The sequence below is a fragment of the Kribbella solani genome (assembly GCF_014205295.1).
Classification (GTDB): Bacteria; Actinomycetota; Actinomycetes; order Propionibacteriales; family Kribbellaceae; genus Kribbella; species Kribbella solani.
Genome location: NZ_JACHNF010000001.1, coordinates 6,510,191 through 6,623,687 on the forward strand (window position 1 = coordinate 6,510,191; position 113,497 = coordinate 6,623,687).

General features: G+C 68.6%; 111 protein-coding genes, 1 tRNA gene and 2 pseudogenes (2 of these 114 cut by a window edge). 71 read left to right on the plus strand and 43 right to left on the minus strand.

Translation table 11 applies throughout. The annotated features are described in order from the left end of the window. Positions 1-459 carry the 3' portion of an ABC transporter permease gene (locus tag HDA44_RS30065; RefSeq protein WP_184840161.1) on the plus strand. Its footprint begins 303 nt before the window's first position, so only the last 459 of its 762 coding nucleotides appear in the window; its start codon lies off the left edge, out of view; the stop codon is at positions 457-459. Positions 460-474: 15 nt separating this feature from the next. Beyond that, positions 475-1,257: a MerR family transcriptional regulator gene (locus HDA44_RS30070; RefSeq protein WP_184840163.1), complete on the plus strand. Its 783-nt coding sequence runs from the start codon at positions 475-477 to the stop codon at positions 1,255-1,257. On the opposite strand, the gene HDA44_RS30075 is transcribed toward HDA44_RS30070, so the two are convergent. Then, positions 1,250-1,867, minus strand: a complete 618-nt coding sequence (locus HDA44_RS30075; protein WP_184840165.1) for an MBL fold metallo-hydrolase — start codon at positions 1,865-1,867, stop codon at positions 1,250-1,252. The genes HDA44_RS30070 and HDA44_RS30075 overlap by 8 nt on opposite strands. Before the next feature lie 2 nt (positions 1,868-1,869). Next, the gene (locus HDA44_RS30080) at positions 1,870-3,135 is read right to left on the minus strand and encodes an isochorismate synthase (protein WP_184840167.1); all 1,266 of its coding nucleotides are present in this window, start codon (positions 3,133-3,135) and stop codon (positions 1,870-1,872) included. Positions 3,136-3,278: 143 nt separating this feature from the next. On the opposite strand from HDA44_RS30080, the gene HDA44_RS30085 reads away from it, so the two are divergent. From HDA44_RS30085 to HDA44_RS38720, 20 genes are all read left to right on the plus strand, one after another. Next, positions 3,279-3,977, plus strand: a complete 699-nt coding sequence (locus HDA44_RS30085; protein ID WP_184840169.1) for a demethylmenaquinone methyltransferase — start codon at positions 3,279-3,281, stop codon at positions 3,975-3,977. A gap of 275 nt (positions 3,978-4,252) precedes the next feature. Next, on the plus strand, positions 4,253-5,566 hold the full coding sequence (locus HDA44_RS30090) for a geranylgeranyl reductase family protein (protein ID WP_184840172.1): 1,314 nt from the start codon (positions 4,253-4,255) through the stop codon (positions 5,564-5,566). Between the two features lie 90 nt (positions 5,567-5,656). Further along, positions 5,657-6,016 carry an NADH-quinone oxidoreductase subunit A gene (locus tag HDA44_RS30095; RefSeq protein ID WP_184840174.1) on the plus strand — a complete coding sequence of 120 codons (360 nt, stop codon included), beginning with the start codon at positions 5,657-5,659 and terminating at the stop codon, positions 6,014-6,016. A 1-nt stretch (position 6,017) separates the two neighbouring features. Further along, positions 6,018-6,572: a NuoB/complex I 20 kDa subunit family protein gene (locus HDA44_RS30100; protein WP_130441831.1), complete on the plus strand. Its 555-nt coding sequence runs from the start codon at positions 6,018-6,020 to the stop codon at positions 6,570-6,572. Between the two features lie 73 nt (positions 6,573-6,645). Continuing rightward, a complete protein-coding gene (locus tag HDA44_RS30105; protein WP_337906578.1) occupies positions 6,646-7,353 on the plus strand; it encodes an NADH-quinone oxidoreductase subunit C in 708 nt (235 codons plus the stop codon). After that, entirely contained in the window at positions 7,353-8,690 is a 1,338-nt protein-coding gene (locus HDA44_RS30110) for an NADH-quinone oxidoreductase subunit D (protein WP_184840176.1), read from the plus strand. The genes HDA44_RS30105 and HDA44_RS30110 overlap by 1 nt, the downstream gene beginning before the upstream one ends. Then, positions 8,691-9,410 carry an NADH-quinone oxidoreductase subunit NuoE gene (gene nuoE, locus HDA44_RS30115; protein WP_184840178.1) on the plus strand — a complete coding sequence of 240 codons (720 nt, stop codon included), beginning with the start codon at positions 8,691-8,693 and terminating at the stop codon, positions 9,408-9,410. A 3-nt stretch (positions 9,411-9,413) separates the two neighbouring features. After that, complete coding sequence (gene nuoF, locus HDA44_RS30120; protein ID WP_184840180.1) at positions 9,414-10,724, plus strand: NADH-quinone oxidoreductase subunit NuoF; 1,311 nt, start codon at positions 9,414-9,416, stop codon at positions 10,722-10,724. Continuing rightward, positions 10,721-13,159 (plus strand): NADH-quinone oxidoreductase subunit G, encoded by a 2,439-nt coding sequence (locus tag HDA44_RS30125; protein ID WP_184840183.1) that lies wholly within the window; start codon positions 10,721-10,723, stop codon positions 13,157-13,159. The genes nuoF and HDA44_RS30125 overlap by 4 nt, the downstream gene beginning before the upstream one ends. Positions 13,160-13,235: 76 nt before the next feature. Further along, the gene (gene nuoH, locus HDA44_RS30130; RefSeq protein WP_184840185.1) at positions 13,236-14,561 is read left to right on the plus strand and encodes an NADH-quinone oxidoreductase subunit NuoH; all 1,326 of its coding nucleotides are present in this window, start codon (positions 13,236-13,238) and stop codon (positions 14,559-14,561) included. Then, complete coding sequence (gene nuoI / locus HDA44_RS30135) at positions 14,506-15,102, plus strand: NADH-quinone oxidoreductase subunit NuoI (protein ID WP_184840187.1); 597 nt, start codon at positions 14,506-14,508, stop codon at positions 15,100-15,102. The genes nuoH and nuoI overlap by 56 nt, the downstream gene beginning before the upstream one ends. Further along, positions 15,099-15,899 (plus strand): NADH-quinone oxidoreductase subunit J, encoded by an 801-nt coding sequence (locus HDA44_RS30140; protein WP_184840190.1) that lies wholly within the window; start codon positions 15,099-15,101, stop codon positions 15,897-15,899. The genes nuoI and HDA44_RS30140 overlap by 4 nt, the downstream gene beginning before the upstream one ends. Then, a complete protein-coding gene (nuoK, locus tag HDA44_RS30145) occupies positions 15,896-16,195 on the plus strand; it encodes an NADH-quinone oxidoreductase subunit NuoK (protein WP_130384807.1) in 300 nt (99 codons plus the stop codon). Before HDA44_RS30140 ends, nuoK (HDA44_RS30145) begins: the two co-directional genes overlap by 4 nt. A gap of 11 nt (positions 16,196-16,206) precedes the next feature. Next, complete coding sequence (gene nuoL / locus HDA44_RS30150) at positions 16,207-18,075, plus strand: NADH-quinone oxidoreductase subunit L (protein WP_184840192.1); 1,869 nt, start codon at positions 16,207-16,209, stop codon at positions 18,073-18,075. Next, positions 18,072-19,595 carry an NADH-quinone oxidoreductase subunit M gene (locus HDA44_RS30155; protein WP_184840194.1) on the plus strand — a complete coding sequence of 508 codons (1,524 nt, stop codon included), beginning with the start codon at positions 18,072-18,074 and terminating at the stop codon, positions 19,593-19,595. The genes nuoL and HDA44_RS30155 overlap by 4 nt, the downstream gene beginning before the upstream one ends. A 5-nt stretch (positions 19,596-19,600) precedes the next feature. Continuing rightward, complete coding sequence (nuoN, locus tag HDA44_RS30160; protein WP_184844511.1) at positions 19,601-21,181, plus strand: NADH-quinone oxidoreductase subunit NuoN; 1,581 nt, start codon at positions 19,601-19,603, stop codon at positions 21,179-21,181. Beyond that, entirely contained in the window at positions 21,178-22,203 is a 1,026-nt protein-coding gene (locus HDA44_RS30165) for a polyprenyl synthetase family protein (protein ID WP_184840196.1), read from the plus strand. Before nuoN ends, HDA44_RS30165 begins: the two co-directional genes overlap by 4 nt. Positions 22,204-22,340: 137 nt before the next feature. Next, complete coding sequence (locus HDA44_RS30170) at positions 22,341-24,683, plus strand: molybdopterin cofactor-binding domain-containing protein (protein WP_184840198.1); 2,343 nt, start codon at positions 22,341-22,343, stop codon at positions 24,681-24,683. Between the two features lie 7 nt (positions 24,684-24,690). Then, positions 24,691-25,173, plus strand: coding sequence for a (2Fe-2S)-binding protein (locus HDA44_RS30175; RefSeq protein WP_184840200.1), 483 nt, complete (start codon positions 24,691-24,693; stop codon positions 25,171-25,173). Beyond that, positions 25,166-26,464 carry an XdhC family protein gene (locus tag HDA44_RS38720; protein ID WP_184840202.1) on the plus strand — a complete coding sequence of 433 codons (1,299 nt, stop codon included), beginning with the start codon at positions 25,166-25,168 and terminating at the stop codon, positions 26,462-26,464. The genes HDA44_RS30175 and HDA44_RS38720 overlap by 8 nt, the downstream gene beginning before the upstream one ends. Before the next feature lie 96 nt (positions 26,465-26,560). Here HDA44_RS38720 and HDA44_RS30185 read toward each other — a convergent pair whose 3' ends face one another. From HDA44_RS30185 to rarD, 3 genes are all read right to left on the minus strand, one after another. Then, entirely contained in the window at positions 26,561-27,907 is a 1,347-nt protein-coding gene (locus HDA44_RS30185) for an MFS transporter (RefSeq protein ID WP_202887634.1), read from the minus strand. A gap of 69 nt (positions 27,908-27,976) precedes the next feature. Next, positions 27,977-28,453 carry an RrF2 family transcriptional regulator gene (locus HDA44_RS30190; RefSeq protein WP_202888627.1) on the minus strand — a complete coding sequence of 159 codons (477 nt, stop codon included), beginning with the start codon at positions 28,451-28,453 and terminating at the stop codon, positions 27,977-27,979. A gap of 69 nt (positions 28,454-28,522) precedes the next feature. Next, entirely contained in the window at positions 28,523-29,440 is a 918-nt protein-coding gene (gene rarD, locus HDA44_RS30195) for an EamA family transporter RarD (RefSeq protein WP_184840208.1), read from the minus strand. A gap of 111 nt (positions 29,441-29,551) precedes the next feature. Here rarD and HDA44_RS30200 point away from each other — a divergent pair, with 111 nt between their 5' ends. Together HDA44_RS30200 and HDA44_RS30205 are read left to right on the plus strand one after the other, a co-directional pair. After that, complete coding sequence (locus HDA44_RS30200; protein ID WP_184840210.1) at positions 29,552-30,040, plus strand: hypothetical protein; 489 nt, start codon at positions 29,552-29,554, stop codon at positions 30,038-30,040. Between the two features lie 140 nt (positions 30,041-30,180). After that, on the plus strand, positions 30,181-30,933 hold the full coding sequence (locus tag HDA44_RS30205) for a TIM barrel protein (RefSeq protein WP_184840212.1): 753 nt from the start codon (positions 30,181-30,183) through the stop codon (positions 30,931-30,933). Here the strand turns inward: HDA44_RS30205 and HDA44_RS30210 are convergent. The 6 genes from HDA44_RS30210 to HDA44_RS30235 form a co-directional block, all read right to left on the minus strand. Then, positions 30,930-31,103 carry a hypothetical protein gene (locus HDA44_RS30210; RefSeq protein WP_184840214.1) on the minus strand — a complete coding sequence of 58 codons (174 nt, stop codon included), beginning with the start codon at positions 31,101-31,103 and terminating at the stop codon, positions 30,930-30,932. The genes HDA44_RS30205 and HDA44_RS30210 overlap by 4 nt on opposite strands. A gap of 30 nt (positions 31,104-31,133) precedes the next feature. Beyond that, complete coding sequence (locus tag HDA44_RS30215; protein ID WP_184840216.1) at positions 31,134-33,035, minus strand: HAD-IB family phosphatase; 1,902 nt, start codon at positions 33,033-33,035, stop codon at positions 31,134-31,136. 4 nt (positions 33,036-33,039) lie between these two features. Continuing rightward, positions 33,040-33,693, minus strand: a complete 654-nt coding sequence (locus HDA44_RS30220; RefSeq protein WP_184840218.1) for a hypothetical protein — start codon at positions 33,691-33,693, stop codon at positions 33,040-33,042. A gap of 61 nt (positions 33,694-33,754) precedes the next feature. After that, a complete protein-coding gene (locus tag HDA44_RS30225; protein ID WP_184840220.1) occupies positions 33,755-35,002 on the minus strand; it encodes a DUF445 domain-containing protein in 1,248 nt (415 codons plus the stop codon). Positions 35,003-35,037: 35 nt separating this feature from the next. Further along, on the minus strand, positions 35,038-36,234 hold the full coding sequence (locus tag HDA44_RS30230) for an MFS transporter (protein WP_337906583.1): 1,197 nt from the start codon (positions 36,232-36,234) through the stop codon (positions 35,038-35,040). Beyond that, positions 36,224-37,222 carry a hypothetical protein gene (locus HDA44_RS30235; RefSeq protein ID WP_184840224.1) on the minus strand — a complete coding sequence of 333 codons (999 nt, stop codon included), beginning with the start codon at positions 37,220-37,222 and terminating at the stop codon, positions 36,224-36,226. Before HDA44_RS30235 ends, HDA44_RS30230 begins: the two co-directional genes overlap by 11 nt. A gap of 162 nt (positions 37,223-37,384) precedes the next feature. On the opposite strand from HDA44_RS30235, the gene HDA44_RS30240 reads away from it, so the two are divergent. From HDA44_RS30240 to HDA44_RS30250, 4 genes and pseudogenes are all read left to right on the plus strand, one after another. Beyond that, entirely contained in the window at positions 37,385-37,969 is a 585-nt protein-coding gene (locus tag HDA44_RS30240) for a TetR/AcrR family transcriptional regulator (protein WP_184840226.1), read from the plus strand. Further along, a pseudogene (locus HDA44_RS37655) lies at positions 37,953-39,248 on the plus strand (nitrilase-related carbon-nitrogen hydrolase); the annotation flags it as partial. The gene HDA44_RS30240 and the pseudogene HDA44_RS37655, both read left to right, overlap by 17 nt. A 136-nt stretch (positions 39,249-39,384) precedes the next feature. Next, positions 39,385-40,536 carry an alpha-hydroxy-acid oxidizing protein gene (locus HDA44_RS30245; protein WP_184840228.1) on the plus strand — a complete coding sequence of 384 codons (1,152 nt, stop codon included), beginning with the start codon at positions 39,385-39,387 and terminating at the stop codon, positions 40,534-40,536. Continuing rightward, on the plus strand, positions 40,533-41,177 hold the full coding sequence (locus tag HDA44_RS30250; protein WP_184840230.1) for an HAD family hydrolase: 645 nt from the start codon (positions 40,533-40,535) through the stop codon (positions 41,175-41,177). The genes HDA44_RS30245 and HDA44_RS30250 overlap by 4 nt, the downstream gene beginning before the upstream one ends. Here the strand turns inward: HDA44_RS30250 and HDA44_RS30255 are convergent. The 4 genes from HDA44_RS30255 to HDA44_RS30270 form a co-directional block, all read right to left on the minus strand. Then, on the minus strand, positions 41,174-41,473 hold the full coding sequence (locus HDA44_RS30255) for a hypothetical protein (RefSeq protein ID WP_184840232.1): 300 nt from the start codon (positions 41,471-41,473) through the stop codon (positions 41,174-41,176). The genes HDA44_RS30250 and HDA44_RS30255 overlap by 4 nt on opposite strands. Before the next feature lie 13 nt (positions 41,474-41,486). Next, positions 41,487-44,270, minus strand: a complete 2,784-nt coding sequence (locus tag HDA44_RS30260; RefSeq protein ID WP_184840234.1) for a leucine-rich repeat domain-containing protein — start codon at positions 44,268-44,270, stop codon at positions 41,487-41,489. Positions 44,271-44,366: 96 nt separating this feature from the next. Beyond that, positions 44,367-45,446, minus strand: a complete 1,080-nt coding sequence (locus tag HDA44_RS30265; RefSeq protein WP_184840236.1) for a 2-oxoacid:ferredoxin oxidoreductase subunit beta — start codon at positions 45,444-45,446, stop codon at positions 44,367-44,369. Next, on the minus strand, positions 45,443-47,425 hold the full coding sequence (locus HDA44_RS30270) for a 2-oxoacid:acceptor oxidoreductase subunit alpha (RefSeq protein WP_202887637.1): 1,983 nt from the start codon (positions 47,423-47,425) through the stop codon (positions 45,443-45,445). Before HDA44_RS30270 ends, HDA44_RS30265 begins: the two co-directional genes overlap by 4 nt. 274 nt (positions 47,426-47,699) lie before the next feature. Here HDA44_RS30270 and HDA44_RS30275 point away from each other — a divergent pair, with 274 nt between their 5' ends. From HDA44_RS30275 to HDA44_RS30295, 5 genes are all read left to right on the plus strand, one after another. Continuing rightward, positions 47,700-48,554: a hypothetical protein gene (locus HDA44_RS30275; RefSeq protein WP_184840238.1), complete on the plus strand. Its 855-nt coding sequence runs from the start codon at positions 47,700-47,702 to the stop codon at positions 48,552-48,554. 23 nt (positions 48,555-48,577) lie between these two features. After that, on the plus strand, positions 48,578-48,934 hold the full coding sequence (locus HDA44_RS30280; RefSeq protein ID WP_184840240.1) for an NADH-quinone oxidoreductase subunit A: 357 nt from the start codon (positions 48,578-48,580) through the stop codon (positions 48,932-48,934). A 21-nt stretch (positions 48,935-48,955) separates the two neighbouring features. Continuing rightward, positions 48,956-49,969, plus strand: coding sequence for a dipeptidase (locus HDA44_RS30285; RefSeq protein WP_184840242.1), 1,014 nt, complete (start codon positions 48,956-48,958; stop codon positions 49,967-49,969). 4 nt (positions 49,970-49,973) lie between these two features. Next, complete coding sequence (locus tag HDA44_RS30290) at positions 49,974-51,323, plus strand: serine hydrolase domain-containing protein (protein ID WP_337906584.1); 1,350 nt, start codon at positions 49,974-49,976, stop codon at positions 51,321-51,323. Positions 51,324-51,504: 181 nt separating this feature from the next. Next, positions 51,505-51,756, plus strand: coding sequence for a hypothetical protein (locus HDA44_RS30295; RefSeq protein WP_184840246.1), 252 nt, complete (start codon positions 51,505-51,507; stop codon positions 51,754-51,756). 50 nt (positions 51,757-51,806) lie between these two features. Here HDA44_RS30295 and HDA44_RS38275 read toward each other — a convergent pair whose 3' ends face one another. The 6 genes from HDA44_RS38275 to HDA44_RS30320 all read right to left on the minus strand — a co-directional run bounded on the left by HDA44_RS38275 (position 51,807) and on the right by HDA44_RS30320 (position 57,853). Then, entirely contained in the window at positions 51,807-54,719 is a 2,913-nt protein-coding gene (locus HDA44_RS38275) for a helix-turn-helix transcriptional regulator (protein WP_184840248.1), read from the minus strand. Positions 54,720-54,841: 122 nt separating this feature from the next. Beyond that, positions 54,842-55,036 (minus strand): hypothetical protein, encoded by a 195-nt coding sequence (locus tag HDA44_RS30305; protein ID WP_184840250.1) that lies wholly within the window; start codon positions 55,034-55,036, stop codon positions 54,842-54,844. A gap of 14 nt (positions 55,037-55,050) precedes the next feature. Next, complete coding sequence (locus HDA44_RS38280; RefSeq protein ID WP_272956444.1) at positions 55,051-55,179, minus strand: hypothetical protein; 129 nt, start codon at positions 55,177-55,179, stop codon at positions 55,051-55,053. A 244-nt stretch (positions 55,180-55,423) separates the two neighbouring features. Continuing rightward, complete coding sequence (locus HDA44_RS30310) at positions 55,424-55,582, minus strand: hypothetical protein (protein WP_184840252.1); 159 nt, start codon at positions 55,580-55,582, stop codon at positions 55,424-55,426. Positions 55,583-55,697: 115 nt separating this feature from the next. Beyond that, positions 55,698-56,402, minus strand: a complete 705-nt coding sequence (locus HDA44_RS30315; RefSeq protein WP_184840254.1) for a GntR family transcriptional regulator — start codon at positions 56,400-56,402, stop codon at positions 55,698-55,700. Then, the gene (locus HDA44_RS30320) at positions 56,399-57,853 is read right to left on the minus strand and encodes a purine-cytosine permease family protein (protein WP_184840256.1); all 1,455 of its coding nucleotides are present in this window, start codon (positions 57,851-57,853) and stop codon (positions 56,399-56,401) included. The genes HDA44_RS30315 and HDA44_RS30320 overlap by 4 nt, the downstream gene beginning before the upstream one ends. Before the next feature lie 68 nt (positions 57,854-57,921). Between HDA44_RS30320 and HDA44_RS30325 the strand changes: the two genes are divergently transcribed. The 3 genes from HDA44_RS30325 to HDA44_RS30335 are packed head-to-tail and all read left to right on the plus strand — an operon-like array spanning position 57,922 to position 60,181. Next, on the plus strand, positions 57,922-58,584 hold the full coding sequence (locus HDA44_RS30325) for an NADH-quinone oxidoreductase subunit B (protein WP_337906586.1): 663 nt from the start codon (positions 57,922-57,924) through the stop codon (positions 58,582-58,584). Further along, complete coding sequence (locus tag HDA44_RS30330) at positions 58,581-59,258, plus strand: NADH-quinone oxidoreductase subunit C (protein WP_184840258.1); 678 nt, start codon at positions 58,581-58,583, stop codon at positions 59,256-59,258. Before HDA44_RS30325 ends, HDA44_RS30330 begins: the two co-directional genes overlap by 4 nt. Then, positions 59,255-60,181: a GNAT family N-acetyltransferase gene (locus HDA44_RS30335; RefSeq protein ID WP_337906587.1), complete on the plus strand. Its 927-nt coding sequence runs from the start codon at positions 59,255-59,257 to the stop codon at positions 60,179-60,181. The genes HDA44_RS30330 and HDA44_RS30335 overlap by 4 nt, the downstream gene beginning before the upstream one ends. An 18-nt stretch (positions 60,182-60,199) precedes the next feature. Here HDA44_RS30335 and HDA44_RS30340 read toward each other — a convergent pair whose 3' ends face one another. Then, entirely contained in the window at positions 60,200-61,015 is an 816-nt protein-coding gene (locus tag HDA44_RS30340; protein WP_184840260.1) for an SDR family oxidoreductase, read from the minus strand. 77 nt (positions 61,016-61,092) lie between these two features. On the opposite strand from HDA44_RS30340, the gene HDA44_RS30345 reads away from it, so the two are divergent. Beyond that, positions 61,093-62,040, plus strand: a complete 948-nt coding sequence (locus tag HDA44_RS30345) for a complex I subunit 1/NuoH family protein (protein ID WP_184840262.1) — start codon at positions 61,093-61,095, stop codon at positions 62,038-62,040. 9 nt (positions 62,041-62,049) lie between these two features. Here the strand turns inward: HDA44_RS30345 and HDA44_RS30350 are convergent, their stop codons facing one another. The 4 genes from HDA44_RS30350 to HDA44_RS30365 are packed head-to-tail and all read right to left on the minus strand — an operon-like array spanning position 62,050 to position 65,619. Beyond that, positions 62,050-63,390 (minus strand): ABC transporter permease, encoded by a 1,341-nt coding sequence (locus HDA44_RS30350; protein ID WP_184840264.1) that lies wholly within the window; start codon positions 63,388-63,390, stop codon positions 62,050-62,052. Continuing rightward, positions 63,387-64,052, minus strand: a complete 666-nt coding sequence (locus HDA44_RS30355) for an ATP-binding cassette domain-containing protein (protein WP_184840266.1) — start codon at positions 64,050-64,052, stop codon at positions 63,387-63,389. Before HDA44_RS30355 ends, HDA44_RS30350 begins: the two co-directional genes overlap by 4 nt. Next, positions 64,049-65,101 (minus strand): peptidoglycan-binding protein, encoded by a 1,053-nt coding sequence (locus HDA44_RS30360; RefSeq protein WP_184840268.1) that lies wholly within the window; start codon positions 65,099-65,101, stop codon positions 64,049-64,051. Before HDA44_RS30360 ends, HDA44_RS30355 begins: the two co-directional genes overlap by 4 nt. After that, the gene (locus tag HDA44_RS30365; protein WP_184840271.1) at positions 65,101-65,619 is read right to left on the minus strand and encodes a hypothetical protein; all 519 of its coding nucleotides are present in this window, start codon (positions 65,617-65,619) and stop codon (positions 65,101-65,103) included. Before HDA44_RS30365 ends, HDA44_RS30360 begins: the two co-directional genes overlap by 1 nt. A 107-nt stretch (positions 65,620-65,726) precedes the next feature. Between HDA44_RS30365 and HDA44_RS30370 the strand changes: the two genes are divergently transcribed. The 10 genes and pseudogenes from HDA44_RS30370 (at position 65,727) to HDA44_RS30415 (ending at position 75,324) form a co-directional block, all read left to right on the plus strand. Continuing rightward, on the plus strand, positions 65,727-66,383 hold the full coding sequence (locus HDA44_RS30370) for a response regulator (protein WP_184840273.1): 657 nt from the start codon (positions 65,727-65,729) through the stop codon (positions 66,381-66,383). Then, positions 66,380-67,591, plus strand: coding sequence for a sensor histidine kinase (locus HDA44_RS30375; protein WP_238352583.1), 1,212 nt, complete (start codon positions 66,380-66,382; stop codon positions 67,589-67,591). Before HDA44_RS30370 ends, HDA44_RS30375 begins: the two co-directional genes overlap by 4 nt. 34 nt (positions 67,592-67,625) lie before the next feature. Beyond that, positions 67,626-67,970, plus strand: coding sequence for a YciI family protein (locus tag HDA44_RS30380; protein ID WP_184840275.1), 345 nt, complete (start codon positions 67,626-67,628; stop codon positions 67,968-67,970). Then, a complete protein-coding gene (locus HDA44_RS30385) occupies positions 67,967-69,175 on the plus strand; it encodes a sigma-70 family RNA polymerase sigma factor (RefSeq protein WP_184840277.1) in 1,209 nt (402 codons plus the stop codon). The genes HDA44_RS30380 and HDA44_RS30385 overlap by 4 nt, the downstream gene beginning before the upstream one ends. 202 nt (positions 69,176-69,377) lie before the next feature. Then, positions 69,378-69,593, plus strand: a pseudogene (locus tag HDA44_RS37670) (4Fe-4S binding protein); the annotation flags it as partial. Between the two features lie 173 nt (positions 69,594-69,766). Beyond that, entirely contained in the window at positions 69,767-70,261 is a 495-nt protein-coding gene (locus HDA44_RS30395; RefSeq protein WP_184840281.1) for an NADH-quinone oxidoreductase subunit J family protein, read from the plus strand. Positions 70,262-70,263: 2 nt separating this feature from the next. Further along, positions 70,264-70,641, plus strand: a complete 378-nt coding sequence (gene nuoK / locus HDA44_RS30400; protein WP_184840283.1) for an NADH-quinone oxidoreductase subunit NuoK — start codon at positions 70,264-70,266, stop codon at positions 70,639-70,641. After that, the gene (locus HDA44_RS30405; RefSeq protein WP_184840285.1) at positions 70,638-72,395 is read left to right on the plus strand and encodes an NADH-quinone oxidoreductase subunit L; all 1,758 of its coding nucleotides are present in this window, start codon (positions 70,638-70,640) and stop codon (positions 72,393-72,395) included. Before nuoK (HDA44_RS30400) ends, HDA44_RS30405 begins: the two co-directional genes overlap by 4 nt. Further along, positions 72,392-73,876, plus strand: a complete 1,485-nt coding sequence (locus HDA44_RS30410) for an NADH-quinone oxidoreductase subunit M (RefSeq protein WP_184840287.1) — start codon at positions 72,392-72,394, stop codon at positions 73,874-73,876. Before HDA44_RS30405 ends, HDA44_RS30410 begins: the two co-directional genes overlap by 4 nt. An 11-nt stretch (positions 73,877-73,887) precedes the next feature. Beyond that, positions 73,888-75,324 (plus strand): NADH-quinone oxidoreductase subunit N, encoded by a 1,437-nt coding sequence (locus HDA44_RS30415; protein ID WP_202887638.1) that lies wholly within the window; start codon positions 73,888-73,890, stop codon positions 75,322-75,324. Here HDA44_RS30415 and HDA44_RS30420 read toward each other — a convergent pair. Next, positions 75,292-76,167, minus strand: coding sequence for an arylamine N-acetyltransferase family protein (locus tag HDA44_RS30420; RefSeq protein ID WP_184840291.1), 876 nt, complete (start codon positions 76,165-76,167; stop codon positions 75,292-75,294). The two genes, HDA44_RS30415 and HDA44_RS30420, sit on opposite strands and share 33 nt — an antisense overlap. Positions 76,168-76,240: 73 nt before the next feature. Between HDA44_RS30420 and HDA44_RS30425 the strand changes: the two genes are divergently transcribed. Further along, complete coding sequence (locus tag HDA44_RS30425) at positions 76,241-77,254, plus strand: lactonase family protein (protein WP_184840293.1); 1,014 nt, start codon at positions 76,241-76,243, stop codon at positions 77,252-77,254. 10 nt (positions 77,255-77,264) lie between these two features. Here the strand turns inward: HDA44_RS30425 and HDA44_RS30430 are convergent, their stop codons facing one another. Both HDA44_RS30430 and HDA44_RS30435 read right to left on the minus strand, forming a co-directional pair. After that, a complete protein-coding gene (locus tag HDA44_RS30430; protein WP_202887639.1) occupies positions 77,265-77,573 on the minus strand; it encodes a hypothetical protein in 309 nt (102 codons plus the stop codon). Continuing rightward, positions 77,570-78,439 (minus strand): phytanoyl-CoA dioxygenase family protein, encoded by an 870-nt coding sequence (locus tag HDA44_RS30435; RefSeq protein ID WP_184840295.1) that lies wholly within the window; start codon positions 78,437-78,439, stop codon positions 77,570-77,572. The genes HDA44_RS30430 and HDA44_RS30435 overlap by 4 nt, the downstream gene beginning before the upstream one ends. A 101-nt stretch (positions 78,440-78,540) precedes the next feature. Here HDA44_RS30435 and HDA44_RS30440 point away from each other — a divergent pair, with 101 nt between their 5' ends. Continuing rightward, entirely contained in the window at positions 78,541-79,308 is a 768-nt protein-coding gene (locus HDA44_RS30440) for an AraC family transcriptional regulator (RefSeq protein ID WP_184840297.1), read from the plus strand. Positions 79,309-79,389: 81 nt separating this feature from the next. Here the strand turns inward: HDA44_RS30440 and HDA44_RS30445 are convergent, their stop codons facing one another. The 5 genes from HDA44_RS30445 to HDA44_RS38285 form a co-directional block, all read right to left on the minus strand. Continuing rightward, positions 79,390-80,358 (minus strand): phosphotransferase enzyme family protein, encoded by a 969-nt coding sequence (locus HDA44_RS30445; protein WP_238352584.1) that lies wholly within the window; start codon positions 80,356-80,358, stop codon positions 79,390-79,392. A 364-nt stretch (positions 80,359-80,722) separates the two neighbouring features. After that, positions 80,723-81,115 (minus strand): pyrophosphohydrolase domain-containing protein, encoded by a 393-nt coding sequence (locus HDA44_RS30450; protein ID WP_184840301.1) that lies wholly within the window; start codon positions 81,113-81,115, stop codon positions 80,723-80,725. Beyond that, positions 81,108-81,680 carry an NUDIX domain-containing protein gene (locus HDA44_RS30455; protein ID WP_184840303.1) on the minus strand — a complete coding sequence of 191 codons (573 nt, stop codon included), beginning with the start codon at positions 81,678-81,680 and terminating at the stop codon, positions 81,108-81,110. The genes HDA44_RS30450 and HDA44_RS30455 overlap by 8 nt, the downstream gene beginning before the upstream one ends. Then, on the minus strand, positions 81,677-82,966 hold the full coding sequence (locus tag HDA44_RS30460; RefSeq protein ID WP_184840305.1) for an NsdA family TPR-like regulatory protein: 1,290 nt from the start codon (positions 82,964-82,966) through the stop codon (positions 81,677-81,679). The genes HDA44_RS30455 and HDA44_RS30460 overlap by 4 nt, the downstream gene beginning before the upstream one ends. A 175-nt stretch (positions 82,967-83,141) precedes the next feature. Next, positions 83,142-83,402, minus strand: a complete 261-nt coding sequence (locus HDA44_RS38285; RefSeq protein WP_184840307.1) for a helix-turn-helix domain-containing protein — start codon at positions 83,400-83,402, stop codon at positions 83,142-83,144. Positions 83,403-83,839: 437 nt separating this feature from the next. Here HDA44_RS38285 and HDA44_RS30470 point away from each other — a divergent pair, with 437 nt between their 5' ends. Further along, a complete protein-coding gene (locus tag HDA44_RS30470; RefSeq protein WP_184840309.1) occupies positions 83,840-84,175 on the plus strand; it encodes a hypothetical protein in 336 nt (111 codons plus the stop codon). A gap of 191 nt (positions 84,176-84,366) precedes the next feature. Here HDA44_RS30470 and HDA44_RS30475 read toward each other — a convergent pair whose 3' ends face one another. Next, positions 84,367-84,753 (minus strand): GntR family transcriptional regulator, encoded by a 387-nt coding sequence (locus HDA44_RS30475; RefSeq protein WP_184840311.1) that lies wholly within the window; start codon positions 84,751-84,753, stop codon positions 84,367-84,369. A gap of 156 nt (positions 84,754-84,909) precedes the next feature. Here HDA44_RS30475 and HDA44_RS30480 point away from each other — a divergent pair, with 156 nt between their 5' ends. From HDA44_RS30480 to HDA44_RS38725, 10 genes are all read left to right on the plus strand, one after another. Continuing rightward, entirely contained in the window at positions 84,910-85,158 is a 249-nt protein-coding gene (locus HDA44_RS30480; protein WP_184840313.1) for a DUF6284 family protein, read from the plus strand. Further along, the gene (locus HDA44_RS30485) at positions 85,155-85,637 is read left to right on the plus strand and encodes a DUF3307 domain-containing protein (RefSeq protein ID WP_184840315.1); all 483 of its coding nucleotides are present in this window, start codon (positions 85,155-85,157) and stop codon (positions 85,635-85,637) included. The genes HDA44_RS30480 and HDA44_RS30485 overlap by 4 nt, the downstream gene beginning before the upstream one ends. Then, positions 85,634-86,572: an ABC transporter permease gene (locus tag HDA44_RS30490; RefSeq protein ID WP_184840318.1), complete on the plus strand. Its 939-nt coding sequence runs from the start codon at positions 85,634-85,636 to the stop codon at positions 86,570-86,572. The genes HDA44_RS30485 and HDA44_RS30490 overlap by 4 nt, the downstream gene beginning before the upstream one ends. A gap of 2 nt (positions 86,573-86,574) precedes the next feature. Beyond that, positions 86,575-88,809 (plus strand): cell division protein FtsK, encoded by a 2,235-nt coding sequence (locus HDA44_RS30495; RefSeq protein ID WP_184840320.1) that lies wholly within the window; start codon positions 86,575-86,577, stop codon positions 88,807-88,809. Positions 88,810-88,997: 188 nt separating this feature from the next. Continuing rightward, positions 88,998-89,378, plus strand: coding sequence for a hypothetical protein (locus HDA44_RS30500; RefSeq protein ID WP_184840322.1), 381 nt, complete (start codon positions 88,998-89,000; stop codon positions 89,376-89,378). Next, positions 89,378-89,620 carry a hypothetical protein gene (locus HDA44_RS30505; RefSeq protein ID WP_184840324.1) on the plus strand — a complete coding sequence of 81 codons (243 nt, stop codon included), beginning with the start codon at positions 89,378-89,380 and terminating at the stop codon, positions 89,618-89,620. Before HDA44_RS30500 ends, HDA44_RS30505 begins: the two co-directional genes overlap by 1 nt. Then, complete coding sequence (locus HDA44_RS30510; RefSeq protein ID WP_337906596.1) at positions 89,617-90,519, plus strand: bifunctional DNA primase/polymerase; 903 nt, start codon at positions 89,617-89,619, stop codon at positions 90,517-90,519. The genes HDA44_RS30505 and HDA44_RS30510 overlap by 4 nt, the downstream gene beginning before the upstream one ends. Beyond that, complete coding sequence (locus HDA44_RS30515; protein ID WP_184840327.1) at positions 90,516-91,943, plus strand: DUF3631 domain-containing protein; 1,428 nt, start codon at positions 90,516-90,518, stop codon at positions 91,941-91,943. Before HDA44_RS30510 ends, HDA44_RS30515 begins: the two co-directional genes overlap by 4 nt. Positions 91,944-91,957: 14 nt before the next feature. Continuing rightward, positions 91,958-92,158, plus strand: coding sequence for a helix-turn-helix transcriptional regulator (locus tag HDA44_RS37680; protein ID WP_337906598.1), 201 nt, complete (start codon positions 91,958-91,960; stop codon positions 92,156-92,158). Beyond that, a complete protein-coding gene (locus HDA44_RS38725) occupies positions 92,155-93,594 on the plus strand; it encodes a tyrosine-type recombinase/integrase (RefSeq protein WP_202887643.1) in 1,440 nt (479 codons plus the stop codon). The genes HDA44_RS37680 and HDA44_RS38725 overlap by 4 nt, the downstream gene beginning before the upstream one ends. A gap of 143 nt (positions 93,595-93,737) precedes the next feature. Here HDA44_RS38725 and HDA44_RS30530 read toward each other — a convergent pair. Continuing rightward, a tRNA-Tyr gene (locus HDA44_RS30530) sits at positions 93,738-93,820 on the minus strand. Positions 93,821-93,902: 82 nt separating this feature from the next. Here HDA44_RS30530 and HDA44_RS30535 point away from each other — a divergent pair. The 3 genes from HDA44_RS30535 (at position 93,903) to HDA44_RS30545 (ending at position 96,537) form a co-directional block, all read left to right on the plus strand. Then, entirely contained in the window at positions 93,903-94,394 is a 492-nt protein-coding gene (locus tag HDA44_RS30535) for a YajQ family cyclic di-GMP-binding protein (protein WP_184840331.1), read from the plus strand. 576 nt (positions 94,395-94,970) lie between these two features. Continuing rightward, positions 94,971-95,321 (plus strand): VOC family protein, encoded by a 351-nt coding sequence (locus HDA44_RS38730; protein WP_337906600.1) that lies wholly within the window; start codon positions 94,971-94,973, stop codon positions 95,319-95,321. A gap of 262 nt (positions 95,322-95,583) precedes the next feature. After that, complete coding sequence (locus tag HDA44_RS30545; RefSeq protein WP_202887644.1) at positions 95,584-96,537, plus strand: cytochrome c oxidase assembly protein; 954 nt, start codon at positions 95,584-95,586, stop codon at positions 96,535-96,537. A gap of 31 nt (positions 96,538-96,568) precedes the next feature. Here HDA44_RS30545 and HDA44_RS30550 read toward each other — a convergent pair whose 3' ends face one another. Further along, complete coding sequence (locus tag HDA44_RS30550) at positions 96,569-99,580, minus strand: hypothetical protein (protein ID WP_184840337.1); 3,012 nt, start codon at positions 99,578-99,580, stop codon at positions 96,569-96,571. A gap of 228 nt (positions 99,581-99,808) precedes the next feature. Between HDA44_RS30550 and HDA44_RS30555 the strand changes: the two genes are divergently transcribed. From HDA44_RS30555 to HDA44_RS30565, 3 genes are all read left to right on the plus strand, one after another. Next, on the plus strand, positions 99,809-103,210 hold the full coding sequence (locus tag HDA44_RS30555; RefSeq protein WP_184840339.1) for a phosphodiester glycosidase family protein: 3,402 nt from the start codon (positions 99,809-99,811) through the stop codon (positions 103,208-103,210). A 121-nt stretch (positions 103,211-103,331) separates the two neighbouring features. Next, a complete protein-coding gene (locus HDA44_RS30560) occupies positions 103,332-104,318 on the plus strand; it encodes a hypothetical protein (protein ID WP_184840341.1) in 987 nt (328 codons plus the stop codon). Then, positions 104,315-104,833: a YciI family protein gene (locus HDA44_RS30565; protein WP_202887645.1), complete on the plus strand. Its 519-nt coding sequence runs from the start codon at positions 104,315-104,317 to the stop codon at positions 104,831-104,833. Before HDA44_RS30560 ends, HDA44_RS30565 begins: the two co-directional genes overlap by 4 nt. 19 nt (positions 104,834-104,852) lie before the next feature. Here HDA44_RS30565 and HDA44_RS30570 read toward each other — a convergent pair whose 3' ends face one another. Then, positions 104,853-105,287, minus strand: coding sequence for a MarR family winged helix-turn-helix transcriptional regulator (locus HDA44_RS30570; protein WP_184840343.1), 435 nt, complete (start codon positions 105,285-105,287; stop codon positions 104,853-104,855). A 75-nt stretch (positions 105,288-105,362) separates the two neighbouring features. Between HDA44_RS30570 and HDA44_RS30575 the strand changes: the two genes are divergently transcribed. Next, positions 105,363-106,262, plus strand: a complete 900-nt coding sequence (locus HDA44_RS30575) for an LLM class flavin-dependent oxidoreductase (protein WP_184840345.1) — start codon at positions 105,363-105,365, stop codon at positions 106,260-106,262. Here HDA44_RS30575 and HDA44_RS30580 read toward each other — a convergent pair. Both HDA44_RS30580 and HDA44_RS30585 read right to left on the minus strand, forming a co-directional pair. Beyond that, the gene (locus tag HDA44_RS30580) at positions 106,248-106,952 is read right to left on the minus strand and encodes an RraA family protein (RefSeq protein WP_184840347.1); all 705 of its coding nucleotides are present in this window, start codon (positions 106,950-106,952) and stop codon (positions 106,248-106,250) included. The genes HDA44_RS30575 and HDA44_RS30580 overlap by 15 nt on opposite strands. A gap of 111 nt (positions 106,953-107,063) precedes the next feature. Beyond that, entirely contained in the window at positions 107,064-107,603 is a 540-nt protein-coding gene (locus tag HDA44_RS30585; RefSeq protein ID WP_337906603.1) for a P-loop nucleotide/nucleoside kinase family protein, read from the minus strand. Positions 107,604-107,761: 158 nt separating this feature from the next. Here HDA44_RS30585 and HDA44_RS30590 point away from each other — a divergent pair, with 158 nt between their 5' ends. After that, entirely contained in the window at positions 107,762-108,556 is a 795-nt protein-coding gene (locus tag HDA44_RS30590; protein ID WP_184840349.1) for a methyltransferase domain-containing protein, read from the plus strand. Position 108,557: 1 nt separating this feature from the next. Here the strand turns inward: HDA44_RS30590 and HDA44_RS30595 are convergent, their stop codons facing one another. From HDA44_RS30595 to HDA44_RS30605, 3 genes are read right to left on the minus strand one after another with little or no spacing between them, the layout of a single operon-like run. Continuing rightward, positions 108,558-108,932 carry a VOC family protein gene (locus HDA44_RS30595; RefSeq protein ID WP_184840351.1) on the minus strand — a complete coding sequence of 125 codons (375 nt, stop codon included), beginning with the start codon at positions 108,930-108,932 and terminating at the stop codon, positions 108,558-108,560. 24 nt (positions 108,933-108,956) lie between these two features. Beyond that, entirely contained in the window at positions 108,957-109,769 is an 813-nt protein-coding gene (locus HDA44_RS30600) for a TrmH family RNA methyltransferase (RefSeq protein WP_184840353.1), read from the minus strand. Positions 109,770-109,797: 28 nt separating this feature from the next. Next, a complete protein-coding gene (locus HDA44_RS30605) occupies positions 109,798-110,865 on the minus strand; it encodes a LacI family DNA-binding transcriptional regulator (RefSeq protein WP_202887646.1) in 1,068 nt (355 codons plus the stop codon). 263 nt (positions 110,866-111,128) lie between these two features. On the opposite strand from HDA44_RS30605, the gene HDA44_RS30610 reads away from it, so the two are divergent. The 3 genes from HDA44_RS30610 to HDA44_RS30620 all read left to right on the plus strand — a co-directional run. Next, positions 111,129-112,415, plus strand: a complete 1,287-nt coding sequence (locus tag HDA44_RS30610) for an ABC transporter substrate-binding protein (protein ID WP_184840355.1) — start codon at positions 111,129-111,131, stop codon at positions 112,413-112,415. An 86-nt stretch (positions 112,416-112,501) separates the two neighbouring features. Further along, positions 112,502-113,386 (plus strand): ABC transporter permease subunit, encoded by an 885-nt coding sequence (locus tag HDA44_RS30615; protein WP_202887647.1) that lies wholly within the window; start codon positions 112,502-112,504, stop codon positions 113,384-113,386. Next, on the plus strand, positions 113,373-113,497 hold the 5' portion of the coding sequence (locus tag HDA44_RS30620) for a carbohydrate ABC transporter permease (protein ID WP_337906605.1). Its footprint extends 772 nt past the window's final position; only the first 125 of its 897 coding nucleotides appear in the window; its start codon is at positions 113,373-113,375; its stop codon lies off the right edge, out of view. The genes HDA44_RS30615 and HDA44_RS30620 overlap by 14 nt, the downstream gene beginning before the upstream one ends.

A 113,497-nucleotide genomic window follows, 5' to 3' on the forward strand; every position in this document is an offset into this window, starting at 1 on the left:
GTACTGTGGGCGCACGTCGTCACGTCGCTGGTCGCGAACCTGATCGCGCTCGCCGTCGTGCTGGGGATCGCGCTGGTGATGGGTTTCCGCTCGGGGGCAGGCCTGCTGAACTGGCTCGCGGTCGCCGGCATCGTGGTGCTGTTCACCCTGGCGCTCACCTGGCTCGCGGTGGTCCCCGGACTCACGGCGTCGTCGGTCGAGGGCGCGAGTGCGTTCGGGTACCCGCTGCTGTTCCTGCCGTTCGTCAGCTCGGCGTTCGTTCCGACCCAGACCATGCCGGGTCCGGTGCGCTGGTTCGCCGAGAACCAGCCGGTGACGTCGATCGTCGACACGATCCGCAACCTGTTCGCGCGGCAGCCTGTCGGCCACGGCGTCTGGGTCGCCCTCGCGTGGTGCATCGGCCTGCTCGTCGTTGCCTATGTCCTCGCGATGGTGATCTACCGCCGCAAGATCGCCTGACGCAAGCTGGGAACCATGCTCACCATCGGTCAGTTGGCGGCGTACGCCGGAGTCACGGTCCGGGCGGTCCGGCATTACCACAACATCGGTTTGCTGCCCGAGGCCGAACGCGATCACTCCGGCTACCGCGTGTACGGCGCTGCCGCCGCCGTACGACTGATCCGGATCCACACTCTGGCGCAGGCCGGCGTACCGCTGGCCCGCGTGCACGAGCTGCTCGGCGCGACTCCCGAGGAGTTCGCCGACGGCGTCCAGGAGATCGACAAGGAGCTGCGCGCCGACGTCCGGCGGATCCAGGAGACTCGCCGCCGGCTCGCACGACTCGCTGCCGGGGAGCACCTCGCACTTCCGGAGAGCGTCGTGGGCTACCTGGACACGCTCCGCGGTCTCGGGGTCCAGGAGCGCTACATCGAACTGGAGCGCGACGCCTGGATCTTGGTCGCGGCGCAGGCCCCGGAAGCGATCGAGCAGGTGATCGCGCTGAAGCACGAGGGACTGCGGCACCCGGACATGCTGAAGCTCTACAGCCTGGTCAGCGGGGCATTCGACGCACGACCGGACGACCCGCGGATCGTCGAGGTCGCCGACATCGTGGAGCGCCTGATGATCGCTGCCGTCGAGGCCGGATCGACAGGTGCCGGCCTCGACGATCACCTGGTCGCGCTGCTGGACGCCGCCATGCTCGAGTCGGCGCCGCAGGCCGACCGCCTGCTCGCGATCCTCGAGCAACGCGGCTGGCGCGGCTGGACCCGCATCGAGCGAGCCCCAGCCGGCTTGGGCAGGCCGGAGCTCAGTTGATCTCGACGGACTCGCCTGGGGTGAGGCCGTGGTACGGGCGGTCGTCGGAGTTCAGGAAGCGGGCGAACATGGACAGGCCGACTGGGCTGAGCAGACCGTCGTGGATGCCCACCAACTGCGATGACCGGACCGTGCGGGCGTACTCGACGGCCGGCGGTAGCGCGAACCACGGGCCGGAGATCGGGACCAGGTTCGTGTGTACGGCACGGTCCGGCCGGGTGAACGAGTCACCCGGGTGGTATACGGCGTCCTCGATCAGGAAGCCGACGTTCTCGCACGGTACGCCCCACTCGGGCAGGATCACCGCGTGGTCCTTGCCGTACGCGCTGACCGCGAACCCGGCCGCCTCGAACGACTGCCCATCAGCCACGACGTGCACCCGGTCGCCGAGCGCGGTCAGCTGCGCCGCCACGCCCGCGTTCGTGTACACGGGCACGTCCAGCGCCGCGACCCGGTCGACGTCGAGGTGGTCCTGGTGCTCGTGCGTGACCAGGATCGCGTCGGCGCGCTCGAACGCCGCGTCCTCGCTGAACGAACCCGGGTCGACCAGCAGCGTCTTCCCGTCCTTCTCCAGCCGGACACAGGCGTGCGCGAACTTCGTCAGCTTCATGGTCAGTCTCCCAACGCGTCTCTCATCGGCACCAGCTTGGCGTTCGTCTCGGCCAGTTCGGCGTCCGGGTTGGACCCGGCGACGATCCCGGCGCCCGCGAACAGGCGCATCCGGCGCGGTTCGTCCGGGTCGGCCTGGCCGCAGCGCAACGCGATGCACCACTCGCCGTCCCCGGCCGCGTCCATCCAGCCGACCGGTCCGCTGAACCGGCCGCGCCGCATCCCCTCGATCTCGCCGATCAGGTCCCGCGCCACCGGCGTCGGCGTCCCGCAGACCGCCGCGGACGGGTGCAGCGCGGCGGCCAGCCCGAGCGCGGAGGCGCCGTTGTTCGCGACCCCGGCGACGTCGGTGGCCAGATGCATCACGTTCGGCAGGTGCAGTACGAACGGCGTCTCCGGAACGTTCATCGAGGTGCAGTGCGGTTCGAGCGCGTCCGCGACCGAGCGGACCGCGAACTCGTGCTCCTCCAGGTCCTTCGACGAACGTGCCAGCGAGGCGGCCAGCGCCAGGTCGTGCGCGTCGTCGCCGGTACGGCGGATCGTCCCGGCCAGTACGCGGGACGTGATCAGGCCCTTCTCCCGGCGTACGAGCAGCTCGGGGGTGGCACCGATCAGGCCGTCGACGGAGAACGTCCAGCAGTTCGGGTACGCCGTGGCGAGCCGGTGCAGCGGCCAGCGGAGGTCGATCGGCCGCGCCGCGATCGCGATCAGGTCGCGCGCCAGCACCACCTTGTCCAGTTCGCCCGCGGTGATCCGGCGGACCGCGTCGGCGACGATGCTCGACCAGTCGGTACCGGTCCGGGCGCCGTCCGCGAAGGTCACGTCGTACACCGGTGACGGCTCGTGCACGACCAGCTCCGGCGGCGTGGTCAGCGAACTGGCCGGGGAGACCGTGGTCACCCAGGTGGTGCCGGCGCGCCGGCCGACGATCACCTCCGGTACGACCAGCTCACCCGGATCCTGGTCGGTGAAGCCGAACGATCCGAAACAGATCAGCCCGGACCCCGGTACGCCGACCTCGTCGCGGACCACCGCGGTCGCGGTCAGCTGCTGCCACCAGCTCATCGCGTCCTGGAAGCGGTTGCCACCGGCAACGTCGAGCCGGGCGGCCGTACCCCAGCCGATCTGCCCGTCGCCGCGCCGGACCCAGGCCAGCCCGCCGTCGGGCGGCAGATGGTCGAGCAACTGCGCGGACACACCGCCCACGCGCTGGCTGCGGATCACCAACCGCGGTGCTTGCGACCGACCGACCGGCTCGGACACGCTCACAGGCCCACCCCTCGCTCGTGCTCCGGCCCCGGGTCACGGTGGCCGGACAGGATCACTGAAGACGCACTCACGAAATGCAAGAGTATGCCTCCCCGATGTCCAGCCAATTTCGGTGCCGCTTACGCCCGTGATGAACTAGACAGGTGACACGCGCAGACCTCAGCAAGGACCCGCAGGCCGTGGCGGCCATGTTCGACAACGTGGCCGAGGGGTACGACCGGACCAACGTGGTCGCGACGATGGGTCTGGAGAAGCTGTACTGGCGGCCGGCGACGCTGACCGAGATCGCGCCGCGGAAGGGGATGAAGATCCTCGACCTGGCCGCGGGAACCGGCGCGTCCAGCATCCGGTTGCGGGAGGCGGGTGCCGAGGTGGTGTCCTGCGACTTCTCGGTCGGGATGCTGACGGTCGGCAAGCGGCGGTACCCGGAGCTGGACCTGATCGCGGGCGACGCGCTCCGGCTGCCGTTCGCGGACGGGACGTTCGACGTGGTGACGATCTCGTGGGCGCTGCGGAACGTCAACGACGTGCCGGTGGCACTGGCCGAGATGCTCCGGGTGACCCGCCCGGGCGGCCGGCTGGTCGTACTCGAGCAGTCGCACCCGACCTGGAAGCCGTTCCGGGTGGTGTACCTGGAGTACATGATGCGCGCGGTACCGGCGGTCGCGAAGGTGGTCTCGACGAACCCGGAGGCGTACGAGTACCTGGCCGAATCCACCCGCGCCTGGCTGCCGCAGCAACCCCTCGCCGAAGCGATCGAGGCCGCGGGCTGGACCCGCGCCCAGTGGCGCAACCTCAGCGGCGGTCTGGTCGCCATCCACCGCGCGGTCAAGCCCGCCTGACCTCCTGCCTCCCCTCACCCCCACAAGAGTGGATATCCACCGGTGTGGTGCCTTCTCCACCGTTACACCAGTGGAGAAGGCACCACACGAGTGGATATCCACCGTTGTTGGGGGGCGGTTAATTACGCAATAGAAGTTATGCGTAATTGGCTTGTCTGCAAGGCGGTTGGGGTGAGTTTCGTGTCGGCGTCAGGCAGTCCTAGACTGTCGGGTGTAGAGGCCTCGTGAATGCCTTCACGAGCGCACACGCCCCTAACTTCCAGGCCGGGAAAGAGATGAGCCAGAGCGTGCCGAGCGGGCAGCAGGCGGAGACCGCCGATGTGATCGTGGTCGGTGCCGGACCCGCCGGATCGGCGGCGGCGTACCACTTGGCGAACGCCGGTCTCGACGTCCTGCTGCTGGAGAAGACCGCCTTCCCCCGGGAGAAGGTGTGCGGCGACGGGCTGACCCCGCGCGGCACCAAGCAGCTGATCAACATGGGCCTCGACATCTCCGAAGAGGCCGGCTGGATCCGCAACTACGGGCTCCGGATCCAGGGCGCCGGGCACCAACTGCAGCTGGACTGGCCGGACCTGGCCAGCCACCCGAACTACGGGCTGACCCGGAACCGGATGGACTTCGACGACATGCTCGCCCGGCAGGCGGTGAAGGCCGGCGCCCGGCTGCGCGAGCGGACCAACGTCGGCGCGCCGATCCTGGACGAGCGCGGGCACATCGTCGGCGTGACCGCGAAGCCGGTCGACGACAACGGCCGCCGGGCCGGCGCCGACGTCGAGTTCCGGGCGCCGCTGGTGATGGCGGCCGACGGCAACTCGTCCCGGCTGAGCATCGCGATGGGTCTGCACAAGCGCGACGACCGCCCGATGGGCGTCGCGGTCCGGACGTACTTCACCAGCCCGCGGACGAACGACGACTACCTCGAGTCCTGGCTGGAGCTGTGGGCCGACGACCCGAAGCAGCCCGGCGGCAAGGTGCTGCTGCCCGGGTACGGCTGGATCTTCGGCATGGGCGACGGCACCGTGAACGTCGGCCTCGGCATCCTGAACACCTCGGACGCGTTCGGCAAGGTCGACTACGCCGACCTGCTGAAGCAGTGGCTGAAGGTGACGCCGGACGAGTGGCAGTTCCGGGACGAGTTCCAGACCATCCCGATCCGGGGCGCGGCGCTGCCGATGGGCTTCAACCGGCAGCCGCACTACACCCGCGGCCTGATGCTGCTCGGCGACGCCGGCGGCATGGTCAACCCGTTCAACGGCGAAGGCATCCCGTACGCGATGGAGTCCGGGTCGTTCGCCGCCGAGGTCGCCGCCCAGGCGCTGCGCCGGCAGCCGAACCAGCGGGAGCGCGCGCTGTCGGCGTACCCGAAGGCGCTGAAGCAGGAGTACGGCGGGTACTACACGCTCGGCCGGATCTTCGTGAAGCTGATCGGAAATCCGGAGGTGATGCGGCTGTGCACCAAGTACGGTCTGCCGCGCACCACGTTGATGAAGTTCACCCTGAAGTTGCTGGCCAACCTCACCGACCCGCGCGACGGCGACGTGATGGACAAGATCATCAACGGCCTGACCAAGCTCGCACCGGCGGCCTGACCGGCGGGGCGAGTGCGCCGGGCCATCGCGGTACTGATACCAACTGACTGACAACCGACATCACCGGCTGAAGGAGGGAGCACGAGAGCGATGCACCCCTATACACCGATTCTCGCTCTTGGTGTGCTCGCGGCGCTCTTCGTGGCGGGCAGCATCACGGTAAGCGCGCTGGTCGGCCCGAAGCGGTACAACCGGGCCCGGCTGGACTCGTACGAGTGCGGCATCGAACCGACTCCGCAGCCGGTCGGCGGTGGGCGCTTCCCGGTGAAGTACTACATCACCGCGATGCTGTTCATCGTGTTCGACATCGAGATCATCTTCCTCTACCCGTGGGCGGTCGCGTTCGACCAGATGGCCCTGTTCGGGCTGGTCGAGATGGTCATCTTCATCGTCACCGTCTTCATCGCCTACACGTACGTGTGGCGCCGCGGCGGACTGGAGTGGGACTGACATGGGTCTTGAGGAACAGCTTCCGGCCGGCGTACTGCTGAGCACCGTCGAAGGACTGCTCGGCTACATGCGCAAGGCCTCGTTGTGGCCGGCGACCTTCGGGCTGGCCTGCTGCGCGATCGAGATGATGACCACCGGCGCGCCGCGGTACGACGCCGCCCGGTTCGGCATGGAGGTTTTCCGGGCGTCGCCGCGGCAGGCCGACCTGATGATCGTGGCCGGCCGGGTGAGCCAGAAGATGGCTCCGGTACTGCGCCAGATCTACGACCAGATGCCCGGCCCGAAGTGGGTGCTGGCGATGGGTGTCTGCGCGTCGTCCGGCGGCATGTTCAACAACTACGCGGTCGTGCAGGGCGTGGACCACGTGGTCCCGGTCGACATGTACCTGCCCGGCTGCCCGCCGCGGCCGGAGATGCTGCTGGACGCGTTCCTGAAGATCCACGACCAGATCCAGCACATGAAGCTCGGCGCGCACAAGAAGGCACTGCAGACCGAGCAGGAGGCGGCGGCCCTGGTCGCGGCCCCGACGATCGAGATGAAGGGGCTGCTCCGGTGACCGAGCGTAGCGAGGGAACAATTAGCACAGCGACCCTGTCGCTCGCCGGCGGACGAGCGAAGCGAGGTAGCCGGTGAGTGACTCCCAGCCCGAGAACCTGCCGGCGACGTCGGCGGGGAGTGACGCGCAGACGCCGCAGGCCGAGGTGATCGACCAGCGCGAGGGCATGTTCGGGGTCCGCGGCACCGGCGACACCTCCGGTTTCGGCGGCCTGCAGCGCCAGATCGCGCTGCCCGGCAGTTCGCCGCGGCCGTTCGGGTCCTGGTTCGACGGCGCGGTGGACCGGCTCGAGAGCCTGACCGGCGCGGACGCGATCGAGAAGGTCGTCGTCGACCGCGACGAGCTGACGCTGCACGTCAGGCGCGAGCAGCTGGTCGAGGTGTGTCAGCACCTGCGGGACGACGAGTCGCTGCGGTTCGAGTTCTGCTCCGGGGTCAGCGGGGTGCACTACCCGCACGAGACCGGCCGCGAACTGCACGCCGTGTACCACTTCCTGTCGATCACCCACAACCGCAGGATCCGGCTGGAGGTGTCGGCGCCGGACGGTGACCCGCACATCCCGTCGATCGTCTCGGTGTACCCGGCGAACGACTGGCACGAGCGCGAGACCTGGGACTTCTTCGGGATCGTCTTCGACGGTCACCCGGCGCTGACCCGGATTCAGATGCCCGACGACTGGCCGGGCCACCCGCAGCGCAAGGACTACCCGCTCGGCGGCATCGACGTCGAGTACAAGGGCGCTGTCATCCCACCGCCAGACACGCGGAGGTCGTACAACTAATGACCACTACAGACCCGTACGCGACCACTCGGGACACCACCGAGGGCAAGGTCTTCACCGTCACCGGTCAGGACTGGGACTCGGTCGTCTCCGGCCTCGGCGAGGAGCCGGAAGAGCGCGTCGTCGTCAACATGGGCCCGCAGCACCCGTCCACGCACGGCGTGCTCCGGCTGATTCTCGAGCTCGACGGTGAGAACGTGACCGAGGCCCGCTGTGGCATCGGCTACCTGCACACCGGCATCGAGAAGAACATGGAGTTCCGCTCCTGGACGCAGGGCGTCACCTTCGTCACCCGGATGGACTACCTGTCGCCGTTCTACAACGAGGCGGCGTACTGCCTCGCGGTGGAGAAGCTGCTCGGGATCGAGGAGCAGATCCCGGCGAAGGCCAACGTGATGCGGGTGCTCCTGATGGAGCTCAACCGGATCAGCAGCCACCTGGTCTGTATCGCCACCGGCGGTATGGAGATCGGCGCGCTGACGGTGATGACGATCGGCTTCCGTGAGCGGGAGATGACGCTCGACCTGTTCGAGCTGATCACCGGCCTGCGGATGAACCACGCGTTCATCCGGCCGGGCGGCGTCGCCCAGGACCTGCCGCCGGGCGCGCTGGACAAGATCCGCGAGTACATCACCTGGATGAACAAGCACCTCCCCGAGTACGCGGAGCTGTGCAACGCGAACCCGATCTTCAAGGCCCGGCTGGGCAACGTCGGCTACCTGGACCTGGCCGGCTGCATGGCGCTCGGGATCTCCGGGCCGACGGTGCGCTCGACCGGGTACGCGCTGGACCTGCGCAAGTCCCAGCCGTACTGCGGCTACGAGACGTACGACTTCGACGTACCGACCTGGGACAGCTCGGACTCGTACGGACGGTTCCGGGTCCGGCTGCAGGAGATGCACGAGTCGCTGAAGATCGTCGAGCAGTGCGCCGACCGGCTGGAGAAGATGGACGGCGAGCCGGTGATGGTGGCCGACAAGAAGATCGGCTGGCCGAGCCAGCTGGCGGTCGGCTCCGACGGGATGGGCAACTCGCTCGACCACATCAAGCACATCATGGGCGAGTCGATGGAAGCGCTGATCCATCACTTCAAGCTGGTCACCGAGGGCTTCCGGGTCCCGGCCGGCCAGGCGTACGTGGCGATCGAGTCGCCGCGCGGTGAACTCGGCGCGCACGTCGTCTCCGACGGCGGCACCAAGCCGTACCGGGTGCACTTCCGTGACCCGTCCTTCGCAAACCTGCAGGCGATGCCGATCATGTGCGAGGGCGGCCAGGTCGCCGACGTGATCGTCGCCGTCGCCAGCCTTGACCCGGTGATGGGTGGAGTGGACCGCTAAATGGCCGAGAACCACACGACGAACAGCGAGACGACGGTGCCGTACAGCACCGGCGACTCGAAGATCACCGACACCACCGTCGCCGAGCTGCGCGAGATCGCGGCCCGGTACCCGGAGGCGCGGTCCGCGCTGCTGCCGATGCTGCACCTGGTGCAGTCGGTCGAGGGCCGGATCACCCCCGAGGGCATCGAGGTGTGCGCCGAGCTGCTCGGGCAGACCGGTGCCGAGGTGTCGGCGGTGGCCACGTTCTACACGATGTACAAGCGCCGTCCGGTCGGCGAGTACCACGTCGGCGTCTGCACCAACACGCTCTGCGCGGTGATGGGCGGCGACCTGATCTTCGACCGGCTGAAGCAGCACCTGGACGTCGGCAACGACGAGACCACCGAGGACGGCAAGATCACCCTCGAGCACCTCGAGTGCAACGCCGCCTGCGACTACGCGCCGGTGATGATGGTGAACTGGGAGTTCTTCGACGACATGACGCCGGAGAGCGCCACCCAGCTGGTCGACGACCTGCGCGACGGTACCGAGGTGAAGTCGCCGCGCGGCGCCACCATCTGCACCTGGCGCGAGGCCGAGCGGGTGCTGGCCGGTTTCCCGGACGGCCGCGCCGACGAGGGCCCGACCGGCGGCAAGGCCACGCTGGCCGGCCTGCGCCTGGCCCGCGAGCGCAACTGGTCGGCCCCTGACAGCTCTGCGACCCCGAAGGAGGGCTGAGGCGTGACCGACGTGCTGACCCCGGTGCTGTCCGACAACTGGGACCAGATCAACGCCTGGCAGCTGGCCTCGTACCAGCGGTCCGGCGGGTACGACGCGCTCCGCAAGGCGCTCGCGATGCAGCCGGCCGACGTGGTTGCCACGGTCAAGGACTCCGGTCTGCGCGGCCGTGGTGGCGCCGGCTTCCCGACCGGGATGAAGTGGTCGTTCATCCCGCAGGACAACCCGAAGCCGAAGTACCTGGTGGTGAACGCCGACGAGTCCGAGCCGGGTACCTGCAAGGACATCCCGCTGATGATGGCCTCGCCGCACACGCTGGTCGAGGGCGTCATCATCGCCTCGTACGCGATCCGCGCGTCGGCCGCGTTCATCTACGTCCGCGGTGAGGTACTGCACGTGATCCGCCGGCTGCAGCAGGCGGTCCAGGAAGCCAAGGACGCCGGCTACATCGGTACGAACATCCTCGGCAGCGGCTACGACCTGGACGTGATCGTGCACGCCGGCGCCGGCGCGTACATCTGCGGCGAGGAAACGGCGCTGCTGGACTCGCTGGAAGGCCGTCGCGGTCAACCCCGGCTGCGTCCCCCCTTCCCGGCCGTGGCCGGTCTGTACGGTTGCCCCACTGTCATCAACAACGTCGAGTCGATCGCATCCGTTCCCGTCATCATCAAGAACGGCGCGGACTGGTTCTCCTCGATGGGCACCGAGAAGTCCAAGGGCATGACGCTGTACTCGCTGTCCGGCCACGTCACCCGCCCAGGTCAGTACGAGGCGCCGCTCGGCATCACGCTGCGCCAGCTGCTCGACCTGGCCGGTGGTGTCCGCGCAGGGCACCAGCTGAAGTTCTGGACACCGGGTGGTTCGTCCACGCCGCTGCTGACGGCCGAGCACCTGGACGTACCGCTGGACTACGAGGGCGTCGGCTCGGTCGGGTCCATGCTCGGTACCAAGGCGCTGCAGATCTTCGACGACTCGGTGTGCGTGGTGCGGTCCGTACTGCGCTGGACCGAGTTCTACAAGCACGAGTCCTGCGGCAAGTGCACCCCGTGCCGCGAGGGCACCTGGTGGCTGGTGCAGATCCTCGAGCGGCTGGAGCAGGGCAAGGGGTCCGAGGAGGACCTGGAGACGCTGCTCGACCTGTCCGAGAACATCCTCGGCCGGTCGTTCTGTGCGCTCGGCGACGGCGCGACCGCGCCGATCACCAGCTCGATCCAGCACTTCAAGGACGAGTACCTGGCGCACTTCGAGCACGGCGGCTGCCCGTTCGACCCGATGGCAAGCACTGTCTTCGCGACTGCTGGAGCTAGCGCATGACGATCCAAGCCAACCCGCCGGCCGGCGCCGAGGTGGAGCGGACCGACCTGGTCACCGTCACCATCGACGGCATCGAGGTGAAGGTTCCGAAGAACAGCCTGGCGATCCGGGCCGCCGAGCAGATCGGGATCCAGATCCCGCGGTTCTGCGACCACCCGCTGCTCGACCCGGTCGGTGCCTGCCGGCAGTGCCTGGTCGAGGTGCCCGACGCCGGCAACGGCCGCGGCATGCCGAAGCCGCAGGCGTCCTGCACGCTGACCGTCGCCGACGGCATGGTGATCAAGACCCAGGTCAGCTCGCCGGTGGCCGAGAAGGCCCAGCACGGGAACATGGAGTTCCTGCTGATCAACCACCCGCTGGACTGCCCGGTCTGCGACAAGGGCGGCGAGTGCCCGCTGCAGAACCAGGCGATGACCAACGGTGGCGGTGAGTCCCGGTTCGCCGAGACCCACGGCGTGAAGCGGACCTACCCGAAGCCGATCAACATCTCGGCCGAGGTACTGCTGGACCGGGAGCGCTGCATCCTGTGCGCGCGCTGCACCCGGTTCTCCGAACAGATCGCCGGTGACCCGTTCATCGCGCTGATCGAGCGCGGCGCGCTGCAGCAGGTCGGCATCTACGAGAAGGAGCCGTTCGAGAGCTACTTCTCCGGGAACACCATCCAGATCTGCCCGGTCGGCGCGCTCACCAGCGCGGCGTACCGGTTCCGTTCCCGGCCGTTCGACCTGGTGTCGGTGCCGTCGGTGGCGGAGCACGACTCGTCCGGCGCGGCGATCCGGATCGACTACCGGCGCGGCAAGGTGATGCGCCGGCTGTCCGGTGACGACCCGCAGGTGAACGAGGAGTGGATCTCGGACAAGGACCGGTTCGCGTTCCAGTACGCGACCACCGGTGACCGGCTGACCCACCCGATGATCCGCGAGGACGGCGAGCTGCGGCCGGCGTCCTGGCCGGAGGCGATCTCGTTCGCGGGCGCCAAGCTGGCGGCGGCGCGCGGGAACGCGGGCGTCCTGACCGGTGGCCGGCTGACGCTCGAGGACGCGTACGCGTACTCGAAGTTCGCGCGGGTCGCGCTGGGCAGCAACGACATCGACTTCCGGGCCCGGCCGCACTCCGCGGAGGAGGCGGACTTCCTCGCCGCCGCGGTCGCCGGTACCGGCCTGGGTACGACGTTCGCCGACCTGGAGAAGGCCGGCAGCGTGCTGTTCGCCGGATTCGAGCCGGAGGAAGAGGCGCCGTCGGTGTTCCTGCGCGTCCGCAAGGGCGTCAAGACCCACGGCACCAAGGTGTTCACTCTCGCGGCGTACGGATCGCGCGGTATCGAGAAGCTGGACGGCGTGGTCGTACCGGCGTCGCCGGGCACCGAGGCCGCCGTCCTGGCCGACCTGGCCAACACCGGTGAGGCCGGGGCCGCGGCCCGGGCCGCGCTCGGTCCGGACTCGATCATCATCGTCGGCGAGCGGCTGGCGAGCGTACCGGGCGGGTACTCGACCGCGTTGCGGCTGGCGCTGGACACCGGCGCGCAGCTGGCCTGGATTCCGCGCCGCGCGGGTGACCGGGCCGCGCTCGAGGCCGGCTGCCTGCCGGGCCTGCTGCCCGGTGGCCGGCTGGTCAGCGACCCGCAGGCGCGGGTCGACCTGCAGGCTGCCTGGGGTGTCGAGCACCTGCCGGCCGAGACCGGCAAGGACCTGACCGGGATCCTCGCGAATGCCGGCGGGCTCGGCGCGCTGGTGGTCGCGGGCGTCGAGATCGACGACCTGCCGGACCCGGCCGCGGCGCTGGCCGCGCTCGAGGCCGCGCCGTTCGTGGTCAGCTTCGAGGTCCGCAACTCGCAGGTGACCGAGTTCGCCGATGTCGTCTTCCCGGTGGTTCCGCCGGTGGAGAAGTCCGGCACGTTCGTGAACTGGGAGGGCCGCGAGCGGCCGTTCCCGGTGGTGCTCAAGCAGCCGGCCGCGATGCCGGACGTCCGCGCGCTGGCCGCGCTGGCGCAGGAGATGGGTACCCCGCTCGGGTTCGCAACGCCGGAGGGTGCCAAGCGGGAGCTGGACGAGCTCGGCCGCTGGGACGGCGACCGCGCGCAGGAGCCGGGATACCACCCGGCACCGCCGCTCGGGACGTTCGACTCGACCCGGCTGGCGACCTGGCGGATGCTGATCGACGACAGCCGCGCCTGCGACGGTGAGCCGCACCTGACCGCGACCGCGCGGACGCCGGTGGCCCGGATCTCCCGCACCACCGCGCACCGGATCGGCGTCGCCGACTCCGACGAGCTGGTGGTGAGCACCGACGCCGGGTCCGTCCGGCTGCCGGTGCTGATCACCCCGATGACCGACAACGTGGTCTGGCTGCCGACCAACTCGGCCGACTCCCACGTCCGCCGGTCGCTGCACGCAGACCATGGCTCGATCGTGACGATCGCCGGAGGGAACGCATGAACGAGCGCAGCGAGTTCATCATCAAGCACAGTGCGGTTCGTGCCTCATCGGCGCCCGGAGCGAAGCGAGGACGTCGATGAGCTACCCGCTTGCGGTGCCGGATGCCGGAGTTGGGCACGATCCTTGGTGGGTCATTCTCATCAAGGTGCTGTTCATCTTCGTCTTCCTGGTGGTGCTGACGCTCTTCAACATCTGGTGGGAACGCCGGGTCGTGGCGCGGATGCAGCACCGGATCGGCCCGAACGTGCACGGCCCGGCGGGCCTCCTGCAGTCGCTGGCCGACGGCGTCAAGCTGATGCTGAAGGAAGACCTGATGCCGAAGGGCGTCGACCGGTTCGTCTTCGTGCTGGCTCCGGCCATCGTCGCGATCCCGGCCTTCCTCACCTTCGCGGTGATCCCGTTCGGGCCGACCGTGAAGATCCCGTTCACCGACACGTACACCCGGTTGCAGCTCACCGACCTGCCGGTCTCGGTGCTGTACGTGATGGCGATCGCCTCGATCGGCATCTACGGCATCGTGCTCGGCGGCTGGTCCTCGAACTCGACCTACTCGCTGCTCGGTGGACTCCGGTCCAGCGCGCAGATGATCTCGTACGAGGTCGCGATGGGCCTGGCGCTGGTGACGGTGTTCCTGTTCGCCGGCTCGATGTCCACCTCGGAGATCGTGGCCGCGCAGTCGCACCAGACCGTGCACTGGTTCGGGGCGTCGATCCCGCTACCGGGCTGGTACGCGTTCCTGCTCTTCCCGTCGTTCGTGATCTACGTGATCTCGATGATCGGCGAGACGAACCGGGCACCGTTCGACCTGCCCGAGGCCGAGGGCGAACTGGTCGCGGGCTTCCTGACCGAGTACTCCTCGATCAAGTACGCGATGTTCTTCCTGGCCGAGTACATCAACATGGCGACCGTGTCCGCGCTGGCCACCACGCTGTTCCTGGGTGGCTGGCGGGCCCCGTGGCCGATCTCGATCTGGGACGGCGCGAACTCCGGGTACTGGCCGGTGCTGTGGTTCATGGGCAAGATGATGTGCTTCATCTTCTTCTACATCTGGCTGCGCGGAACGCTGCCGCGACTGCGCTACGACCAGTTCATGAAGCTCGGCTGGAAGATCCTGATCCCGGTCTCGCTGGTCTGGATCCTGCTGGTCGCGACCGTGCGCGCGGTCGGCCGGGAGACCAACTTCAGCCGGACCACGCTGCTGGTCGCGGCCGCGGTGGTGCTGGTCCTCGCGGTGATCAGCATGTTCGTCCCGCAGAAGCCGAAGCCGGAGCAGCCGACCGAGGCGGACCGCGCGAAGGACTTCGACGCGTTCGCCGGCGGGTTCCCGGTGCCACCGCCGCTCCCCAATGCTGGCAGGGGTCAACAGTCCGAGCCGACATCGAAGGCAGGCAGTCGTGGCTAGTGTCAAAGAGTCCCTCTGGGATCCGGTCGCCGGGTTCGGGGTCACCTTCCGGACGATGTTCCGCAAGGTGTTCACCGAGCAGTACCCGTTCGAGAAGAAGCCGACCGCGCCACGGTTCCACGGCCGGCACCAGCTGAACCGCTGGCCGGACGGGCTGGAGAAGTGCGTCGGCTGTGAGCTGTGCGCGTGGGCCTGCCCCGCGGACGCGATCTACGTCGAAGGCGCCGACAACACCGAGGGCGGCCGGTTCTCGCCGGGCGAGCGGTACGGGCGCGTGTACCAGATCAACTACCTGCGCTGCATCCTCTGCGGTCTGTGCATCGAGGCCTGCCCGACCCGGGCGCTCACGATGACCAACGAGTACGAGCTGGCCGACACCAGCCGCGAGTCCCTCATCTACGAGAAGAAGGACCTGCTGGCGCCGATGCTCCCGGGCATGCAGGAGCCGCCGCACGACATGCAGCTGGGCAAGACCGAGAAGGACTACTACCTCGGCCTCACCGGCGCTGCTGTGCAGGCCGAAGGGAGTGACACCAAATGATCGCCATGGTCACCGGCCCGCAGGTCGCGTTCTGGCTGCTCGCGCCGGTCATGATCCTGGCCGCGATCGGGATGGTGCTGGTCCGCAAGGCGGTGCACTCGGCCTTGCTGCTGGCGACCGTGATGATCTGCCTGGCGATCCAGTACGCGGCGCAGGACGCGCCGTTCCTGTTCGCGGTCCAGATCATCGTCTACACCGGCGCGATCCTGATGCTGTTCCTGTTCGTGCTGATGCTGGTCGGCGTCGACGCGTCCGACTCGCTGGTGGAGACGATCCGGGGTCAGCGGCTGCTGGCCGGGATCGCGTTCCTCGGCTTCGGCATCCTGCTGGTCGCGGCCATCGGCAGCGCGGCCTTCGGCAACCCGCTGGGGCTGGCCGACGCGCAGCCGGACGGTAACCCGAAGGCGATCGCGGCGCTGCTGTTCGGCAAGTACGTCTGGGCCTTCGAGGTCACGTCGGCGCTGCTGATCACCGCGGCGATGGGCGCCATGATGCTGGCCCACCGTGAGCGGCTGACCAAGAAGCGGACCCAGCGCGACCACGCCGAGGAGCGGATTCGCAAGTACGCGGAGCAGGGTGTGCACCCGGGCCCGCTGCCGACCCCCGGCGTACTGGCCCGGCACAACGCCGTCGACACCCCGGCGCTGCTGCCGGACGGGTCGATCGCGCCGACCTCGGTTTCGCGGGTGCTGCAGGCACGTGGCACCGTGTTCCCCGAGGCGGACGAGCGCGCGGACGTCGACGAGGTCCGCAAGCTCGACGCGGGCGACGACTTCGACGAAGGAGAGAAGCGGTGACCACGGAGCCGTACATCGTGCTCGCGGCGATCCTGTTCAGTATCGGGGCGCTCGGCGTCCTCGTACGCCGGAACGCGATCGTCGTCTTCATGTGCGTCGAGCTGATGCTGAACGCGACAAACCTCGCGTTCGTCAGTTTCGCCCGCCAGCACGGCAACCTCGACGGCCAGATCGCCGCCTTCTTCGTGATGGTGGTGGCCGCGGCCGAGGTGGTCATCGGCCTGGCCATCATCATGGCCATCTTCCGCACCCGTCGCTCGGCCTCGGTCGACGACGCCAACCTGCTCAAGTACTGAGGTAGCAACCGATGAGTCATGAGCTGACCTGGCTGCTGGTTGCCGTACCGGCGGTGTCGGCGGCGATCCTGCTGCTCGGTGGCAAGGCCACCAACGCGTGGGGTCACCTGCTCGGCACCCTGGCACCGGTGATCTCCTTCGCCCTGGGCGTCGTGCTGTTCATCCAGATGAACGGCAGGTCCGGCGAGGAGCGGTCCGAGACGGTCCGGCTGTTCGAGTGGTTCTCGGTCGGCCACATCAAGGTCGACTTCACCCTGCTGATCGACCCGCTGTCGATCCTGTTCGTGCTGCTGATCACCGGTGTGGGTTCGCTGATCCACATCTACTCGATCGGCTACATGGAGCACGATCCGCGGCGGCGCCGGTTCTTCGGGTACCTGAACCTGTTCATCGCCTCGATGCTGCTGCTCGTGCTCGCGGCCGACTACCTGCTGGTGTTCGTCGGCTGGGAGGGCGTCGGTCTGGCCTCGTACCTGCTGATCGGGTTCTGGCAGCACAAGAACTCGGCGGCGGTCGCGGCCAAGAAGGCCTTCGTGGTGAACCGGGTCGGTGACATCGGCCTCTCGCTCGCGGTGATGAGCATGTGGGCCCTGTTCGGCTCCTCGGCCTTCGGCGTCGTGAACGCCGGCGCCGGCCAGCTCTCGCACACCTGGGCCACGCTGCTCGGCCTGATGCTGCTGCTGGCCGCCTGCGGCAAGTCCGCGCAGGTGCCGCTGCAGTCCTGGCTGCTGGACGCGATGGAAGGCCCGACCCCGGTGTCGGCGCTGATCCACGCGGCGACCATGGTCACCGCCGGCGTCTACCTGGTGGTCCGGTCGCACGCGATCTACGCGGTCACCGACGCGGCCTCCACCGCGGTGGTGATCGTCGGTACGGTCACCGCGCTGGCCGGCGCGATCATCGGTTGCGCCAAGGACGACATCAAGAAGGCGCTGGCCGGTTCGACGATGAGCCAGATCGGCTACATGATGCTCGCCGCGGGCCTCGGCCCGGCCGGGTACGTGTTCGCGATCTTCCACCTGCTCACGCACGGTTTCTTCAAGGCGAACATGTTCCTCGGCGCCGGTTCGGTCATGCACGGCATGAACGACGACGTGAACATGCGGCACTACGGCGCGCTGCGGTCGGCGATGAAGGTCACCTTCGTCACCTTCGGCTTCGGCTACCTGGCGATCCTCGGCATCCCGCCGTTCGCCGGCTTCTTCAGCAAGGACAAGATCATCGAGGCCGCGTTCGCGCACAACACCGTGATCGGTCTGTGCGCGCTGCTCGGCGCCGGTATCACCGCGTTCTACATGACCCGGGTGATGCTGATGACGTTCTTCGGCAAGAAGCGCTGGGCCGAGGACGTACACCCGCACGAGTCGCCGAAGGTGATGACCTGGCCGCTGATCATCCTGGCGGCCCTGTCGCTGGGTGGCGGCGCGCTGTACTTCGCCGGCGACTGGATCGTGAAGTGGCTGGAGCCGATCGTCGGTCACGAGGAGGAGCACCCGCCGGTCAGCGCGCTGGTGATGACGCTGATCACCCTCGCGGTGGTTGCCGTCGGCATCGTCATCGCGGTGCTCAAGTACCGGCAGGACATCCCGCGGGAGGCGCCGGCCGGTTCGCCGGTCACCGTGCTCGCCCGGCGTGACCTGTACGGCGACGCGCTGAACGAGGCGGTCCTGATGCGCCCGGGCCAGTACCTGACCCGGACCCTGGTCTGGCTGGACAACCGGGGCGTCGACGGCCTGGTGAACGGCCTGGCCGCACTCTTCGGCGGTCTGTCCGGCCGGCTCCGCCGGTACCAGACGGGCTTCGTCCGAACGTATGCACTCAGCATGGTCTTCGGCGCCGCATTCGTGGTCGTCGCCCTCCTCGCGGTGAGGTTGTCGTGAACATCGGTTGGCTGACCCTGTTACTGCTCCTGCCGCTCGTCGGGGCCATCGCGACGATGCTGGTGCCCAAGGCGAAGGCGCTGCTGTCCAAGCAGGTCGCGCTCGGGTTCTCGCTCGTCACGCTGGTACTGACCGCGATCGTCGCGATCGGCTACCAGCGCAACGGCGCCGGGGACTACAACGAGACGCACACCTGGATCAAGGCCTTCGGCGCGCACTACGCGCTCGGCCTGGACGGTGTCGGTGTCGTACTGGTGGTGCTGACCGCGCTGCTGACGCCGATCGTGCTGATCGCGTCCTGGAACGACGCCGAGCACGGCCGCTGGTCGGAGAAGTCCTTCTTCGCCTGGGTGCTGGCCCTGGAGGCACTGTCGATCGGCGTGTTCAGCGCCACCGACGTGTTCCTGTTCTACGTACTGTTCGAGGCCACGCTGATCCCGATGTACTTCCTGATCGGTGGCTTCGGCGGTCCGCAGCGCTCGTACGCCGCGGTGAAGTTCCTGCTGTACTCGCTGCTCGGCGGGCTGATCATGCTGGCGTCGGTCGTCGGCCTGTACGTGGTGTCGGCCAAGCACGGCGCGCCCTCGTACCTGCTGACCGACCTGATGAAGCTGGACATCAGCCAGAACACCGAGCGCTGGCTGTTCCTCGGCTTCTTCTTCGCCTTCGCGGTGAAGGCGCCGATGGTGCCGTTCCACACCTGGCTGCCGGACGCGGCCGGTGAGGCGACGCCGGGTACGTCGGTGCTGCTGGTCGGCATCCTGGACAAGATCGGCACCTTCGGGATGATCCGGTTCTGTCTCGGGCTGTTCCCGAACGCGTCCGAGTGGGCGACCCCGGTGGTGCTCGTACTGGCGCTGATCTCGGTGCTGTACGGCGCGCTGCTGGCGATCGGGCAGACCGACATCAAGCGGCTGATCGCGTACACCTCGATCTCGCACTTCGGCTTCATCGTGATGGGTATCTTCGCGCTGACGTCGCAGGGCCTGACCGGGTCGACGCTGTACATGTTCAACCACGGTCTCTCCACCGCCGCGCTGTTCCTGGTCGCCGGGTACCTGATCTCCCGGCGTGGGTCCGCGCGGATCGCCGACTACGGCGGCGTGGAGAAGGTCGCGCCGGTGCTGGCCGGGACGTTCCTGTTCGCGGGACTGTCCAGCCTCGCGCTGCCCGGCCTGTCGCCGTTCATCTCCGAGTTCATGGTGCTGGCCGGGACGTTCAGCCGGCACAAGGTGATCGCGGTGATCGCCGTCCTCGGGATCGTGCTGGCCGCGCTGTACATCCTGCTGATGTACCAACGCCTGATGACCGGCCCGGTCCGGGACGGGATCGAGAAGCTGAAGGACCTGAACGCCCGTGAGGTGCTCGCGATCGCGCCGCTCGCGGTTCTGATCATCGGCCTGGGAATCTTCCCGAAGCCGGTGGTCGACATCATCAAACCCGCGATCGACTCGACCATGCAGCGGGTGGGCGTGACCGACAAGGCACCGCAGATCCCCGTGACGGAGGGACAGAAGTGAGCGCGATGTTGCTGCCGCTGGCGGACTTCACAGCGCCGAAGATCGAGTACAACGAGCTGGCTCCGCTGCTCGTGATCTTCGCCGCCGCGTGTGTCGGCGTACTGGTCGAGGCGTTCCTGCCGCGGCCGCTGCGGCACCTGGTGCAGCTGGCGATCACCGTAGTCGCGGTGGTCACGGCCGGGGTCCTGACCGGCATCCTGATGCACGGCAAGAAGGAACTGATCGCCGCCCAGGGCGCGATCTCGGTCGACGGCCCCGCGCTGTTCACCTGGATCATCCTGCTGGCACTGACACTGATCAGCGTGCTGCTGTTCGCGGAGCGGTCGGTCGACGGCGGGCTGTCCGCGTTCGCCGGGCAGGCCGCGGCCGTACCCGGCTCCGAGGCCGAGCGGGAGGGTACGGCGGCCCGGATCGAGCACACCGAGATCTTCCCGCTGACCATGTTCGCGGTCGGCGGCATGATGCTGTTCGCCGCGTCGAACGACCTGCTGGTGCTGTTCGTCGCGCTCGAGGTGTTCTCGCTGCCGCTGTACCTGCTCTGCGGTCTGGCCCGGCGCCGGCGGCTGATCTCGCAGGAAGCCGCGATGAAGTACTTCCTGCTCGGCGCGTTCTCGTCGGCGTTCCTGCTCTTCGGCATCGCGCTGCTGTACGGGTACGCGGGCACCATGTCGCTCGGCGGGATCTCGGACGCGCTGTCCACCCAGACCAGCGGCGACGCGATCCTGCTCGCCGGTACCGGTCTGCTCGGGGTCGGCCTGCTGTTCAAGGTCGGCGCGGTTCCGTTCCACTCCTGGACCCCGGACGTGTACCAGGGCGCGCCGACGCCGGTCACCGGCTTCATGGCGGCCTGCACCAAGATCGCCGCGTTCGTCGGCCTGATGCGGGTCTTCTACGTCGCGCTCGGCGGATCGCGCTGGGACTGGGCGCCGATGATGTGGGTCGTCGCGATCCTCACCATGGTGGTCGGTTCGATCGTCGCGATCACCCAGACCGACGTGAAGCGGATGCTGGCGTACTCGTCGATCGCGCACGCGGGCTTCCTGCTGACCGCGTTCGTCGGTCTCGCCCAGAGCGGGAACGGCGTCCACAACGGGATCACCTCGACCCAGGCGGTGCTGTTCTACCTGGTCTCGTACGGCTTCCCGACGATCGGCGCGTTCGCGGTCATCACGCTGGTCCGCGATGCCGGCGGCGAGGCGACGCACCTGTCCCGCTGGGCGGGCCTCGGCAAGAAGTCGCCGTTGCTGGCCGGGATCTTCGCGTTCTTCCTGCTGTCCTTCGCCGGTATCCCGCTGACCGCGGGCTTCACCGGCAAGTGGGCGGTCTTCAGCGCGGCCTGGACCGGTGGCGCCTGGCCGCTGGTGGTGGTCGCGGTGCTGTCCAGCGTGGTCGCCGCGTTCTTCTACGTCCGCGTGATCGTGCTGATGTTCTTCTCCGACGTGCCGGCCGACTCGCCGGACGTGGCGCTGCCGGGTTGGCAGACCACGTCGGCGGTCGCGCTGGGTCTCGCCGCCACGGTGGTGCTCGGTCTGGTTCCCGGACCGGTGCTCGACCTGGCGGCCCGAGCTGGTGAGTTCATCCGTTGAGTCCCCATCCGCTGCCGGCCGAGAGCCTGGGCTTCGAGTTCGCCGATCCGGCACTCGAGGCCCGGGTTCGCGCTGGGCTGGAGCGGGTCGAGCAGGCGCTGCTCGACGCGACCCAGTCCGAGGCGCCGTTCGTCACGGCGGCGGCGCAGCACGTCATGGTTGCCGGCGGCAAGCGGTTCCGGCCGCTGCTGGTGCTGCTGGCGGCCGAGTTCGGAGCTGCCGAGGTTGCCGTCGACGAGGTGGTGAAGGCGGCCGTGGTGGTCGAGCTGACCCACGTCGCGACCCTGCACCATGACGACGTGATGGACGAGGCGGCGCTCCGGCGCGGTTCCGCCACCGCGAACGCGCGCTGGGACAACTCGGTCGCGATCCTGTCCGGCGACTGGCTGTTCGCGCGGGCGTCGGACCTGGTCGCCGATCTCGGACCGGAGGCGGTCCGGATTCAGGCCCGTACCTTCAGCCGGCTGGTCGAGGGCCAGATCCGCGAGACGATGGGTGTCGGCGAAGGCCAGGACCCGCTCAAGCACTACTTGTCGGTGGTCGCCGACAAGACCGGTTCGCTGATCGCGACCTCCGCGCTTTTCGGTGCCCGGTACGCCGGTGCACCTGATGACGTACAGGAATCACTGCGGGCGTTCGGCGAGGAGATCGGCGTGGCGTTCCAGCTCGCCGACGACCTGCTGGACATCGCATCCGAGTCCGACCAGTCCGGTAAGACTCCTGGTACGGACCTGCGCGAGGGCGTACCGACCTTGCCGGTGCTGATCTTCCGCGCCCAGGCGGACCCGACGGACCCGACCGACGCGCGGCTGCTCGACCTGCTCGACTCGGACCTGTCCGACGACGCCCGGCTGACCGAGACCCTCGACCTGCTCCGCGCCCACCCCGCCTTCGGCCAGGCCGAGGACGACGTCCGCCGCCGCGCGGCCGACGCCCGGAATCTCCTCACCGGCGTCCCTGACGGCCCCGGCCGCGACGCCCTCGAAACCCTCTGCGACCTGGTGGCCACCCGCTCGGTCTGACGACCGCGGAGCGGGCTTGGGGCCCGGCGCTCCGGCTCCATCGGGGCCGTGTCGAAAACTTTTGGATCACCCGTGCGTGACTGCGGTACCACTCTGCGCGTTGTGCAGATATCGGTACCGAGAACACGGAGGTCCCCATGGCCGAGCACCGCCGATCGTTGGACGCACCAAGCGAGGAGGCGGGCGGACGCGGCCTGTTGGGGCGCCGGCGCGTCCTCGGGTACCTGATTGCCGCTCCGACGCTCGCGGTCGGCGCGAGTTGGCTGATCAACGACGCCGACCCGCGATCGGCCGACGCCGCCGTGCCGTCGCTGCCGCAGCCGGAGGACCTCTTCGACCTCGGCGACCTGCAGAACCTGGCGGCCGCGCCGACGTCCGGCCTGATCACGGTCGCGATGCGTACCGACGGCACGGCGCACTTCGCGGTCCCGCGGACCGAGGTCGGGCAGGGCATCACGACCGCGTTCGCGATGATCGTCGCCGAAGAGCTGGACCTGCCGATCGAGAAGGTCGAGATCAGTCTGGCCGACGCCCGTCCCGAGCTGTTGATGAACCAGCTGACCGGCGGCTCGAACTCCATGCGCAGCATGTACACGCCGGTCCGGACGGCCGCCGCGATCACCCGGCAGCGCCTGGTCGAGGTAGCCGCGCTGCAATGGAATGTCGCGGTCGACCAGGTGACCGCGACCGCCGGCGTGCTGACCGGGCCGAACGGGCTGAAGGCGACGTACGGCGCGCTGGCCACTGCGGCCGCGGTCACGAAGACCGTCAAGGTGGCTGCCCACCTGAAGGCAAAGGCCGATTTCAAGGTGCTGGGCAAGCCGCACAACCGGGTCGACGCGCACGACATCGTCACCGGGCGCAAGCAGTTCGCGATGGACCTGCACGTCAAGGGCGCCAAGCCGACGATGGTGGCCCGGCCGCCGACGATCAACGGCACGCTGCGCCGGATCAACAACCTCAAGGCGCTGCGGGCGCTGCCGGGTGTCACCGATGTCGTTGGTATCGCCCACGGTGTGGCGATCCGCGCGGACACCTTCGGCCAGTGCATCGACGCGATCCAGAAGGTGGACGCGACCTGGGGACCAGGCACCGTCGACGACGAGTCCGACGCCAGCGTGCTGAAGCAGCTCCGCGCCGCGCAGCTGCCGATGGCGGTGCCGCCGCTGCTGGCGCAGACGATCGACGCCGAGTTCGTGTTCGCGTTCGCCAGCAACAGCGCGCTCGAGCCGGACTGCGCGATCGCCGACGTCCGCCCGGACAGTGCCGAGATCTGGTCCTGTCTGAAGGTGCCGATCGTCGCTCAGGAGGACATCGCCAAACAGCTCGGGATGCCGATCGACGCGGTCAAGGTGCATGTCGTGCAGGGCGGCGGCTCGTTCGGCCGGCACCTCTTCCACGACGTCGCGGCCGAGGCGGCGGAGATCTCCCAGAAGATGGGCAAACCGGTCAAGCTGTCCTGGTCGCGGACCGACAACTTCCGGCAGGGCCGGACACACCCGATGTGTACGTCGCGGGTCCGGGTGAACTACGCCGCCGGCAACGTGATCAGCTACGAGCAGCGGCACACCAGCGTACAGACGGACTTCGGTCACGGCCTCGGCGAGATGCTGACGGCGTTCGCGGCGGACCTCCCGATCGCGGGCAACCTGTCGTTCGCCGAGTCGATCTTCGAGCTGACCCAGTCGTCGCCGTACAACTTCGGCGTGACGACGCAGCTGCTGAACGAGATCCCGCTGAAGTTCAACACCGGCAGCATGCGCAACATCTACTCGCCGAACGTGGTCTGCGCCGAGGAGTTGATGGTCGACCAGCTGGCCGCGAAGCTGGGCCGGGACCCGGTCCAGTTCCGCCGCGACTTCCTCAAGGACCAGCGTCTGCTTGCCGTCCTGAACAAGGCGGCGGCGGTCGGCAAGTGGGGCAAGGCGATGCCGAAGGGTACGGCGCAGGGCATCGCGGTGCACTCGGAGTACCGGGCCGCGGTCGCGACCCTGGTCGAGATCGACTGCCGGCCCGAGACGGTGAACCGGCCGATCGAAGGCGAGGCCGTCACCGGGCCGCGGGTGACGAAGGCCGTGATCGTCGTCGACCCCGGTTTCTGCATCAATCCGCGCGGCCTCGAGGCACAGATGTTCGGCGGCCTGCAGGACGCGATCGCGCTGGCGCTGACGTCCAGCCTGCACATCAAGGACGGCATCCCGCTCGAAGGCAGCTGGGACAACTACTTCTACACGCGGGAATGGAACTCGCCGCTGGACGTCCAGGTGGTGATCATGCCGAACACCAGCGACAGTCCGAGCGGAGCCGGTGAGCTCGCGGTCGCGCCCGCGTTCGCCGCGGTCGCCTGCGCGTACGCCCGGGCCACCGGGACGCTGCCGACGTACTTCCCGATCAACCACGGCAAGCTCGGGTTCGAGCCGCTGCCGGTGCAGCCGTCCACCCCGCAGTCGCCGACCGATGGCCTCGACCACAAGTTCTGAGGAAGCCATGCCAACTCACACCTTCAAGCTCAACGGCAAGCAGATCAGCGTCGACGCCGAGGACTCCGTGCGGCTGCTGTGGGTTCTGCGCGACCTGCTCGGGGTCACCGGACCGAAGTACGGCTGCGCGCTGAACGTCTGCAAGTCCTGCACGTCGCACATCAACGGCAAGGCGTTCAACCCGTGCTCGGTGCCGGTGAAGGACATCGCCCCGACCGATGAGATCACCACGATCGAAGGGTTGCCGGACACCGTCGGCAAGGACCTGCACCCGATGCAGCAGGCCTGGCTGAAGTACGACGTGGCGCAGTGCGGGTACTGCCAGCCCGGGCAGATCATGGCTGCGGTTGCTCTGGTGAAGAAGGTTCGCAAGGAGGAGCGCGAGATCACCGACGCGGACCTCGACGAGCTGCGCAACATCTGCCGTTGTGGGACGTACACGCGGATCCGCGAAGCGGTGAAGGCCGGAGCGGAGCACATGGGTGCGTGACGTCCTCGCGTCCGTCCGCGACTGGTACACGTCCGGCGAACGGTTCGCGCTGGCGACGGTGATCGGCACGTTCCGGTCGGCGCCGCGCCGGCCCGGGGCGACGATGGCGGTCGCCGCGGACGGCACGGTCGTGGGCAGCGTCTCCGGCGGCTGCGTCGAGGGCGACGTGTACGCGGTGGCAGAGGAGGTGATCCGATCGGGCGTCCCGGTGGTTCGCCGCTACGGGATCTCCGACGACGCCGGTTTCGCGGTCGGCCTGACCTGCGGCGGCATCCTGGACGTCCTGGTCGAACCAGTGGACCAGACGTCGTACCCAGAGTTCGCCACCATCGCGGACGCAATCCAGTCAGCCCACCCAACAGCAGTCGCAACCATAGTCACCCCAGGCCCCCAACTAGGCCACCGACTGGCCATCCAACCTCCACCCCTCAACCTCACCTCCACCTCCTCCTCGGCCGTTCTCGGTGGCTGGCCCGGTGTCAGCAGCGGAGGTGGGTTTGGTGATCCGGGGCTGGATGCGGCGGTGGTTGCGGATGCGTGGGGGATGCTTGACAGCGGGTCCAGTGGCATTCGTGAGTACGGGCCGCACGGCGAGTGTGGGCGGCGGGAGGTCGCGGTGTTCGTGCAGGTGCTGGCGCCGCCGCCGCGGATGTTCGTGTTCGGGGCGATCGACTTCGCGGCCGCGGTCGCGCGGGTCGGCAAGTTCCTCGGGTACCACGTGACCGTGTGCGACGCGCGGGCCGTGTTCGCGACCCGGGCGCGGTTCCCGGAGGCGGACGAGGTGGTGGTCGACTGGCCGCACCGGTTCCTGGCCGGTGCGCTGGACACCGTCGACCACCGGACGGTGATGTGCGTGCTCACACATGATCCGAAGTTCGACGTACCGCTGCTGGAGGTGGCGTTGCGGACGGACGCGGGATACATCGGGGCGATGGGTTCGCGGCGTACCCACGAGGACCGATTGACGCGGTTGCGGGCCGCCGGCCTGAGCGAGGCCGAGCTCGCGCGGATGTCGTCGCCGACCGGGCTGGACCTCGGCGCGCGGACCCCTGAGGAGACCGCGATCTCGATCGCCGCGGAGATCATCGCGAGCCGCACCGCCGCGACCGCCCGGCCGCTCTCGACCACCACCGGGCGGATCCACGGCGCTCCCCATCCGGACCCCGTCGCCCTCGGCCCGGACCCCCAGACTCCCCACCCGGAGCCCGCCGTGCTCGGCCCGGACCCCCAGCCTCGGCGCCCGGAGCGGCACGTCGCGGTGGCCGAGGCCTACGAACCGGTCCGGGCCTGAGCCGGTTGCCAACAGCAACAACCCTGCACGGCGGTCACGCGGATCGTGTTCCGCGCGGCGGCCGCTTGGCGCGCGGATTGTGATCTCGTCGGAGGTTCAGCTGGTGAGGACGAGCGCCTTGGTGTCGCGGCCGGTGAATGCCGTGATGGCGGTGAGGATGACACCCGCGGCGCTGAGCAGGATGGCGGTGCGGAGGCCGTCGATCGGTTCGGCGCTTTGGCCGGCGATCGCGACCAGGACGGCGAGGCCGACCGCGTTGCCGACCTGCTGTCCGGTCGAGGCGGTGCCGGAGCCGACGCCCTGGTGTTCAGGCGCGACGCCGGTGGACGCGGCGGCGTACATGGTGGTGAACGCGCTGCCCTGGCCGAGACCGAGGACCAGCAGCGCCGGGACCAGGACCGCGTACGAGGCGGTGGTCGAGATGATCAACCCGAGCACCGCGACGCCGGCGCCCGCGATCGCCAGGCTGGCCGCGAGCGTGACGTGCAGGCCGAAGCGGGTGGCGAGCCGGCCGCCGAGGTTGGCGCCGACGAAGATCGCGACCGTGGGTACGAGGTAGGCGAGCCCGGTTTGCAGGGCGTTGTAGCCGTGGACGTCCTGGAAGTAGACGGTCTCGAAGTACAGCAGCGGGCCGAGGGTCGCCGCGAAGAGCGTGATCACGCTGACGCCGGTACGCAGGTTGCGGATTCGCAGCAACGCCAACGGGAGCAGGGGATCGGCCGACCGCGACTCGATCAGTACGAAGAGCGCGAGCAGCACGGCGCCGATCACGCCCGCGAGCACACTCGCCGTACTCCAGCCGGTCGCCGGGCCCTGGACCAGCGCGAACACGATCGCGGTGATACCGGCGGTCGCCGAAAGCGCGCCCGGTACGTCGAACCGGCGGCCGTGCCGTACGGAACCGTCGGCCGGGAGCAGCAGCACGGCGGCGACGACCCCGATCACGGCCAGCGGTACGTTCACGAAGAAGATCGCCGGCCAGCCGAACGCCTGGGTGAGTACGCCGCCGAGCAGCGAACCGAGCGCCATCCCGCTACCGCCGGCGGCACCCCAGATCGAGAACGCCCGGTTGCGTTCGCGGCCTTCCTCGAAGAGCGTGCCGATCAGGGACAGGGTCGCCGGTGCGAGTACCGCGCCGCCGAAGCCCTGGACGGCGCGGGCGCCGATCAGCAGGCCGGGGTCGGTGGCCAGGCCGCCGGCGAGGGACGAGACGCCGTACAGCAGCAGGCCGGCGGTGAACATCCGGCGCCTGCCGAGCAGGTCGGACATCCGCCCGCCGAGGAGCAGGAAGCCGCCGAACACCACCGCGTACCCGCTCACCACCCATTGCAGGTTGTGCGCCGCGAAGCCGAGCTCCCGCCCGATGTCCGGTACGGCGACGAACACGATCGTGTAGTCGATCGCGATGATCAGCTGCGCGAACGCCAGCAAAGCCAGGATCATCGGCTTATTTAGGATATTAGACATCCAGAATCAACTCCTGGGGAAAGTGGGTTGTGCGGACGAGGAGGCTCAGGACTTGAGGTTCGTGAAGTGGTTCCGGACGTTGTCCGGGGCCTCGGGGGTGTAAGTGACCACTCGAGCGGCGATGTCGGCGATGGACTGGCTCGACAGTTCGCGACGGTATGTGAGCTCGGCGGAGCGCATCGCCTGGGAGATCAGACAGGCCTTGGTGTAGTCGACCTTCGGATCGGCGGCCGGTCCGGCCTTCAGGATCTGCGTACAGCGGAAGGCCTCGTCCGGGCCGTCGATGGCGACCACGATGTCGAGCAGGCTGATGTTCTTCGGGTCCCGGGCGAGCTGGAAGCCGCCCTTCGGTCCGGAGACGGAGGTGAGGATGCCGGCCCGGGTGAGCGCCTGGAGCTGCTTGTTCAGGTACGCCGTCGGCAGGTCGTAGAACGCGGCGAGGCGCTTGGCCGTGACCGCCGCGCCGGGCATCCAGCTGAGGTTCACGCAGCTGTGCATAGCCCATTCCACGCCCTCGTTCATCTTCACAATCTGGATATTAAATGTCCTGAATGTGTCTGGTCAAGTGGTCGCCGCCGGGCCGGCGAACGGTCAGACCGCCGCGGCGGTGACCGCGGCGCGTTCGAGCGCGAGCGTACGGCGGCGGGTGTGCATGCTGTCGAACGTGAACAACGCCAGCGCGACCCACACCAGGCTGAAGCCGACCCAGCGCATCGACGTCATCTGCTCGTGGAAGATCACCAGTCCACAGATGAACTGCATGATCGGGGCGATGTAGTTCAGCAGCCCGAGCGTGGTCAGCGAGACCCGGGTGGCGGCCGCGCCGAACATCAGCAGCGGCACGGCGGTGATCGGCCCGGTCAGTACGACCAGTGCCAGGTACCCGGCGCCGTGGTGGGTGACCGTCGCGTCCCCGTGCATCCCGAGTACGGCGATCGCGACCAGCGCGAGCGGCGCGACCGTACCCGACTCGATCGCCATCCCCTCGATCGCGCCGGCGCCGGCCTTCTTCTTCGCCAGCCCGTAGAACCCGAACGAGAAGGTCAGCGCGATCGCCACCCACGGTGGTTTCCCGTTCTCGATCGCGAGCCCGAGGACGGCCACGAACGCGATCCCGAGCGCGGTCCACTGCATCGGGCGAAGCTTTTCCTTCAGCACGAAGACGCCGAGCAGGACGGTGAACAGCGGGGTGATGAAGTACCCGAGCGACGTTTCCACGACATGCCCGTGGCCGACGGCCCAGATGTACGTACCCCAGTTGACCGAGATGAGAAAGGCGGCCGCGATCAACGGCCACCGCCGCCGCGGCTCGGCGAGCAACGCCTTCACCTGCCCGAACTTCCGCAGCGTGACGACCAGCACCACGATCGTGACCAGCGACCAGACGATCCGATGCGCCAGCAGCTCGACCGCGCCGGTCTGATCCAGCAACTTCCAGTACAGCGGAAAGAGCCCCCAGATCAAGTACGCACTGAATCCGAGAAAGAACCCCCGTCGCTGTTCTGGCACCGGGTCAGCGTAAGCCCCGCCGACAGTTGCATCCAACTTGTTTGCTCATGACGTGAGACGCGGGGGTACTAGGCTGCGCGGCGACCTGTAAGGACACCCAGGAGGTGGCAAGTGGTATCTGTCAGTAGTCGGCACCACGAAGACATCTTCCGGAGCGCGGCTGGAGCGGTCGCGCTGACCCCGGAAGAGCAGGCGCTCGCGGCGCCGAAGGTGCGGAAAGCGGTGGAGGCGGCGGTGAATCAGGCGGCCTCGGATGTGAAGGCGTTTCTCGACAGCAACGGGAGCTCGGGGGCGAATGGGTTCGGAGCGTATCTGAAAGCCGGGGACAGTTCGAGGCGGAGGACTGGGGATGCGGCGACGCGGCTGGGGGAGGACGTAGCCAGTTCGGTGGTGAGCCCGAATGCCTACCAGACCATGAGGCAGGCCGCGGGGGCGTACATCGGGGAGGCGGTCCGAGCCGCCGCACAGGACGTGGTTCTCGGCGCGGCACGCGAAGGGAACCGCTCGGCACGCGCTGCCGGAACCGCCGCGAGCACTGACACCGCGCGGCTGAGGCGCGACGACAGCAAAAAGGGTAAGGGCTGGGGCTGGGGCAGGTAAGAATGCGGCACGAGCCTTCCAGCGCTGAACCTGTGCGCTGACCGCTGCCCATCCCGTCTGCTGCTCCATCGGCTCAGGTGGCGCGGGGCGGGGTGGGTTGGGGGGATGGGGTTGGATGGGAGGGTGATGAGGAGGCGCGTGTGGGTGTGAGGACCGGGCTGGTTTCGGTGACGTTTCGGCAGTTGGCGGTTGATCAGGTGGTGGAGGTCGCGGCCAGGTCGGGGCTGGCGGCGGTCGAGTGGGGTGGGGACATTCACGTGCCGCTCGGCAATCTGGTGAACGCCAAGCGGGTCCGGAATCTGACCGAGGTGCATGGGTTGCAGGTCGCGGCGTACGGCTCGTATCTGCGGGCCGGAAGTGCTGACCGGGAGGAGATGCGCTCCGCGGTCGCCACCGCCGAGGCGCTCGGTGCGCCGCGGATTCGGGTCTGGGCCGGTAACGTCGGGACCGCGGACGCCGGTGTCGGGGACCGGATGGCGGTCACCCGCGGGCTCGGTGAGCTCGCCGACATGGCTGCCGGCGCGGGGATCGAGATCGCGATGGAGTTCCACCGGAACACGCTCACCGACGAGGTCGACTCGACGATCACGCTGCTGCTCGATGTGGGCGCGCCGAACCTCAAGACGTACTGGCAGCCGCCGGTCGACCTCGACGATGCCGAGTGTCTGCGGCAGTTGGAGGCGCTGATGCCGTGGCTGAGCACCGTGCATGTGTTCTCGTGGTGGCCGTCCAACAACCGGTTACCGCTGGCTGCCCGGGAGTCGCTGTGGCGCCCGGTCCTGGAGCGCCTTGCTGCCGAGCCGCGCGAGATCAACGCTCTCCTGGAGTTCGTCGCCGACGATTCCCCCGAACAATTCACCAAAGATGCGGCGGATCTGCACGGCTGGGTCTAGGAGACCGGTTCGTACAACGCGATGGCCAGTTTGCCGCCGGCCGGGTGGCCGGCGTTGATGTAGAAGCTGACGGTCTTCGGCTGGGTTTGGGCGTCCTCGGACATCCACCCGAACCCGCCGCTCATCGGCCCGTCCTGATGCGCGGTCAGGCCGTCCCAGCGCGTCCACACCCCGGCGCCGATCCCGAGTGTTCTCCGGGGTTACGTGCGTTCGGAGCCGGCGTTGCGCCGAGCTGCGGTGGCTGGAGTGGTGGTGACCGGGGTGGTGGCGGGGGATTGCAGGCGTTCGGGCAGGGGGAGGTGGGCTACCCGGTTCAGGTGGCCCATGTCTTGCAGGATGGTGTGGGCGGCCGCGGCGGCTGCTGTGCCGGGTTGATAGCCCGCGGCCAGGCCGACTGCTTTGAACATGTCGACGTCGTTGCTGCCGTCGCCGATCGCGATGGTGCGTTCGCGGGGGATGCCAAGTTCCCGGCTCCAGCCCTCGATCGCGGTGACCTTGCCGGGGCCGTCGACCAGGCCGCTGACCTCACCGGTCAGCACCCCGTCCTCGATCCCGAGCTGCCCGGCCGCGTACCGCTGCACGCCGAGACGCTCGGCGAGTGGCGCGACGATCGCGTCGAAACCTCCGCTGGCGATCGCGATCTCGTGGCCGGCGTCCTTCAGGTCGCGGATCAGTTCGATCACGCCGTCGCTGAGTTCGACGGTGTCGGCGACTTCGCGGACCAGCGCCGCGTCGACGCCTGCCAGCACGGCGATCTTGGCGCGGATCGAAGTCTCGTAGTCCGGCGCGTGCACGGCTTCGAGCTCGGCCAGCAGGCCGGCCTTCTCCGCGAGAGTGTGCAGGGTGTCGTGCTTGCTCAGCGTCTTGTCGACGTCGAACACGAACAGGTGCCTCTGCAGCGGAACGAGCGGCTGGTGCTCGCCCGCGTCCGGTCGGATCATCACGGCGGACGCATGCTCCGGGCGGTTTGCCGGGGTGAGCGCGGCGCGGTCCATCGCGGCAGCCACCTCGCTCCGGACCGATGCTTGCCATTGGCCCCGAACGGGATCCCAGACCCCGTGGCCCGGCTCCGCGGCGCCGTCCAGGAACGTTCCGATCGTCTCCACCATGGTCCCGAAGTCCGGATAGTCCTGTAGCTGCCGGACCTTGTCACGTAGTTGATCGAAGCCCTGATTCCAAAGGATCCCGACCTCGCCGTCCTGCGCCGGCGCTTGACCGTAGAACCGGTACGGTCGCGGCGGTCCGCCCAGGTCGGTCTCGCGCCACTGCCAGTTCTCCGCCATCGCGGTCCGCAGCTTTTCGCCGTCGACCGGACAGGTACGCGCGATGTAGTACAGATCGGCGATGTCCTTGAATCGCGGCGCGAGGATACCGTCGCCGACACCAGGCTGGCAGGAGAGTGCCGCCATCTTGTCGGCGGCCAGGTCCGCGATCGGTCGCAGCAGCGGCGTGATCGGCCGCAATCCGGGCAGCTGAACGCCGACGATCGACCGGCGGGCGCGCTCGGATTCGCTGGTGCGCTGAATCATCGTCGGCAGCTTCACATCGACCTCGATCGAGAAGCTGTCCCCAGCCCGCCGTAGGCCCAGCGGCCCGCGGCGGTCGTCGACCGGGTGGACATCGAGGGCGAACACGGCGCGCCCCCTGCCCCCGACCTGCACGTCGCGAGTCGTGTACCGCACCAGTCCGGCCAGGCCGACGCCTCCGTCGATCCCGTCCCGCCGTCGCGGGGCAGCGTCCAGTACGGCTGCACGGACGCGCGCTACGTACTCGTCGTCCGGAAGATGACCAAGTGCGCTGTTGTAGATGTCCAGATCGTTCGCGGTCCGCGCCAGCTCGTACACCGGGTCGATGGCGCCGCCGGCCACCGCGCCCGGCCAGGTCTCGGCGTACGCCGGCAGCGGATTCGACCCGGTCGCCTCCCAGTCGTCACCGCCCTGGTTCAGCTGGCTGAGGAAGTCGCCGGCGATCAGCTGTCGCAGCGCGCGGTCGGCCGTGAATCGCGGTGTACTGATCTGTTGCAGCCGATCGAGCAGCTGGTCCCAGGTACGAAACGCGCCGCGGAACTCGAGGTGATGGAGGTGATTGTCGAATCCGGCCATGTCCTCAGCCCTTCGCGGCGGCGTCGAGAGCGGCGCTCAACCAGGCCGAACCATCCTGGTCCTGACCGGCTCGGCCGGCGAACTGTTCGGTCAGCTCAGCCCCAAGCTGCTCGATGGTGGTCCATCCCTGACTGATGAAGGAGCGTGCCAGCCGGCCCAGGTCCGAGAGGTCCAGCCCCTGCCGGTCGGCGAGGTCGGCGAGCGTACGCGCCGGGCCTGTGACCGGAAGCCCTTCGACCACGACACACTCGTCCTCCCGCACCGACCGCGGATGCACCGTGACACCGGCCGGAAGGGAGTTCCGCGCCCGCCCGGAGAGCTCGATCCCCTCCGGAGCGGCGGTCCCGGCGCCGTACAACTCCGCCGCCGACCGGTGCGAGATCACCAGCGCGGTCAGCGATCGCTCCCAGGCCGGGGTGGCTTCGGCAAGCAGCCACGTCGCGTACACGGTCTGATGCGGATGTCTCGCGCCGGCCCGGACCCGGATCACGCCGTCGATGACCGGTTCGACGATCTCGGCGTCCTGCCACTGGGTGAGGATCTGCTCGGTCACCTCGCCCCGCAATTGCGAGATCCCCACAAGCCCGTGCTGGCCCTCCGCCAGGGCGCAGATCCGCGCAAACTCCGACACCGGTCGCGAACGTGTGAATCCCTTCATGGCAGGCATCATCCCTGCCGGCCGGGTCACTCTCGGTAGATATGTGATGAACCTTACGTAGCTAGACCAGTTGGCTGAGGGTGTGGATGGTGAGGCCGACGAGGGCGCCTACGACGGTGCCGTTGATGCGGATGAACTGTAGGTCGCGGCCGACGTGGAGTTCGATTCGGGCAGCGGCTTCGCGGCCGTCCCAGCGTTCGATGGTGTCGGAGATGACCGAGACGATCTCGGTGCCGTACGTGCGGACGACGTACCCGACGGCCTCGGCGGCGCGATCGTCGACCTTCGTACGCATCGTCTCGTCGTTCTGCAGGCGATGACCGAGGTCCTGCAGGGTCTTGATCGCGCGCAGCCGGAGCGCGCTGTTCGGGTCTTCGATCGCGCCGATCAGCGCGGTCCGCATCGCGTCCCAGACCGCGGTCAGGCTGTTGCCCATGTCGGGGTGGGTGAGCATCCGGGCCTTCCAGGCCTCGAAGCGTTCCATCGTGTCCGGGTCGTGCTGCAGGTCGTCGGCGAGTTGCGCGAGCAGCCGGTCGACCGCCCGGCGGGCCGGGTGCGCCTGGTTGTCGCGTACGTCGGCCAGCCAGGCGAGCGCCTCGCGGTGGATGCGATCGACGACGATCCGGTCGACCCATTGCGGTGACCAGCGCGGCGCGCGGGGGCCGATCACGTCCGCTAGCAGTTCCCGGTTGTTCGCCAGCCAGTCGTACGCCTCGACCATCAGCAGGTCGAGCAGGGCGTGATGCGCGCCGTCCTCGACCACGGACTGGACGAAATGCCCGGCGATCGGACTCAGCGGCTCCTTCACGAACCGGGGCAGCAACGATCCCCGGACGAACGCGGAGACGTCGTCGTCGCCGAGTTTCGGCAGCGCGGCACCGACCGTACGCGCGCCTTCGGCCACGATCCGTTCCGCGTGGTTGCCGTCGGCAAGCCATTCACCCGCGCGGCGGCTGACCTGCGCGGTACGCATCTTCTCCGCCACCACTTCCTCGGACAGGAAGTTCTCGGTGACGAACTGTTCGAGGCTCTCCGCGAGACTGTCCTTGCGGGTCGGCACGATCGCGGTGTGCGGGATCGGCAGGCCGAGCGGCCGCCGGAACAGCGCGGTGACCGCGAACCAGTCGGCCAGCGCACCCACCATCGCCGCCTCGGCGGCCGCGTTCAGGTACGCCCAGCCGCCGGCCCGGTGCAGTGTCGCCACGTAGATCACCGCGGCGAGCACCAGCAGCGCCAGTGCCACCGACCGCATCTGCCGCAGCCCACGCCGCCGTACCAGGTCGGCCGCGCCCAACGTCAAGGTCGCCATGTACCGATCTAACCAACTAGGTGGTGACTACCGCGTCAGGCAAGCACCTGAGTCGACCCTCGGCGTTCCATCAAACCCGAGATCAGCGCCAGGATCAGCCCGGCCACGGCGAGCGCGGCACCGAGGCGGCTGGGCCATTCGTAGCCGTAGCCGGCGGCGAGGACGACGCTGCCGAGCCAGGCGCCGAGCGCGTTCGCGATGTTCAGCGTGGAGTGGTTCAGCGAGGCGGCCAGCGACTGGCCTTCGTGGGCGACGTCCATCAGCCGGGTCTGCAGCGCGGGCACCAGGATGCTGGCCGAGCAGCCCATCGCGAACACCGCCACCAGCGCTCCGGGCCGGGTCTGCGCGAGCCAGCCGAAGGTTCCGAGCACGACGGCGACCGCGACCAGCCCGCCGTACATGGCGCCCATCAGTGACCGGTCGGCGAGGCGGCCGCCGAGGACGGTACCGACGGTCATCCCGATGCCGTACACGGCGAGCACGATGGTGACCGCGGACTCGGAGAAACCGGCCAGTTCCGTCATCGTCGGGGTGATGTACGAGTACGTCGCGAACATCCCGCCGAAGCCGACCATCCCGACCAGCAAGGCCATCCACACCTGCGGCCTGCGCAGTGCGCTCAGCTCGCTGCGTACGTTCACCTCGCTGCCGACCGGCTGTGGTGGGACCCACAACCACACCGCGACCAGCGTGAGCAACCCGAGTACGCCGACCGCCAGGAACGGCAGTTGCCAGCCGAACCGCTGCCCGAGCAGCGTCGTCAGCGGTACGCCGACGATGTTCGCGACCGGGAGTCCGAGCATCGACATCGCGATCGCCCGCGCGCGCCGGTCCGGCGGGACCATCGAGGCGCCGACGACCGCGCCGATCCCGAAGAACGCTCCGTGCGGTACGCCGGACAGGAACCGCGCTGCCATCAGGAACTCGTAGCTGGTGGCAACCGCCGACAGCACGTTGCCGGCCACGAACACCGCCATCAGCCCGAGCAGCAACCGTTTCCGCCCGGTCCGCGCGCCGAGCGCCGCGATCACCGGTGCGCCGACGACCACCCCCAGCGCGTACGCCGAGACCACGTGACCGGCGGTCGGGATCGAGATGTGGACGCCGGCCGCGATCTGCGGCAGCAGGCCCATCGTGACGAACTCGGTGGTGCCGATCGCGAAACCACCGGTGGTCAGGGCGAACAGCGCCAGGCCGACGTGCCGCGCGGTGGCGCGATTGTCAGGCGTCACCGAACTTTTCACACCTGATTGTCGCACCGATCAGCAACCCGATCGCGAGCAGGGCGAAGACCGCGTTCCCGATCAGATCGGCCGTGTGCGAGGCGCCGAACACCGGGCTTTCCGGGAACGCGTGCCAGGCGTACGTGAGCATCGCCCCACCGGCGGCTGCCAGCGTGTGCAGCCGGGTCCAACTGCTCCGCCGGGACAGGTCGACGACCGCGACCGCCGCCAGGATCTCGATCGCCAGCGTGATCGCGGCGCAGAGCCAGCCGTTCGGCACCTGGTCGTTGACGAGCATCCAGGCGCTGGTAACCACGAGCGCTGCCGCGCCGATCAGCCAGGGCGACGGTACGTTTCCGCCGGTACGCCGCGGAGCGCGACGGCCGACGCGTACGGCGAGCGCGATCAGTACGAGGACCGCGATGACGACGCCGATGTTCTGGCCGGCGGATGCCCGGAACGGGTCTTTCGTGTACCCGAATGCGGTGGTGGCGACCACGCCGATCGCGAAGAGCACGCCGTACACGCCGAGTCCGAGTTTGCCGAGCCAGGGTTCGCGGGGGCGCCGGGACAGTGACTCCAGCACCACGATCGGGACGGTGATGCTCCACAGCGTGTGCAGGCCGAGGACCATCAGCGTCCACGGCGCGCCCATGCCGAGGAACGAGATGTGACCGGGGTCGAGCAGACGCAGGCCCGCGTAGTCCGGGTTGAACAGCGACTGGGTGGTGATGCCTTCCTCGATCACGCCGTACGCCAGCGCCAGGATGACGATGCTCGGGTAGCCCCAGCCGCGCCGGCGGGCGACCTCGCGGATCAGTACCGCGCCACCGCCGTACAGCGGCGCCAGCGTGAGCAGGGCGAACAGCGCGGTGATCGGGATGTTCCCGAGCAGGAATTCCGCGACCAGTGGGGACAGGAAGAACAGGCCGAGAGCCGGCAGTGCGCGCCGTACGCCGCTGCGTGGGGGAGCGGTCACCACGTTCGTGTTCGTCATGGCTTCACTGTCCGGTCCGGAGCGTGCCGATGCCGGTGCGATCCGTCCGGATCGTTGCCTGACGGACGTCCGGCCCCGGGTATGACCGATGTCATGGCTCAGGGTCCGGTCAGGGTCGATGCGCCTATACAGCGTATAGGAAATGCGTATTTAATGGTTTCCATGAGCGAGGTGACGACAAAAGAACGGATCACCGCCGCGGCCACGTACCTGCTGACCGAGCACGGCGCGGCCGGCGTCTCGATGCGCAAGGTGGCGGCCGCGGTCGGGATCACGCCGATGGCGATCTACCAGTACTTCCCGGACCGGGAGGCGCTGCTGAACGCGGTCGCGGACGCGGCGTTCGCCGAGCTGGTTCGGCGCTGGGAGGCGGCGGACCGGCCGGTCGAGGCGGACGCGCGGCTGCGCGAGATGCTGGTCGACCACGTCGACTTCGCGCTCGCCCAGCCGCGGCTGTACGACTACATGTTCACCGCGCGGCGCGACCAGGCCCGGAAGTTCCCGGCGGATTTCGAGGCCCGCAAGTCACCGACCTTCAACCTGGTCGCGGACGCGGTCAGCGCCGGGATCGACCAGGAACTCTTCCGCGGCGACCAGGACATCTGGGAAACCAGCCTGATCTTCGCCGCGCTCCTGCACGGCCTGATCCAGCTCCACCACGGCGACCGCATCGGCATGCCGGAACCGGCGTTCCGCGCCCTCTGCCTGCGCCTGGGCGAAAGGATGATCGATGAACTACGTGTCTGAGCGGGCAGCCGCGAACGCCGCGGGACCTCGGGGGCTTTCCAAATGGTGGGCGGTGGCGGCGGCCGTCGCCACCGGAGCCTTGCTGTACTTCGGCTCCGGCCTGCACACCCTCCCGGCGCTCACCTGGTGGGCCGCCGTCCCGGTGTTCTTCGTCGCCCCGCTGTTGCGGGCGCGCGCCGCGGCGCTGACCGCCTTCGCGGGCTGGCTCCTCGGCCTCACCAACCTCGTCGGCTACCTGCTGAACGACCTCGACCTACCCCCGGTCGCGCTGTCGTTCCTCCTGCTCCTTGCCGGCGTCTTCACCCTCACCGTGCTGTTCTTCAGAGCATTGGTCGTCCGCGGGCGTCCGCTGATCGCGGCCGTGGCGGCGCCCGCGCTGTGGGCGGTGCTCGACTACGTACTCACCAGCTTCTCACCGCACGGAGCGTTCACGAGTCTCGCGTACACCCAGGTGGTAGTTGCCCCGATCAACCAAATCGTTTCGCTGACCGGCATCTGGGGTCTGAGTTTCCTGCTGATCCTCCCGGCCGCGGTGATCGCCACCCGGCGGATCAAGCTGGTCTTCGTACTCGCGGTGGTTGCCGTCGGCACCTGTCTGTACGGCATCGTGAGGTTGAGCGGAATTCCGGCCGCGCAACCGGTGAAGATCGCGATCCTGTCCGCCGAAGGAGCGGATGACGCGGGCTGGCCGAACGCCGGCGGACCGGCGATCCTCGAGCGGTACCGGCCGATGATCGCGTCTGCAGCGCACGACGGCGCACGGATCGTGCTGCTGCCGGAGAAGACGATCGATGTCCAGACGACCGAGCTGGCGAAACTCTCCCAGCAGTTCCAAACACTTGCCACGAGCAACAAGGTCGAGCTGGTCGTCGGGTTGACCGTACTCGGCGATGGTGATCACAACCGGGCGCTGATCTTCCACCCGGACGGCGCGGCACCGACGTCGTACGACAAACATCACCTGATTCCGGGCATGGAGCCGTACACGCCGGGCGATCAGCTGGCCACGTACCAGGGCTGGGGGTTGATGATCTGCAAGGACCTGGACTTCCCGCCGCTCGCGCGGCAGTACGGCAAGCTCGGTACGTCGCTGTGGCTCGTGCCGGCGCTGGACTTCGTGGACGACGGCTGGTTGCACAGCCGGATGGCGATGTTGCGCGGGATCGAGAACGGGGTCCCGATGGCCCGCGACGGCAGCAAGGGCCGGCTGGTACTGGCCGATGCGAACGGGCGGGTCGTGGCCGAGACGAACGCGCCGGCGGACGGCCCGGCCGTACTGATCGGCGAGCTGCGGCCGGGGATCGACAAGACGCTGTACACGGCCTGGGGTGACTGGTTCGCCTGGCTGTGCGGGCTGATCGTGCTGATCGGGCTGGTGTGGTTGAGGTCGCGTGGTGGGCGTGGGAGCATCCGGCATGGCCAACTTCGGGGACTACCAGTTGCAGATCTACCTGCAGGGCATGCTGCAGGGGACGACGCCGGAGATCACCACCGACCTGGCCCGGCTGGAGTCGCAGGCGGCCGGGAAGTTGTCGGCGGAGGCGATGGGCTACATCGTGCCGAGCGCGGGCAGCGGGGCGACGGCCCGGGCTAACCAGGCGGCGTTCGAGCGGTGGCGGCTGGTGCCGCGGATGCTGCGCGGTAGTACGGAACGTGACTTGTCCTGCACGATTCTCGGTACGGCGATGCCCGCGCCGGTGCTGGTCGCGCCGATCGGTGTGCAGACTCTCGCGCACCCGGACGGTGAACTGGCGACGGCGCGGGCCGCGGATGCGCTTGGGTTGACGTACACGCACTCGACCCAGGCGAGTCATGCGATCGAGGAGATCGAGGCGCGGAACAAGTGGTTCCAGCTGTACTACCCGACCGACCCTGACGTCTGCCTGAGCTTCCTGCAACGCGCCAAGGCGGCCGGGTACGCCGTGCTGGTCGTCACGCTCGACACCGGGACGATCGGCTGGCGGCCGGCCGACCTGGACCGCGGGTTCCTGCCGTTCCTGAAGGGGGAGGGGCTGGCGAACTACTTCAGCGATCCCGTCTTCCAGTCGAAGCTGGCCAAGCCGATCGCCGAGGACCCGGGCGCGGCCGTGATGCAGTGGGCGCAGATGTTTCCCCATGTCGGTCTGCACTGGGACGATCTGTCGTTCCTGCGGGACAACTGGGACGGCCCGATCGTGCTCAAGGGCATCCTGCACGTCGAGGACGCGAAGCTGGCCGCCGAACACGGTGTCGACGGCGTCATCGTCTCCAACCACGGCGGCCGCCAGGTCGACGGCGCGATCGCCGCCCTGGACGCGCTTCCACCGATCGCGGAGGCCGTCGGCGAACAACTCACGGTCCTCTTCGACTCCGGCGTACGCACCGGCGCCGACGCCGCCAAAGCCCTGGCCCTGGGCGCCAAAGCCGTCCTCCTGGGCCGTCCCCTCCTCTACGGCCTCGCCCTGGCCGGCCAACCCGGCGTGGACCACGTCCTCCGCTGCTTCCTCGCCGACCTGGACTTGACCCTCGCCCTAACCAGCCACGCCAACCACCGCGAGCTGAACCGCGATTCGGTGGTGCGCGGGTGAAGGGGGTTGTGTTCGATCTGGATGACACGCTGTTCGATCACTCGGGTTGTGCTGAGGTGGGGTTGCGGGGGTGGGTCGCGGATCTCGGGAGGACCGCGACGGATGAGCTGGTCGCGCGCTGGTTTGTGATCGAGCAGGACTGTTTCGACCGGTTCCTGGCGGGTGAGTTGACGCACGTGGGGCAGCGGCGGTGCCGGTTGCGGGCGTTTCTGCCGTTGCTGGGGGTTGAGGTTCCGGCGACGGATGCCGGGCTGGATGCGGTGTTCGAGGGGTACTTGGCGCGGTACCGGCAGAGCTGGGCCGCCTACCCGGACGCGCGGGCGGCGTTGGAGGTTGCTCGGGGCAACGGGTGGCGGGTGGGGGTGCTGACCAACGGGAGCACCGTGCAGCAGAACGCGAAACTGCGGGCGATCGGGCTGGCTGACCTGATCGACGTGGTGTGTGTTTCGGAGCAGCTCGGTGTCAGCAAACCCGCCCCTGAGGCGTACCTGCGAACGTGTCAGGCGCTGGGTGTGCTCCCCGCGGAGACGCTGATGATCGGCGACAACCTGGAGCTGGACGTGATCGGCGCGCAGGCGGCCGGGCTGAGTGCACGGCACCTGGATCGCCGGTCCGGCGGCACTCTGCTGGAGCTGATCTAGAAGTCGCGGTCTCCGGATGCTTTGGAGCCGCCCATGACCTCGCCGAGTTTCTTGTTCCCGTTGAAGATCCAGAACAGTACGAAGTACATGACGAATCCACCCGCCAGGCCGATCGAGTACCAGGCGAACAGGGTTGGGCTCTTGAACAGGCCGGTCACCGCTCCGCCGCCGACGGCCGCGATCACCGCGGAGATGTCGGTCAGGGCGGCGCGGTCGGTCCGGCGGATGAGGGTTCGGTACGTGACCCATCCGACCACCACTCCGAAACACAGGGCACCCAGCTCCGTGACGCGCATGGCGATTCCCTTCCTAGGTCCGCTCGAGCATCAGATCCATCGAACAGAACGGCGTGTACACCAGTCCGGCGATGTTGCCCTTCCGGAGCAGATCGATCCGGGTCCGGTACAGCGCCGTACCGGCCGTCGCCCCGTCCGACCCGACGAACTGCCGGTAGAAGTTCAGCGCGACCTCGCCCGCGACCCGCTGCGACACGGAGATCTCGGTACCGATCACGCCCGCCGCGTGCAACCCGGCGAACGCGTCCACGAAACTCACCACATCCGACGGTTGCAGCGCGGCCGTCTCGCAGCCGTTGATGAACACCAGCGGCGCCGTCTCGCTCCAGTGACTCGTACCCCAGCTGCCGGCCTCGTGCCACGCCCCGAGCGACCCGGGCGCGATCCGCGTGTCCCGCCCGATCTCCAGGTACGGCGTGATGACGTCGGCCTGCTTCTCGGTCTTGCCATGGCAGTAGAAGTACGCCAGCGGCAACCGTGGATCGGCCAAAGCCGTCTCCAGCGCGGCCTTGTCGTCGCACGGCACCAACTGGAACTGCCCGGCGAAGCACGCCGCCAGGTCGGTGAAGTGCGTCGCCGTCAGCGCCGCGTCCAGCGCCAGGCTGCGCGCCGCCGCGGCCTGCGCCGGCTCGACCACCTTGATACTCGTACGCAGGATGCCGGTCCGTACCGACGGCGGTTGCTCGATCAGATGCCGGAATCCCCAGAACCCGTACGGGCAGATGACGTTCAACCCGTGCGACGCCTCCTCCGGGCACCGGACCGGGTAGTCCCGCAGCTCCAGCTGCCGCTGGTCCCAGTCCGTCAGGATCGGGCAGAGCGTCCCGTCCTCCTCCGGGTCCCGTGGGATGTCGTAGATCAGCGCCCACGGAAAAACCGTGTACGTCGCCCGCGTGATCTGGATTCTCGCCCGCTCGGCCAGGTGCTCGCGCAGGTACGCCCGATCCGCGACGTCCGGTACGACGGCCTGCCACAACTGCGCTCCGCTCAGCGCCATCCGCCGAAGATCCATGATGAACCCGGCGGCCGGTTTGCGATTGTCGTCGTCGTACTGCGACTGCTTGCCTGAGGCACCTAACGTGATCTCGGTCAGCCGCTTCCGGATCGCGGTCAGTACGGTGGTCGCCTGCTGGTCCGACACGGTGACCGCGATCGCCCGCTCACCGTTGTTCACCACGATCTTGTGCGTCCCGCTCGGTCCGTCGTTGGTGAGGATGTTCAGGTTCCGGTACGGCAACTCCGGCGATCGCCCGACGTCATCCGTCAGCGCGTAGTCCACCATCCCCTTGATATGCCCGGTACGCCGGCCGCGCCGCTCGATGTCGAAGTCGACCCGCGCCGACTGAACCGCGTTGTTCCGGTGGTACAACGTGACCCGAAGTGCCGCCGCGCCAAGACTCGCGCCGGTACGGAACGGGACGTACAAATACCGGCTCGCACCGGTCAGCGGAAGCTTCAGTTCGTACGGTCCGGGATCGACCGTGACATCACTGCTGCTGACCACGACATCGAACTGGTAGCCCCACTCGTCATCCGGATCGTCCAGTTGCAGCGGAACCGGGTTGATGATGACCGAGTCCTCGACCAGCGGTCCGATGTCGATGCGTACCTGGTACCCGGCGTCGGGCCGCAGCGGCGCCGTCGTACTCAACAGCTGCCGTTCGGAATCGGTCAGTGCCACGTTCAGTACTCGGGGCGCCAAACCGCGCTGCAGCCGCTGTAATGTCCACGTGCGGGGGACCGGACGGATGAAGCCGGCGAGCGAGAGTCTGGACAACGACTGCGCGAGGAACGCGTTACCGCGCGCATCTCCACGCTCGTCTCCACTGACGGCCGGCGACAGCCGCACCTGGGCAGAGGTCCCGAACAGCTGATGATCCGAGACCGACTCGACTGCTGTCCGGCGGCTGATCGCGCTGAGGTCCAGCGTCATTCCGTCGCCGAAGGCAACCGTTGCCTGAAGGTCGTAGAACCGCTTGTAATAGAGGTCGAGCACTCGCTGCGTGGCAGTCATCTCCGGGATCGCGAGGCTCAGTCCGTAGTCCGACACGTCCATCGCGAGGTCCGCGAGTACCGACTCCGAGGCCTCGTTTCCTTGCGCCGACAGCAGCAGGCTGGACGGGAGCGGCGCCAAGGTGTCCAGCTCGTTGTCGTCGAGGTAGAGCTCCTCGAGCGGCAGCTCCGCCAGTACGTCCAGCGCCGCTGACGTGAGGTGGTTCCCGGACAGATCCAAGCGGTGCAACGCAGGCAGTCGCGCGAACGCCGCGGGCAGCGTCGCGAGCTCGTTGCCGCTCAGGTCGAGCGCTGTCAGCGTCGGCGGTCCGGGCGCCGCGGTGAGCTCCGACAGCCGGTTGTCGGCCGCGTCCAGAATCAGCAGGCCGGGTACTTCGGCGAGCGGGGTGAGATCGCGTAGGCCGTTGCTGGAGACATCGATCCGCCGCAGCTCGTGGCAGTGCGCGATCTCGGCCGGAATCGCCTCCAACCGGTTGTCGGAGACATCGAGGAGGCGCAGCGCGGTCGCCTGCCCGATGGTGGCCGGCAACTCGGTCAGCCGGTTTCCGGCCAGCACCAGCCGTTGCAGCCGGGGCGCGTCGGCCAACCAGGCCGGCGGTAGCTCGGTCAGCTGGTTGTCGCTCAGATCAAGACTGGTCAGGAGCTCCAGGGACGGCACCCGATCCGGCAGCGAGCGCAGCCCCATCCGGCGCAGCGACAGGTGCCCGGACTGTTGCCAGTCCTGGGCTGCCATCGCTTCGGACACCCGGATCAGATCGCCCAGCCGGTTCGCGGCGTCGTTCATGGGTGTACGTCATACGGCTCCATGCCGCTCCCCCTGCCGTGACTCCCCTCAGGGATCCACGATAGGGGCTGGTGAGCGGAAGTAACAGAGCGTGAGTCAGTCCACTGTCCAGGTGTCGGAGCCGGTGACCAGGGACTGCAGATCGCCGGTGCCCTGGGCCTCCTGGGCGGTCGTGATCTGCTGCCGGACCAGGTCGTCGTACGCCGGCCGCTCGACGCTGCGGAACACGCCGATCGGAGCCCGGTGCAGGACACCGCCGTCGGTCAGCCGGGACAGCGCGAACGCGTACGCCGGGTCGTCGGTGTGCGCGTCGTGGACGACCAGATCGGCCTCGCCGCCGGGCAGATCCGCGATCTCCCGGACCGCCAGCGACGCGAAACCGTCCCGGACCACGCCGAGCCGGCGATCGGTGCCGAACCGGATCGGCTCGCCGTGGACCAGCGGGATGATCGCGTCGTCCCGGGTCTCCGGGTCCTTGATCGCATCGAACGCGTTGTCGTTGAAGATCGGGCAGTTCTGGTAGATCTCCACGAACGACGTACCCCGGTGCTCGGCCGCCGCCCGCAGTACGGACGTCAGGTGCTTGCGGTCCGAGTCGACCGTCCGGGCCACGAACGTCGCCTCCGCGCCGAGCGCCAGCGAGACCGGGTTGAACGGGTTGTCCACCGAACCCATCGGCGTCGACTTCGTCACCTTGCCCGGCTCGGACGTCGGCGAGTACTGGCCCTTGGTGAGGCCGTAGATCCGGTTGTTGAAGAGCAGGATCTTCAGGTTCACGTTCCGGCGCAGGGTGTGGATCAGGTGGTTGCCGCCGATCGACAGCGCGTCGCCGTCACCGGTCACCACCCAGACGCTCAGGTCCGGCCGGGACACCGCGAGGCCGGTCGCGATCGCCGGCGCGCGGCCGTGGATCGAGTGCATGCCGTACGTGGACAGGTAGTACGGGAACCGGGACGAGCAGCCGATCCCGGAGATCATCGCCACGTTCTCGCGTTTGATCCCGAGCTCGGGCAGGAACCCCTGGAAGGCCGCGAGGACGGCGTAGTCACCGCAGCCGGGGCACCAGCGGACCTCCTGGTCCGACACGTACTCCTTGCGGTTCTGTGGCTCGGTCGCGGCCGGGACGCCCTTCAGGCCCCCGGGCAGGCTCGGCATGCCGAGCTCTACGGTGCTCATCGTGCTCCCTCCGTGTTCAGGTGGCCGTTCTGGTCGGCGAGCGCCTCACCGTGCGCGAGCGCGGCCGCGGCCGAACCGAGCTGGCGGGCGTCGTCGTCGATCCCGGCGGTCTCCTCGACCAGGTTGCCGATCACCTCGGCCAGCTCCGCGGCGCCGAGCGGCATCCCGCGGACCTGCGCGTACGAGACCACGTCGACCAGGTACTTCGACCGCAGCAGCAGCGCCAGCTGACCCAGGTTCATCTCCGGGACCAGCACCTTGTCGTACGACTTCAGCACGTCACCGAGGTTCGCCGGGAACGGGTTCAGATGCCGCAGGTGGGCCTGCGCGACCTTCCCACCGACCTTGCGGACCCGGCGTACGCCGGCGCCGATCGGTCCGTACGTCGAACCCCAGCCCAGTACCAGCACCTTCGCCGTACCGTCCGGGTCGTCGACCTCGAGCGGCGCGATGCTCCGGGCGACCGCGTCCACCTTCGCCTGCCGGGTCCGGATCATCAGGTCGTGGTTGGCCGGGTCGTACGAGATGTTGCCGGTCTTGTCCTCCTTCTCCAGGCCACCGATCCGGTGGTCCAGCCCGGCCGCGCCCGGGATCGCCCAGGCACGGGCCAGGGTCTCCGGGTCACGCAGGTACGGGAGGTACTTCGGGGCGCCCTTGTCGTCGGTCGCGTTCGGCTCGACGGTGAAGTTCGGGTCGATCGTCGGCAGGTCCTCGATCACCGGGATCTGCCACGGCTCCGAACCGTTCGCCAGGTAGCCGTCGGACAGCACGATCACCGGCGTCCGGTAGGTGACCGCGATCCGGGCCGCCTCGATCGCGATCGCGAAGCAGTCCGCGGGGGACTGGGCCGCGAGCACCGGCAGCGGCGCCTCGCCGTTGCGGCCGAACATCACCTGCAGCAGGTCCGCCTGCTCGGTCTTGGTCGGCATCCCGGTCGACGGGCCGGCCCGCTGGATGTCACAGACCACCAGCGGCAGCTCGAGCATCACGCCGAGGCCGATCGTCTCCGACTTCAGGCTGATCCCGGGGCCGGACGACGTGGTGACGCCGAGCGCGCCGCCGAAGGACGCGCCCAGGGCGGCGCCGACCCCGGCGATCTCGTCCTCGGCCTGGATCGTGGTCACGTTGAACCGCTTGAGCTTGGACAGCTCGTGCAGCACGTCCGAGGCGGGGGTGATCGGGTACGCGCCGAGTACCAGCGGCAGTCCGGCCCGTTGCGCGCCCGCCACCAGGCCGTACGCCAGGGCGAGGTTGCCGGAGATGTTCCGGTACGTGCCGGTGGCCATCCGGGCCGGCTTCACCTCGTACCGGACCGAGAACTCCTCGGCGGTCTCGCCGAAGTTGTAACCGGCCCGGAAGGCGGCGATGTTCGCGTCCCGGATGTCCGGTTTCGAGGCGAACTTGGTCTGCAGGAACGTGATCGTCGACTCGACCGGCCGTTGGAACAGCCAGGACACCAGCCCGAGCGCGTACATGTTCTTCGCCCGGGACGCGTCCTTACGCGTCAGCCCGAACTCCTTCACCGACTCGACCGTCATCCCGGTGAGGTTCAGCGGCACGACGTGGTACGCGTCGAGCTCGCCGGTCTCCAGCGGGTTCTCGTCGTAGCCGATCCGCTTCAGGTTCCGGGCGGTGAAGTCCGCGGTGTCGATGATCAGCGTCCGGCCGCGCGGGACGTCCTTGAGGTTCGCCTTCAGCGCCGCCGGGTTCATCGCGATCAGCACGTCGGGCGCGTCGCCCGGCGTGAGGATGTCGTGATCGGCGAAGTGCAACTGGAAGGACGAAACGCCCGGCAGGGTTCCGGCTGGTGCCCGGATCTCGGCCGGGAAATTGGGCAGGGTCGACAGATCATTGCCGAACGACGCCGTTTCCGCTGTGAACCTGTCCCCCGTGAGCTGCATCCCGTCACCGGAGTCACCGGCGAAGCGGATCACCACGCGGTCGAGCTGCTTGACCTCGATGGTCACTGTTCTGTTCATCTCCAAGTCGAAGCTTGGGCCGGCCGGCACCTCGTGAGCGAAGGCCGATCCCCCCGTCTGGGCGATAACTCAATATTAGTTGGCCCTTGGCACGGAACCATGCGGAAGCCCCGGTGGTCCACAGCCTGGGACGGAGTGCTACAAGCGGGGCGCGTGAGGTAGGGCGAAACCCTCCAGTATCACAGTGCGCGAACGCTCGCTTGCGATCCGCAGCCGGAACCGGCAGGGTGTCGTCATCAAGCTGTGATACTCGCTGTGTTCAGGGAGATTCTTCATGCGCCGTGTGCGTTTGCTGGTCGGGCTGCTGACGTTGCTGGGAGCGGGGTGCGCGGCGCCGGCGGCGTCGGCGGACAGCGCGATCGGCCTGGGCAGTACGGCGGCGGTGCCGGCCGTGGCCGGGCCGGCCTCGGCGGGTCCGGGTCCGGCCGTCGCGCCGGTGTCGGAGACGGCTCCGGCCCGAGCGGCGACGATCAAGAGCATCCGGACGACGGACTCGACCAAGGGCGTGATCACCGTCGTCGGCACGCTCACCCCGGCGCCCGCGGCCGGGACCAGGGTTCCGTTGCACCAGTGGCTGCCGGCGCAGAAGCGCTGGCAGGAGATCGCGCACGGGTACTCGACGGGCACCGGCGTGACGATCACCACGGTTCAGCCCGGTTCGATTCGCTCGTACCGGATCGCGGTCGGGGCACAGGCGCCGTACGCGGCCGCGATCTCGCCGGTGATCAGCTTCAAGCACTACGTGTGGCGTGGGTTCTTCAAGAAGGGCCTGGTGGCGAGCGGTGGGGTGGGGCAGCCGCAGCTGAACGTCGTACCGCCGAAGGAAGGCCCGCGCCGGGCCGAGGCGGATCTACTGGCGAGCAAGGGCGGGTCCGTCTGGGGTGACGTCGGCACCACCGGTTGCCGGTACTCGCGGAACTGGCTGGGCAACATCACCGACGGTACGGTCCGGGTCTCGCTGTACAACGGGACGAAGGCACTGACCTCGCTGCGGATGAAGCAGGAAACCGAGGGCTGGATCAACCAGGACATCACCGGCGTAACGCGCCTCCGGCTCCAGGTCGCGGACATCCAGTCCGGCTACGGCCCGTACGTCTCCATTGACTCCCTGCTGCTCTGCACCAACTGAGTGCAGGTCCTAGACTGCTCACCGTGTCGGACAGCTATGGCGTCGTCGCCGCGGTGGTCGCGCTCGGCCTGGTCGGGCTGCTCGGCGCGTTCGCGCTGAACCGGGCGCTGACGGTCACTTATCCGACCGAGGGCAAGCTCAAGACGTACGAGTCAGGCGTCGACCCGGTCGGCGAGGGCTGGGCCCAGGTCCACATCCGGTACTACCTGTTCGCGTACCTGTACGTGATCTTCGCGGTCGACGCGATCTACCTGTTCCCGTGGGCGACCATTTTCGCCACCCTCGGCGTCTCCACCCTGATCGAGATGTTCGTCTTCCTCGCCTTCGTCACGGTCGGCCTGCTGTACGCGTACCGCAAGGGCGTTCTGCGCTGGACCTGATTTCTACCTTGAGGGGGATCGATGAACCTGCATCAGGACGCGCTGGTCGCGGACGGGCACAACGATCTGCTGATGCTGGTCGCGCGGCGGCCGAAGGAGGTCTGGCCGGAGTACTTCCGCGAGCGCTGGCTGCCGCAGCTGCGCACCGGCGGGATCGACGTCCAGGTGCTGCCGGTCTTCATCGACGCCGAGTTCCGGCCCGAGGGCGCGCTGCGCGAGACGCTCCGGATGATCGAGGCCGCGCACCGGATCGCCGAGAAGAACGCGGACCAGGTGATGCTGTGTACGGCGCCCGGCGACATCGCGGCGGCGACCGAAGCGGACCGCATCGCGCTGGTGCTCGCACTGGAGGGCTGCCCGCAGATCGACACCGACCTCGAACTGCTGCAGACGCTGCACCGGCTCGGCGTCCGGATGGTGTCGTTCACGCACTTCGGCCGGAGCGCGCTCGGTGACGGTTCCGGCGAGGACGCGGCGGGCAGCCGGCTCACCCACGCCGGCGTCGAGGCGGTCGGCCTGCTCGAAGAGCTCGGCGTACTGATCGATGTCTCGCACGTCGGCCGCGCTGGTACCGAACACATCCTGGAGCTCGCGACCAAGCCGGTCGTCGCCTCCCACTCCAGCGCGTACGCGCTCCGCGAGCACCACCGGAACCTGACCGACGACCAGCTGCGCGCGATCGCCGCGACCGGCGGCGTGGTGTGCGTGAACTTCTTCGCCGGGTTCCTGACCGCCGACGAGAAGCCGACCGTCGACCACCTCGCCGACCACCTGCTGCACGTTCTGGAGGTCGCGGGGGAGGACCACGTCGGCTTCGGCAGCGACTTCGTCGCGGAGGTGTTCGGCGAGAAGATCCCGGCCTGCGACCGGCCGGTGATCATCCAGGGCCTGGACGCCGAGCTGTACGTACCCGGCCTGGAAGGCCCGGCCGGGATGCCGCTGGTCACCGACGCCCTGCTCCGCCGAGGGGTGCCGGAGACGACGATCCGCAAGGTCATCGGCGAGAACCTGATCCGTGTGCTCTCCCTGGAGTGATGACGTGCAGAGCTGGCTCGACAGCAACCTCGCGGAACTGATCACCAAGCACGGCGTGCCCGCCGCCTCGGTCGCGGTGCTGGCCGACGGTGGGGTGAGTACGGCGGCGGCCGGCGTACTGAACCTGAACACCGGCGTCGAGGCGACGGCCGACTCGGTGTTCCAGATCGGCTCGATCACCAAGCTGTGGACAACCACGCTGATCATGCAGCTGGTCGCCGAAGGAAAGGTCGAGCTCGATCGGCCGGCACGCGCGTACCTGCCCGAGTTCACGCTCGCCGACGAGACCGCCGGCGCGGTGATCACGGTCCGGCAGTTGCTCACGCACACCAGCGGGTTCTCCGGCGATGCCTTCACGCCGACCTCCCGTGGCGACGACGCGGTCGAGTTGTTCGTACGCGACGTGCTGCCCGGTCTGGCGCAGGAGATTCCGCCGGGCGCGGGGTTCTCGTACAACAACTCCGGCTTCGTGGTGCTCGGGCGGATCGCGGAGGTGCTGCGGGGGAAGCCGTTCCATGAGCTGATCCGGGAGCACATCGGCGTACCGCTGGAGCTGAAGCAGCTCGCGACGATCCCGGACGAGGCCTTGCTGTACCGGTCCGCGCTCGGCCACATCGCGCCCAAGCCGGACGAGTCGCTCCAGGCCGCGCCGATCTGGAGCCTGGTACACGGGATGGCGCCGGCCGGGTCCTTGCTGGCGATGAGCGCGCGCGACCTGCTCGCGTTCGGCCGCGCGTACCTGGACGCGACGCTGCTCGATCGGGCGACGGTGGATCAGCTGTGGGAACCGCAGGTCGACGTACCGCTGATGGACGGCTTCCCGCGGCACTGGGGTCTCGGCTGGATGATCTTCGACGTCGAGGGCGGCCGGATGTACGGGCACGACGGCGGCACGGTCGGCCAGTCGGCGTTCTTCCGGCTGGTGCCCGAGCGGGGCGTCGCGGTCGTCCTGCTGACCAACGGCGGCGGCACGGCCGCCCTGTACGACGAGCTGGTCGGCGAGATCCTCCGCGAAACCGCGGGGATCGTACTCCCGAAGCGCTCGGTGCCACCGACCGAACCGGTCGAGATCTCGGCGGAGCTGGTCACCGGGCGGTACACCGGCGTGGTGACCGAGTCCACGATCAGTGTCGAGGACGGCGAGTTCTGGGTGGTCGACGAGGCGATCACCGAGGCGGGCCGGTTGCTGCTGCCGGAGCCGGAGCGGACCAGGCTGGTCGCGCTCGACGACTCCCGGCTGATCGCCGCCGAGCCGGAGCGTGGTACGCACGAGGTGCTGGCCTTCCGGGAGCCGATCGACGGTCGCGCGAGCTATTTGTTCCGGGGTGGGCGGCTCACGCCTCGTAGTCACTGACAGTAGTCACGGCCGGAGCGGGCAGGCTTGTTGCCTCGTCACCTTTTGTGATTGCAGTGGGCAACAAATGTGAGGTTGAATCACTTTTCCTCACGGAATGCGTGCAAGTGATCGCCAACCGCTCGGTTCGGGGCTATGGTGATTACTCGGGGGAACGGGGCGAGTACGTGGTGGTGAGGCTATGTCTTGGCAACTCTGGGTGGCGATCGCGGTCGTGGCGGCCGGTCTGATACTGCTGGCCGCGGCGCGGATGCGGCACGCCCGCCGGGTGTTCGACGACATCACCGATTTGGGCCACCCGGCGGCTGCCCGTACCTCCCGCACGCGTGCCTCCCGGCCCGCGGCCCCGGCGGCCGACCCGGCCGACGAGCTGGCCAAGGCCCGGGCCCGCCAGTTCCGCGCCGAGCCCTACCGCCACCACGGCCACGGCTGAGCCAACCCCGTTCAGCCGGAGCGATCGCGGTCGGCCGGAGCCGGTGCGGGTCAGTCGAGGAGGCCGTCGCGGCGGGCTACGGCGGCGGCTTCGGTGCGGGAGCGGACGCCGAGCTTGCCGAGGATGTTCGACACGTGCACGCTGACCGTCTTCTCGCTGATGTACAGCTCCCGCGCGAGCTGCCGGTTCGTCCGGCCTTCCGCGAGCAGCCGGAGCACCTCACTCTCCCGTGACGTCAGCGCACTCGCACTGCCGGCCTCGACACCACCGGCCTCCTCCAGCAGCGGCTTCGACCGCAACTCGCGCCCGACCTCGGCCGCCAGCGCGGTCTGCTCGTTCGCCTCGGCGACCCGCCCGGCCGCCCGCAGCGCCGCGGACAACCGAACCCGCGACCACGCCTGCTCGAACACATACCCGTACCCGAACGCGTCCGTGGTCCGCTGCCACGCGGCCACGTGCTCCTCGGGCGTCGGCGCGTCCACTCCGGCCAACCACCGCAACCGGTCCCACTCGGACTCCAGCCGAGCCAGCCAGGCGAGCCCTTCGACCCCCATCAACCGGCCGGGCGGCAACCCCTTCTCGGCGGTCGCCTGCCCCAGCGCGACCAGCTCCGCGCCGCGCCTGACCAGGTCCGCCGCGGCCGACGGCTCACCGACGGCGCGGTGGCACAGCAACTGCAGACCAAGCGTGGCGAACCGGATGCGGGCCAGAAACCACTCGGTTTGGAACACGTCCGCGCACATCGCCGACACGTCCGCGATCAGCTTCTCCGCCTCGGCCGGCTGATCGAGCTGCCGGTACGCGTCCACGGCCGGCTGCAGTCCGATGATCGGCAACATGATGTCCAGGTCCCACCACTTGCGGGACAGCACGAACTCTTCGGCGACCTTGGTGTCACCACGCCCGCCGCGGACCGAGAACTCCAGGCCACGCAGCGCCGCCGCGGCCGCCCCGGGCGTCATCGAGTCGGTCCGGGCGGTAGTGGCCGCGTCGTCCCACTCGCCGAGGATGAACTGGGTAAGCGCGAGCATCCGCCGGGCGTCGAACCCGTACGCGGCCCATTGCCGGCCGAGCTCACCGGCACGTTTGGTGGCGAAGGACAGCGCCGCCTTCGCGTTCAGCAGGTCGCCCTGCTCGTAGTGCGTCGACCCGAGCAGGAACCGGCTCCGCACCTCGGCGGCCGGATCGCCGGTGAGCTGCGCCCGGACCGCTGCCTCCTCGAGTTGTTTCGCGGCCGTCTCCGGGTCGCCGGCCCGGCGCCGCAGCTGCGCGAGGGTGATGCCGGCGTCGCTCGCCGCCGACTCCTGACCGGCCTCGCGGGCGATCTCGAGCGCCTTGTGCGCCCAGCGCTCCGCCTCCATCGGCCGCCCGAGCGCGTCGGACACCCGGGCGTACAGCGAGGCGACCTGTGCTTTGAACACGCTGGCCGGTTCGTCGTTGACCAGCTTCAGCGCCTGCGAAACGGCCTCGTTGGACTCCTGGTCCTGGTCGATCACCAGGGCGATGTCGGCCAGCGGCAGCAGCAGCTGCGCCCGCTCCAGCTTCGGCGCGTCCGGCGGGAGGTCGGCCAGCGCCTTGCGGAGGATCTTGACCGCGCGCAGGTGCTGCGAGGACAGCGTCGCGGCGGTCGCGGTCTGGACGATCAGCCAGGTCTTGTCGATCGAGTTGTCGGGCGCACGGTTCGGGAAGAGCTCCAGCGCCAGCTCGTAGTGCTTCAGGCCCTCCTGCGGCGCGGCGACCGAGATGGCCTCCTCACCCGCCCGTACACGGGCCTCGAAGGCGACCGGCAGGTTGTGCGACCGGGTGGCGTGACCGGCCAGCTCGGCCGCCGTCCCGTTCACGGTCTCGTCGTGCAGCGCCTGTACGTACGCCGCGTGCAACCGGACTCGTTCACCGGGCAGCAGATCGTCGTACACCGCTTCGGCGAGCAGCGCGTGCCGGAAGTAGTACCGATCGCTGGTCGGTACGTCGATGATGTGCGCGTCGATCAGCTCGCGCAGCGCCTCGTCCAGCTCACGGTCCGGCAGGCCCGCCACGGCGGTCATCACGGTGTGCGGCACGCGCCGCCCGGCGACCGCGATCACCCGCGCGACCTGGCGCGCGTCGTCGGACAGCGGGTCGAGGCGGACCAGCAACAGATCAGCCAGATCCGGCGGCACGGCGTCGCCGTCGCCCATCGACGCGGCCGCCGCCAGCTCCTCGGTGAAGAACGCGTTGCCACCGGCCCGCTCCAGAATCCGCCGCTCCTCGGCCGCGGGCAGCGGCTCGGTGAGCAGCGAGTGCAGCAGCGTACGCGCCTCGTCGGCGTCCAGCGGGAGCAGGTTGACGCGGCGGACCCGGGGATTCCGCGACCATTCGGCGATCGGGCGGCGGAGCGGGTGCCGGCGGTGCAGGTCGTCGCTACGGTACGAGACGACCAGCGCCAGCCGCTGCGAGGTCAGCCGGGTGATCAGGAAACCGATCAGGTCCCGGGTCGAGTCGTCGGCCCAGTGGGCGTCCTCGATGATCACCAGGATCGGCTCGCTGGTGGACAGCGCGGTGAAGGCGCCGAGCACGGCGTCGAACAGGGCGGCCCGGTCCAGCTGGCCCTCCTGCGGCGCCGGCTGGGCGCTGAGCAGGCGGTGCGCCGGCAGCAGGCGGCCGATGGCCGGGAAGTTCGTCAGCACGCTGTCGACGAGATCGGGGCGGTCACCGGCCAGCCGGCCGAAGATCTCGGAGAACGGCTGGTACGGCAGGCCGGCGTCACCGAAGTCGGTGCAGTGCCCGACGAGTACGCCGAAACCGCGCTCGTGGGCGCCGGTGGCCACCTCGTCCAGCAGCCGGGTCTTGCCGACACCGGCGTCGCCGGACAGCAGCACGGCACCCGCCCGGCGGGTTTTGGCGTCGTCAACGGCGCTCAGCAGGGCGGCCATCTCGCTCGAGCGGCCGACGAGAGGTGTCGAAGTCCAGGGCACGTCGTCCATCTTCGCCCCTGGCGCCGACACAAATCGACGGCATCCCGTTCTGTGAGTTTTCCCAGCTGCAGAAAAAGCAGAATCGCCGTCCCTGATCGCGAGTTTCGGATCAGGAACGGCGGTTCGGGTGCTCATGCGGCCGTGGTGGGTCGGACCGGGCGGCGGGCGTGCCGCGGCTCCGGCTGGGCTGCCTTGGTGGCACTGGCTGCCTGCGCGGCCTGGGCGGCGCGCTTGCGGCGGCCGGGCCGGAAGTCGCGGTTGGCCCGCTCCTGCCGGTACGCCACCTCAGCCCTGATCAGGTCCTGGCTCAATGGAGTGGTGAACATGGTTTGACCTCCCTTCAGGCTTTCCGGGTGAACAGGCTGGTGAGGCTCCGGCGGCTCCGGTGCGTCCGGTGCGGCCGGAAGTCGCGGCTGAGGCGCTCCCTGCGGTAGTCGACCTCTGCCTTGACCGATGCGTTGGTGAACATGTGTTCCTCCGTTGGTTGCTGCCGGCTCCCTGCCGACATGGACAAAGGTGCTCGTCTGAGGTAGGACCGCACATCGGAAGTCCTCCCTATCCGCGCGAGCCGGTCGCACTTAGGTGCCTCAGGCGGTCCCTTAGGCGCTCGCCGGGTCCGGAAACGGGGCCTGGAAACGAAGGCGGCGCGGCCGGCTCAGGGGGAGCCGGCCGCGCCGGGGGGAAAGGGCTTGCTGGGGGCGGTGACCGTGCGGTCACATCGCGGGCCGGGCCCGCAGTTCGGGCGCGCAGGGCCGTGGCGGCTCTGGCTTACGCCCGCGCTGGAACCAGAACGGCCGCAGAAAGTCGCGCCGGATCCGGTCCTGGCGGTACCGGGTCTCCGCGCGTACCGCCTCAGGCGTGTAAACGAACATGATCTCCTCCGACCTGCTGCTGTCGATGAGAAGACAGTGCGCCGCTGAGGGCGCGCGCCACATCCGTACATCTCCCTATGCCGGAGGCAACAAAGCCTTAGGTACGTCCGACCGGCTACTGAGTGCGGTAGGAGAGGGTCAGTTCGTAGTGGTTGGGGTCCAGGAGTTCGTCGGCGTGTTCGGCGAAGGTTTCGGTGGCGGTCCAGCTGGTGCGGAGGGTGTGCAGGAACCAGGTGCCGGGTGGGCGTTCCAGGTGCCGGCACTCGGTGCTGGTCAGCGGCCGGCCGCGGAGGTGCTGCTCGCAGTGGTCCAGGTAGAGGCCGGCGCGGTTCAGGGTGGTACTGATCGAGTTGTCGTCGAGCCCGCGTTCGGGCAGGTCGCGAAAGGCGGCGGCGGCCGGGAGCCGGCTGCGTTCGAGGGAGATCGGCGTACCGTCGGTGAGCTGCCGGACGCGTTCGATCACGACGAACTCGGAGGTCGCGAGACCGAGCTGACCGGCCAGCGCTCGATCGTGCTCCAGCTCGATCCGTACCGTCCGCATCCGCGTCTCCACGCCCTGTTCCGACAGCGCGTGCGTCCAGCCGAGACGCCCGTCCAGCGGCCGGCCGTCGAAGCGTACGTACGAGCCTTTGCCGGTCATCGTGGTGATCAGTTCGTCGGCGGCCAGGACGGCGAGCGCGGCGCGGACGGTGTTCCGGCTGACCGCGAACCGTTTCGCCAGCTCGACCTCACCGGGCAGTTGCGCGCCGCGGCGTACGACGCCGGACTTGATCTCCCGCGCCAGCACCCGGGCCACCCGCTCGTGTTTGAGCGCGATCATGCGGTTTCCTGCCGGCGCACGGAGGTCCTTCCGCCGAACCATTGCGCCCCGAAGCCGATCACCAGCGCGGCAAGTACGCCGAGGTTCGCGTACGCCCAGGCGCCGCCCTTGCCGCCGAGACCGAACGCGCCGAGCAGGTAGCCCTGCCATTGCAGCCAGGACGCGAGCGTGTTCGTGACCAGGCCCCAGCCGATGCCGGTGGCAACGACCATGGTGATCACGGGCAGCGCGCGGACGTCCCCGTACCGGCCGCGGGAGTCGTAGAGGTCGTCCTCGGCGTAGTCGCGCCGCCGGGCCGCGATGTCGGCCAGCATGATCCCGCACCAGGCCGCGATCGGTACGCCGAGCGTGATCAGGAACCCCTGGAACTGGGCCAGGAACTCGCCGCCGTAGAACACGACGTAGATCGTCCCGCCGATCATCACCACGCCGTCGATGAACGCGGCGACGTACCGCGGCACCGGCAGCCCGAGCGAGAGCAGCGCGAGCCCGGACGAGTAGATGTCCAGCACCGCGCCACCGACCAGGCCGAGCACCGCGACGATCACGAACGGCACCAGGAACCAGGTCGGCAGCGCCGCCGCCAGCGCGCCGATCGGGTCGGCGCTGATCGCCTTGCTGAGCTCCTCCGACGATCCCGCGAGCAGCAGACCGAAGATCAGCAGCACGACCGGCGCCACCGAACCGCCGAACGTGGTCCAGCCGACCACCCCGCGACTCGACGCCCGCCGCGGGAGGTACCGCGAGTAGTCGGCGGCCGCGTTCACCCAGCCGAGCCCGAAGCCGGTCATCAGGAACACCAAGGCGCCGATCATCGCCTGAGCCGATCCGCTCGGCAGCGCGGAGACCGTACTCCAGTGGATCCGGTCCGCGACCAGGACGATGTAGACGACCGTGAGTACGCCGGTGACCACGGTGATCACGGTCTGGGCGCGCATGATCAGGTCGAACCCGAGTACGCCGCAGGCCACCGTGAGCGCGCCGACCACGACCAGCGCGATCACCTTCGTCAGCGTGCCGCCGCCCCACCCGAGCCGCTCGAACACGGTCGCGGTCGCGAGGGTCGCGAGAATGGTCAGCACGGTCTCCCAGCCGACCGTGAGCAGCCAGGACACCAGCGAGGGCAGCTTGTTGCCGCGGACGCCGAACGCCGCCCGGCTGAGCACCATCGTCGGCGCCGAACCACGCTTGCCGGCCAGCGCGATCAGGCCGCAGAGCAGGAACGAGAACACCACCCCGATCAGCCCGGCGATCACCGCCTGCCAGAACGAGATCCCGAAGCCGAGCGCGAACGCGCCGTAGCTGAGCCCGAGCACCGAAACGTTGGCCCCGAACCACGGCCAGAACAACTGCGCCGGCCGGCCCTTACGGTCCGCGTCGGCGATCACGTTCAGCCCGTTGCTCTCCACCACGAGCGCCCGGGACTGCTGCTGCTCGACCTGACCCGTCATCCCCACCCCCTGAACCTGTCCAGTCCTGTCCACTCCCACGCTAGCGCGTGGGGCACTAGGCTGGGGGCGTGGCCGAGACCGAGTTGGGGATGCCGACCGTGCGGCCCGCCGTGGGCGCGCTCGCGCGGCTCGCGCCGGAACCGGTCAGGTATCTGCTGAACTGGGGCCGGAAGTACTCGCTCTGGGTGTTCAACTTCGGCCTCGCCTGCTGCGCGATCGAGTTCATCGCGGCGTCGATGGGCCGGCACGACTTCATCCGGCTCGGCGTGATCCCGTTCGCCCCCGGTCCGCGGCAGGCCGATCTGATGGTCGTGTCCGGGACCGTCACGGACAAGATGGCGCCGGCGATCAAACGCCTGTACGACCAGATGCCCGAACCGAAGTACGTGATCTCGTTCGGCTCCTGCTCGAACTCGGGCGGTCCGTACTGGGACTCGTACTGTGTGACCAAGGGCGTCGACCAGATCATCCCGGTCGACGTGTACGTACCCGGCTGCCCGCCGCGGCCGGAGGCGCTGCTGCAGGGGATCCTGAAGCTTCAGGAGAAGATCGCGGGGGAGAACGTGACCTCCCGGTACGACGAACCGTCGGCCGCCGCGCTGACCCGAGACCTCGTCCAGCCGGATGATGCGACGCGGCCCGGAAGCCCGGTGCGGTCCGGAAGCGTGGCGCGGTCCGGAAGCGTGGTGCGGCCGGATGGCGCGGTGTCGGACGACGGGTTGCGGTCTTGACTGCTGATGCGGTGGCGGCGCTGGAGAGTGCCGGGATCGCCGCGACTTCGGTGGACAATTTCGGGCTGACCGCGGTCGACGTGGCGCCGGAGGCGTGGGTCGCGGCGCACGAGGTGTTACGGGACGCGGTCGGTCTGACCTTCTTCGACTTCCTGAGCGCGTCCGACGAGCTCACCGACGGCTTTCGCGTCGTGTCGCATCTGGCCGACTTCTGGGGCGGCGCGCATGTCGATCACCTGCTCGTCCGGACCCTCGTACCGCGCGACCGGCCGGTGCTCGCGACGCTGATCGACGTGTACGCCGGCGCGAACTGGCACGAGCGGGAGACGCACGAGATGTTCGGGATCGGCTTCGACGGCCATCCGAATCTGATCCCGCTACTACTGCCCGACGAATTCGAGGGGCATCCGTTGCGCAAGGAGTTCGTCCTCGCGTCCCGGGTCGCCAAGCCGTGGCCCGGCGCGAAGGAGCCCGGCGAGTCCGACCACGCCCCGACCGGCGCCCCCAGCCGGCGTCGTACGCTCCCGCCGGGCGTCCCCGATCCGGAATCCTGGGGCCCCCGCCCGCCCGGTTCGCCGGACCCTGACCCGTTGGCGCCTGCCCAACCCGCCGCCACTCCTGCCCGGCCGCGACGCGCGGGCGGCGAACGACGTACCCGGAGACAGACCGAGTGATCCCGACCGCGGAAGAGCTGGCCAAATACACCCTCGACCGGCAGCACCCGCTCACCCGGGCCTGGGCCGACGACGGACCGCGGCTCGCGGTGCTCGCCGAGGAGCATGCGGCGCTGGACATCCTGCTGGCCGAGGATCTGGAGATCGCCGCCCAGCGCGCCACCAACCTCGCCCCGGGCAAACCGGCCGAAACCATGCTGAACAAGTGGGTTGCCGTCAGCAACGATCTCTCGGCGATGTTCGGCATCCGGCTGGAGAACATGAACCCGGCCAAGCCGTTCGTCGACGCCACCCCGATGACCCGCTCGCCGGAACCACGTGACCTCCCCGCGCTGGCAGCCGCCGCGCGCGAGCATTTCGGCGTACACGACCCGCTCTACCTGCGGCTGTGGAGCGCGGAGCCGGAGCTCGACGGGACCGAACCGGACCGCCGCTTCCTCGCCGCGCCGATCAGCGAGCTGCAGCCGCGCGACGTACCAGCCGGTCTCGCGCTGCGCCCGGCGAAGAGCGTCGACCACTACGACGAGGCCCGCGAGGCGTACGACGCTGTGGACGCCGACCACCCGCACCACGCCGACGAGGCCACGCTGCAGAGCCTGGACGATCTGCAGGAATCCGCGGACGACGGTCTGCTGTTCGACGTCACGGTGAACGGCGAGTGGGCCGGATACTCCGCCGCGATGATCAATCCGGCCGACACGCTCGGCCTGCCCGCGTACGTCGTCGGCGAAGTCATCCTGGCCAAACAGCACCGCGGCCACGGCTACGGCCGGCACCTGAGCGCCCTGCTCGCCCAGTCCCTCCCCGACCCCACCCGCGTCCTGATCGGCACCATCCACTCGGCCAACCACGGCGCCCGCACCGCCGCCCTCCGAGCCGGACGCCAAGACATCGGCGGCTGGCTCCAACTCCCGCTGATCTGACCAGGCAGTCGCTCAGGATCAGCGGAAGTCCGGCGCGTGTTCTTCGGCCCATTGGGCGAAGGTCAGGGCGGGGCGGCCGGTCAGGCGGGGGACTGTGGTGGTTACTGGTTCGGGGTGGTCGACCAGGGAGGCCCAGTAGGTGACGGCGCTGTCGGCGAGGGTGGGGTCGGCGCCTTGGTCGAGCATTGCCTGGCGGGCTTCGGCGGCGGACAACGCCTCGACGCGCATCGGTTTGCCGATGGCGCGGGCGATGGTTTGGATCTGTTCGGCTTGGGAGAGTACCTCGGGGCCGGTCAGTTCGTACGTCCGGCCGATGTGGTGATCGTCGAGCAAGGACAGTACGGCGACCGCCGCGATGTCGCGTTCGTGGATCAGGGATCGGCCGGCTTCCGGTGACGGCACCCGGACGACGTCGCCGGTACGGAACTCGTCCGCCCACGACTGGGCGTTCACCGCGAAACCACCTGGCCGTACGTACGTCGCGTCCTTCCCCGCGGCGCGCAGCAGCTGCTCGATCTCACCCCAGACCCCGCCGGACGACGCGTTCAGTGAAGACAGGTGTACGACGCGCCGCGGCAGCTCGCCGACGACGGCCTCCGCGCCGGCCGAGCTGAACGACGGCCAGAGCAGGAATGCGGCGTCCGCGCCGTCCGACGCCCGGCGGACCGCGGCCGGGTCGTAGATGTCGCCTTTGGCGAGCTCGACGTCGGCAGGAAAGCCGGCCTGGTCCGGCGTCCGGACGAGGGCGCGAACGGTGACGCCCGCGGCCCGCAGCCCGGCGACGACATGCCGCCCGACCCGGCCGGTGGCACCGGTGACAAGAATCGTGGTCATGAACCCACCCTGAGACCTGAACGCTGGTTGAGGTCAAGCCGCAACCACCGAGGGCACGTCTGCCCTAGGCTGAGTACATGCTGGAGTTCGTGGTGCGGGTGGTGGGCGTGCTGGCCGCCTTCCTGGTGGCGCCCCTGGTGGTCGGGCAGGCCGAGCACAAGGTGATGGCGCACATGCAGTCACGGCTCGGCCCGATGTACGCCGGCGCGTTCCACGGCTGGGCGCAACTTGTCGCGGACGGCGTGAAGTTCGTCCAGAAGGAGAGCGTCACCCCGGCCGCCGCGGACAAGCGCGTCTTCGAGTGGGCGCCGATCGTCGCGATCCTGCCGTACCTGGCGGCGCTCGCCGCGATCCCGCTCGCGCCCGGCCTGGTCGGCGCTGACCTCGACTCCGGTCTGTTCTTCGTCCTCGCGGTGATGAGCATCGGCGTACTCGGCTCACTGATGGCCGGTTGGGGGAGCGGCAACAAGTACAGCCTGCTCGGCGGGCTCCGGGTCGCGGCGCAGCTGATGAGTTACGAGCTCCCGTTCGTACTGTCCGCGGCGAGCGTCGCGGTCGCGGCCGGGACGCTCAGCCTGACCGGGATCGCGCACGCGTGGAACCCGTGGTGGCTGCTCTGGCAGCTGCCCGGCCTGGTCGTGTTCTTCATCGCCGGCCTGGCCGAGCTGCAGCGGCCGCCGTTCGACATGCCGGTGGCCGACTCCGAGGTGATCTTCGGCCCGTACACCGAGTACACCGGGCTCCGGTTCGCGATGTTCCTGCTCGCCGAGTACGCGGGGATCGTGGTGCTGGCGGCGCTCACCACGGTGCTGTTCCTCGGCGGCTGGAGCGGTCCGGGGCCGGAGTCGATCGGCTGGATCTGGACACTGGTGAAGGTCGCGTTCGTGTCGCTCGTGGTGATCTGGGTACGAGTGTCGTTCCCGCGGATGCGCGCGGACCAGCTGCAGAAGCTGGCCTGGCAGGGCCTGGTGCCGGTGGCGCTGTTCCAGCTCGCGCTCACCGGCGTCGGCGTCGTCGTCTTCTGACGCGGTCCGTCAAGGAGTGGCGAGGGCCTCCGTGGGGGAGAGGCGGGAGGCGCGGACGGCGGGGTAGAGGCCGGCCAGGGCGCCGATTGCGAGGGTGGCGATCACGCCGCCGGCCAGTGCCCAGACCGGGATCACGGTCAGCCAGTTCTGGTACGACGAGTAGGCGGCGGTCACGGCTGCTCCGAGTAACGCGCCGCCGATGCCGCCAAGCGCGGAAAGCAGCAGCGATTCGGTCAGGAACTGGGTCCGGATCTGGCCGCGGGTCGCGCCGAGTGAGCGGCGCAGTCCGATCTCGGCGCGGCGTTCGAGCACGGAGATGACCATGATGTTGGCGACCCCAACACCACCGACCAGCAGAGCAACCGCGCCGAGGCCGAGCAGCAGGCCGGTGAACGCCTGCCCGGCGGCCTGTTTCGCGGCCAGCGCGTCGGACGGCCGCGACACCTCCACCTCGTTCGGGGCTTCCGGGTTGGCCGTTGCCCCGAGCACCGATCGGACGTCGGCCACCTGCGCGTCGTCGGAGCGGGTGTAGATGGTGGTCGGGTGCCCGTCGAAGGACAGCTTGCCGCTCGCGGCCGGCCAGCCGATCAGGGCTGCGGTGTCCAGCTCCGGTGCCAGCGCGGCGGGTTCGAGGATGCCGAGCACGGTGAACCAGGTTTTGCCGATCAGCACCTGGACATCCGGGCCGGCGCGGGTGATCCCGAGCCGGTCGGCGGCGGCCGCGCCGAGCACGGTCGCCGGGTACGTGCCGGTCGCCGCGTCGATCCATTTGCCGCTGCGGACCGTACCGCCGATGGTGTCGAGCAAGTTGGTCCGGGCGGCGTACGCGAGGATGCCGTTGGTCTCGATGTCGGGGATCTTGTTCGTCCGGTACACCGAGGCGTTGTCCACCTTGCCGATCGCCGACTCGGCCCGGATCGGTGGGATCCGGCGGACCATGGACTCCGCGGCGAGTGGTAGCTGGGCCTGTTCGCCGGTCAGGCTGGTGCCCGGGGTGACGGTGAGCAGATTGGTGCCGAGGGCATCCAGTTGCCCGTCGAGCTCGGCCCGTGAGGACGACGAGATCCCGACCACGGCAACCATCGCCGCGATCCCGATCGCGATGCCCAGCGCGGACAAGAACGCCCGGGTGGGCCGCGTCCGCAACCCGACGGCACCCACCCGGACAACATCCCGCGGCTTCAAACTGGCGGGCCGCAACTCAGCGCCGGGCGAGCGGGTGGAGCCAGGGCGCGTCGGCTTGCCGCTCGGTGAGCGGGTAGAGCCAGGCGGCGTCGGCTCGCTCGGTGAGCGGGTGGAGCCGGGTGGCGCGGGCTCGCTGCCCGGGTTGCCGGTTTCGGCGTCTGTCATGCGTGTGCCTCCTCGACGATGTACCCGTCGCGCATCCGGATCTGGCGGGGGAGGGACGCGGCGATGTCGCGGTCGTGGGTGATGACGACGACCGTCGTACCGGCCGCGTGCAGGTCGCGGAGGAGTTGCATCACACCTGCCCCGGACGCGGAATCGAGCGCCCCGGTCGGCTCGTCGGCCAGTAGTACACCGGGTTCACCGACGACCGCCCGGGCGACCGCGACGCGCTGGCGTTCGCCACCTGACAGCTGGTTCGGGTGATGGTCGAGGCGATGCCCGAGCCCGACCCGCTCCAGCGCCGCCGCCGCTCGTTTGCGGCGCGCGGACATCCGCAAACCGGAGTACAGCAACCCGTCGGCCACGTTGTCCACCGCCCGTACCCCGGCGGCCAGATGGAACTGCTGGAACACGAACCCGATCCGGGTCGCCCGGAGCGCGGACAGGCCGGCGTCGGACAGTCGCGCCACGTCGTACCGGTCGATCCGGACCGTGCCGGACGTCGGCCGGTCGAGCGTGCCGAGGACGTTCAGCATCGTCGACTTGCCGGACCCGGACGGCCCGACGATCGCGACCAGTTCACCGCGCTCGACCTGCAAACTCACCCCGGCAAGCGCGTTCACCCCGCCCGCGTACACCTTCGTGACGTCCCGTAGCTCGATCACTTCGGAATCCCCACCGTGGTACCGGCCTTGATCCCCGTACCGGTGATCTCGACCTGACCGCTCGCGAACAACCCGGTCTTGACCGGTACGTACCGCGACGTGGTCCCGTCCGTCACCTCGACCCCGAACCCGCCTTCGCGCAGCGCGACCAGGGCCGCGACCGGGACGGTGAGTACGTTCTTCCGCTCCGAGGCGGTGAAGGTGACGTCGGTGGCGGCGGACGACCAGGCGGTGACCGCCTTCTGGTTGGCGATGGCAACGATCACCTCGATCTTGGTCTCCGGGTCCTTGTCCGGGCTCTCCGCCGGGATGACGACCGTCGACACCTTCTCGATCTTGCCGGGAACCGTGTTTCCGTCCGGCAGCGCGACGGTCACGGCCGCGTTCATCGTCGCCAGCCGCTGGTCCGCGGCGTCGAGCCGGACCGTCACCGCCCGGGTCGTACCGGTGTAGCTGAGCACCGGCTGGTTCGGCCCGAGCGGTGAACCTTCCTGTCCTTGCACGCTGTCCACCCGGATGTGCCCAGGAGCGAACAACACGGAGCCGAGCTCCACCACGCCGGTCTCGTCCAACCCGAGGTCGTCCTGCCACTCCTCGACCGCCGTGGCGGTCGCGGACGTGTACTCGTCATCCACCGTGAAACCGCTGTAACCCATCGCGGCGAGGTTCTGCTCGAGTTGCAGAACGTCCTTGCCCTCGCTGCCGATCGACAGTTTCCGGTACGCCGGCAACGCCCCGTACAGCAGCGTGGTCGGCTTGTTGTCGATGCTGTACACGGTGTTGCCCCGCCGGAGCTCCTGCCCGCTGCCGGGTACGAACGTGACCGTGCCCGCGTCCCGGTTCACCGCCGACGAGGTGGTGCCGAAACCCAGCGTGCCGTCCTGGGTCTCGGTGTCCTTCAGGGTCTGCTGCGTCACCTTCGTGGTGTTCACCGGCAGCGGTTGCGCGGTCTGCTTCGCTGCCTGACTGGTGTCGCCCCGGTTGACCAGGAAGACGCTCGCGGCGCCCCCGGCAACCAGGACGACCGCAGCCGTCAGGGCCTTGCGCATCACTTCGCGGCCAGGAGGTTCTGGCAGGCGGCCTGCGCGGTCTTGAAGTCCGGGTCGTCGGCGACGCCCGGGCCGATCATGATGCCGCGCTGGTCCGGCTTCGGGTCCGGGAACTTCTCCACGCCGTTCTTCCGCATGCACTCGGCGTACTTCCGGCCGTTCTCCGCCTGCTGCGGGTTCGCGCCGCCTTCGGCCTGCGGGTCGTACTGCCGGCAGGCCTCCATCGCCTTCTGCACCTGCTCCTGGGTGATGCCGGAGTTCTTGTCGAACTTCAGCATCGGGCCCTTGCCCGGTTCCGGATCGGGTACGTTCAGCCCGTTCTCCCGCAGGCACTGGGTGAACTTCACCGCCATCTCGTCCTTGCTGAGGCTCGCCGGGGCGCTGGTCGGCGCGCTGGACTGGGCGCCGGCCTGGTCCCCGCTGCCGGAGGCGACCTGGGCGTCGGGCTTGTCGGCGCCGCAGCCGGTCAGGATCAGGCCGGCCGCCAGGATGGTCGTGGCCAGGATGGTCTTGCGCATCGGTGATGCTCCTCTCGTTTCCGGACAGCCTTCGCGGTACGCCGTTTCCTGACCGTTTCCGGGCCTGGAAACACGGCGGAAACAGCGGCATCGGTGATCATGGGTAGGTGCGCGTACTGGTGGTGGAGGACGAACCGTTGCTGGCGGCGGCGATCGCGGAGTGGTTGCGGGACGATTCGCACGCGGTCGACGTGACCGGCGACGGCGGCACCGCGCTGGAGCGGCTGTCGGTCAACGCGTACGACGTACTGGTGCTGGACCGTGACATTCCGGTGGTCCACGGCGACGAGGTCTGCCGGCAGCTGGTCGCGTCCGGATCGGCGACCCGGGTGCTGATGCTGACCGCGGCCGCGGCGATCACGGACCGCGTCGATGGGCTCGGGCTGGGCGCGGACGACTATCTGACCAAGCCGTTCGCGTTCGCCGAGCTGGCGGCGCGGGTGCTGGCGCTCGGCAGGCGCAGCCGGCCGGCCGATCCGCCGGTGCTGCGGCGGGCCGGGCTGGCGCTGGACCCGGCCCGCCACGAGGTGTTCCGGGACGGCCGGTACGTGCCGTTGTCGAAGAAGGAGTTCGCCGTACTCGCGGAGCTGCTGCGAGCCGACGGCGCGACCGTGTCGGCCGAACAACTGCTGGAGAAGGCATGGGACGAGCATGTGGATCCGTTCACCGGAGCGGTCCGGCTGACGATTCTCAAACTGCGCCGGAAGCTGGGCGAACCGGGTCTGGTCGAGACGGTCACCGGCGTCGGGTACCGCATCCCTTGAGAAGACTCTCGCTCCGCGGCCGGCTGACCCTCCTGTACGGCGGCCTGTTCATGGTCGCGGGCGTGCTCCTGCTCGGCGTCACGTATGCCCTGTTCAACGCGAACCTCGGCCAGCAGTACCGAGTACTGATCAAGGGCACGTACGTGAACCCGGGTACCACTCAGAAGGCACTGCCACCGCCGGACGCGTACGTGATGAACAAGGACGGCGCCGTGCTGAGCGGTCCCGACGCGGAGCGGGTGCTGGCCCAGCAACGTGATCAGGTCCGCGCGGCGGCCGTGAAGACGTTCCTGACCCAGGGCAGCATCGCGCTGGTCGCGGTCGGCGCGCTGGCGGCGGGGTTCGGCTGGCTGGTCGCCGGGCGGGTACTGGCGCCGCTGCACCGGGTCACGGACACGGCTCGCCGCATCTCCGCCTCGCCGTCCGCCCTGCACGAACGGATCGCGCTGAAGGGCCCGGACGATGAGGTGAAGAACCTGGCTGACGCGTTCGACACGATGGTGGAGCGGCTGGACCACTCGTTCGACGGCCAGCGCCGCTTCGTCGCCAACGCGTCGCATGAGCTGCGTACGCCGCTGACGCTCGGCCGGGCGCTGGTGGAAGTCGCGATGCACCGGCGTACGGCGTCGGCGGACGTGAAGGAGCTGGGGGAGAGTCTGCTCACGATCAACGCGCGGCACGAGCAGCTGATCGAGGGCCTGTTGATCCTGGCCGACTCCGAGAAGCAGCTCACGACCACGTACCCGGTGAACTTCGCGGACATCGTCACGCACGTGGCCGGGCAACTGGCTGGTGAGGCGGATGCGGCCGGCGTCGAGGTCATCCGCGGCGCCGGCGACGCGCCCACGCGAGGCGACGCGCTCCTGCTTGAGCGGCTCGTCCACAACCTGGTCGAGAACGGCATCCGCCACAACACGGACCAGCAGGGAACCGGGCGATGGGTACGGGTGATCAGCAAGACCGTCGGCGACCAAGTGGAGGTGGTGGTCACCAACACCGGGCCCGAGATCCCGCCGTACGAGGTGGAGGCGCTGTTCAAGCCGTTCTACCGGCTCGGCGCGGAGCGGCTGGTCGGCGGCAAGGGTGCCGGGCTGGGCCTGTCGATCGTACGGTCGGTGGCGGAGGCGCATGGTGGGACGGTGACCGCCGTACCGCGTGCCGGCGGCGGCCTGGAAATCACCGTGGTGCTGCCTGTCGATCCGGGCTGAGACTGTTCGTACAGGTGATGAGAAGGAGGCAGTGATGAACCAGTACCTGCTCAGCATCTACCAGCCCGACGGACCCGCGCCCGACGCCGAGGTCCTGGAACCGATCATGGGTGACCTGCAGGCGTTGAACGAGGAGATGCGGGCGGCCGGCGTCTGGGTGTTCGCCGCCGGCCTGCACCCGCCGGAGACCGCGACCGTACTGAAGGCGCGCGACGACGAGGTACTCGTCACGGACGGTCCATATACGGAAGGCAAAGAACACCTCGGTGGGTTCACCGTGATCAAGGTGGCGGACCTGGACGCCGCACTGCACTGGGCGCGGCGGCTGGCCGAAGTACTGCGTGGTCTTGCCATCGAGGTCAGGCCCTTCTACTCGTGAATCCACCCCCGGAGCTTGGTCTGGAAGCGATCTTCCGGGCCGAGCACGGGCGGGCCGTGGCGGTCCTGACGCGGGTGTTCGGTGATCTGGAGATCGCCGAGGACGCCGTCCAGGACGCGTTCGCGGCGGCGATCGAGAAGTGGCCGGAGAGCGGCGTACCGCCGAGCCCGGCCGGCTGGATCATCACGACCGCGCGGAACCGCGCCGTCGACCGGCTGCGGCGCGAGGCGGCGCGGGCCGGCAAGCAGGCCCAGGCGGCGCTGCTGCACGCCGAGACCGAGCCGGTGGAGGAGGGTGCCGTGCAGGACGACCGTCTCCGGCTGATCTTCACCTGCTGCCACCCGGCGCTCGCGCTGAACGTACGCGTCGCGCTCACGCTGCGGATGCTCGGCGGCCTCAGCACCGCGGAGATCGCGCATGCCTTCCTGGTCCCGGAGCCGACGATGGCGCAGCGGCTGGTCCGCGCCAAGGCGAAGATCCGCGCCGCGGGCATCCCGTACCGCGTGCCGTACGAGGCCGATCTGCCGGAACGGGTCCGGGGCGTACTCGCGGTGGTGTACCTGATCTTCAACGAGGGGTACGCGGCGTCGTCGGGCGAGAGCCTGGTTCGCGACGAGCTCGCCCGTGAAGCGATCCGGCTCGGCCGTCTGCTCGTCGACCTGATGCCGGATGAGCCTGAAGCAGTCGGTCTGCTCGGTTTGATGCTGCTCCAGCAATCTCGCCGCCCGGCGCGGGTCGCGGCCGATGGTTCACTCGTCCGGCTGGCTGATCAGGACCGCTCCCGCTGGGACAGCGCGCTGATCGCGGAGGGGCAGTCGCTGGTCCGGCAGTGCCTGCGCCGGAATCAGCCTGGTCCGTACCAACTCCAGGCCGCCATCAACGCCGTACACGCCGACGCCCGCACCGCCGCGGCGACTGACTGGCCCCAGATCGTGCAGCTCTACGACCATCTCCTGGCGTTGGAACTCACGCCGGTGGTGGCGCTCAACCGCGCCGTCGCGGTCGCCGAAGTGACCGGCCCGGCGGCCGCGCTGGAGCTGGTCGATGCGCTTCCGCTGACCACCTACTACCTGTTCCATGCGATCCGCGCCGATCTCCTGACTCGTCTCAACCGCCCCGCCGAAGCCCGGGCCGCGTACCGGACTGCCCTGTCGCTGACTCCCAACCAGGCCGAACAGGCCTATCTCCGCTCCCGGAGTGGCTGAGCCCGAGTCGATGGGCGGAACGGCGGTCGGGGCGCTAGGGTCCTGGTAGAGAGACGGGAGGTGGATCGTGGGGTTGCCAGGTAAGGGGCTGGTCGACGGGCTGAAGGTCACGGCGAGGACGCTGGCCCGGCGGTCCGTCACCGAGCAGTACCCGGATGTCCTGCCCGAGTTGCCGCCGCGGAGTCGCGGGGTGATCGCGCTGATGGAGGAGAACTGCACCTCCTGCATGCTGTGCGCCCGCGAGTGCCCGAGCTGGTGCATCTACATCGACTCGCACACCGAGACCGCGCCGTCGGTCGGTGAGCAGGCCCGGGAACGCAGCCGGAACGTACTGGACCGGTTCGCGATCGACTTCAGCCTCTGCATGTACTGCGGGATCTGCATCGAGGCCTGCCCGTTCGACGCGCTGTTCTGGTCGCCGGAGTTCGAGTACGCGGAGACCGACATCCGCAATCTGACCCACGAGAAGGACCGCCTCCGGGACTGGATGTGGACGGTCCCGGCACCACAACCGATCGACCCCGGCCCGGCACCCGACAACCAAGCCGGCGACAATCAGCCCGCCGGGGACCGGCCAGCCGAGGATCAAGCGTGACGACGGTTCTGTTCGCCGTCGCCGGGGTGGTAGCGGTGGTGGCGGCCGTGCTCGTCGTCACCTCGCGCCGGATCGTGCACGCGGCGCTCTGGCTGGTGGTCGCGCTCGGCGGGGTGGCCGGTTGTTTCGGCGCGCTGCACGCCGAGTTCGTCGCGCTGGTGCAGATCCTGGTGTACGTCGGCGCGATCGTCGTACTCGTCCTGTTCGCCCTGATGCTGACCAAGGCCCCGACCAACCCGCTGCCCGGTCTCACCACCGGCCGCAGCCCGTTCGCGGCCGTCGTCGCGGGCGCCCTCGCGCTGCTCCTCGGCGCCGGCGTGGTGCTTGCCTTTGGCAACAAGAAGATCAGGCCGGTACCGAACGGCTCGGCCGAAGCCGTTGGTACGCAGGTGTTCAAGACCTGGGTGCTCCCGTTCGAGGTCCTCTCGGTGCTGCTGCTGGCCGCGCTGATCGGCGCGATCGCCCTGTCGCAGCACAAGAAGGGGGACTGACGGTGCCGTTGATCCTCCCGCTGCTGCTGGCGGTCGTCCTGTTCTGCCTCGGTGTGTACGGCGTGCTGGCGCGCCGCAACGCGATCACGATGCTGATGTCCTTCGAGCTGATGCTGAACGCGGTGAACCTGAACCTGGTCGCCTTCGACGCGTGGCGGCTGGACACGGCCGGCCAGACGCTGGCCGTCTTCGTGATCACACTGGCCGCGGCCGAGATCGGTCTGGGCCTGGCGATCGTCCTGCTGCTGTTCCGCGGCCACGGCCACGTCGACGCGGACGCCGCGCGTGACCTGGTGGAGGTGCCCGGCGCGGCGGAGGGGCCCGGCCTGGTGGAGGCGACTGACCGGGCGGCGTCGCGCGGGCCGGAGGAGGCGTCGTGATCGCGACCGTCTGGCGCGTCACCGGCGTCGCCTTCTCGCTGCTGATCCTGCTGTTCGCGGCCCTGCTGCACGGCGCCACGCCCGACCAGGTCGCGTTCCTGAACTCCCCGGTCGGCGACCTCACGATCGGTTTCGCCGCCCGTACCGACGATCTGACTGTCCTGCTGCTCGCGGTGGTCGGCGTGATCGCGACGTGCGTCCAGGTGTACTCACTCGGGTACCTCCAGGAGCGCCCCGCTTCGTACCACGCCCTGGTCACGCTGTTCACCGCGGCGATGGTGACCGTCGTGATCTCGGACAGCCTGTTCTTCCTGCTGATCGGGTGGGAGGTGATGGGCGCCTGTTCGTACCTGCTGATCGGCCACTACTGGGAGCGGCGCGACGCCCGGTCCGGCGCGGTCAAGGCGTTCCTGATGACCCGGTTCGCCGATGTCGGGTTCCTGTTCGGCATCTTCGTACTCGGGGTCGGCGCGCACACGTTCCGGATCTCGGAGCTCGATCCGGCGCGGATCGCACCCGGCGTGCTCACCACCGGGACGCTGCTGCTCCTGGTCGGTGTGGTCGGCAAGTCGGCGCAGGTCCCGTTGCAGACCTGGCTCCCGGACGCGATGCCCGGCCCGAGCCCGGTCAGCGCGCTGATCCACGCGGCCACGATGGTTGCCGCCGGCGTCTTCCTGATCGCCCGGCTGTACAACGTGTTCTCCGCTTCGCGGACCACGCTCACCGTGCTGGCGATCGTCGCCTGCGTGACCATGCTGTTCGCCGCGTTGTGCGCTTCCGCCGCGGTCGAGGTCAAGCGCGTACTCGCCTGGTCGACGGTCAGCCAGCTCGCGATCATGTTCTCCGCGCTGTCCCTCGGTACGGCCGACGGCCGGCACGCGGCGCTCTTCCACCTGGTCACGCACGCCGCCTTCAAAGGCCTGCTGTTCCTGTGCGCCGGGGTGCTCCTGCATCAGATCGGCAGCGCGGCCCTCGTCGTCCTGCGCCGGTACACGCGCCGCGGCCGGTCGCGGAAGGTGTTGCGCGTGACGTTCGTAACCATGACGATCGGACTCGCGGCGCTCGCCGGCGTACCGGGGTTCGCGGGGTTCTTCTCCAAGGACACCGTGATCGAGGCGGCCTGGGAGCGGGCGCACGACGGGTCGGCGATCGGCTGGGTAGTCCTGCTCTCGGTCTGCCTGACCGCCGCGCTGACCGCGTTCTACTGCGTACGGCTGTGGCTGTGGGTGTTCTTCCGGACGCCCGCGCTGGCCGGTGGGGTCGACGCCTTCGAAGAGGGCAAGGCGGAGCTGGACGATCCCGACACGTCCAAGCTGCGCGATGCGCCGTGGGTGATGCTGGCGCCGCTCGTGCTGCTGGCGGTCGCCGCGATCGCCCTCGGGTACGCGGACGGCGTACACCTCAACTGGGTGATCGGGCTGATCTCGGCCGCACTGGTCGTCCTCGGTGCCTTCCCGGCGTACTCGCTGTGGCGTCGTGGGGCCGATCCACGGCCGGTCGTGCTCGAGCGTGAGTTCGACGTCGATCCGGCGTACCACGCCGCGGTCGTGGTGCCGGTGCACTGGCTGGCGAAGCTGACCGTCGCGGGCGATCGCGATGTCGTCGGCGCGTACGTCCGGGCGGCGGGCCGCGCGGGCACGCTGGCGTCACAGGGCTTCCGCCGGTTGCAGACCGGCAACGTACAGACGTACCTGACCGCCGCCGTGATCGGCGTGGTCGCGCTGGCCGTGCTGGCGGGGGTGATCGGCTCGTGAACGCGATCCTGCTCGGCATGCTCGCGCTGCCGATCCTCGCCGCGCTGGCCCTGTGGGCGGTCCCGGCCACACTCGGCGACAAATTCGCGGCCGCGTACGGGTCGGTGATTTCGGGCCTCGTTCTGATCGGAGCGGTGCTGTTGTGGGCCGGCGCACCGGCCGGCAACCGGCGGTACGCCGAGCTGGACGTGGCGTGGATTCCGTCCCTCGACGTCCGGTTCCACGTCGGCGTCGACTCGATCTCGGTGCCGCTGATCGCCCTGACCGCGCTGCTCACCTTCGTCTGCTGCCTGTACTCGCTGAAGATCACGCCGCGGATCGGGCGTACGCGCTCGCTGATCGCGCTGCTGCTGGTGATCGAGGCGGGTGTACTCGGGACGTTCTCGGCGCTCGACCTGGTGCTGTTCTTCGTCTGCTTCGAGATCGTGCTGATCCCGATGTGGCTGGTGATCGACATCTGGGGCGACCACCACGACCCGGCCGGGCGGAAGCGGGCCGCGACCACGTTCATTCTGATGACGGTGTTCGGGTCGGCGTTGATGCTGCTCGGGTTCTTGCTGGTGCAGCGGGTCGCGGGGACGTTCGACCTCGTCTACCTGACCTCGTCGCCGGTGCTCGGCGGGCACGGCATCCCACTGGCCGCGGCCGTGCTGATCGCGGTCGGTCTGGCGGTGAAGGTGCCGCTGTGGCCGTTGCACATCTGGCTGCCGGACGCGCACGCCAAGGCGCCGACGGTCGGATCGGTGCTGCTCGCGGGCGTCCTCCTGAAGCTGGGTACGTACGGCATGATCCGGATCCTGGTGCCCGTACTGCCCGACGCCACGGCGACCATCGCGCCGTACCTGGGCGGGTTCTCGACGGTCGCGATCGTGGCCGGATCGCTGGCCTGTCTGGCCCAGACCGACGTGAAGCGGCTGATCGCGTACTCGAGTGTCGGCCACATGGGCTTCATCGGGCTCGGTATCTCGACGATGTCACCGGCCGGGCTGCGCGGCGCGCTGTTCGCGAACATCGCGCACGGGTTGATCACCGGCCTGCTGTTCTTCCTCGCCGGCGCGATCAAGGACCGGCACGACACCAGCGACCTGCGCGCGATCGGGCGGGCCCTGTACGCGCGGCTGCCGCGGATCGCCGCGCTGCTGACATTCGCCTGCCTCGCTTCGCTCGGTCTGCCCGGGCTGGCCGGGTTCTGGGGCGAGATGCTGGTACTGCTCGGGGCGTACGATCCGGCGCCGTGGTTGCCGAGGACAACGTTCTTGGTGTTCATGGTGATCGCCGGGCTCGGCACCGTACTGACCGCGGCGTACTTTCTGCGCCTGGTCCGCAACCTGTGCCAAGGCGACCCGGCCGAGAACCCACCGGCCGCCTTCGCGGTCGATCTGAGCGGCATCGAGCTGGTCACCTGGACCCCGCTGATCACCCTGACCGTGCTCCTGGGCGTTTGGCCCGGCCTCCTCCTCCAGCAGTGGGGTGCACTGTGACCCTGACCTGGATGGATTGGCAGGCGATCGCCGTACCGCTGGTGCTGGCGATCGGCGCGGTCGCGGTGCTGCTCGTGGACAGCTTCTGGAAGAGCGCGTCGGCCGAGCTCCGGCACACCGTCGTGACGTTGCTGACCAGTGTGGTGATCCTGTTCGGGCTGGTCTTCGTCTGGGCGCAGCGGACCGACTTCAAACCCGCGTTCTGCCGGACGGCAGTGGAAGGCCCGGCGGAGTGCAGTCTGGTCTTCGAACCGTTGACCGCCGGGTTGTGGGCGGTGCTCCTGGTCGGTGGGCTCGGTGTCGTCGGCCTGTCCGCGTACCGGTTGCTGGCCGCGGACATCCCGATCGGCGAGTACCACTTCCTCCTGCTCAGCGCGCTCACCGGCGCGACCGTACTGGCCGGCGCGCGGGACCTCGCGACGCTGGTGATCGCGCTCGAGGTGGTGTCGCTGCCGAGCTTCGCGATGGTCGCGCTCCGGCGGGACCGGCGCGGTTCGGAAGGCGCGCTGAAGGCGTTCCTGGTGTCGGTGCTGTCGACCGCGGTGATGCTGTTCGGCGTCTCCTACCTGTACGGGGTGACCGGCTCGCTCTACCTGAGCACGATCGCGAATCGGTTGACTGGTTTGGACCCGGACCTGGCCCGGGTCGCGTTCGCCGCCGGGTTGTTCGTCATCGTCGGGTTCGCGTTCAAGATCGCGGCGGTGCCGTTCCACGGCTGGCTGCCGGACACGTACGTCGGCGCTCCGGTCGAGGTCACCGCGTTCCTTGCCGTCGTGTCGAAGTCGGCCGGCGTCGCCGGACTGCTGGTCCTGATGACGTCGGGGATCGCGCCGGACGGCTCGTCCCTGCGGACCGTCGTCGCCATCCTCGCCGCCGTCACGATGACGGTCGGCAACCTCGCCGCGCTGCGTCAGGTCGAGGCGGTGCGGCTGCTCGCCTGGTCGTCGATCGGCCAGGTCGGCTTCCTGCTCGCGCCGCTCGCCGTCGGCGACGCGCAGGCAGTAGTCGGGTACCTGGCGGCGTACGTCGTGGTCACGCTCGGCGCGTTCGGAGCCGTCGCCGTCGTGCAGCGGCACCGCCCCGGCGGCCGGCTCACCGACTACCGCGGCATGGTCCGCTCCGAGCCCGGCCTCGCGGCCGCGCTGATCTTCTTCCTGGTCGTGCTGGCCGGTCTGCCGCCGGGGCTAGCGGGCCTGTTCACCAAGTTCGCCGCGTTCCAGGCGGTCATCGACGCGCACCTCGGCTGGCTGGCGATCGTGATGGCGATCAACGTGATGATCGGCCTGGCCGTCTACCTCCGCTGGGTCGCCGAACTCTTCCGACTCCCGGCCGACGACCCGTTCTCGGTCGACATCGAAAGCCCGGCGGTCGCGATGATCTCGCTGTTCGCCGCGATCACCGCGGTCATTTCGGTCCTACCCAGCATCCTCTTCGCGCTGGCTACCTGACGTCCGCGCCAGGAACGCCTCGTACTGCGCCCACACCCGGCGCCACAGCCGGTCGCGGTCGGCCGGGCCGTACTGGGGGAGCGGCAGCCGGAAGATGTCCGCGAGCGCGGTGAAGTAGTCGGCCGGGTTGTCGAGCAAGGTGTGGTCCACGCGGTCGGCGAAGGTCTCGCTCATCCCGATCGAACGCACCACGACGACCGATTGCCGCGTACGCCGAAAGGCCGACGCCACGGTGACGAACCGGGACGCCGGATCCATCGACAAGGCAGTGTGCTGCGCCGCGAACGCGTCCAGCCCGACTGCCGCCGACTCGAAGTCCATGCCGATCAGGCCCTGTCGTGGATCGTGGTCGAGCCGCCAGCCGTCGGCGGTCTTCTCCGACCGGCGGAGGCGGAGCGTGAACGGGTACTGCTCGGCCGTACCGAGCTCCAACGGCATCGGCTGCCGCAGACCGTCGCCGAGGCCCGCGTCGACCAGCCAGACCCGCTCCGGATCCTCGGCCAGTCCACTGACCGTCAGCACCAGGTGCGTGGCATCGATGTCCGCGTCCCGCGTCACGGTGTGGACGCTGCCGCGGTGCATGCGTACTTGGTACCCGAGGGTGGTCAGCAGCAGAGCGAAGCTGCCGTTGAGCTGGAAGCAGTACCCACCGGCTTCCCGGGCGATGATCCGCTTCGCGGACTCCTCCGGCTCCAACGGACCACCGAGTGTGAGCTGGTACTGGATGGTCTCGTACGGCACCTGATCCACGAACGCCTCATGCAGCCGAGTCAACGCATCCAGCCGAGGCGGACCGCCGTACGAGTCGATGCCGATCCGCCGCAGGAACGCTGTGCTGTCCATCGGATCACACTAGTGCCCGCACTAGATGGACAGAGGCGTGCTCGGCGGCCGGTGAGCTGGCAGGGTAGGGCCCATGACTTCTGAGCGGATCTATGTCGGCAGCTACACCAGTCAGGCCGGTGGCGGGGACGGGATCGCGTTCGGGCCGCTGGACGGGCTGAAGACGGTCGCGACCGTCGCCGACGCGTCGTTCCTGGTCAGGTCCGCCGACGGCCGGTTCCTGTATGCCGCCGACGAGGAGGACGAGGGCCGGGTCACTGCCCTCGCGATCCAGCCGGACGGCGGTCTGGAGCTGCTGAACGACCAGCCGACCGGCGGTGCGCATCCGTGCCACGTCGACATCGACCCGTCCGGGCGGTTCCTGCTGACGGCGAACTACACCTCCGGCTCGGTCGCCGTACACCCGATCAACGCGGACGGATCGCTCGGGGAGCGCGCGGCACTCGTCCAGCGCGAGGGCACCGGGCCGAACCAGGACCGGCAGAGCGGACCACACGCCCACCAGGTCACGTTCGATCAGGCGGGCGTGTACGTCTTCGACGTCGACCTCGGCACCGACACCGTGTACTCGTCGACGCTGACCGCGGACGGCCAGCTGACCGAGGTGGATCGGCTGCACATCCACCCGGGCGCCGGTCCGCGGCACCTGGTCTTCCACCCGATGGCGATCGCGGCGTACGTGATCAACGAGCTCGACTCGACGCTCACCGTCTGCAGCTACCTCGACGGGAAGCTGCAGATCGTCCAGACCGTGTCGACCCGGCCGGCCGACTCACCGGGCGAGAACTACCCGGCCGAGCTGCTGATCTCCGCCGACGGCCGCTTCCTGTACGGGTCGAACCGGGGTGACGACACGATCGCGGTCTTCCAGGTCGCGCCGAACGGGCTGAGCGTCGAGCTGGTGCAGACGATCAGCTCCGGCGGCAGGTGGCCGCGGCACCTCGCGTTGAGCCTGGAGGAGCCGACGCTGTACGCCGCCAACGAGCAGTCCGACCAGATCGCCGTCTTCAGCATCGACGACGGCCGGCTGACCGCTCAGGACAACACGGTCAGCTGGCCGAAGCCGGTTTGCATCCTGCCGATCTAGACGACGTCTCTCAGACGAGCTTTTCGAAGAAGAACTCGTGCTTGAGGAACGACACGTCGTACTCGTGACCCGGGTACGGCTGGTGCAGCTGCGACGCCTGGAACAGCCGCCAGCCGTCCTTGAGCGCGTCCAGCCCGGTCGCGTACGGCGGGACGTCGGAATCACCTGTGGTCGGGTGCGTTCCGCCGGTTCCGTCGTACGCCGACCAGCCCACCACGCGGGCGTCCAGCGCGGACGAGGCCAGGTACAGCACCAGCACCTGCTGCCGCAGCCCGGTGAGCGGTCCGGTGACCTGTGGGGTTTCGGCGGTGGCGGTCATGCCATCTCCTTCTTGTTCGCGGCGGCGTGCGGGTTGTTGACGCGGTCGGCCACCACGCGCTGCGGGCGGTTCGAGACGCGGGTGACCCAGTAGTTCGGGTCGTAGGTGTCGTCGCCGCTGATCGCGCGCCACAACAGGATGCGGTTGTACCGCTCCAGCCGGCCGGTCGCGTTCTCGTACCAGGGGAACGACTGCTCCAGCTCGGCCGCGACCGCCTCGTCGTACAGGTCGTCGGTGTTCCACAGCCGGACCTGCCGTACGGTCGGGTTGAACCGGATCTTGAACATGTACCGATCGAGATCGCTGTCGTTCTTCCGGCCGCCGTGCCAGATGCCGTGGTGCAGGAACTGAACGGTTCCCGCCGGGCAGACCAGCCGGGTCTGACCGAGCAGGTTCTGGTACCGGCCGGTGTCGGACTCGTTGGTCTTGCGCAGGTGGCTGCCCGGGACGCTCAGGGTGCCGCCCATTTCGAGCGTGACGTCCTGCGGGTAGTACATCAGCTGTACGTCGAACGCGTCGGTCCGGACGTCGATGATCGCGTCGCCGTGCAGGTTCTGCGCCTCACCCTCGTGCGCCTTGCGGATGTGGACGGCGTGGTGGTCGACGGTCGGCTCCGGACCGACCAGGCTGTGGATCGCGCCGGCCACCTCGGGCAGCCGCACCAGCCGCTGGACGAAGTCGCTGTCCACGAACGCCTCCGACAGCGGGGTGCCGTACGGAACTCCGGGGATGCCGTTGTTCAGGACCTCGATCGCCTGCTGGTTCATTTCGTCCGGGACGACCGCGTCCATCCGGAGCGCGCCGGTGGCGACGAAATGCGCCATTTGGACCGAGGTGAGCAGGTGTTTCCGATGCGGCTGAGGCATCAAGACTCCCATGATCAGTAGTGGTCGCTACTCCTCCAGGCTAGATTCGATTCCCGTGCCAATGCGTGGGTTGTGATCACCACTGGTGGTAATTTTTCACCATGATCGCGTTGCATCTGGAGACCCCGCCGGAAGTGGTGAACGCCGGCGCGGGCATCCACGGCGTACGCAAACTGCGTGACGTCTTCCGGCTGCCGGACCTCTGGCAGCTGCATCTTTACAACTACTCGGCCGAGCTGACGCTGCTGGGTACGACGTTCCCGGTCGCCCCTGGGTACGTCTCGCTGACGCCGGCCGGGACCCAGGTGCAGTTCGACTACCGAGGGCGGTCGGAACATTTGTACGCGCATTTCCGGCCTGTTGTCGCGGGCGAGCCCTCGTACGTACCCGTCGTCCAGGACGCCGGGGACGTGGCGCCGCTGTTGTCACGCCTGCTCCGGTCGGCCGTCGAGTCGTCACCGTCCGGTTCCGGCCGCACCAGGGCCGAGGTGTGGGCGGCGCTCTGGCGGATCGCCGACCTGACTCCGGCGACCACGGAAACCGGTCATCCCGCGGTCTCCACCGCGATCGCGCACATCGAGGCCAACCTCGCGCAACCCCTGACTGTGCCCGCTCTGGCGCGGCTGGCCGGGGTGTCGCACAACCACCTCACCCGGCTCTTCCAGGCCGAGACCGGCCAGACGGTGATCGCGTACATCCGCACCCGCCGCATGACCCGCGCCCGGCATCTACTGGTGTCCTCGACTTTGTCGATTCCGGCTGTCGCCGCCTCGGTCGGCATCCCGGACCTGCAGGCCTTCAACAAGACCTGCCGCCGCGAACTCGGCGCCGCACCTCGGATGGTACGCAACGCGGTCGCCGGGGGTTAGTACACACGTCCGCCTCGGCGCGACCCTGCTCGCGTGCTCAGCGCGTGCTCAGCGCGTGCTCAGCGCGTGCTCAGCGCGTGCTCAGCGCGTGGCCAGGGCTGCCAGGCCGGTGCTGAGGATGCCTTTGGTGACATCGAGCGCGTACGCCTCGTCAGGCCCCGTGATGGCTTGATGCGACCAGCCAATGACGTCTTCGTACGCACGAACGTGCCGGTAGTAGCGAACCGCGTCTTCATCCAGCTCATGCTGCCCGTACCCAGCCAGAAAGGCGCCCTGCTCAGCAGCCGTAGCCGGACCGACAGCCCCCATCCCCCCGAGCATGAACATCAAATCCTGCTCCCGCGGTGCCAAAATCACGTCATCCCAATCAATCAGATGCAGTTCCTGCCCGCCCGCGCCCCGCGCATCGCTCCGTCCGACCAGGACGTTGCCGAGGTGGGGGTCGCCGTGGCACACCACCCGCGGGCCGTACGGCTCCCGCGGACGGTTCCTGCACAGATCGGCAATCACCTTGTCGTACTCCGCCCAAACCCCCGCCAGCTCCTCCTGAACATCCCCCTCCGGCGCCTCCAGCCGCGTACGCACCTCCCGCTCCACCGCCGGCATCCGCGCATCAATGTGACTCTGCTTCGGCAACGCCTCACGAAGCCGATCCGGCAACTCAGCATCATGCACCCGCCGAAGCAGCCGCCCGTACGCCCCCCACTGCTCACCCGACAGCCCGCTGTCAGCCGCCCGTACCCCGTCGATCCACGGCACCACCGTCAACCGCTTCTTCGCGTGAACACTCCACAGCCCGCCATCAACCGTACGAACCATCTCCGGCACGCCCGGCACCCCACAATCAGCCAAGTACGCCGCCACCTGATGCCCGGTGTTGGTCCCCGCCCCACTCCACTTCACCGCATACGCATTGGCACCCGTAACCACCTTCCAAACCCGCGCCGCCACATCCGCCCCGTACCCAACAGACGTGACCTCCACCACATCCAACCCAAAATCCCCCAACAGCCACTTCCGCAACAACGTCTCACCCACACCCCCCAGCATGCCGCCCCACCAACACCCCAAGCGACCCGATTACCACCCCACCCGCCTGGCACCACACTCCAGCTCTACGCCCGTGACGGCCAGGCACAGACCGCGTGACCGGCGTTCGGCCGGGTCATGGCCGGACACCCCCAGACACCGAACTCCAGAAACGACAATGGCCCCCGACTCGCGTTTCCGCAGGTCAGGGGCCACTTGTCGCACGTGTGGCGGGTGCAGGGTTCGAACCTGCGTAGGCATAAGCCGACAGATTTACAGCCGAGATGCACTCTCGCCCCTGACCTGCGAAAACGTCACCACAGGCCGACGGTTTGGGAGATATTTAGGATCAGCCATTCACAGCCGCTGCTGGACAACGAATGTGTCAGGCCGTTCCCGCCTGCTGCGCGATCACGCTCGCGATGTTGGGCGGGCGGTACAAGTCGCTTTTCTGCACTTTCCCGTCCCGCTCGATGGGTCTGCCGTTGGCATCGAGCTTGGTCATGTTCGCCTTGTGGATCTCGGCGAGGACGGCGTCAAGGTCGATGCCGTAGCTGATCGCTGTTCCGTATGCCGCGTAGACCACGTCTGCCAGCTCGTGGGCGATTTCAACGAGGTTGCCGCCTTGGGCGGCTTCGGCAACCTCGCGTACCTCCTCATCGAGAATCCGTTGGCGGGCGGCGGCCAGTCCGGCCGGCAGTGGCGTGGGCCGGTCGGGGTGCCTTAGCTCGAATGCCTCGTGAAACTCACGGACGAGCCGCGCCGGGGATTCAGCCACGAGTGCTGTCGACCGGCGCCGCGCCCGCCGCCTTGTTGTCAGGGACTCGCCCGAACTCCGCGTAGATCGGAGCCCCTTGCCGCAGCGCCTCCTGCGCGCACGCGATGCGGCGGACCATCGACGGCCGCATACGGTCGCTGGCCTGATCGAGCGTCATGAACTGGAACCGTCGAGCCTCGGTGTCATCCAAGGTGATCTGCGCAATCTGCTCATCGGTCAGAACGCCGCCGTCGAAGATGAACATGACGCCGTCGTGCCAGACGCCGGTAGCGGGTATCCAGTCGATGACGAGGGCTGGGCCGATCTCGATATCGATGCCGATTTCCTCGCGCGCTTCGCGGCGGGCTGCGTCGAGCGGCGACTCATCGAATTCAGCGACCCCGCCGGGGATCTCAAGCGTCGGCTTGTAGACCGCTTCAAGGAAGAGGATCAGTCCTTCGCTGTTGCGTACGAGAGCGCCCCCCGCTGTCGTCTTCTTCGGCAGTCGTCCTGCGATGCCGATGTTGAATTCCTTCTCCGGTTCGCCTTCGGCTGCTAGGTCAGCCTCGCGGCTTGGGTGGATCATTTGGTTACACCTTCTGGATTTAGACCGCTCTGGTCGAAGAAGCTTCGGACAACATGAGTCGTCTTGAACGGTTCCAGCTTTGCGGCCAGCCGCTCAAGATGTCGTTGTGCACGATTTGAATCAACGTTGTCGCTCAAGGAGATTATCTCCGTGCCGTAATGGCATGCGAGTTCCAACTCGCCTTCTCGGGTTGCCGCTATTCCGAGTTCTGCCGCGCTGTAGATTCTGCGCCTCGGCCGGTCTCCCGATCCCTCCCAAACCTGAGTGAGATGCCGCCTCGCTTCCTTCGTGTTGCCCAGGTCGTTCCAGCAAGTCCCCGCGTGGCTTGCAAACATGATTTCATCCCACTGCGGTTCCCACGTACGAGGCTCCGCTGACTGGATCTGCTCGTAAGACTGCTCCGCCGTACGGAGCGCGGCGGTTGCTTCACCGACTGCTCCGAGGCGTGCGTGTGATCGGGCGAGCAACAGGTCAGCCTCTACCAGGACCTGCGGACTGCCTGCCGACTCGGCAACATTGCGGGCCGCCTTGGCCACTCGCAGAGCTGCACCTGCTTGCCCGACGTGAAGTGCTTGGTGGGTGATGCTCGTCATCAGGTACGCCGACAACGCGTGGTCGCCTACCTCGCGCGCAAGCCGCAGCGCTTGCGTGAAGTACGCCTGGCCTGCACCGTGCTGTCCGGCGTCGTAGTACATCCAGCCGACGATCTCGCACAGCTCAGCCACTGCGGAGAAGAGATCCGATCGGGTGTCCGCTTGGATCTCCCTTTGGAGCATTGGCAATGCAACGTCGTGCAGGTACCGACGGGCGGTTGCTCGACACTCCGCACCACCTGCCCGTCGCTCGATCGTGTCTATCGCTGAGATCATCGTTCGCACCAGCTCAACGTCCGAGCTGCTGACGCGGCTGCCGTCTGCACTCACAATCGCCTGCCCTACAGCAGATGTCAGCCAGTCGAGCACAGTCGCTGCTAGATCTTCGGGACGGTACGCGACCTGTCCGGCGGATGGCTCGGCGAGGTTCTGCAGGATGGTTACTGCTACTTGCAGCCCGGACGGGTAGGCAGTCCGAGAGTGCGTCGCGTCGGCCGAAGAACCAACAGCAGAAGGCGCGGGGCGCATCTCCCGGAATCGGTCGGCCACAGCCTCGGGAGCATCTCTGAGGGTGCGGGTCAGTTCCGTCTGCATGTCTTGCCTGAGTGGCTTGGCCTGCGGCCGGTTCCGCCAGTTGTAGAGGGTGCGCGGCGCGATCCTCAAGACATCCTGCGCGAATGCCTCATCGGTCATCGCCGGGAAGACCACCTGGAAGGCGTCTTGCAGAGCTCGGACAGCCGCAGGAGTCCATACGTAAGGGCGATCCATCAGCCCGCCAAAGGCACGCAGGCGGGCAACGTCGAACGGCCGGCAGTGGCCGGGACCTCAGCCCCAATGCGCATCGCAGCTATCCCCCGGCGGCGGGTCGTCACTGAGGTCCGGTGAGATCCAACGCCTGGAACACGTCTTCGGGTGCGCCCTGGAGCAGTTCGCGGAAGCTGATCTTCAAGGCCGCGCAGAGTGCCACGGCGTCTGCAACTGTGATTCGACGCTTACCGGCTTCCAGATTGCTGACCGTCACGCGCTGCCAGCCCATCTCGTCGGCAAGATCTTCCTGGCGTTGCCGGGCGCGTGCTCGCGCCGCGCGCACGTTGCCCGCAATCAGCGCGTCCAGTTCGGCCGGGGTCACGTGTCGATCCTGCCCGCATCTAGCAGGACACGTCATGCATAAAGACATGACGTGACGTAACTCAAGTTACACACATTTCATGCTCAATTACATGATGTCATCTATTCTTACATCATGACGCTAAATTCATCAGAAAGTAGCTACGGCCAATCCGACAGTCATCAGGACGGTGGAAGCCTCGGCGGGCCGAGCGGCGGACCGGCGGCCCACGGGGACGAGTGTGAGTCGTGCTCGGTGCAACGCAATATCCGGGAGATCCTTGGATCGGCGCGGTCGGCAGGTGAGAAGCTCCGATTGGTCGGACTCGCACTCGACCCACCTTCCCCAGTCCAGACCCCGCTGAGGAGTGATCGCGGCTGGCCAGTCCTGCGAGCGGCAGCACGTCCGACCGACGGTCTGAATGGCCCCTGATGTGCATCCACGCAACCGAGGACCTGATGGACTGGCAGTACGGGGTGACTCACTGGCTTGCCCTGCGCGACGAACCTCGCCTTGCCGACGAGCCCCCGGAGGGCGACGGCTGGATTCTGAACGACGACATCGGCGACAACGGCCATGTCGTGAAAGTGCCTGCCTGGTCAGATGGATCGATTGTCTGTCATCGCACGCTTTGGCGGCGCCACAAGCTTGGTCATCGCCATTGGCTCCGAGGGGCGTACGTCGACGTGAATCGCCGTCCATGGTTCAACGGCAGTGACATTCCGGAGCGAATCCTCCGAGAGTCGGAACGGCGGGCAGCGGAGGGCGTGTCACGACCCTCCGGGTCGCCGTGACTAATCCGGCAGCCGCGCCACCACTCATGCAGCGCTGATACCTGCGCCAACAAGGCCGCAGGTATCAGCGCTGCAGCATTTAGCGCCCCTTCGCAGCGAAGGCTCGCGGCGGACGGGGGATCGGGCTCTAGCCCAACTTGCGGAATGTGCAGACGACTTGCAGACGATCGTGACGAGTTGCAGGTGGCTGTTCATGGTCCGGGCGGCTGATCGCCAGTTGACTTGTCTGCATGAGCTTCCAGGGATTCCACTCGCTCCGCGAGGTCCTCAACCATCCTGCGCAACTCGGTGAGCTGCGCGCCTTCGCTGGTCTCGCCCGGGCCTGCCTCGGCGGCCGGCACCGTCGCCTGCTTGCTTACAAAGGTGCCTCGTCCGCGCGACGACATGACCAATCCCTCTCGCTGCAACTCACGGATCGCGGCATGGATCGTCATCTCGGCTACGGCGTATTCGGCCGTCAGGGCGCGAAGCGCGGGCAGCTTCGTACCAGGAGCGAACTCGCCCGTGTGGATTCTGCGGCGGATGTCATCCGCCAATTGCGCATGCAGCGGCTGAGCGCTGTCTCGATCGATCGCCACCTGTCCACGGTACCTGAAAGCACTAGGGCACGGTCGTGTATTGACAAGATGCAAAACCCTAGGGCACGCTAGTGCAATCGAAGCGACGCCCCGGCGGGTGCAACCGCCGAGGCGTCCGGGTCGCACCAATCCATTCGCGTAGAGGAGCACAACCCAATGAGCATCATCCACCTGTCTGCCGTCACTGGCGAGGAACCGACCGCTGCCGATCTGGCTGCGATTGAGCGGGAGTGGCCGTTGATCGCGGCCGAGCTGGACTTGTTGGACGCCGAGATCGCGGCCATCAACGCCGGGCCGCACGCGTCGGAGCTTGAAACCCGCCGCGTTCGGCGGGCCAAGCGTCACGTACTGGAGATCGGCCGGGAGCTGGCCGACCGCGAGCCGGGATCGGAGGTTGTGGCATGACCGCCGCGTTCGCCGCATACCTGGCGGCTCTCCTGGCTGCTCACACGGTGGGCGACCACTGGATTCAGACCCACACCCAGGCCCTGTGCAAGGGCAAGCCCGGCTGGGCCGGTCGGCTGGCCTGCCTTCGCCACGTCGCCACCTACACCGCCACCACAGCCCTGCTCGGCCTGCTGGTCTGGCAGGTGCTCGACCTGCACCTGTCCTGGCTCGGCTTCCTGGCCGGTCAGGTTCTGTCGGCAGCGACCCACTACCTGGCCGACCGCCGGGTACACCTGGAGCGGTTCGCTCGCTGGCTCGGCAAGGGGGACTTCCTGAAGCTCGGTGTACCTCGGTTGGGCGTCGACGGTGACGGCCGGGAGTACGACGACAACCCGTCACTCGGCACCGCCGGGTACGCGTTGGATCAGTCGTTCCACCACTTGTGCTTGTTCTTCGCGGCGCTGGTCACGGTGCTGCTGTCTGGGGGTGTGCGATGAGTACTCCGTTGCGTGCGTCGTATCCGGTGCCGGTGGAGGACCTGATCCCGGCAGCTCGTGAGCTGGTGTCGGAGCTGGGCGAGGTCCCGTCGCAGAACCGGCTGATGAAGCATCTGCGGGTCGGTAAGGACAAGGCCAAGGCCGTCCACGCCGCCCTGACCGACGAGCACACCGAGCGGACCGAGGACCGGTCGGAGACTCGGTTGCACTCGGTGCCGGACCCAGACGAAACCACCGAGACCACCACCGAGACCGCTGTCGGGATCGTCACTCCGGAACGTGCTCCTGAGCCTGTAGTGGAGGAGACCGTGCAGGTGACGCCACCTACGGACCTGGTTCCGGCCGACGCTCCCGCGCCGGTTGAACTAGGCCCCGCGGGAGCAGAGTTCGACCGCGCGGAGGGCATCTCTCCGGCGTCCGAGGCGACCCCGGAGACCGGTGCTGAGACCGGTGCTGAGCGCGATGCTGGGTCGGGGGAGGAGATGCCCCGGCTGCGGTCGTGGCCGGTGTTGTTGCTGGCGTTGCCCGCGTTTGTCGCGGTCTGGTCCGGGTGGGTTGGTCTCGGTGAGCTGACCGGGTTCGGGGTCGTGCATCCGCTGCCGGGGATCGCGGACGGCTTCACGATCAACTCGGCGATCACGCTCCCGATTGGTGTGGAGACGTATGCCGCGTTTGCGCTGCGGGTGTGGCTGTCCGGCCGGGTCCCGGACACGGCGCGCCGGTTCGCGAAACGGTCCGCTCTGGCGGCGCTCGGGCTGGGTGCGTTGGGGCAGGTCGCTTACCACCTGCTGGAGGCCGCTGGCGTCACTCGTGCGCCGTGGCTGATCACCACGGTTGTTGCCTGCCTGCCCGTCGCCGTGCTCGGCATGGGCGCCGCGCTGGCTCACCTGATCCACGCCCGCCCTGCCCGCCCCATCCAGAACGGGGAGAAGTGACCATGACTGAACCTGTGAACAGTCAGAACAACGAGCTGCCTGACCCGATCGACCTGGACGCCCACCGGGTTGACCGTGCCCGCCGTGAGGACGATGCCAGGCCCACGGAGCAGGCCGGGAGCGAAAGTGCCGGCATGGTGGTGCCGTTGTCGGCGGGCGAGGTGGAGTCGATGAGCACCGCGTACGAGGTCGCGTTGGACGACGCCGACGACGACCCGGCCACGGGCAAGGTCATCGTGCCGGTGGACACCCCGGGCCTGGCGGTTCCGGTCGCGGACGGCCAGCGGCTGCCGATCATCCCGACCCATCTGCACCCGCAGAACCTGCGCGCGACCACGACCCGTGCCCTGGCGCGTGCGGGGCACGTGACGGCGTTCCACGCGGTCCGATCCCCCTGGTACGCGACGAAGTTCGGGTGGTTCGCGGGGCGTGGTCTGTCGCGGCTGGTCGGTCGGCAGATGCGGTGGTGGTGGGTGCCGAACTCGGTCGAGCTGGAGCAGAAGGCGGCCGATGCGGGGGAGTTGAAGGAGTGGGAGAAGATCCACCGCCAGCTCAAGGCCACCCGCCTGTGGCGCGGTCTGGTCCTGACCGGACAGAATCTCGGGTTGCTGGTCGGGTTGCCGATCGCCTGGAACCTGGCTCCGGCCGCTGGTCTCGCGGCGGTCGCGGCGGCGGCGGTTGCCGGGCTGGCGCACTACGGCAGGCCTGCAGGTCAGACCGTGCTCGGTACCGCTGTCGTCGCGCCCCGGTACCGGAAACTGAACTCGGACATTGTGCTGCGGGCGTACTACGCGGCGGGGCTCGGCAAGCCGGACAAGGCTGACCAGGAGGTTCGGTTCGGGTCGCCCATGTCCCGCGACGCCCGCAACACTGGCTCTCAGGTCCTGGTGGACCTGCCGTATGGCAAGAGCTGGTCCGATGTGGTCGGCGTCCGGGAGAAGATCGCGTCCGGGCTGGATGTGCACCTGAACCAGGTGTTCCTGACCCCGGACAAGACCAGCTCCAGGCGGCACACGCTGTTCGTGTCCGACCGCGACCCGCTGGCCGTCCCGGTGGGCCGCACGGACATGCTGGACTGTAAGCCGCGCTCGATTTGGGAGCCGGTGAAGCTCGGCAAGGACGAGCGCGACAGCTTGGTGACGTTGTCGCTGATGTGGAACTCGCTGCTGGTCGGTGCGCAGCCGCGTAAGGGCAAGACGTTCTTCGCCCGGCTCGTCGCCTTGCATGCGGCGCTGGACCCGTGGGTGAAGCTGATCGTTGTCGACGGCAAGAACTCGCCGGACTGGTTGTCGTTCAAGAAGATCGCGCACCGGACCGTGTTCGGGACGCACCCGAACCCGAACGATGACAACCCGGTCGAGCACCTGCAAGCGATCCTGGACGAGGTCCTGGCCCACATCGACCGTGTCAACAGCATCTTGACCACGCTGCCGGTGACGATGTGCCCGGACGGGAAGCTGACCAAGGAACTCGCCCGCGACCCCCGCTACCCGGACCTGCGGGTCCTGGTGCTGGTGATGGAAGAGTTCCAGGTCTACTTCGAGACCGAGGACCAGGCGGTGAACAAGGAGATCGCCGCCAAGCTCTCCCGCATCCAGGCCGTGGGACCGAGCGCTGGGGTGATCATCGAGTCCAGCTCGCAGAAGCCGTCCGGGGTCGGAGCGGGTGACGTGGGCCGCCTGTTCAACCGGTACCGCGACAACCACTCGGCACGGTTCGCGCTCAAGTGCGGCAACCGGATCGTGTCCGAAGCCGTGCTTGGCGGCGACGCCTACGCCGAAGGCTTCGACGCCGCCGCCCTCCCAGTGGGCGACGAGTACCGGGGTGTCGGCTACCTGTACGGCGTCACCGACAACACACCAACCGTCAGGTCGTTCCTGGCCGATGCGGCCGACGCGGACAAGATCACCACCGCCGCCCGCAAGCACCGCGAACAGCTCGGCACCCTCACCGGCGAGGCAGCCGGGGAGGAGATCGAGCGGGCAACCCGTGACGTGCTGGCTGACCTGCTGACCGTTCTGGACGCGGACAACGCCGCGCACTGGGACACGGTCGCCGGGCGGCTGGGGGAGCGGATGCCGGAGCAGTACGACGGCACCACGCCGGAGGCGATCTCCGCGCAGGCCCGCGCGCTGGGCGTCCCGAGCGTGAACGTGAAGCGCGACGGGGCCACCCGCAAGGGCGTCAAGGCCGCCGACATCCGGGCCGCGATGGCCCGCCGCGACAAGACCAACTGATCTACGGAGCGTAACCAAATCAACTGAGGGTGCGGGACGGATGAGGTAGCGGCCCCGCCGCTACCGGTAGCGGCTGCGCTACCCGTCCCGCTACCCCGCAACCCGACCACCACCAGGCCGTATATCCGCAGGTAGCGGGTCGCGGCCACGGTCCCTCACGCCCAAAAACAGCCCGTTGGAGGCTCCCCGTGCTGTCCCACGCCGCTACCGCCACCCACATCACAACTACCCACCGTAGCGACCTGGGTAGCGGGCAGATCGACGCTGCCGCTACCCTCACCGCCACCATCCACACCACGATCCACACCGCCGCCCTGGCCGCCACGGTCCTACTGATCGTGACCGCCGTGGTCGGGTTCTACCTGCTCACCTGCCTGATCTGGCCGTTCGGCAAGTGCCACCGCTGCAAAGGCGTCGGCAAGTTCAAAGCCCCGATCGGCAAAGCGTTCCGGCACTGCGGCAAGTGCGACGGGTCCGGGCTACGGGTCCGGACCGGACGCCACTTCATCAACCACCTACGCGCCGTCCGGGGCGCCGGGCAGAACTCGACCAGCAAGGGCGGCAAGTGATGCGCGGCCTGGTGGCAGCCGTCGTCGCGGCTGTCCTGCTCAGCCTGACTGCCGGTTGTGCCACGGGAACCGTGGTGGATAAGGGCTACCGGGTCGATCGGGTCCTGGTGAACGGCAAGCCGCAGTTCCGGCCGTGCTGGTGGGTGAAGTTCCGCGACGGCGACGGTGCCACCCACACCGCCTGCACCTCCCGCGCTAAGTGGAAGCACGCCAAGACCGGTGACCAATGGGGTGCCCAGTGAACGGCCTGGAAACGGTCCAGGCTGCCGCGTTGGAGGCGGCAGTACGCGGTTGGCCGGTGTTCATGCTCGGACGCTCCAAGCGGCCGGTTGCCAACTGCAACGACTGCCGCGACCAGGCGCACGAGCCGGGCTCCTGTGGGCACCTGACCTGCCACGGGTTCTACGCCGCCACCACCGACCCCGACCGCATCACGGCGATTGTGGCTGCTGTCCCGGCCGGGCAGCTCGCCGTCCGCACCGGCGCGGTATCGCGCGGAGGGTCCGGGCTGGTGGTGGTCGACGTGGACCCCGCCCACGGTGGCTGGCCCAGCCTGGCCGAACTGGTGGCACACCAGCTCGTGCCGCGCACGTTGTGGGTTCGGACCGGGTCGGGTGGGGTGCACCTGTACTACCGGCACCCCGGACAGGAGATCGGGTCGCGGCCGATGCCGGGCCGTGCCGGGATCGACATCAAGGCCGATGGCGGGTACGTCGTGCTGCCGCCGTCGATCCACCACCGCACCCACCAGCCCTACCAGTGGGGAGCAGGCCTGGGCGAACCGCACGAGATGCCCCCCGCGCTGATCCACGCCTGTCTCCCGCCCCCGCCGGCCGAAACACCCACCCACCCGACCGGGCCGATCCGGACCACCTCCACGACCGGGAGCGGGGGCATCTCCCACCCTGAACGGCTGCTAGACGCCCACCTGGACGCCGTACGCAGAGCAGGCAAGGGGAAGCGCCGAACCACCCTCTACGGCGCCGCCAGAGGCGTTGCACGGATGGTCGCCGCTGGAGCCGTCACGCCAGCCGACGCGATCGCCGCACTGACCGCTGTGGGGCAGCAAGCCGACCAAACCGCACGCGACATCCAAGCCGCTATCACCGGCGGCTTCCGTGACGAAGGGATCGCCGCATGACCACCCCAACCGACACCACCAGCTCCACCAACACCGCAGGAAGCACGACGGCTGCCACCGCCGCCGATGCTGTACGGGAGCGAGTCAACGGTGCGGAGTTGCTGGACGACGTGGCCGCCACGATCACCCGGTACGTGATCCTTCCTAGCCCGGCCGCGCTGACTGCCGTGGTGCTGTGGATCGCCGCGACCCACGCGATGGATGCGTGGAACTGCGCGGCACGGCTGGTCATCCGGGCACCGCAACGCCGGTGCGGGAAATCGCGGCTGCTCGACATGGTCGAGGCCATGTGTCACCAGCCGATGATGACCGCCAACGCCTCCCCAGCGGCTGTGTACCGGTCGATCGGACTCAACCCGGAAGACCCGCCCACGCTGCTGCTCGATGAGGCCGACACGATCTTTGGGCCCAAGGCAGGCGACCACGAAGACCTGCGCGGCCTGCTCAACGCCGGTCACCAGCGCGGCCGACCCACCAAGCGGTACAACGCGGGGCTGAACCGCTTGGAAAGCCACGAGACGTTCGCTATGGCTGCTCTGGCAGGGATCGGCGCGATGCCCGACACCATCGAAGACCGGGCCGCTGTGATCCGGATGCGGCGCCGCGCCGCCGGTGAAACCGTCCAGCCCTACCGCGTCCGCCGTGACGGCCCCGCACTGGCCCTGATCGGCTACCGGCTGCACGAATGGCTCACCGCGCACGTAGACGAGCTGGGCGACGCCATGCCCGCCATGCCACTCGAAGACCGCGCCGCCGACACCTGGGAACCCCTCATCGCCGTCGCCGACCTCGCCGGAGGCCACTGGCCCGCCGACGCCCGGCAAGCCGCACTGACCCTGCTGGCCGAACACGAAGACTCCGCCGAAGAACCACTGTCGGTACGGCTCCTGACCGACTGCCGGACCGCGTTCCGCGACGCCGACGCCCTGCCCACCGCTGATCTGCTGCAGCGGCTGCTCGCCGACGACGAAGCACCCTGGGCGACGCTCGGATCGGGTGGGCTGTCACCGATGAAGCTCGGCATGCTGCTGCGCGAATTCGAGATCCGCAGCGGCAACATCCGGTTCCCCACCGGACAAGCCAAGGGCTACCACCGCCACGCCTTCACCGACGCCTGGAACCGCTACTGCCCCGAACCCCAAACCACCACCGCCGGCACTGCCGACGACACCGGCACAGGACAAGCCGTCCCAGCCGTACCAGCCGTCCCAATGCAGGTCACGCCGGGGACGGCTTCCACCCCCGGGACGGCTCAAGCCGTCCCACCCACCCAAGCCGTCCCGCACCTGACCTGCGAAGGGACGCCTGGGACGGCTGGGACGGCTTCCCCGCATGAACCCGGAGCAGCCGTCTGCATTCGTTGCCGACAGCCCATGTCGCACGACGACGGAACGCACACCCACTCGACCTGCGAGACCGCATGAAGGAGACCGCAGACGTGAGCAAGACAGCCCCGATCCATCGGGCGCACCTGACCATCGCAGAACTCTGCGCTGAGCTGGGCGTGGCCCGCTCGACCTTCTACGACTGGCGCCAAGCCAGGAAAGCGCCGCGCTGCATCAAGCTCCCCAACGGTGAGCTGCGCATTCGTCGTACCGATCTCGAAAACTGGCTCGATTCCTTGCAGGAGGCAGCGTGACCGACGACCACAAGATGGATCTCACGTATGACGTGCGCTTCCACAAGATGGAGGTGTACAAGGGGAAGACGAAGACCACGTACCGCCCGCGCTGGGTAGTTGCCGGAGAGCGATTCGGGGAGAGCTTCACTCACGTGAAGCTCGCGCGATCGTTCGAAGCAACCCTCATCGCGGCGGCACGGGAGGGGGTTCCTTTCGACAAGAAGAGCGGCCTACCCGCGCCGATGGCGAGGAAGCTGTACAGCCGTAAGTGGTTCCAGCACGCGTGCCAGTACGTAGACGTCAAGTGGCCCCACATCTCCCCCGGCCACCGGCGGGGCATCTCGGAGACGCTGACGCAGGCCACCCTCGCATTGCTGACCGACCAAAGGGGTCGTCCGTCTGATGATGAGATCCGCGTAGCACTACACGGTTGGGCATTCAGCAAGTCCGCCCGAAAGGAATTGCCGGTCGATCAAGCCGAGCCGCCCGCTCGGATTGCCAAGACGATTGAGTGGCTACTGACCGGCACGGTAGAGCTGTCGCAATTCGACGACGCCGAGGTCGTGCGCAGTGTTCTCGACAAGCTGGCCCTTCGGCAGGACGGCAAAGCAGCGGCGGCGAGCACGATTACCCGGCGCCGCGCAACGTTGCACGGTGCGATGAAGTACGCAGTCGAACTGAAGCTGCTTCAACGTCATCCGTTCGAAACCGTTAGCTGGACCGCGCCGAAGCACGAAGAGAAGGTAGATCCTCGTGTCCTGGCCAACCCAGAACAGGTCCGGTCGTTGTTGGCGGCCGTTCGCGAGATCTACCCATCGCTTGAGGCGTACTACGCCTGCATGTACTACGCAGCCATGCGGCCGGCAGAGGTCCGCCACCTTGCCAAGCCACACCTCCTGAGGCTGCCCGAAGAGGGCTGGGGTGAAATGCTGCTGGACGGCTCGACCCAGCAAACCGGGCAGACATGGAGCGACACTGGCGAGGTGCGGGAGGAACGGCCGCTGAAGCACCGCGCCAAGAACAGCACGCGACGAGTACCGATCTGCCCGGAGCTGGTAGCCATCCTGAGACGGCACTTGGAGGTGCATGGCACCGGCCCCGATGGACGGCTGTTTGTGACTCGTGTCGGTCGCTTCGGGCGAGTCCCTCTGCGGGCGTACTGCAACCCGGTTCATCCGAACACGCTTTCTCGGACCTGGGCCAAGGCGCGCAAAAAGGCTCTGACCGAACACCAGTTCCGCTCGCTGCTGGCCCGCCGCCCCTACGACCTCCGGCACGCCGGTGTCAGCCTCCAACTCAACGCCGGAGTTCCGGCGACGCTCGTCGCGGTGTGGGCGGGACACAGCGTCAAGGTCTTGCTGCAGGTCTATGCCGGATGTATCGACGGGCAGGAGGAAGCCGCCCTCAGGCGGATCGAGTCAGCATTGGGCCTGCGCATCGTGATCGTCGCCTGAGACTTTGGGACGTATTCGGGACGAGTGGCCGTAGATCGCCGTAGCTGGCCGGACACTCTCGGACACCGGCACTCAACATGAAGATGGCCCCTGAGCTGCGTTTCCGCAGGTCAGGGGCCATTTTCAGCCTTACTACCAACCGGTGGCGGGTGCAGGGTTCGAACCTGCGTAGGCATAAGCCGACAGATTTACAGTCTGCTCCCTTTGGCCGCTCGGGCAACCCGCCAGGGTGGTGCTGGTTCGTGAACCGGCGTGGGAGACGATACAACAGGTAGTGGCCCTGACAGCAAATCGGAAAGGTAGTGCCCATGGCTTCGGAGTCCTCCTTCGACATCGTGAACAAGGTTGACCGTCAGGAGGTGGACAACGCCGTGAACCAGGCGGCGAAGGAGATCAGCCAGCGGTTCGACTTCAAGAACGTGGATGCGGGCCTGAAGTGGTCCGGTGAGTCGATCGAGATGCAGGCGAACACCGAGGAGCGGGTGAGCGCCGTACTCGACGTGTTCAAGGACAAGCTGGTGAAGCGGCAGATCTCGCTCAAGGGGCTGGACGCGGACGAGCCGAAGCTGTCCGGGAAGGTGTACAAGATCACAGCGACGATCGACGCCGGGATCACGCAGGAGAACGCGAAGAAGATCTCCAAGCTGATCCGCGACGAGGGGCCGAAGAGCGTGAAGGCGCAGATCCAGGGGGACGAGCTGCGGGTGTCCAGCAAGAGCCGGGACGACCTGCAGGCGGTCCAGTCGCTGGTCAAGGGGCAGGACTACGACTTCGCGGTGCAGTTCGTGAACTACCGCTGACCAGTGGCCGTCGGGGCCGGGGCCGAAGGGTTCGCCAGCTACCACCATCTGCTTGGCGAACCAACGGTTCGGACCCGGTACACGCCACTACGGCGATGGGCGAGGTGTGTTGCGCGGTGTACGCGCTGACCGCCTCGCCTTTGTTGTTTGGTGGGGCTGCGTGTTGCTTGGCGTGGGCGGGGGCGCTCTCTGCGTGTTCGCTTTGTTCGGGGGTTGGACTGGGAGGATGGGGGGATGGGACGGGTGTTGGGGCGGCGGGAAGCTTCGGGGGCTGTGGAGGGGGACGGGTGGCGGTTCTTGTTGGGGAGTTTGCAGGGGGTTGTGGTGGTGGGGGCGTTGGAGCGGGGGGCTCGGTTGGTGGTGGAGGTGGTGGCTGCTTGTGGGGAGGATGCGGGCGGGCATCTTCGGGTTGATGTTCGGGGGGATCGGGTCGTGTTCACGTTGCAGTCGGTGGAGCGGGCGTGGGTTACCGAGCGGGATGTTGAGCTTGCGCGTTTGATTTCTGGGGTGGTGGCGAAGGCCGGGTTGGTGCTGGGGCCGGAGATTGGGGTGGGGGCGGGGCGGTCGGTTCAGGTGGTGGAGATCGCGATTGACGCGATGGATATTGCCGGGGTGCGGCCGTTCTGGAAGGCGGTGCTGGGGTACGCGGATGAGGCGGGGGCTGATGGATCGGAGGACCCGCTGGTTGATCCGGTCGGGCAGGGGCCGGCGGTGTGGTTCCAGCAGATGGATCGGGAGCGGCCGCAGCGGAATCGGATTCATTTCGATGTTTGTGTTCCGCACGATGAGGCCGAGCGGCGGGTGGAGGGTGCGCTGGCGGCTGGGGGTCACCTGGTGTCCGCGGAGCGGGCGCCGGCGTTCTGGGTGCTGGCCGACCGCGAGGGGAACGAGGCCTGCGTGACGACCTGGCAGGGGCGGGACAGCTGAAGGCGCAGGTCGGTCAGGCGGAGCTGATGGGTCGCTGGAGCTAAGCACGCGGGGTAGCTGAAGCCGAAGGGTCGTCTGGTCGGGCGGTGCAGGGTGAAGCTGGAGCGCTGGCGTGAACCGATGGGCGGGCGGTGGTCGGGGGATCCGGCGTCTGAGCGGTGAGTTGGGGCCCGTGGCGGGACCACTACCCGTGCTTAGGTACGTCAGGTGGGGGGGGGTCTAGCGTGGGGGTGGCTGCGGTGTATGGCGGATGGAGGCGGCCATGCAGGGTGACTTGGAGCCCTTGACGGTTGGGCGGGCGTTGGGGGCTTGGACGCTGGATGTGCCGGTGCTCGTTGGGGTGCTGGTGGTTGGGGGCGTGTACCTGCTGGGCGTACGCCGGGCAGTGCAGCGCGGTGGTAGCTGGCCGGTGTGGCGCACGGCGGTGTTCTTCGTCGGCGGACTGGGCAGTGTGGTTGTGCTGACTATGTCGTTCCTCGGTGCGTACGACCGCGTGCTCTTCTGGCCGTACGCAGTGCAGAACGTGCTGCTACTGGCGCTGACACCCGTGCTGCTGGCGTTCGGCGGTCCGATGCAGCTGATCGCGCTGAACTTTCCATCGGTCGGGTCGGCGCGCTGGTTGCGCGTACTGACCTTTCCTGCCGTCAGCTCGTTGCTAGGCGCGGCGCTGTTGCCGCTGGTGTATTTCACTCCGTACTACCTCGCAGTACTGCAGAACGACGTGCTGCACGAGCTCCTGCGGCTACAGCTTGTACTGGTTGGGTGCCTGTTCTTCTGGCCAATGCTGGGTGGTGAATCGTTGCCTGAGTGGTGTACGCCGCCGGTGCGGGTGGCGATCGGGTTCCTGGACGGGCTGCTGGATGCACTGCCGGGGATTCTGATCATGACCAGTCCGGGTGTACTCGCGGCCGGCTACTACCTGTCCGTACGGCACGGGTGGGGGCCGACGCCGCATCAGGATCAGCGGCTGGGTGGCGGCATCATGCTGACGCTCGCCGAGATGGTCGGGTTGCCGTTCCTGGCCGGTCAGCTCGTCAGCTGGGTACGCGCCGACCGGGCCGAGGCCGCGGCGGTGGACCGGCGGCTCGACCAGGTCGTCGCCGAACGGGTCGCGGCCGGCGAACGCGAGCCCGAGCTGATGCGCCCGTGGTGGGAAACCGAACCGGGTCAGCTCGCCGACAGATTCCGCCCACGCCGCGACCACCCGGACGACTGACCCCAGCCGGCCGACAGGTCAATGGCTGGGGCTAGCGGTTGTGGCGCTCGTCGGGTTTGCGTCGCGGGGTGTTGTTTCCCGCGGCGTGGTTTGTGGGGCTGGTCGAGGCGTCCGGTGTGGGGGTGTCGTGAGCTGTGGAACCGTGCTCTGCAAGGCCCTGGGTGCGGTCCTGGTGGTGTAGTAGCTGGTGGACCATTCGGCGGAGTTTGTCGTCCTCGTCCAGCGCGGGTTCCGGTGGCGTGTTCGACAGTGCGGGCAGGACCAGCCCCTGAGGTACGCCGCAATCCCGCCACATCTGATCGGCCTCCGCGAGCGCCTGATCGAACTTCTCCTGTACGTACGCGCGCGACTCCTCCGTACCGTGAACCGCGTGATGATCACTCGCGTTCGCGGCCTGGTCGAGTTTCTCCAACGCGATCAGGCGTTCGAGGAGCTGCGGTTTGGCGCCGGGTTCGACGGCCAGGCGACGGATGGCCAGGGCGGTACCGGCGCGTACCTGACCGGTGATGCCTCCGGTGACTCGTCGGCCGTCGGCGGGGTCGACGGCGCCGAGGTCGGGGAAGTGCTTGCGTACACCGTTGCTGTCGGCAATGGATTCGTACTGCTCGATCGCGGACCGGAGTTCCTGGCGTGCCGCGGGTAGTCCGGCCGAGCTGTCGACCTGGGCGGCCCAGTGGTCGACTCGTTCGAGTGCGTGGATTCGTTCGGGGACAGGCGTTTCGGAAGCGTGGTCGAGCTCAGCCTGGCGTACGGCGGCGCGGACGTGATCGGTGTACCTCGGCGACGTTTCCGCCGGCGGGTCTGTCGCCGGGCGCGGCGCGCTGTGTTCGACGATCGCTTCGGCCTGGATGGAGAGTTGCGCCAGGAGGTACCGCGCGACGGCGCGCTGCTTGCGGAGTTCGGTCTGATTGACTGCTTTGAAAGCCTTGTTGGTCTCCAGGGCCTCGTGAACGCGGAGTTCGTGGCGGCGGAAGAGGAAGCGTGCGGCCGGGGTCGCGCTGATCGTCCCGGTCGCGCCGGCGGCGGTCAGTACGAGGGCGAGATCGGGGATGTCGACGACCAAACCCAGGCCGACCGCTCCAGCAACTCCACCGAGCGATCCGGCCGCGGCCTGAACCGCGTACGCCGACCACCCAGCGCGCGCCAACGGCCGCGCCCCAACCGGCGGAGCGGTAACCGCCGGCAGCTCACGACCGGGCTCACGGCCAGGCTGACGACCGGGCTCATGACCGGCAGTCCCATGACCGGTGGTCTCGGCGGTCGGCTCTCGCCCGGACGGTTGGTTCGGTGGTGTGCCGGTCAGCGTTTCCAGGTGGTTGGTGAAGTCTCGAAAAGCGCGCAGACGTGGTTCCAGTACGCCGGCGAGCGCGGCTGCCTGGGCGGCTTCCTGGTGGCCGCGGAGCCAGAGTTTGGCGGCGTCGCGGGCGATTTCGTCCCGGTTCAGGAAGTACTGGTCGCCCATCGCTCCGGTGACCGCGCCGAGCAGGCCGGGGCCGGCGGCGCTGAGCAGGCTCTGGACTTGCGGGCTGAGGTGCTCGGCGACCGGGGTCGGGTTGGCGCTCGGCTTGGAACTGCCGCCGACGAACGCGCGCCGCGCGGTACCCGAGATGTTCTCGATCAGCTGCGAAGACAGGCTGACCGTGTACGGTGGCGCGCCCGGAACGTCCGCGAGATCAGGTGCGCCGGGCGTACCCGTACCCGGGGTTCCTTGGTGGTTCGGGGAGAGTTGGTCGAGCCGGCGCTGGAGGTCGGTGAATTCGGCGGCGATGCGGCTGACGTACAGGTCCGGGTCGGCCAGGCGTACGCGCTCGGTGGCGTCCAGGCGCTTGAGGCGGAACTCGAGTTTTTTCTTGTCCACCAGGCGTTCGGCGAGCGACTTGGCGAGGGCGGAGGATGCGATCACCATCGCGGTGGACATGGCTGGTACGCCGAGCGGGGTGAGCGCGCCGGCGACGGCGGCCGTGGCGAGAGTCGGCACCGTGTGGCGGGTGACGTAGTTCCGCCATGCGGTTGCCATAGGCAACTTCTTGGCAGGAGAAGAAGGAAGAGAAGAGGAGGTGGAGAGGGCAGGAGAAGGAGAAGGAGGGAGAGAAGGGGAGGTGGAGAGGGCAGAAGAAGGGGTCGGTGGTGGGGTGTCGAGTAGGCCGGGGAGGCCGGGGTGGTCTTGTTCGCGGATCTTGCGTTCGGCGTCGTACGCCGGGCGGCGGCCGTCGATGCGTTGGCGGTCCAGGCGGCGTTCGGTGAACGAACCGACGGCGGCGTTGACGATGGTCGGGACCGCGATGCCGACGCCGACGAGTGGGTTGCCGGTGAAGGCGGCCGCGGCGGTGCCCATCAGTACGGACGAGACGCCGGAGCTGCCGACCGAGCGGCCGAAGTAGCCGAGCGGGTCGGCGCGGTCCTCCAGCGGGCGGGTCTGGTTCTTGGCGCGGTCGAGGATCGCGAGCTCGTCGGTGGTCAGCAGGGTGCGCCGCAGCTCGGCGTTCGGCTGCTCGTCAGCAACACCCATGGTCAGCGCCAACTGCCGGATCTTCTTGTGTACGCCTCTGGCTGCCGACACTGAACCCCGCTCAGCCATCCGCCCCCGCTGCCGCAGCTCGGCGCGCAATCCGTGGTCGCTCGGTCGCAAGACAGCATCTACATCGGGGGTGCCAGCCGGACCGAACACTCGATCGGCCGCGGCATTTCCGGTGGTGGCCCCAGCCAGCGCGCGTACGGTGGCGGCGGACTCGGCGAGGGAGTGGGCGAGGATCGGGGCGATCTCGTTCTCGGGCAGCCGGTCGGAGAGGGTGAGGACCACGACCGGTACGCCGTTGTCCTCGTCGGTGAGGTCGAGCGAATGTTCGGCGTTCACCCCGGCAGGCAGCGGCGCGACGCGTTTGATCAGGCGGTACGCGCCGGCATCCATCAAGTAGACGCCGTTGCCTTCGTCCTGTACCTCGGTCAGGTCGACGGCGAGCTGACTCGGGTCACTCAGCAACCGGGCGGATTCGGTGCTGACCAGGATCCAGCCGGGACGGAAACGCGCGGTCCGGGGCCGCATCCACTCGGCAACTATCTGTCCGCCCTCCAACACTCATTGACAAGTTAGCCAAGCCTAACCTAAAGCAGTAACAGGTAAGATGTACACCGTCCGACCGGACCGCGTCGTCAGCGGTTCACCAAGACGTTGTCGGGTCAGGGAACGGTGAGTGGTTGCGCCGCCTCGAGCGCGGTGCGGCCGGGGCCGGGTGCTGCCCGGCCCGGCTCGTTCAGAAAGCACAGGTCGACGATGAAACATCGTTTGACGACGGGGATCGCGGCCGTCGCGGCCGCCGCGACCCTGTGGTCGCTGCCGGCCGTCGGGTACGCCGACGATCACCCGGTCTCCGGTCTAGCTCTGGTCGACACGACCGAGAAAGTCGGTCCAGGCATCTCCCTCAATCACGTGAAGACCGTCGACCAGCGCGGCTGGGTCGACGCGCAGTACCTCACCATCGATCTGGCCGACAAGGCAGTCAGTACCGACCTGTTGACGGCTGGTCCGGTCGCGTCGGGTGGTCCGCTCAGCGTGGCCGCGAACAAGGCCGGCGCGGTTGCCGGCGTCAACGGTGAGTTCTTCGACATCGGCAACAGCAACGCCGCGCTCGGCGGCGAAGTGCAGAACGGTCAGCTGCTCAAGACCGCGGATGCCAGCGGCCGGCAGCACGTCGGGGTGAGCAAGGACGGGATCGCGCAACTGGTCGACCTGGCCGTCGACTCGACCGCGACGTTCGCGGGCGCCGACCACAAGGTGCTGACGATCAACGCGGCCAACGGCGGTGGCGTGCCGGCGAACGGGCTGGTCGCGTACACCCCGATCTGGGGCGAGTACAGCCGCAACCGCGGTTTCGGGACCGCCGACGTCGCCGAGGTGCTGGTCCAGCACAACAAGGTCGTGTCGGTGACGCCGACCGGTCCCGCCGGTTCCGGCCCGATTCCGGCGGACGGCTTTTATCTCGTCGGCCGCGACGAGGCCGCCGCTGCGCTGCGGGCGTTGCAGCCAGGCGACGCGGTCACGTTGCACTACGAGCTCGCGGACAACGCGGCCAAGTCGATGAAGTTCGCGCTCGGTCAGGGCGGCACGATCGTTCGCAACGGACAGGTCGTACCTGGCCTCGACCGGTCGATCGCGCCGCGGACCGCGCTCGGCTTCAAGAACGGCGGCCGTATGCTCGTGCTCGCGACCTGGGACGGACTGGGCGGCACCGGGAAGGGCGGCGTCGGGATCGACCGCGAGGCCCAGGACCTGGCCGATCGTGGCATCGAGACCGCCGTCAATCTGGACGGTGGCGGCTCGACGACGATGGTCGCGCGGGCCCTCGGCGCGGACGGCGCGACGGTCCGCAACAATCCGTCGGACGGCCAGGAGCGCAACGACCCGAACGGCGTCGGCGTCTTCGTCAGCCCTGGCGACGGCAAGGTACACGAGCTGCTGCTGAGCGGCGACGCGGCCGCGGACGGCGGCCTGAAAGTCTTCCCGGGCATGCACCGCATGTTGACCGCGAAGGCGGTCGACAACCACCTGACACCGGCCGCGATCGACCCGAAGAAGCTGGTCTGGAAGGCCAACGGCGGCAACATCAAGTACGGCACGCTGACCGCCGGCGGTCGTGGACCGATCACGGTGACCGCGCAGGTCGGCCGGATCAAGAAGGTGCAGCGGGTCGACGTACTCGGGCCGCTCGCCGCGCTCGAGCTGTCGAACACCCGGCTGTCGTTGTCCGAGGCAACGCCTGCCAACGCGGTGAATGTCGCGGTCACCGGTCGCGACGGCCAGGGTTACACCGCGCCGATCGACCCGCGGGACCTGAAGCTGGACTACGACCACGGCGTCGTCGACATCCAGGCCGCGGGCGGCAAGCTGAAGATCACGCCGCTGAAGAATGCCGGCACGATCCTGACGATCTCGGCCGCCGGTCAGGTGGTGAAGCTGCCGATCACCGTCGGCGTCGAGACCAAGGTCGTGTACGACTTCAACGACGACGTACTGCAGCGGTGGAACAACAACAGCACCGCGGCCACCACTCGCTCGGCGGACCCGGACGGTCTGCGCATCGACTTCCCCGCGATGCGCAACGTCGGGATCTCCGCGAACGGCGCCGCCAACCGCATTCAGGTACCCGGACAGCCGCTGCGGCTCCGGCTGCGGATCAAGTCGAGCATCGACGTACCCAGCGGGCTGACCTACGCCGGACTGTTCGACGGCAACGGAAAGTCCCTGGGACTGTACGGATCCGGGCTCAGGGCGGGACCGGACTACCAGAACGTCACCTGGACGGTGCCCGCGAACACGGTGTACCCGATCTCGATCTCGTCCTTCCAGGGAATCAACACCGCGGTCGCGCAGCAGAAGGCCGGTACGTTCGTACTGGACCGGTTCGAGGCCGACGTACCGACGGCGATCGAGCTGCCGGCGCGTCCGGACCTGGTCGCCGACCCACTGGTGTCGGCGGACGGAAACCTGGCCGGCGGGACGTTCAAGTTCGCGACGCTCTCCGATGTGCAGTTCACCGCCGACAACCCGGCACTCGCGCAGGTCGCGACCGCGGCGCTGGCCCGGATCCGGAAGACGCGCCCCGACCTGGTCGTGCTCAACGGTGACATCACCGATCGCGGTCTGCCGCAGGACCTTTCGCTGGCGCGCAAGGTGCTGACCGACGCGGGCTGCGACCTGATTCCGGTCGGCAAAGAACCCGCGCCGAACAGTACGCCGAAGGGCAGCACCCTGCCCTGCTACTACGTGCCGGGTAACCACGAGTCGTACGGGCTGAACAACACCCAGTCGGATCTGACCAACTTCACCAACGAGTTCGGGCAGCCGTACCGGACGTTCGACCACAAGGGTACGCGGTTCGTCCTGCTGGCCAGCGCGCTCGGCACGTTGCGTACGTCGGCCTGGGATCAGCTGCCGATGCTCAAGCAGGCGCTGGCCAGTGCGGCCACCGACCGATCGATCCGCAACGTGATGGTGTTCGCGCACCACCCGGTGGACGATCCGGAGGAGACGAAGTCCAGTCAGCTCGGTGATCGGGACGAGGTCGCGCTGATCGAGAAGCTGCTGACGAACTTCCGGAACAGTACCCGGAAGGGCGCGGCGATGGTCGGATCGCACGCGCAGGTCGCGAACGTGCACCGGGTCGAAGGCGTGCCGTACGCGGTGCTTCCGTCGTCCGGCAAGAACCCGTACGGCACGCCGGAACGTGGTGGCTTCACCGGCTGGGTCGACTGGTCGGTGGACGCGCGCCGGCCGGCCGGCGGGCAGTGGCTCGAGGCGGACGTCCGGGCGTTCGCGCAGTCGATCACGCTCGACACGCCCGCTGCGTTGCGGATCGGTGCGACCACGCGGCTCAGCGGCAGAATCGTGCAGCCGGAAGGCGTCGGAACCGGTACTCGCGTGGTGCCGCTGCGCTACCCGATTTCGGTGCACTGGAGTGGTTCGCCGAACCTCGCGATCGGTTCGGGACCGGCGGTCGTGCTGGCGGCACGGGTGACCGGCAAGGTCGCGGTCCTCGATCCGGTGACGCGGAAACTCACGGCGCTGCGGCCGGGCAAGGTCACGGTGTCGGTGACGAACGATTCGATGCGCCCGTACACCGGCGGCGCGTCGCTGGCGCCGGTCACCGGCTCGGCGACGATCAGCGTCCAGCGGTAACCCCCGACCGGTCCCTGACCTGCGGAAACGCCGGTCGGGGGCCGGGCCTCCGGAGCGGGGGAATAGGGTCGGCTCGGGCCGGGGTTGAAGGTTGAGTCCGAGTGTTCGAGCAAGGAGAACGATGAAGCCGACCGAGTTCGTGAAGGTGAATGGGCAGTTCTGGGCGGAGCACCTGAAGGGTGTGAGCGGCCATCTGCCGGTGAGCCACCGGACCGAGCTGCCCGGCCCGATGCTGTTCCCGCGGATGATGGTGCTGACCGAGACCCCGGACTGGAACATTCTGGAGCTGGTCGGGCTGAGCCGCGAGTACCGGACGCTGGAGGTCCGGCGGCAGAAGGCGGCGAGCGTCGAGGAGTACTTCGGCGTCGGCGACGGCGACCCGGTGATCACGCTGCCGGGGGAGAACCTGTTCAAGGACGCGACGATCGCGACCGAGGCCGGCAAGCGCGCGCTGACCGAACGGTTCCCGAACGCGGCGAACCTGCTCGGCGAGGAGTTCGTCGGCCGCGGCGACCAGCTGCTCCAGTTCGCGCCGGGCAACTACTCGACCTTCGATCGTGCGCTGCTCGTGCACGGTGCCGATGACGCGTTCCGCGCGCACTGGGTGTTCTTCGCGCTGGCGATCCACCGGTCGGAGCCGGCCGACAAGTACCTCGACTTCCTGCGTACGTACTCCAACGCCCGTCCGCATCTCGACCCGATCGGCACGATCAGCCTTCCGGTCGACCCGGTGGTGCTGAAGGCGGACGCGTTCGAGAGCACGTACCTCGCGCACGGTCTGCAGGATCTCGGCGTCGACGAGTTCCTGGACAAGCACGAGGAGATCCTGCTGTCGGTGTTCGGCGCGACCAAGCTGGTCCGGCAGCCGGCCGACGCGGACTTCGTCCTCGAACGCGCGGACGGCAACAACGTGCTCGGCCGGCTGGAGCTCCCGGTCGCGGACGTGGTCAACGGAAAGAAGCGCCGCCGGAGCTTCCGTACGCCGGTCCGCGCGAACACGGACTCGCGGCAGCTCGCGATCGTGCCGTCGCAGGAGATCGTCGCGTCCGTTCCCGGCGTGGAGATCGTCGACTACGACACGATCCTCCGGCTGTACCTGGAATCGTGACCCAGTACTTCGTCTACGGACGGGATCGTGACGGCGCGGGCGAGCTGAAAGGCCGGCTGACCGAGGAGCACTGGGCCTTCATGGACCGGTACGACGCGCAGCTGATCGCCCGCGGCCCGACGCTGACCGCGGACCGCGAGGCGTCGACCGGCAGCCTGCACATCATCGACCTGCCGGACGCCGGCGCGTTGAACACGTTCGTGTACGACGAGCCGTACTACCTCGGCGGTGCTTTCGCGACCGTCGAGGTGTATCGCTTCGTCAACCACACCGGTCGGACGATGTGGGAATTCGAGCATGCGGTCGAGGCGTACAACCGGTATCTCGTACTCACCAAGGACGCGGCCCGGCCGCTCAGCTCTGAACACCTGATCGTGTACGGCGATCTGTTTGGCGACGACGGTCAGGTTGGTAGGGCGGCGTTGGTCGAAGCGCCGGATCGCGCCGCCGCGGCCGCGCTGGTCGAGGCGGCGGACGCCGAGGTACACCCCTGGGAGTTCGGCGGCCGGCGCTAGCCGATTCGGGCGGTGCGGCTCAGATGGTGGGTGGCGTGCTGGTGATGGTGCGGAGTGCCGTGACCAGCGTGCGGCGGGTGGTTTGGCTGAGGTCGGCCGTCAGGGTGTTGATGCGGTCGACGACCGCGTCGTGACACTGGTGGGCGAGGGTGAGGCCGTCCGGGGTGAGCTCGATCAGGCAGGCGCGGCGGTCGCGGGGCGCGGCCGTACGGGCGACCAGTTCGCGGCGCTCGAGCCGGTCGACCATGCTGGTCAGGCTGGACCGTTCGATGCTCAGAATCCGGCTCAGCTCGGTCATCCCGAGCGGGGCCGCGATCAGTACGCAGAGCAGGTGGGCCTGTTGCGGGGTCAGACCGAGCGGCCGACTGGTCTCGGCATGCAGATCCTGCAGGCGGTGCATCGCCTGCACCAACGCCTCCGCGAGCTCGCTGTTCCGGGCCGTCGTCGTCACCATTTCCCCATGGTAGTCCGCTCAGCTAATAGTTCGTGGTACAACTAGTTAGGACAGCGAACTATTTGAGGAGAAGTCATGACTGTACGGTTCGGGTACGGCTCACCGGACGCGGTACGCGACGTCGGCGAGATCGTGCGGCTCGCCCGGCAGGCGGATCGGGACGGGCTCGATCACGTCAGCCTCGCGGATCATCCGTACGTACCGGACATGGTCGACGGGTACGCCGCGGTCGCCTTCCTGCTCGGGCGGACCGAGCGGCTGAGTGCGTTCGTCAACGTCACCAACCTGCCGCTGCGTCCGGCGCCGGTGCTGGCGCGGACGGCGACCTCGCTGGCGGCGTTGTCCGGCGGGCGGTTCGTGCTCGGGCTCGGTGCTGGTGGGGCGTGGGACCGGATCGCCACGATGGGCGTACCCGAACTGCGTCCGGCTGAGGCCGTCGAGGCGTTCGAGGAGGCCATGCGGCTCGTCCAGGCGTTGTCGGCCGGTGGTACGCCGGTGCCGAGCAAGCACTACCCGATCGGTGCGCTCCGGCCGGCCGCCGTACCCGCGCCGCCGATCTGGACCGGGTCGAACGGGCCGAAGTCGCTCGCCGCGACCGGCCGGAACGCGGACGGCTGGATCCCCGGCCGCGCGGCCGACTGGCTGAGCGAGCGGTACCGCTGGTCCCGCCCGATCATCGACGAGGCGGCACTCGCGGCCGGCCGCAAACCGTCCGACATCGCGACCATCTACAACCTGCCCGGCACGATCACCGAAACCCCACTCCGCCGCACCCGCGACGACACCGGCCGCTGGCTCGGCGGCTCCCCGTCCCAATGGATCGAGGAACTGACCGACGCGGTCCTGAACCACGACGCCGCCGGCTTCACCCTCTTCCCCAACGGCCCGGACCCGTACGCCACCCAACTCTCCCGCTGGGCAGAAGAGATCGCTCCAGCGGTCCGATCGGTACGCAGTGCCCTATTCCTCGATTGATGCCTGGATTGAGCGGAGGTGCCGGCGGAAGGTCAGGGTGGGGTCGGCTGCTCTCTTCTCCAGGAACTGGGTGAAACTCACCTGTTGCCGGAGGGTCCGGCCGGCCCGGATTTCGGCGGCCTGCCGGCGCTCGGTGTCGCGGATCGACTCGGCCAGGGTGGTCAGCTCGTCGACCCGGTCCGCGGGGACGAAGATCGCGCCGTCCTCGTCCGCGAGCACAACGTCTTCGCGCGTCACCGCCCACTCGCCGATTGTTGCCTCGGACAACGCATCGGCCGGCTGCGGATCGAGCCGCAGCGGACCGGTCGGCAACGCGCCGAGGCTGAAGACCGGCAGCCCGATCGCGAGGATGTCTGCCGTGTCCCGGTGCAGTCCCCAGATCACGATCCCCGCGACCCCGGCCGCCTTCGCCTCCAGCGCGGCCAGATCACCAACACATGCCTCGTCCCGCCGCCCGCCGTTGTCGACCACCAGCACATCACCGGCCACCGCGGACTCGAACGCCTCCAGAAACACATCCACACTGCCCACATGCTGAGCCGGCAACACCCGCCCCACCACCCGCACCCCACCGCTCGCCGCACCACCCGCGGCGGCGCCGCCCACCGGCGTCACCGACACGGTCCGCACCGGCACCCCGGCCCGTACACACGCATCAGCCACGTGCGCCGTAGTCAACCCCTCGAACACACCCGTCCCCTCTCGTCCGCGCCAGTTCGACAGGAGGTAGTCCACCACGCTCGCCCAGTTCCCGCCTGAACGGCCCACCAACGGCCCCGCGGAGCCGACTACCTCCTGTCGTTAGCGCGACAGAAACCGAAGAATGTCCGCCAGCGGAGGCTCGGAGGTGGTGTCGACGGTGCAGGTGGGGACGGGTAGATCGACCGGCTGGAAGGCGTTGTGCGTACGCAACCTCGCGTCCGGGCTGATCTGGGCATCCTCGTGCGCGGCCCGCCGCGGGTCGGAATCCGAGCGGGCGGTGATCCGCGCGAGCGCGACCTCGGCCGGCGTACTGCAGTGCACGATCCGCAGGTCGGTGCGGCCGAGCAGTGGGCTCAGCCCCGGCGTCCACAGCCGATCCTGGAACGCGGCCTCGGCGACCACGGTCGTACCGCGCCCGACCAGCAGGCCGATCACGTCGAAGAACGTGGACAACGTACGCATCGTCAACGGATCGCCGGGACCGGGTACGAACCCGGGGGTGGCGTGCGCCATCCCCTCCTTGATCTCGTCCCGGCAGATCGCCGGGCAGCCGATCGCCGCCGCGATCCGATGCGCCAACGTCGTCTTCCCGGTTCCGGGCGGACCACTGACCACGACAAGCATCGGTTTCGACTGCACTCGCCGTACCTTATCGGCCGGCACCGGAACGCGACGGGCGCGGCGTGTCAGACCTGAAGCCGCCTCAATTATCGTCTCAAAATACAGGATGATATGTCTCAAAAAGCAAGATCTTGGTCTAGCGTGGGCGTCAGACGGCGAGGGCAAAGGAGCCTGGGATGAACAACGTGTACACGCATGGCCATCACGAGTCGGTGCTGCGGTCGCACAGCTGGCGGACGGCGGAGAACTCGGCGGCGTACCTGCTGCCGCACCTGCGGCCGGGGATGTCGTTGCTCGACGTCGGCGCCGGGCCGGGCACCATCACCGCGGACCTGGCGCGGCTGGTCGAGCCGGGCCGGACGACCGCGCTGGAGGCGAGCGACGCGGCGATCGGGATCACCCGGAAGGCGTTCGAAGGCCTGGACCTCGACGTGGAGTTCGTCGTCGGTGATGTGCACGCCCTGGACCTGCCGGACGACGCGTACGACGTCGTGCACGCGCATCAGGTACTGCAGCATGTCGCGGATCCGGTGCAGGCACTGCGCGAGCTGCGCCGGGTCTGCAAGCCCGGTGGGATCGTGGCCGTACGCGACTCGGACTATCACGGTTTCGTCTGGTACCCGGCGTTGCCCGAGCTGACCGAGTGGATGGAGCTGTACCAGCGGATGGCGCGCGCGAACGGGGGTGAGCCGGATGCGGGCCGGCGGCTGCTGTCGTGGGCGCGGGCGGCCGGATTCGAGCAGGTGGAGGCGACCACGTCCACCTGGGCGTTCACCGATCCGGAGGGGCGCGCGTTCTGGGGTGACATGTGGGCGGATCGGGTGCTGAAGTCAGCGATGGCGGATCAGGCGCGTACGTCCGGTGTGCCGGAGCAGACGCTCGAAGCGATCTCGGCGGCATGGCAGACCTGGCGCGACCAGCCGGACGGCTGGATCTCCATCCTGCACGGCGAACTCATCTGCACAGCCTGACCTAGCCGACTGAGGCGAGTACCACCAGGTAGCCGTCGGGGTCGCGGAGCCAGAGTTCATCGTGCTGGGCGTTCGGGTTCAGGTGGATCTCCTTCTCGACGGTCGCGCCGAGCTCCGCGGCCCGCGCGGCCGCCGCCGGCAGGTCGTCCGTCTCGAACCACACCCCGACCCCGTTCCCCAACGGATGCGCGGGATCGCCGAACCGGCCGTGATGATGCCCGACCTCCAGATTGTGCAACTGCAGTACGAGCACCCCCTCGACCTCGAGCCGCTCGTACTCCGGTCCGCCATGCGCACTGACCGCGCCAAGCACCGTCTGGTACCAGGCACTGCTCTTCTCCACGTCGCTGACCGCGATCAAGGGTTGTGGCCTCATGCCGTCACGGTACGGCCGGGTGCGCTAGCGCGTCTTGAACGAATGGGAACGCTGGCGCGAGATCTCGTACAGGACGGCGGTCGCGGCGTTGGCGGCGTTGAGTGAGCTGGCCGATCCGGTGATCGGGATGCGGACCAGGTGGTCGGCCGCTTCCTGCCACGCGCTGCTCAGGCCGGCCGTCTCGTTGCCGATCAGCAGCAGTACGGGCTGGGTGAAGTCGAACGCGTCCACATCGGTCGGACCGTGCTCGTCGGTGCCGACCACGACGACCGGTACGTCCGTACGCCGAATCCAGTCGAGTACTTCGCGATGTGATGGAGCGCGGACGGCGGGTACGGCGAACAGCGATCCGGTCGTCGCGCGGACCGCCTTCGGGTCGTACACGTCGGCCGCATGCCCGGTGATGATCACCCCGTGCGCGCCGAACGCGTCCGCGGACCGGATGATCGATCCGATGTTTCCGGGTCCGGTCGGCCGGTCGAACACGACGCCGAGGAAGTCCGGCCCGACCGGGATCCGGCCGAGGTCGTCGGCGGGCAGCTCCAGTACGGCGATCAGCTCGGCCTCGTCCTTTTCGCCGAGCTCGGCCAGCAACTCGGGCGCCATCGCCACCCGCTCCACGTCGGGCAGTCGCCGCAACAGGTCGGACGCCCAGCGGGACAAGGGCCGGGACGCGTCGGTGAGCACCGTACGCACCGGCCATCCGTTGTCGACGGCAACCGAAATCGGGCGGACGCCCTGGACCAGGAACTCGCCCGATCGTTGCCGCTTGGTCCGATTGGTCAGCGACGCCTGCCAGACCTGAAACCGGGCGTTCCGCGACGAGATCCGTTGCACGCCCCAACCCTACGCGGACCTGATCGGCTCAGGGTGGGGGTGCGGTGGATTCGCGGACGATCAGCTCCGGGCGGAACAGCAGCGACTGCCCCTGCGCGGGACCCGAGTTCTCCAGCCGGGCCCGCAACTGGGTGAACGCGGCCGCCGCCATCTCCGGCATCGGCTGCCGAACGGTCGTCAGCGTCGGCGCGTACAGATCAGCCAGCACGATGTCGTCGAACCCGACCACCGACACGTCCTTCCCGACCTCGAGCCCACCATCCCGCAAGCCGCGGCAAACCCCCAGCGCGCACATGTCGTTGATCGCGACGATCCCGGTCGGCGGCTCATCCAGCGCGAGCAACTCGGCAGCCGCCGCGCGCCCGAGCTCGGACGCCTCGACGTCGCCGAAGTCGTCCGCGTCACCCTTCACCGGCGCGCGTACGGCGGATTCCGCGTCGATACCGGCCTGCTCCAGCCCGGCGATGAACCCGCGGTACCGCTCCTTCCGGTTCACGCTGGCCAGCGCGCCCGAAACGAACGCCACCCGTGAATGCCCGAGCCCGGTCAGGTGCTGCGTGGCGAGCTGACTGCCGATCGCGTTGTCGACGCTGATACTCACCAGCGACGCCGGATCGCCGGCCTGGGACGTACGGTCGAAGGCCACCAGTTGCAGACCGCGCTCCACCAGCGGCATCACGTGTTCGAGCGACGGCAAGGACGAGCACAGTACGACGCCTTGGACGCCATCGGCCCACAACTCGTCGATGTAGTCGCGCTCACGCCGTGGATCGCGCTCGGAATTGCAGAGCAGTACGTGGTACCCCTCCGCGAGCGCCGCGGACTCCAAGTGCCGGGCGAGCGCACCCCAGAACGGGTTGCCGACCGACGGCACGACCAGCCCGATCGTGGTGTTCCGGCCGGTCCGGAGCTGCCGGGCGGCCCGGTTCGGCCGGTACCCGAGCTTGTCGATCGCGCGCTCGATCCGCTGCCGGGTCTCGGGCAGCATCCGGTGGCCGCGCCCGTTCAGCAGGTTCGACACCGTGCTCGGCGAAACCCCCGCCTCGGTCGCGACCTGCTGGATCGTCACCTCGCCCGTCCTCAATTCACCGGCCACCCGCGCATTCTGTCACCCCGTCGTTCCGTCGTCCCGTGTCCTTCAACGACGCAGTGCAACGATGCATCACCAGTGCACTAATGTCCAGTCGAAGTTCGTCCGAGCCGACCCCTTGACGCCGATCGAAAACCCTTCCTAGCATGCGGTGCATCGTTGCACCAGCGCCGCACAACTGCGCCGCTCTGGCTGGTGCATCGTTACACCGAGCTCCACCACACCACCTCTCCGCAGCATCACGAGCAGCACCACGAAAGGCGCGCGCCATGGAGTACACCCGTAGATCAGTCCTGACGGCCCTCGGGCTCGGCGCGGTCGCTGCCGCCACCGGCTGCTCCACGTCGTCCGGTGGCGATCAGGCCGCCGCCGACGGACCCGTCGAGGGCGAGATCACGCTGCTCACCCCACTGTTCGAGGGTGGTACCGGCAAGCAGTTGCTGGAGGGCAAGCTGCTGCCCGCGTTCAAGCAGAAGAACCCGAACGTCACGGTCAAGGTCGACTACACGACGTACAACGCGCTGAACGAGAAGCTCACCACCAGCCTGGCCGGTGGGCTGATGCCGGACGTGGTGATGCTCGGCGTCGGCTGGATTCCGCCGTTCGCGCACAAGAAGGTGCTCGCGCCGCTGCCGGACGAGCTGGCCAAGCGGTACGAGTACGAGGACCGGGTGCTGGAGCCGTCGCGCTTCGACGGCAAGCTGTACGCGCTGCCGATGGTGCTGGACACCCGGATCGTCACCTACCGCAAGGACCTGTTCGCCGAGGCCGGGATCAAGGCACCGCCGAAGGACTGGGCCGAGCTGCGGGAGATGTCCAAGGAGCTGGCCCGCCGGGACGGTTCGGGCAAGCTCACCCGGGTCGGCTTCGACCCGTTCTCGATCGATCTGCGGCAGTGCTGGGAGACCTTCCTGTTCGCGAACGACGGCAACCTGTTCGACGAGGCCGGGCAGCAGGTCAAGTTCAACGACGACAAGGGTGTCGAGGCGCTGCAGTTGTTCCTGGACGTGCTCAAGGACAAGTCCGCCGACTACTCGTTCAAGTCCGCCGCCGGTCAGCCGACCACGCTGCAGCAGGGCCGGTCCGCGATGATGATGGCGAACAACTCGCTCTGGGTGCAGCTGAAGAAGGAGAACCCGGAGCTGCTCAAGGAGGACAAGGTCGGCGCGTTCATCCTGGCCAACAAGGTGCCGGCGATGTTGCAGGGCGGGACCCTGGTGGCTCGCTCCGCTTCGACGAAGCACGCCGCCGCCGCGCAGGCGCTGGTCGAGTACATGGGTTCGCCGGACTCGATCCTGCCGACTGCCGAGCAGCGCGGTTCGGTGCCCGGCGTCCAGAACCTGCGGACGTCCGAGTACGTCAAGGACAACGGCTTCGTGAAGCTTGCCCTGGACAACATGAGCAAGGCCCGGTCCGAGGGTGGTACCGCTGCCTGGATGGAGATCCGGGAGAAGATCAAGACCACCCTGGAGACCGCGGTGGTCGGTCAGCGGACCGCCAAGGAAGCGATCGACGAGCTGGCGAACCTGAGCAAGGAAGCGATCTCGCGGCTGTGAGCGTCGTATCGACCGCCGAACGCAGGCGCGGTTCCCGCGAGCGGTCCGCGGGCAGTACCGGTCGGCCCGGCGCGCCTGGATCCGACGTGTCCCGCCAGGGACTCGGCCGCGCCCGGCGGCGGGCCGGTCTGCTGATGGTCGCGCCCGCCCTGCTGCACGCGCTGATCTGGATCGGCATCCCGCTGGTCGCCGCGGTGGTGCTGAGCTTCACCTCGTACGACGTGCTGACGCCGCCGCGCTTCGTTGGGCTGGCCAACTTTCAGGACCTGCTCGGCGACCAGGTCTTCCGGCGCGCGGTACTGAACACCAGCGTGTACACGTTCTTCACCGTCCCGGTGGCGATGGGGATCGCGCTGCTGATCGCGCTGATGCTGAACACCAAGCTGGCCGGCCGGGCGATCTTCCGGACCGCGATCTTCATCCCGCAGGTGACCGCGACGATCGCGGTGGCGCTGGTCTGGTTGTGGATCTACGACCCGCGCAGCGGACTGGCGAACGCGATCCTGTCGTTCCTCGGCCTGGACGGTCCGGCCTGGCTGTCGTCCACCACCTGGGCGATGCCGGCGGTGATCGTGGTCGGCATCTGGCAGGGGATCGGCCTGAAGATGCTGATCTACCTGGCCGCCCTGCAGAGCCTGCCGACCGACCTGTACGAGGCCGCGTCGGTGGACGGCGCCTCGAAGGTCCGGCAGTTCTTCAGCCTGACCGTGCCGCTGCTCCGGCCGGCCACGTTCTTCGTCTTCGTCACCTCGGTGATCGGCGCGTTCCAGTCGTTCGACCAGGTGTACATCCTGACCGACGGCGGGCCGGCGAACAGTACGACGATGATGACGTACGAGATCTACAAGTCCGCGTTCCGGGAGTTCCGGATGGGGTACGCCTGCGCGCAGAGCCTGGTGCTGTTCGCGATGCTGCTGATCCTGACCCTGGTGAACCGGCGCATCACCGGAGGTGACCGTGGCACCCGTTGACACCGTCCGTCGCGCCCGCCGCCGGCAGGTCCGGCCCGGCCGGGTCGCGCTGTACCTGACGCTGGCCGCGATCTCGCTGGTGATGATCGTGCCGTTCGTCTGGATGCTGCT

Bases quoted from the DNA above. Each gene is read 5' to 3' on its own strand.
- HDA44_RS30480 (WP_184840313.1), top strand. From the start codon at position 84,910: ATGAGCATCATCCACCTGTCTGCCGTCACTGGCGAGGAACCGACCGCT.
- HDA44_RS30545 (WP_202887644.1), top strand. From the start codon at position 95,584: ATGCAGGGTGACTTGGAGCCCTTGACGGTTGGGCGGGCGTTGGGGGCT.
- HDA44_RS30140 (WP_184840190.1), top strand. From the start codon at position 15,099: ATGATCGCCATGGTCACCGGCCCGCAGGTCGCGTTCTGGCTGCTCGCG.
- HDA44_RS30360 (WP_184840268.1), bottom strand. From the start codon at position 65,101: ATGCGCAAGGCCCTGACGGCTGCGGTCGTCCTGGTTGCCGGGGGCGCC.
- HDA44_RS30170 (WP_184840198.1), top strand. From the start codon at position 22,341: ATGGCCGAGCACCGCCGATCGTTGGACGCACCAAGCGAGGAGGCGGGC.
- HDA44_RS30425 (WP_184840293.1), top strand. From the start codon at position 76,241: ATGACTTCTGAGCGGATCTATGTCGGCAGCTACACCAGTCAGGCCGGT.
- HDA44_RS30485 (WP_184840315.1), top strand. From the start codon at position 85,155: ATGACCGCCGCGTTCGCCGCATACCTGGCGGCTCTCCTGGCTGCTCAC.
- HDA44_RS30070 (WP_184840163.1), top strand. From the start codon at position 475: ATGCTCACCATCGGTCAGTTGGCGGCGTACGCCGGAGTCACGGTCCGG.
- HDA44_RS30340 (WP_184840260.1), bottom strand. From the start codon at position 61,015: ATGACCACGATTCTTGTCACCGGTGCCACCGGCCGGGTCGGGCGGCAT.
- HDA44_RS30380 (WP_184840275.1), top strand. From the start codon at position 67,626: ATGAACCAGTACCTGCTCAGCATCTACCAGCCCGACGGACCCGCGCCC.
- HDA44_RS30595 (WP_184840351.1), bottom strand. From the start codon at position 108,932: ATGAGGCCACAACCCTTGATCGCGGTCAGCGACGTGGAGAAGAGCAGT.
- HDA44_RS30345 (WP_184840262.1), top strand. From the start codon at position 61,093: ATGCTGGAGTTCGTGGTGCGGGTGGTGGGCGTGCTGGCCGCCTTCCTG.
- HDA44_RS30435 (WP_184840295.1), bottom strand. From the start codon at position 78,439: ATGCCTCAGCCGCATCGGAAACACCTGCTCACCTCGGTCCAAATGGCG.
- HDA44_RS30365 (WP_184840271.1), bottom strand. From the start codon at position 65,619: ATGCGCAAGACCATCCTGGCCACGACCATCCTGGCGGCCGGCCTGATC.
- HDA44_RS30460 (WP_184840305.1), bottom strand. From the start codon at position 82,966: ATGACCGATGAGGCATTCGCGCAGGATGTCTTGAGGATCGCGCCGCGC.
- HDA44_RS30350 (WP_184840264.1), bottom strand. From the start codon at position 63,390: ATGACAGACGCCGAAACCGGCAACCCGGGCAGCGAGCCCGCGCCACCC.
- HDA44_RS30285 (WP_184840242.1), top strand. From the start codon at position 48,956: ATGAACCTGCATCAGGACGCGCTGGTCGCGGACGGGCACAACGATCTG.
- HDA44_RS30505 (WP_184840324.1), top strand. From the start codon at position 89,378: ATGCGCGGCCTGGTGGCAGCCGTCGTCGCGGCTGTCCTGCTCAGCCTG.
- HDA44_RS30095 (WP_184840174.1), top strand. From the start codon at position 5,657: ATGCACCCCTATACACCGATTCTCGCTCTTGGTGTGCTCGCGGCGCTC.
- HDA44_RS30445 (WP_238352584.1), bottom strand. From the start codon at position 80,358: ATGCTGGGGGGTGTGGGTGAGACGTTGTTGCGGAAGTGGCTGTTGGGG.
- nuoH (WP_184840185.1), top strand. From the start codon at position 13,236: ATGAGCTACCCGCTTGCGGTGCCGGATGCCGGAGTTGGGCACGATCCT.
- HDA44_RS30235 (WP_184840224.1), bottom strand. From the start codon at position 37,222: ATGACGAACACGAACGTGGTGACCGCTCCCCCACGCAGCGGCGTACGG.
- HDA44_RS30490 (WP_184840318.1), top strand. From the start codon at position 85,634: ATGAGTACTCCGTTGCGTGCGTCGTATCCGGTGCCGGTGGAGGACCTG.
- HDA44_RS30575 (WP_184840345.1), top strand. From the start codon at position 105,363: ATGACTGTACGGTTCGGGTACGGCTCACCGGACGCGGTACGCGACGTC.
- HDA44_RS30255 (WP_184840232.1), bottom strand. From the start codon at position 41,473: ATGCGCGTCACGGAGCTGGGTGCCCTGTGTTTCGGAGTGGTGGTCGGA.
- HDA44_RS30295 (WP_184840246.1), top strand. From the start codon at position 51,505: ATGTCTTGGCAACTCTGGGTGGCGATCGCGGTCGTGGCGGCCGGTCTG.
- HDA44_RS30260 (WP_184840234.1), bottom strand. From the start codon at position 44,270: ATGAACGACGCCGCGAACCGGCTGGGCGATCTGATCCGGGTGTCCGAA.
- HDA44_RS30535 (WP_184840331.1), top strand. From the start codon at position 93,903: ATGGCTTCGGAGTCCTCCTTCGACATCGTGAACAAGGTTGACCGTCAG.
- HDA44_RS30100 (WP_130441831.1), top strand. From the start codon at position 6,018: ATGGGTCTTGAGGAACAGCTTCCGGCCGGCGTACTGCTGAGCACCGTC.
- HDA44_RS30110 (WP_184840176.1), top strand. From the start codon at position 7,353: ATGACCACTACAGACCCGTACGCGACCACTCGGGACACCACCGAGGGC.
- HDA44_RS30610 (WP_184840355.1), top strand. From the start codon at position 111,129: ATGGAGTACACCCGTAGATCAGTCCTGACGGCCCTCGGGCTCGGCGCG.
- HDA44_RS30310 (WP_184840252.1), bottom strand. From the start codon at position 55,582: ATGTTCGTTTACACGCCTGAGGCGGTACGCGCGGAGACCCGGTACCGC.
- nuoL (WP_184840192.1), top strand. From the start codon at position 16,207: ATGAGTCATGAGCTGACCTGGCTGCTGGTTGCCGTACCGGCGGTGTCG.
- HDA44_RS30245 (WP_184840228.1), top strand. From the start codon at position 39,385: ATGGCCAACTTCGGGGACTACCAGTTGCAGATCTACCTGCAGGGCATG.
- HDA44_RS30190 (WP_202888627.1), bottom strand. From the start codon at position 28,453: ATGAACGAGGGCGTGGAATGGGCTATGCACAGCTGCGTGAACCTCAGC.
- HDA44_RS30590 (WP_184840349.1), top strand. From the start codon at position 107,762: ATGAACAACGTGTACACGCATGGCCATCACGAGTCGGTGCTGCGGTCG.
- HDA44_RS30075 (WP_184840165.1), bottom strand. From the start codon at position 1,867: ATGAAGCTGACGAAGTTCGCGCACGCCTGTGTCCGGCTGGAGAAGGAC.
- HDA44_RS30305 (WP_184840250.1), bottom strand. From the start codon at position 55,036: ATGTTCACCACTCCATTGAGCCAGGACCTGATCAGGGCTGAGGTGGCG.
- HDA44_RS30125 (WP_184840183.1), top strand. From the start codon at position 10,721: ATGACGATCCAAGCCAACCCGCCGGCCGGCGCCGAGGTGGAGCGGACC.
- HDA44_RS30220 (WP_184840218.1), bottom strand. From the start codon at position 33,693: ATGAAGGGATTCACACGTTCGCGACCGGTGTCGGAGTTTGCGCGGATC.
- nuoI (WP_184840187.1), top strand. From the start codon at position 14,506: ATGCTGGCAGGGGTCAACAGTCCGAGCCGACATCGAAGGCAGGCAGTC.
- HDA44_RS30415 (WP_202887638.1), top strand. From the start codon at position 73,888: ATGGATTGGCAGGCGATCGCCGTACCGCTGGTGCTGGCGATCGGCGCG.
- HDA44_RS30215 (WP_184840216.1), bottom strand. From the start codon at position 33,035: ATGGCCGGATTCGACAATCACCTCCATCACCTCGAGTTCCGCGGCGCG.
- HDA44_RS30440 (WP_184840297.1), top strand. From the start codon at position 78,541: ATGATCGCGTTGCATCTGGAGACCCCGCCGGAAGTGGTGAACGCCGGC.
- HDA44_RS30550 (WP_184840337.1), bottom strand. From the start codon at position 99,580: ATGCGGCCCCGGACCGCGCGTTTCCGTCCCGGCTGGATCCTGGTCAGC.
- HDA44_RS30455 (WP_184840303.1), bottom strand. From the start codon at position 81,680: ATGATCCACCCAAGCCGCGAGGCTGACCTAGCAGCCGAAGGCGAACCG.
- HDA44_RS30315 (WP_184840254.1), bottom strand. From the start codon at position 56,402: ATGATCGCGCTCAAACACGAGCGGGTGGCCCGGGTGCTGGCGCGGGAG.
- HDA44_RS30240 (WP_184840226.1), top strand. From the start codon at position 37,385: ATGAGCGAGGTGACGACAAAAGAACGGATCACCGCCGCGGCCACGTAC.
- HDA44_RS30555 (WP_184840339.1), top strand. From the start codon at position 99,809: ATGAAACATCGTTTGACGACGGGGATCGCGGCCGTCGCGGCCGCCGCG.
- nuoN (WP_184844511.1), top strand. From the start codon at position 19,601: ATGTTGCTGCCGCTGGCGGACTTCACAGCGCCGAAGATCGAGTACAAC.
- HDA44_RS30185 (WP_202887634.1), bottom strand. From the start codon at position 27,907: ATGATCCTGGCTTTGCTGGCGTTCGCGCAGCTGATCATCGCGATCGAC.
- HDA44_RS30090 (WP_184840172.1), top strand. From the start codon at position 4,253: ATGAGCCAGAGCGTGCCGAGCGGGCAGCAGGCGGAGACCGCCGATGTG.
- HDA44_RS30225 (WP_184840220.1), bottom strand. From the start codon at position 35,002: ATGGCGACCTTGACGTTGGGCGCGGCCGACCTGGTACGGCGGCGTGGG.
- HDA44_RS30515 (WP_184840327.1), top strand. From the start codon at position 90,516: ATGACCACCCCAACCGACACCACCAGCTCCACCAACACCGCAGGAAGC.
- HDA44_RS30175 (WP_184840200.1), top strand. From the start codon at position 24,691: ATGCCAACTCACACCTTCAAGCTCAACGGCAAGCAGATCAGCGTCGAC.
- HDA44_RS30570 (WP_184840343.1), bottom strand. From the start codon at position 105,287: ATGGTGACGACGACGGCCCGGAACAGCGAGCTCGCGGAGGCGTTGGTG.
- HDA44_RS30270 (WP_202887637.1), bottom strand. From the start codon at position 47,425: ATGAACAGAACAGTGACCATCGAGGTCAAGCAGCTCGACCGCGTGGTG.
- HDA44_RS30495 (WP_184840320.1), top strand. From the start codon at position 86,575: ATGACTGAACCTGTGAACAGTCAGAACAACGAGCTGCCTGACCCGATC.
- HDA44_RS30470 (WP_184840309.1), top strand. From the start codon at position 83,840: ATGGACTGGCAGTACGGGGTGACTCACTGGCTTGCCCTGCGCGACGAA.
- HDA44_RS38280 (WP_272956444.1), bottom strand. From the start codon at position 55,179: ATGTTCACCAACGCATCGGTCAAGGCAGAGGTCGACTACCGCAGGGAG.
- HDA44_RS30420 (WP_184840291.1), bottom strand. From the start codon at position 76,167: ATGGACAGCACAGCGTTCCTGCGGCGGATCGGCATCGACTCGTACGGC.
- HDA44_RS30275 (WP_184840238.1), top strand. From the start codon at position 47,700: ATGCGCCGTGTGCGTTTGCTGGTCGGGCTGCTGACGTTGCTGGGAGCG.
- nuoE (WP_184840178.1), top strand. From the start codon at position 8,691: ATGGCCGAGAACCACACGACGAACAGCGAGACGACGGTGCCGTACAGC.
- HDA44_RS30560 (WP_184840341.1), top strand. From the start codon at position 103,332: ATGAAGCCGACCGAGTTCGTGAAGGTGAATGGGCAGTTCTGGGCGGAG.
- HDA44_RS38275 (WP_184840248.1), bottom strand. From the start codon at position 54,719: ATGGACGACGTGCCCTGGACTTCGACACCTCTCGTCGGCCGCTCGAGC.
- HDA44_RS30430 (WP_202887639.1), bottom strand. From the start codon at position 77,573: ATGACCGCCACCGCCGAAACCCCACAGGTCACCGGACCGCTCACCGGG.
- HDA44_RS30265 (WP_184840236.1), bottom strand. From the start codon at position 45,446: ATGAGCACCGTAGAGCTCGGCATGCCGAGCCTGCCCGGGGGCCTGAAG.
- HDA44_RS30320 (WP_184840256.1), bottom strand. From the start codon at position 57,853: ATGACGGGTCAGGTCGAGCAGCAGCAGTCCCGGGCGCTCGTGGTGGAG.